Below are 115343 nucleotides of genomic sequence, written 5' to 3'. Positions count from 1 at the left end.
ACGCGGGCGAGGCCAAGCCCCTGCTCACGGACCTGAAGGCGCGGCTGCGCGAGCGCGGGTTCGGGATCTGGACCAACCCCACGGGGCTCAACTTCCACGTCGTCGACCCGGCGACCCGGCGGCACGTCGACGTCTTCCCGTACCTCGTCGAGGGCGCGACCGCGACGCTGCACATGACCTCCATGCGTCTGGAGACGATGGACCTCGACGTGCTCGAGCCCCACGGCCGCCGCGAGCTGCTGGGCCGCAGCGTCCCGGTCCCGCACCTGCCCGAGCGGTTCCTCGAGGAGCGGTACGGGCCGGGCTGGGGAGTCGAGGACCCGTTCCACGACTGGACGTGGCCGCTGTCCTCCTGACGCGTTCACTGCTCCTCCGGGACGCGCAGCGCGGCGAGCTCGTCGGAGTACTCGCGCAGGAACAGGTCCTCGAGCGTCGGCGGGTGCGCGACGAGCGAGCGCACGTGCGCGCCCGCGAGCGCTCGCAGCGCGCCGTCCAGCCCGTCGGGCTCGACCTCGAACGCGAGGTGGTCGTCCTGGGGGCGGAGGTGGTGCACGCCGTCGACCGGCGCGAGCGCGGCGGTCGCAGCCGCGGGGTCGTCGACCGCGACCGTGACCGCCGTGCGCGTGAGCGATCGCAGCTCGTCGAGCGAGCCGGACTGCACCGCTCGCCCCTGCCGGATGATCGTGACCCTGCCCGCGAGCGCCTCGACCTGCGCGAGGATGTGGCTCGAGAGCAGCACGGTGCGCCCGCCCGCGGCGTGCTCGCGCACGACCTCCTGGAACAGTGCCTCCATCAGGGGGTCGAGGCCGCTGGTCGGCTCGTCCATGAGGAGCAGCTCGGTGTCCGCCGAGAGGGCCGCGACGAGCGCGACCTTCTGCCGGTTGCCCTTCGAGTACGCGTGCCCCTTGATGCGGGTGTCCAGCTCGAACCTCTCGACGAGGTCGCGCACGCGCGCCGGGTCGAGCCCGCCGCGCAGGCGCCCGAGCAGGTCGATCGCCTCGCCGCCGGTGAGGCTGGGCCACAGGTTCACGTCCCCGGGCACGTACGCGAGCCGGCGGTGCAGCTCGACCGCCTCGCGCCACGGGTCGCCGCCGAGCAGCGTCGCGCGGCCCTCGTCGGCCCGGATCATGCCGAGCAGCACGCGGATGGTCGTCGACTTGCCCGCGCCGTTGGGGCCCAGGAAGCCGTGCACCTCTCCCGTGGCGACGTGCAGGTCGAGCCCGTCGAGCGCGCGCTTGGCGCCGAACGTCTTGACCAGGCCCTCGACGGCGATCGCGTCCGTCATGCGTCCTCCTCGTGCCCGTGCTCGTGATCGTCCTGCTGCTCGCGCGCCAGGTACGCGTCGAGGTACTCGGACCCGGTGAACAGGCCGTACGTGTAGAGCTCGATGCCCGGCAGGGCTGCGGCGTGCGACATCTCCACGATCGCGCGCGCGGGGTCCTTGGTGGGGGCGGTCCCGCGGCCGGCGACGGCGTCGAGCTCGGTGAGCAGGAGGGAGCCGACGGTGGTCGCGACGAGCACGCGGGCGCGACCGCGCGGGTCGAGCGACGGGCGCACCGTACCGGCCTCGACGCCGGCCGCGAGGTACTGCTCGGTGTCAGCGAGCAGCCCGTCGACGAAGCGCACAGCCCCTTCGCCGCCCTCGAGCAGGCTGCGGACCATGTACGCGAACACGTCGGCGTACTGCTCGACGGTCGCGAGCTGGGCGATGACCGCGGCGGGCGACGCGTTGCGCATCGCGTCCGTCTTGGCGTCGCGGACCAGCGCGTGGACGTGCTCGTCGCACGCGGCCCGCAGGGCGTCCTTCGAGCCGTAGTGGTGGATGACGAGCGCGGCGCTGACCTGCGCGTCCGCGGCGATCACGCGGACCGACGCCCCGAAGCCGTCGCGCGCGAACCGCGTGATCGCGGCGTCGCGGATGCGGTCGGCCGCCCCCGTCCTGTCCTCCACACCACCGACTAAACACGTGTTCAGCGGCGTGGGCAAGAGGGGCGTGTCGGTGGTGCGGCCTACGGTGCCTGCGTGAGCACGACGACGACGCGCGGAGCCGCCGCCCGCACCGCCCGGACCCCCGCGCGCCCCGGGTTCCGCTGCACCGAGTGCGGCTGGACCGCGAGCAAGTGGGTGGGCCGGTGCGGCGAGTGCCAGGCGTGGGGCTCGGTGGTCGAGGACACCGGTCCCGGTGGTGGCGCACCCCGGACGGTCGCGGCGGCGCCGACGAGGTCTCCCGCGCGGGCCATCGACCAGATCGACGTCGAGTCGGCGCGCGCCCGGCCCACGGGGGTCGACGAGCTGGACCGCGTGCTCGGCGGGGGCATCGTGCCCGGTGCGGTGGTGCTGCTCGCGGGCGAGCCGGGCGTGGGCAAGTCGACGCTGCTGCTGGACGTCGCCGCGCGTGCGGCGCGCACGGGGCGGCGGGTCCTGTACGTGACCGGGGAGGAGTCCTCCGCGCAGGTGCGCCTGCGCGCGGGGCGGATCGGGGCGCTGGACCCGGGGCTGATGCTGGCGGACGAGACCGACCTGGCGACCGTGCTCGGGCATGTCGAGGTCGTCGACCCGGACCTGCTGGTGCTCGACTCGGTGCAGACCGTCGCGTCGGCGGCCGTCGAGGGCACCGCGGGTGGTGTCGCACAGGTGCGCGAGGTCAGCGCGGCGCTCATCGCGGCGGCGAAGTCGCGAGACATGCCGGTGGTGCTCGTCGGCCACGTGACCAAGGACGGCGCGGTGGCCGGTCCCCGCACGCTCGAGCACCTCGTCGACGTCGTGTGCCAGTTCGAGGGCGACCGCCACTCGCGCCTGCGCATGCTCCGCGCCACCAAGAACCGCTACGGGCCCACCGACGAGGTCGGCTGCTTCGACCTGTCCGAGCGCGGCATCGTCGGGCTCGCCGACCCGAGCGGGCTGTTCGTTTCGCAGGCGCAGCAGCCCGTCCCGGGCACGTGCCTCACGGTGACGCTCGAGGGCCGCCGCCCGCTCGCCGTCGAGGTGCAGTCGCTCGTCGCGCCGTCGGTGGTCCCCAACCCGCGCCGGACCACGAGCGGCGTCGACTCGTCGCGCCTCGCGATGGTGCTCGCGGTGCTGCAGCGCCGGCTCGGTGCGCGGCTCGCGGACCAGGACGTGTACGTGTCGACCGTCGGCGGCGCGCGCGTCGTCGAGCCCGCGGCGGACCTCGCGCTCGCGCTGGCCGCCGTGGGGTCGCGCGAGAACACGGCGCTGCCGCGCGGGCTCGTCGCGATCGGCGAGGTCGGCCTGGCGGGGGAGATCCGAACGGTGTCAGGCGTGGGCCGGCGGCTCGCAGAGGCGGCGCGGCTCGGCTTCACGCGCGCGATCGTCCCCGCCGGCTCGCTCGACGGCACGACCCCGCCCGCGGGCCTCACGGTCTCCGAGGCGGCCGACCTGGCCCAGGCGACGATCGCCGCGGGGCTGGGCCCGAGCGACCGCTGACCTGACCGTTCGCCGCCCGCGGCCACGACGGCACCGGCGGCCGACCAAGCAGTTCCGCACGTCTCGGCGGCGCGTACGGACCCGCGCACCCGAACGTCACCCATCGGACCACATCCGGTGCCGACCAAGCAGTTCCGCACGTCTCGGCGGCGTTTCGTGCAACCAAGTGCTTGGTCGAAGGGCGGTCGTCCGGAGGGCGGCCCGGTCAGATCGGGAGGGTGGTGATCTCGTACGGGTCGCCGTACCCGTGTTCCCGCAGACCGAGGGACGCGGCCGGGAGGACCCCCACCGCGAGCGCGCTGCCCGCCGCGCGGTCGATCGGCACGACGCCCGCCGCGGGCAGTGCGTAGGCCAGCCCGAGGCCCGCGTGCCGCCACGACCACACGACGGGCGCTGAAGGCGGCGGCATGATCGCTTCCTACTACCACCGGACGCGCAGCGGACCACCGGGACGCGCGATGTCGCCGACCAAGCAGTTCCGCACGTCTCAGGGGCTCTTCGCGCAACCAAGTGCTTGGTCGCGAGAGTTGGCGGCTCCGGCGGCCGGCCGGCCGGACCGGCCGGGTGGGCCCGTCAGTCCTGGAGGGTGGCGATCTCGTACGGGTCGCCGTACACGTGCCAGCGCAGGGGCGGCGTGAGGGACAGGTTGCCGGCGCGCAGGAAGACCCGCTGCGCGTCGTCGACCCGGCTCGTGTCGCTGTGCGCCTCCTCCTTGTCCATCTCCACGACGCGCTCGTCGAGGAACGCGTCGAGGTAGACCGTCTCGTCGCCGCCGGCGGCCGGGGTCGCGGCACGCGCGAGCGCTCGGGCGCGCACGCCCTGCATGCCGTCGAAACCGTGCATGACCGCGGCGTCGTAGTAGGCGAACTGGCCGAGCGCGCCCAGCCCGTCCGCGACTGCGAGCGCGACGGACGGGTCGAAGTAGACCGTGTCCCGCTCGTGGTCCTGCGCGGCCTGGAACACGGGGTCGTCGGCCGCGGTGCGCCACGCGTCGACGAAAGCCGGGTCGAGCCCCTCGTGCGAGTCGGTGCCGTTCACTGCGCGCAGTGCGGGCAGGTAGGGGGCGAGCGGGTTGTCGGGGGACGTGGCGGTGTACGCCTCGACCAGCTCGAGCATGTCCCCGGTCCCCGAGCAGAAGCCGATGATCCCGGCGGTGTAGCCCCGGCCGTCGCCGATGTCCTCGACGTACCGGTACTGCGCGCGCCAGTCGAGCGAGGAGTTCTCGGCGCTCGACACGAGCTCCATCGCGATCTCCTTGCGCGCGGGCTCGGCGAGCGCGGCGCCCGCGAGATCGCCGCCAGCGGTGGCGGTCGAGACGGGACGTCCGGCTTCGGCCGACGACGAGGACGGCGACGAGCCTGACGAGACCGTCGCGGGCGGCGCGCTCGCCTCCGATGCGGACGGGTCCGACCCGCCCGACGAGCACGCCGCCGCGACCAGCCCGAGGGCGACGGCGGCACCGACCGCCGCTGCTCCTCGGCGGGCGAGCCCGGTCCGCGCGCTCACAGCGCGGGCTCCGGCTCGACCCTGCCCTCGACCGGGACGACCGCAGCCCCGAGACCGAGGGACGACGCCTCCGCCGCGACCCGCGCGAGCGCAGCCGACGACGCACCCGCCGACTCCAGCACCAGCCACGCCGCCCCCAGCACGGGCGGCGCAGCGACCACCTCGAGGTGAGCCAGCGGCGCGTCGACGCCCAGCCGCGCGGCGATCCCGTCCTGCAGCAGCGGGTGCCGCGCGGCGAGCACTCCCCCGCCGAGCACCACCGGCACGGGCCGGTCCAGCAGCTCGAGCCGCCGCAGCGCGACGAGGGCCAGCGTCGCGACCTCGTCGGCCTGCCGCTCGACGACCGAGCGCGCCACCGCGTCGCCGCCAGCAGCCGCCGCGAGCAGCACGGGCGCGAGCGTCGTCAGCACGCCCCCCGGCAGCCGCCCGAAGTGCAGGTCCTCGATCACCTCGGGCAGCGACCCGCGCGCCAGCGCGGCCGGCACCAGCGAGACGAGCGACGTCGCCGGACCGCGGCCGTCGAGCGCCCGCGCGGCGTGCCAGAGCGCGAGCTGTCCCAGCTCCGAGCCCCCGCCCCAGTCGCCCGAGATGTGACCGAGCGCGGGGAACCGCGCGGTCGCCCCGTCCGCTCGTCGGCCCACGCAGTTGATCCCCGTCCCGCACACCACGGCGACGGCCTCGTGCGCGGGCGTGCCGGCGCGCAGCAGCGCGAACGTGTCGTTGTCGACCACCGCGGAGGCGGCCGACGAGAACCATGGCAGCGTGCCGAGCGCCGTGACGAACGTGTCGATCTCGACGGGCAGGTCGAGCCCCGACAGGTAGATCCCCGCGTGCGCGACGTCCGACGAGCCCAGCACCGACCGCACGAGCCCGTCGACCACCGCGAGCGCGGGCCCCACCCCGATGACCTGCGGGCACGACCCCGGCCCGCGCGCGTGCCCCAGCACGCGCCCGTCGCGGTCGAGCGCCAGGACGTCGGTCTTGCTCCCGCCGCCGTCGACGGCGAGCAGCACGCTCACCGCGCCCACGCCAGGTGCTCGGCGTTCGCGGCGAGCAGCTCGTCGGTCAGGCGCACCGCGCGGTCGTACTGGCCCACGAGCGGGTGCGCGAGCAGCGCCCGCTCGACGCGGGCCCTCCCGCCGTGCACGGCCGCGTCGAGCGCGAGCCGCTCGTACGCGGCGACGTGCGCGACGAGGCCGGCCGCCTCGGGTGCCAACGGCGCGACGGCCAGCGGCGTGACGCCCGAGCCGCCGACCACCGCGGGCACCTCGACCACGTGGTCGTCGGGCAGGAACGGCAGCGTGCCGTCGTTGCGCACGTTGACCACCTGCACGTCGCCGCGGTCGGCGGTGAGCGAGGCGAGCAGGTCGACCGCCGCCTCGGAGTAGAACGCTCCCCCGCGGCGGGTCAGCGCCTCGGGCTTGGTGACGACGCGGGGGTCGGCGTACTCCTTGAGCAGCTCGGCCTCGACGTCCATGACCGACTCCGCGCGCGTGAGCGCCCCGGGGGCCGTCTGCTCGGCGAGCACCTCGTCGTGCGCGTAGTAGTAGCGCAGGTAGTACGACGGGACGACGCCCAGCAGCTCGACCAGCGCGGGCGGCAGCTCGACCTCGTCGGCGATCTCCGCACCGTGCGCGGACAGCAGCGCGGGCAGCCGGTCGACCCCGTCCACCGTGGCCCCGCGCACCCACGTCAGGTGGTTGAGCCCCACGTGGTCCAGCTGCACGGCCGACGGCGCGACCCCGAGCATCCCGGCGAACCGCCGCTGGAATCCGATCGCCACGTTGCACAGCCCCACGGCCCGGTGCCCGTGGGAGAGCAGCGCGCGCGTCACGATCCCCACGGGGTTGGTGAAGTCGACGATCCACGCGTCCGGCCGCGCGTGCCGCCGCACGAGCTCCGCGAGCGAGAGCACCACCGGCACGGTCCGCAAGGCCTTCGCGAACCCGCCCGGCCCGGTGGTCTCCTGCCCGATGCACCCGCACGCGTGCGGGAAGGTCTCGTCGCGGTGCCGCGCCGCCTGCCCGCCCACGCGCAGCTGGAACAGCACCGCGGAGGCGTCGGACACGCCCGCGACCACGTCGGACGTCGTCGTGACCCGCACGTCGTAGCCGGCGTGCGCGAACATGCGCTGGGACACGGCGCCGACGAGCGAGAGCCGCGACGGGTCGGGGTCGACGAGGCACAGCTCCTCGAGCGGCAGCAGCTCGCGCAGCCGGGCGAACCCGTCCACGAGCTCCGGCGTGTACGTGGACCCGCCGCCGATGACGGTGAGCTTCATCCCTTCACTCCTGTCAGGGTCACGCCGCGCACGAACGAGCGCTGCGCGGCGAGGAAGACGACGACCACCGGCACCATCGCGATCAGCGTGGCGGCCATCGTGAGGTTCCAGTCCACCGAGCGCGCACCGCGGAACTGCGCGAGCGCGTACGAGACGGGCCACGCCGACTCGTTCTCGGAGGTGTAGAGCAGCGGCCCGTAGTAGTCGTTCCACGACGCGAAGAACAGGAAGATCGACGTCGCCGCGATGCCCGGACGTGCCATCGGCAGGACCACGCGCAGCAGCGTGCGCACCTCGCCGCAGCCGTCGATCCGCGCCGCCTCGGTGTACTCGCGCGGGATCGTGAGGAAGAACTGCCGCAGCAGGAAGATCGAGAACGCGTCGCCCAGCAGGTTCGGCAGGATCAGCGGCCAGAGGCTGCCGGTCAGCCCCGCCTTCGACCACATGACGTACAGCGGGACGGACGTCACCTGCGGCGGCAGCAGCATCGCCCCGATGATCGCCAGCAGGATGAGCCGCGACCCGCGGAACTGGATGCGCGCGAGCGCGTACGCCGCGGGCACCGACGACACCAGCATGAACGCCGTCGCGAGCCCGGCGTAGAGGAACGAGTTGCCGAAGTACTTGAGCATCGGCAGCTTGTGGAACACCTCGGCGAAGTTCTCCCAGTGCCACGACGTGGGCCACGCGAACGCCGTCCCAGCCTGCTGCGGCGACATGACCGCGGTGAGCAGCACGAAGACGAAGGGCGCGAGGAACATCACGGCGAGCGCGACGAGCAGCGCGTGGTCGGCGACGAAGACGACGGGCGATCGGCGCCGACGGCCCTGCTCGGAGCTCGTCGGACGGACCCGGGGCGGCCGGGCAGGACGCGTGGCGGTGGCGGTCAACTCGCCACCTCCGGCGTGAGCGAGCGGAACCGGCGCAGCAGCACCGCGGTGGCCAGCCCGGCGACGACGAACAGCACGACCGCCATCGCGGAGGCGTACCCGAACAGGTTCGCGCCGAAGGCCTTCGAGTACAGGAGCTGGCCGTAGGTCAGGGTCGACTCGTCGGGCCAGCCCAGCAGCGTGCTGGTGCCCGCACCCACGGACGACTTGCCCATGGCCGTGGCCGACGCGACCGCCGGTTCCGTGAAGTACTGCAGCGCCGCGATGATGCCCGTGATCAGCGCGAACACGAGCACGGGCGCCATGTTCGGCAGCGTGATGTACCAGAACCGCTGCACACCGTTGGCGCCGTCGAGCTCGGCGGCCTCGTACTGCTCGGTCGGCACGTCGAGGAGCGCGGCGAGGAAGATCACCATGATGTCGCCGAGCACCCAGAGGCCGAGCAGGACGAGCGCCGGCTTGGCCCACGCGGGGTCGGTGAACCAGCCCGGCCCGTGGATCCCGAACGCCGCGAGCAGCCGGTTCACCGGCCCGGTCGCGGGGTTGAGCAGGAACACGAACGCGATCGTCGAGGCCACCGGGGGCACGAGCGCGGGCAGGTAGTAGACGGTGCGCAGCGCACCGGACGCGCGCCGGGCGCGGGTGAGCGCCCACGCGACGAGCATGGCCCCGGCGATCCGCACCGGCACGAGGATCGCGACGAACCACAGCGTGTTCAGCGCGGCCTTGCCGATGAGGGGGTCCTGGCCGAACAGGAACTTCCAGTTCGCGAAGTCGTTCCAGCGCGGCGCGTTCGACAGGTCGAACGAGGTGAACGAGTAGTACACCGTCATGACCAGGGGGAACACGAAGAACACCAGCATGCCGAGCAGGGCGGGCGTGCAGAACAGGTACGCCGTGACCGTGCGCCGGCGGCGGATCGCCGAGGCCATGCGTCAGCTCCCGCCCTGCAGCTTCACGGCTGCGTCGATCTCGTCGTCGACCTGCTTGAGCATCGCCGAGAGGTCGTCGACCTTGCCCTGCTGCCACTTGGCGGTGTGGGTGCCGAAGATCGTCTGGTACTCCGCGCCGATGGCCGACGGCGGGGTGGTCGACGAGTGCTCGTTCTCGAAGATGTCGAGGAACGTCTTGAACTGCTCCGAGACCTCGAGCTGCGGGGAGACGATCGCGTCGTGCATCGTCGGCACGTTCTTGAGCCCGTTCGACAGCTTGACCTGGGCGTCGGTGTTCGTCGTGAGGTACTTGATGAACGCCCACGCGGCCTCGGGGTTCTTGGACCCCTTGCCGATCCCGACGATGTTCCCCGTGATGTACCCGCCGCCGTAGGTGCTCTCGTACCCCTGCGCGGACGGGAAGGGCGCGGTGCCGTAGTCGAGGTCCTTCGCCTGGTCGGCGATGAACGCGGTGCGGTACTCGCCGTCGAGGTTCATCGCGACGCGGCCCGTCTGGAAGTCGTTCTGCGCGGAGAACTCCTCGCCCAGCCCGGCCTGGAACTTCGCGAGCTTGGCGTACCCGCCCAGCCTGTCGACGATGTCCTTCTGCCACTGCAGCAGCACCGGCCAGCCCGGCGACGACCCGATCGCCGACGTGCCGTCCTCGTTGAGCCACTTCGCGTCGGCCGACGGCGCCCAGTGCGCCTCCGCGTTCTCGTAGTAGCCGAGCAGCGGCATGAAGCCCAGCTGCTTGATCGAGCCGTCCTTGTTGTACGTCGTGAGCTTGACGGCCATGTCGGACAGCTCGGCGAGCGTCTTGGGCGGCTGCGTGTAGCCCGCCGCCTGGAGCAGCTTCTTGTTGTAGTAGAGCCCGTAGACGTCGGCGAGCGCGGGCATCGTGCAGCGCTTGCCGTCGAACTGCGTGTAGTCGCGCACGGTCTGCGGGATCTGGTCGAGGTCGACCTTGTCGCGCGTGATGAACGACGTGAGGTCGACGAAGTCGCCCGACGAGCAGAGCGGACCCACCTGGTCGGTCGAGTAGCTCAGGCCCACGTCGATGGGCTGGCCCGCGGAGATGGCCTGGCGCATCTTCTGGTCGTCCTGCCCGGACTTGACCTCGACCTTGACGCCGGGGTTGGCCTTCTCGAAGTCGTCGACGACGCCCTGGATGACGTCCGCCTCGCGGTCGGTGAAGAAGTGCCAGAACTGGATGGTGCCCGTGACCGTGGGCGGCGCGGACGCCGCCGCGGTGGGGCCGCCGCCGCTCGACCCGCCGCTGCACGCGGCGACGAGGGCGAGCGACACGAGAGCGGGGACGGCGAGGACTGAGCGGTATCGCACGACGTGACTCCGTTTCGGGTGCTGGGGATGTGCTGAGGGTGTGCTGCAGGGACGTCCGGCGGGCGCCGGTCGCCTGGTGCGGGTCGGTGTGGGTGCTAGCTGACGAGGTCCAGCAGCCTGCTGCGCAGGTCGGCGCCGACGACGGCGCGTGCTCCCCGCAGCACCGGCTGATCGGGCACGGTGCTGGCGGAGACGGTCGGGGACCACCTGGTGGTCCTGCGGATGTGCGCCCGCACCTGGTCGGCGAGGGCCTGACCGCCGGCCATGCCGGTCGGTCCACCGAGCACGACCCGGTGCGGGGCGAGCACGGCGAGGACGGGGAGCACGCCCGCGGCGACGCGCGGTGCGAGCTCGGACAGGACGGCGTCGCGCTCGTCGGACGTCGCGAGCGCGTCGAGCACCTGGTCGAGGCGTCGGCCGCGCACCCCGTGGGCGCGCGCCACGCGGGTCACGGCGACGCCGCCGACGAGGTCTTGCAGGTCGGCCGACGACGAGCCGTCACCCGTCACGACGGGGAGGTAGCCGATCTCGCCCGCGCCGCCGGCAGCGCCGCGGTGCAGCTCGCCGCGCAGGTGCAGCGCGACGCCGAGCCCGTCGCCGAGCCACAGCAGCGCGAAGTCCTCGTCGGCCTCGACCGACCCGTGCTCGCGCTCCGCGACCGCGGCGAGGTTGACGTCGTTGTCGATGCGGACGTCGATCTCGAGCCCCTTCTCGAGCTCGGCGCGCACCTGGCGGCGCGGCCAGCCGGGCATGAGGCCGGTGAACGCGAGGTCGTCGGTGCGCGGGTCGACGGCCCCCTGCAGCCCGACCATGGCGGTCACGACGCGCTCGCGGTCCACGCCGGCGGCGCTGCACGCGGCGTCGATCGCCGCCCTGATGTCTCCCACCGCGGAGCGCTCGGACGCGTTGTGCGCGAGCTCGACCTCCGCCACGGGGTGCTCGGTGCCCGCGGCGTCGACGACCGTCGAGACGACGCGGTACGGCCGTACGTCGACCGCCACCGCGAGCATGCGGTCCCCCCGTGCCGCGTACGTCGCCGCGTTGGGGCCGCGCGCGCCGGTGACCTCGCCGACCTCCGCGATGAGCCCCGCGGCCTCGAGCCGCGCGACGACCTGCGACGCGGTGGGCTTGGACAGCCCGGTGAGCTCGCCGATCCGGGCGCGCGTGAGCGGCCCGTGCTCGAGGAGCAGCGCGAGCGCGGCGCGGTCGTTCAGCTCGCGCAGCAGCCCGGGCTTGCCCGGCTGGTTCACCGCAGACATCGCGCTCCGATCGTCGTCGACCGCCGCCCTCGTCGTCGAGGACCTGCGGCTCAAACTATTAGGTAGGTTTCCTAACAGTCAACGCCCTGAACACTTCCCCGGCGTCTCGTTCGTGTAACGACTCGGTGAACCGCACCGCCCCTCGATTCCCCCATCCGGCTCCCACCACTCCCCGCGAGCGGGGCCGCCGCCTGAGTGCGCGGACAGTCCGCGAGCGCGCGGCTTGCTGGTGCGACTCTCACGGACGACCCGCGCGCTCACCGGCTGCGCCCCCGCGGTTCGGAGCCCGGAAGCGAGGGGGTCGCTCGTTAGGATGTGCCCGTGGTCGCGCACCCCCACACGCCCGAGGACCTGCTGAGGTCCACCCTCGCCGCCGTCGCCCCCGGCAGCGCGCTGCGTGACGGGCTCGAGCGCATCCTGCGCGGGCGTACCGGAGCGCTCATCGTGCTCGGGTTCGACCGGACGGTCGAGAGCATCTGCTCGGGCGGCTTCGTGCTCGACGTCGAGTTCTCCGCGACCCGCCTGCGCGAGCTGTGCAAGATGGACGGCGCGGTCGTCGTCGACCAGAACGTCGGCCGGATCGTGCGCGCCGCGGTGCAGCTGCTGCCGGACGTGACGATCGAGACGAGCGAGTCCGGCACGCGCCACCGCACGGCGGAGCGCGTCGCGAAGCAGACCGGCCTCCCCGTGATCTCGGTGTCCGCGTCGATGCGGATCATCGCGCTGTACGTGGGCAGCCAGCGCTACGTCCTCGAGGGCTCGACGACGATCCTGTCGCGCGCCAACCAGGCGCTCGACACGCTCGAGCGCTACAAGGCCCGGCTCGACGAGGTCAGCGGCACGCTGTCCGCGCTGGAGATCGAGGACCTCGTCACGGTGCGGGACGTGTCCGCCGTGGTGCAGCGCCTCGAGATGGTGCGCCGCATCTCCGAGGAGATCGAGGGCTACGTCGTCGAGCTCGGCACCGACGGTCGCCTGCTCACGCTGCAGCTCGACGAGCTGGTCGGCGGCATCGGTTCCGACCGCGAGCTCGTCATCCGCGACTACGTCGACACGAGCCGCCGCGACGTCGAGTCCGTGCTCGCGGCGCTCGCCGAGCTCAGCTCGACCGACCTGCTCGACATCGCGCACATCGCACGCGTGCTCGGCCTCCCGGGCGGTGGCGACGCGCTCGACGCCGCGGCGGGCCCGCGTGGCTACCGCCTGCTGTCGCGCGTCCCGCGCCTGCCGGGGGCGATCGTCGAGCGGCTCGTCGCGCACTTCGGCGGCCTGCAGAAGCTCCTCGCGGCCGGCATCGACGACCTCATGGCCGTCGACGGCGTGGGCGAGCAGCGCGCGCGGGCCGTGCGCGAGGGGCTGTCGCGGCTCGCGGAGTCGAGCATCCTCGAGCGGTACGTCTGAGATCAGCCGCGCGACGCGGCGTCAGCGCAGCGCGAGCACCGCGGGCGCGGCGTTGACCCCGTCGAGCGTGTACGTCACGGCGTAGGTCCCGGGCTTCGCGGCGACGGTCTTGTCCGGGCACCCGGCCGCCGACCGCACGCGCTTCCATGTGGTCGTCGCATCCACCGATTGGCCCTTGGTGAGCAGCAGCGGCTTGCTCGCGGTCGCGTCCGTCGCGCAGTCCTTCGACGTCCACACGACGTCCTTGCCCGACGTGATCACGAGCTGGCGGTGGTCGTCACCGGCGTCGACCAGGCACGTGGCGTCGCCCGTGTTGGTGATCGTCGTGGTGAGCCTCGGGTTCCTGCCCGCGGCGTAGGAGTCGTGGTCGGCGGTGACGGCGACGGTGTACGACGAGCACGGCGGGACGCTCGTCGTCGTGGTGGGCTTGGTGGTGGGCTTGGTGGTCGGCTTGTCCGTCGGCTTGTTCGTCGCCCCGGTCGACGTCGCCTTCGACGTGCTCGCAGGCGTCGTCGGCCCCGTCGCGTCGTCGGCCGACCCGCGTCCCGCGACCATCCACACCAGCACCACCACGAGCACCAGCGGGATCCCGAGCACGACGAGGCGCCGCCGCCAGTACACGCTGCTCGGCAACCGTTCGCTCATCGCACGTCTCCCCCGGGGACCCGGATCACGCCGGACCGTGCCCGTCCAGTGCCCGTCCAGGTCACGGCCATGTCCGACCAGGTCCGACCGTGTCCACGGTACGAGGGCACGACGGCCGCGGACGGCAACGGGCCCGGCGCGCCGCGTGATGCGGCGAACCGGGCCCGTGCGCGACCGTCAGGCGCGCGACCGCCGGCGCGAGGACCACACGAGGGCGAGCACGCCACCGAGCAGCACGAGGAGCGCGAGCCCGGCCACGCCGGCGACCTGCGCACCGGTCGTCGCGAGCGCACCGCCGTCGGGCTTCGGCGTGGGCTTCGTGCCGTCCGGGTCGGTCGAGCCGCCGGTCGTGACCTCGGCGGCCTTCGCGTGGAACGGGTCGTCGTCCGCGACGCGCACGGGCGTGCCGTCGTCGTGGCGTGCCGTGACGAGCGCACCGTCGGCGTCACGCGAGGGCTCGCCGGTCGGCTTGCCGTGCGCGTCGACCGCCGGGACGACGACCGTGGCCTCGACGTCGACCGTGTCGGCGTGCGTCCCCTGCTCCAGCGTGAGGTCGCCCGTGCAGAAGAACGACGCGTTCGGCGGGAGCTCGCCGTGCCACGTGCCGTCGGCGACGAAGTCGTACGCCTTCGGGCCGCCGAACGGCGACAGGTCGCACGTCCACGACGCGATCTCGGGGCCGTGGGCCGTGGTGTCGGCGAGGTCGACGTCCGTGAGGGTCGTCGTGCCGGTGTTCGTCACGACCCACCGCACCTCGTGCGGGGTCCCGCTCGCGACGGCGACGGCGTGCGCGGCGTCCTGCGCGTCCTGGGCCGCGTCGACGAGCGGCTTGGTGGGCACCACCCAGTCGTCGCCGTCACGGACCTGCGGGTCGTGCGACGCGCCGTCGTACTTGATGACCTGGATCGCGCCCGTGAACGCGTCGTAGGCGTCCTCGTCGCGCACCTTCGTGCCCGACGCGATGCCCACGCCCGTCACCGAGGCGACGTCGACGTGCGGCTGCGCGGAGGCCGTCACGGTGAGCGACGCGACGCCGGTGATCGTCTCGCCGGGGGCGAACGACGCCGTCCCGGAGCCGAACGTCGCGGGCCACGTCGCGACCCACGCGTCGCCGTCACGCACGGCCGTGGCGGTGGAACCGTCGGGGAACGTCCAGGTGATGGCGGTGACGGCGTCGCCCGAGACGAGGTCGTCGCGCAGCGTGACCTCGCGCAGGCGCTCGGTCCCGGTGTTGGTCACGACGAGGTCGATCTCGCGCTTCTCGCCGGGTGCGTAGTGCTCGCCGTCGGCCATCGTGTCGGCGTCGTGCAGGATCGTGCCGCCCGCGCCGTCGCCCTTCTCGACGTCGATCGCCGGCGTGACGGTCGTCGGGTTCTCGAGGACCACCTCGACGGTCTCGTCGGCCTTCACGGTGACGTGCGTGACCTCGTGCCCGTCGACGAGGAAGCGGGGCGTGCCCCAGCTCGCACCCGCCGGCAGGCCGCCGGTCGGCGTCGCCTCGGACAGGTCGACGACCGTGCCCGCGGGGAGGTCGGCGACGGTGAAGCTGCCGCCGTCGGTGATCGTCCTGGTGGTCGGCGACTCGCCCGGGACGGTGTACGTCACGTCGAACGCGGGGTGGCCCTGCAGGACGTGGGTGCCCTCGCCGACGACGTGCTTGGTCACCCGGAACCCGCCGAACAGGCGCGTCGTGGGGTTCTCGAGCCCGACCGCGACCGGCGACGAGCCGATCGTGAAGGTCGCCGAGCCGTCCGGGTTCGTCGTGACGCCCGTGCCGGACCAGACGGGCGTGCGCCACGAGACGTCCGCGGGCGCGCCGGTCGGCGTGACCTCGCGCAGCGTCACGACCGTGCCGCGGGGCAGGCCGGAGAACGACTGCGTGGGCACCGCCTTCGTCAGCGTGATCGCGGTCTGGGCGACACCGTCGCGGTCCCAGTCGACCGTGAAGCCGAACGTCGCCGGGACCGAGGCCGCCGCGTCACCCGTCACGTCCTTGGTCACGGAGAACCCGTCGACCAGCTGGTCCGTCGGGTTCTCGAGCCTGATCGCGATCGTCGACCCGGCCACCACGGTGACCGTCGCCGTGCCGTCACCGTTGTCGTGCACGCCCGCACCCGTCCACACGGGGGTCTCCCACGCGAGGTCCGGGCCGCCCGCGGGGCGCGTGCCCTCGCTCAGCGTCACGACCGTGCCCGCGGGGACGTCCTCGAGCACCGTGCTGCTCGTCGTGGTCAGCGCCTTGGTCACGGTGGACCCGCCGACCGAGAACACCACCTGGTACCCCGACGTCGGCGCAGAGGCCGCGGCCGGGCCGGTCACGGTCTTGAGCACGCTGAGGTCGCCCGTGAGCTGGGTCGTCGGGTTGGTCAGGCCCACGGCGACGAGCCCCGAGCCGATCGTCACCGTCGCGGAGCCGTCCGCGTGCGACGTGACGCCCGTGCCGGACCACACCGGGTCGCCCCAGCTGACGTCGGCCGGTGCGCCGGTGCGCGCACGCTCGGTGAGCGTCACCACGGTGCCGTACGGCAGGCCCCAGATGCTGTCCGCCGGGGACGCCTTGGTGACGTCGAGCACGTCGGTGCCCAGGCCGCCCGTGACGGGGTTGGTCCAGGTCGCGTCGACGAGGAAGTGGAACCCGTTCGGCACCGACGCCGCCGCGCCGCCCGAGACGGTCTTGGTGAGCGAGATGCCGCCCTGGTCGCGGGTCGTCGGGTTGTCGAGCGCGATCGAGACGTCGGTGCCGTCGCCGATCGTGATCGCCACGACGTCCTGGGTCGCGGCGACGCCGCCGTCCACGGTCCACGACGGGGTCTGCCACTGCACACCCGCGACGACCGGCCGCGTCCCCTCGCGCACGAGCACGGACGAGCCGTAGGGCAGGGCCGGCGACGTCACCGAGCCGCCGCGCTCGACCGTCAGGTCGTGCCACGACGTGCCGGCGTCCGTCGAGTACTGGACCGTGAAGTCCTGGTCGGCGGCGACGAGCGAGCTGCCGTCGCCGGAGACCGTCTTCGCGACCGAGAACGTCCCGGGCGCGAACAGTGTGTTCGTCATCGTGAAGGCGAACGCCGTGCCGGCGCCCGTGAGCGCGTAGTAGCCGTCCGCGTCGGGCGTCCGGGCCGGAGCCACGGACAGCGTCGTCGCCTTGTAGGTCCCGGACTCGGTGACCTTCACGCGCGAGCCCACCGGGAGCGTCACCGACGGCGAGGAGCCGCCCACCGCGAGGTCACCCGACCACGCCGGACCCGAGCCGATCGCCTGGCCACGGAAGTCGCGAGCCGCCGCGGACAGGGCGAACGTCTGCCCGCTGCCCGGTGCCGCACTGCCGGACGCGAGCTGCTTGGCGACCGTGAAGGACACGTTCGCGACGAGGCCCGCGTCGAAGCCGTGGTCGTTCTCGCCGGGGCCGCCGACGGTCACGGGGATCACGCCGGCCGACGACGCGTCGGAGTCGACGCCGTCGTCGCTGCCCGCGTGCGCGGTGGTGAAGGCCGCGGCGCTCCACGGCACGGTGCCGAACGTCGGGTCACCCGTGAACAGGTTCCCGGTGCTCGGGAGCACGACCTTGACGGTGTACGAGCCGTCCGGGTCGAAGCCCGGGACGTCCGCGGTGCTGAAGTAGTAGGTGCCGTCGGCGCCCGTGACCTTCGTGGCCAGCTTGGTCGCGCCGTCCCACAGCTCGACCGTGACGCCCGCGACGGACGGCTCGTCGGCGTCCTGCACGCCGTCCTGGTCCGCGTCGAACCACACGCGGTCCCCGATCTCGACGGGAGCCTGCGCGGCGAGCGCCTCGATGTCGCCCAGGCCGCCGCCCTTCTGGAACGTGCCCGACGACCCGGCCGAGCCGCCGGCGTCCGCGAGGTGCTCGTACCCGGCGATCGCCGCGCCGTTCGTCGTGCTGAACCACATGAGCCCGGCCACGCGGATCGCGTTCAGCGGGTCGAACGCCGTCGAGACGACGCCGTCCACACCGGGCAGCGTCGTCACCGAGCCGAGGGTGACCTCGTTGTGGCTGCCGCCCGCGCCCTTGTTCTGGGCGTCGTTGAAGAACTCGCGACCGCCGGGCCCCTGCGGGCTCGCGGTCGACGCGCCGGTCCGCGTGCCGGCGACGCCGTTCGCCTCCAGCGTGTAGACGCCACCGGCGGGCGCGGCCGTGAGGATGTCGCCGCTCGAGACGGTCTCGTAGCTCTTGGTGTCGCCCGCGAGGGTCGAGTGGTTCCGGTTGCCGCCCTGGATGCCGGTGCGGTCGGCCAGCCCGAGCACCATGTAGCCGTCGGTGTCGAACGTGATGGTCGTCAGCACGGCCTGCGGGTACACCTGCGCGTCGCCCCACGCGGTCGTCCCCACGCTCCAGGCCGTCGCGCCCGAGCCGCCGTTCCACGTGTCGACCCACGAGTTCCACCGTGTGACGTGCGGGTCGGTGTTCGGGATGACCTCACCCTTGGTGTAGCCGAGCGCTCCGCCCAGCACCTCGGTCCACGCGGTGGGCGCGGACTCGGCGGCCCGCAGCACGTGCAGCTTCGCGCCCTGGTCCGAGGCGCTCGTGCCGGGGGCGGCCTCACCGCTGTCGACGACACCGAGGTAGATCGACCCGTCGTGCACCGTGAGCGCCCACGGGCGCTGGCCGGCGGGCAGGACGGGACCCCACGGGCCGCTGACCGTCTCCGTCGCGAGGTCGACGCTGTACAGGCGGCGGTCCTTGAGGTTGACGAGGTAGAGCGTGCGGCCGTCCGAGGAGAACGTGAGGCCGCCGATGCCGACCTTGGCGGCCTGGGCGAAGCCGTCGACGTCCGCGGCGGGCGCCGCAGGCCCGGCGATCCCGCGCGCTGCGGTCGTCGCCGCCGTGCCGACGTCCACACCGTGCGCCGACAGGTCGAGCCACTGCTGGACGCTCGCTCCCGGCCGGATCGAGCCGTCGGCCGCGAGCGCGTCGCGCACGATGTACAGCCCGCCGAGGCCCAGTGGCCCCAGGTCGGCGTGCCGCTTGTAGGTGGCGGCCGCGACGAGGACGTCCGCCTGGCGCGAGTACGCGGTGCCCCACAGCGACCCGGTCTGCGACAGCGTGCCGAGCGTGGTCCGGCCGGGGTAGGTGCCCTGCTGCTGCGCGGTGGCGGAGCCCGTGGCGCCCGACGACTGGAAGTTGGTGCCCCACGGCGCCGCGACCAGCGAGGGCGAGTCCTTCGTCGTCGCGCTGGTGCGCAGGCCCGCGTACTGGATCGCGGTGACGACCGGTGCGTTGTTCGGCGCGTACTCGTCGTCGGACGCGAGCGCGTAGTCGACCCCGGTGTCCCCGACCGTCACGAACTGCACGGAGGTGCCGTTGTCGGCCCCGTGCTTCGACGGCGACGAGCCGGAGGGGGTCGCGAACGCGACGCGGACGTGGGAGTCGAACGCGTCCGCGACGGCGAGCGTGTACGTGCCGTCGGCGGCGGTCGTCGCCGACCCGACGCTCGCGCCGAGCGCGTCGACCGCGCTCACCGCGACGCCCGCGACACCGCGGTCCCGCGACAGCCCCCCGGTCGCGGACCCGGCGTCGTACGCGCCGTTGCCGTTGAAGTCCTGGAAGACGCGTCCCTTGACCGAGCCGGACGTCGCGGCGTCGGCCGCGGTCGCGCCCACGCCTGCGACGGTCCCGACGGCGAGCAGGGCCGCCGCGGTGAGCGCGGCGACGAGGCGGGACGTGGGACGCGACGAGGGTCGGCGCAGCAGCACGAAGGAGGTCCTTCCGAACGGGTGGGGGTCCGCGCGCGGCTCGTTGACCAGGGACTCCGCGGCGCGCGTGCAGTCTGTCGGACGCTCCGGCACGGTTCGTCCGACGATGTCCGTTACCTCCGGCAACCGGCGTGTGCGGCGTGGGCAAGATCACCCTCGCGTTCACACGTTCGGCCCAGCGACGGCCGACCCGCAGGGGCGGCGACCTACACTCGGCGCGTGCTCTCCCGCCCCCTCACCGCCCTCCTGGCGGCCTGCGCGCTCGTCGCCGTCCTGGCGACGACGGCGTGCGGGGGCTCGGGCGGTGACCGCTCGCTCGTGCACGTGCCGGGCGACGTCGCGACGATCACGAAGGCGGTCGACCGGGTCGCGCCGGGCGGCACGGTGCTCATCGCTCCGGGTGTGTACGACGAGCAGGTGGTGGTCGGCAAGCGAGACGTGACCATCCGCGGCGAGGACCGCGACGCGGTCGTCGTCGACGGCGGTGGTCGGCGGCCCTACGGCGTCGTCGCGACCGCCGACGGCGTCCGGATCGAGAACCTGACGGTGCGCCGCACCACCTTCTACGGTGTGCTCGTCACGGGTCTGCACGACGAGAACGGGCCGTCGGCGCACGACGGCCAGGGCTACACGCACCTCGACCCGGACAAGTTCCCGCCGGTGCAGCGCTTCTCGATCGACCACGTCACGGCGACCGACAACGGCCTGTACGGGATCTACGCGTTCGACGCCAACCATGGCGTCATCCGCGACTCCTACGCGTCGGGATCCGCGGACTCGGGGTTCTACGTCGGGCAGTGCCGCAGCTGCGACATCCTCGTGCAGGGCAACGTCGCCGAGCGCAACGCGGTGGGGTTCGAGAACGCGAACGCGTCGGACTCGGTGGTGATCGTCGGCAACCGGTTCAGCGGCAACCGCGTGGGCATGACGCTGATCTCCAACTACCAGGAGGCGTTCACGCCGCAGCGCGCCAACACGGTCGTCGGGAACCTGGTGTCGGACAACCAGCAGGCCGACACCCCCGAGCAGGCGACCGGCGGCTGGGGCATCGGCCTCGGCATCAGCGGCGGGCAGGACAACGTGCTCCTGCGCAACCGGATCACGGGCAACGTGCGTGCCGGGGTTCTGCTCGCCAACACCGAGGACCTCGCCGCGACGGGCAACACGTTCACCGACGACGTGCTGACCGGCAACGGCGTCGCGGTCGCGAACGTCTCCGCGGCCCGCGCACCCGCCTCGGGCAACTGCGTGACCCCGGCCGCGGCGCCCACGCTGCCGGCCGACCTGCTCGCCGACTGCCACGGCACGCAGCCCACCGGCACCCTGCCCGCGGTCGACGTCCCGGCGGGCACCAGCTTCCTCGAGGTCGCGGCACCGCCCGCGCAGCCGTCGATGCCGGACCCGGGCGAGCGCGGACCCCTGCCCGCGACGGTGACCATGCCGGACCTCGACACGATCCCCGTCCCTGCCGCCGACCTGCTCGCGGACCTCGCCGGCACCGCGCAGGGCTCGTCATGAGGCGCCGCCGGACCGCGGGGCTGCTCGTCGTCGCGGCCGGTGCCGCCGCGGTGCTCGTCGGCTGCTCGTCGGCACCGCAGGAGCGCCCGGTGACGCAGGACGAGGCGCAGACGCTCGCGACGATCCGCTTCCACGACTACGACGCGGGCACGCGCGCGTTCAGCACCTCGGTCACGGACGCCTCGGGCACGCTCGACCTCGCAGGCTGGGTCGACTTCCGCGACCACACGGGCTACGCGCTCGCGACGCAGGACGACGCGGCGCCGAGCCTGCTGCTGTGGGACGGCTCGTCGGCGCGCCTCCAGCCCGCACCGGCGGGGACGACGACCGCTCCGCTCCCCGTGCCCGTGGCGCTGCGGTCCACAGCCGCGACGCCGCTGGACGCACGCTCGTCGGGCGTGCACGCGACGCTGCTGGTGCTGCTCGACCTGGGTTCCGACCGCCCCGAGAACCCGCTGCTGCTGCAGCAGGGCGGCGCGCGCTGGCTGCGCTCGGACGACGTGGACGGCACGGACGTCGACGTCTTCGCCGCGACGAAGGCCGGCACGTCGCGCTACTGGGTCGCGCAGGACGGGACGCTGGTACGGGCGGAGGTCCAGGTGGGCGGCCGGTGGACGACGATCGACCTCGGCGCGGCGAGCAGCACGTCGCTGGCCAAGCCGTGAGCGACACCCCCGGCATCAGCCGGCGCGCGCTGCTGCTCGGCACCGGAGGCGTGGTCGCGGCAGCGGCCGTCGCGGCCGTGGGCACGGCGGTCACGCAGGGCGGGCCGACGACGAGCACGACGACCGACCGCGCGCCCGGCGTCCGCGCCACGGGCCGCACCCAGGCCGGCGTCGCCCGCCCCGCGACCCCGCAGCGGCAGGCGCTGCACGCGGTGCTGCGGCTCGGCGGGGGCGCCGACCCAGGCCCCGACCTGCGCTCCGGCCTGGCTGCCGCAGGCGCGACGATCCTGCGCCTGGTGTCCGGACCGTCCGACGAGCTCCCCGACGGCCCGGGCGACCTCACGATCCACGTCGGCCTCGGCCCGGGCCCGCTCGCGGCGATCGACCCGACGCTCCCGGCCGCCACCGCGATGCCGCGGTTCGCGGGCGACGACGGCATCCCGGCCGGCCGCGACGACGGCGACGTGCTCGTCGCGCTCGCCTCGAGCGACGGCACCGCGCTGCGCCCGGCGCTCGACGCGGTCGTCGCGAGCCTGCCCGGTGCGACCACGCTGTGGGCCGAGCACGGCTTCCGCGGCCCGGGCCAGGGCACGATCGCGCGCAACCCGCTGGGCTACCACGACGGGATCATCGTGCCGGAGGGCGACGACGAGCTCGACGAGAACGTGTGGCTCGCCCACGGCCCGCTCGCGGGCGCGACGGTGTGCGTGCTGCGGCGGCTGCGCCTGGACCGCACGCGGTTCGCGGCGCTGGCCGAGGGCGAGCGCGACCGGGTGATCGGGCGGCACGCGGACGGCCGTCCGCTGTCGGGCGGTGGCCCGACGGCCGAGGTCGACCTGCAGGCCAAGACGCCGGAGGGCGCCTACCTGACGCCGGCGCGTTCGCACGCACGCGCCGCGCACCCGTCGTTCACGGGCAGCGCGCTCATGCTGCGCCGCGGCTACGCGTTCGACCGCGGCCCGCTCGCGGACGGCACGGCCGACGCGGGGCTGCTGTTCGTCTGCTTCGCGCACGACCTCGAGACGTTCGTCCGCACGCAGCTGCGCCTCGACGAGACCGACGACCTCATGCCGTTCACCACCCCCACCGCGAGCGGCTCGTTCCTGGTGCTGCCCGGCTTCGACGCGGCCCACCCGCTCGGCCACCAGCTGTGGGCGTGACACCGCTCGTCGCCGACGTCGTCGCCTGGTTCGACGAGAACGCGCGCGACCTGCCGTGGCGCGCACCCGACCGCACGCCGTGGGGCGTGCTGGTCAGCGAGATGATGCTGCAGCAGACGCCCGTGGTGCGCGTCGAGCCGGCGTGGCGCGCGTGGATGGGCGCGTGGCCGACGCCCGCGGACCTGGCCGACGCCCCGACCGCCGACGTCCTGCGCGCGTGGGGCCGGCTGGGCTACCCGCGCCGCGCGCTGCGGCTGCAGGAGTGCGCGCGGGCCGTCGTCGAGCGGCACGGCGGCGAGGTCCCGGACGACGAGGCCGCGCTGCTGGCCCTTCCGGGCGTCGGCCCCTACACGGCGGCGGCCGTGCGCGCGTTCGCGTTCGGCCGACGCGCCGTGGTGCTCGACACCAACGTCCGTCGCGTGCTGGCCCGCGCGGCGCGGGGGGTCGCCCTGCCCGCGCCGCACCTGACGGCGGCCGAGACCCGGGACGCCGCGGCCCTGGTCCCGGCCGACGAGGCGACCGCCGCCCGCTGGGCCGCCGCCTCGATGGAGCTCGGCGCGCTCGTGTGCACGGCCCGGTCCCCCGCGTGCGAGCTGTGCCCGCTGCGCACGTCGTGCGCGTGGCTCGCTGCGGGGCGCCCGGCCGACGAGCACGCGCACGCCCGCCGCACGCAGGCATGGGCGGGCACCGACCGCCAGGTGCGCGGGCGCGTCATGGCGCTGCTCCGCGGGGCGCTCGAGCCCGTCCCCCCGCACGCGCTCGACGACGCCTGGCCTCCCGGTGCGCAGCGCGACCGGTGCCTCGCGTCGCTCGTCGCCGACGGGCTCGTCGCGGAGGTCCCCGGCTCCGACGGCCCGTCGTTCACGCTGCCGCGCTGACCTGCGGGCCAGGATGGGTGCCATGCACGTGACGCGCACGGTCGGCTACGACGTCGAGAGCTTCCGCTCCACGGGGGTGCGGATGGAGGCGCTGCCGCCGACGGACGACCGCGGCGTGCAGGTCCACGTCGCGCACGTCGCCGCGGGCGGGACGATCGGCCGGCACCCCGCCGTCCGCTCGCAGGCGTTCGTGGTGGTCAGCGGCACCGCGACGGTCGCCGGGCACGACGGCGGACGACGCGAGCTCGGCGCGGGCGAGATGGTGGTCTGGGCTCCCGGTGAGCAGCACCAGACGTGGGCGGTGACCGACCTCGTCGCGGTCGTCGTCGAGTGCGACCGCCCGTTCGACCTCGTGGCCCACCTGCCGCACTGAGGGCGCTCCGGCGCGCAGCCGCGCTACAGCTCGATGAGCATGCGCGTGTTGCCGAGCGTGTTGGGCTTCACGCGTGCGAGGTCGAGGAACTCCGCGACGCCGTCGTCGTGCGAGCGCAGCAGCTCCGCGTAGACCTCGGGCGTCACGGGCGTGCCCTCGATCGCGTGGAACCCGTGCGCCGTGAAGAAGTCCACCTCGAACGTCAGGCAGAACAGCCGCCGCAGCCCCAGCTCCCGCGCGCGCTGCACGAGCGCCTCGAGCAGCGCGTGCCCCACGCGCAGCCCGCGCACCGCCGGGTCGACCGCGAGCGTGCGGATCTCCGCGAGGTCCTGCCACATGACGTGCAGCGCACCGCACCCGACGACGCGCCCGGCGGGATTCGCCGCGACCAGGAACTCCTGCACCGCCTCGTAGTACCCGACCCACTCCTTGGCGAGCAGGATCCGCTCGTCGGCATACGGCTGCACCAGCTCGCGGATGGCGCGCACGTCCGCGGGGAGGGCTGGACGTACGTGCACCTGCGGGACGACGGAGGGGCTGGTCACGGTGCCACGCTAGCGGGCGCACCCGCCCGGGTCGGCGCACGTCATCAGTACACGTCCCGCGCGTACCGGCCCTGGGTCTGGAGCGCGCGCACGTAGGCGGCCGCGTCGTCGGGCGCGAGCCGGCCGTGCGTCGCGGCGACCTCGCGCAGCGCGGCGTCGACGTCCTTCGCCATCCGCGACGCGTCGCCGCACACGTAGAAGTGAGCGCCGTCCTGCAGCCACGCCCACAGCTGCGCGCCGTGCTCGAGCATGCGGTGCTGCACGTACACCTTGTCCCGCCGGTCCCGGGAGAACGCGGTGTCCAGACGCGTGAGGGTGCCGTGACGGTGCAGCTCGGTGAGCTCGGTGCGGTAGTAGTGGTCCGTCGCCTCGCGCTGCTCCCCGAACAGGAGCCAGTTGCGACCTCCGTGGCCGAGCGCGCGGCGGTGGTCGAGGAAGCCGACGAACGGCGCGACGCCCGTGCCGGGTCCCACCATGACGGCGGCGGCATCGGGGTTCGCGGGAGGGCGGAAGTGCCGCGCCCGCTGCACGAACGCGGGGACGTGCAGGCCGAGGTCCGCGTCCGCGAGGTGCGCCGACGCGACCCCCGTGCGCCGGCGGCCGGTCGGCCCTTCGTACCGGACGACGGACACCGTGACGGACAGCCGGCCGGGGTCGACGAGCGGGCTCGACGAGATCGAGTACTGGCGCGGCTGCAGCGGGCGCAGGACGTCGACCCACTCCTGCGCCGAGAGCTCGAGCCCGAGGCCGGCCAGCACGTCGGGCGTCTGGCGCCCCCAGAGCCAGCGCTCGAGCGCGTCCCGGTTGCCCGGCCGCAGCAGCCGGGCCAGCTCGCGGTCGCCCGTGCGGTCGAGCGCGAGGCGCAGCAGGTCGTGGCCGGGCCGGGTGATGTCGAGACGGGCGGCCAACGCGTCGGCGAACGTCGTCGTCGTACCCGCGAGGACCTCCTCCGCACCGGTCGCGCCGGTCAGGTCGAGCCACTCGTCGACGAGGGTGGGCGCGTTGGTGGGCCACACGCCGAACGCGTCGCCCGGCTCGTACGCGTGCCTGTCCGGGTCGACCTCGAACGTGAGGAGCCGGACCTCCTTCGCCGAACCGTCGAGGCTGAGGAGCCGGTTGCCGACGAGCGTCGCGCCCGCGGGCTCGGCGCGCGTGGCCCGTGCCGCGGCCGGGCCCGTGGTCCCGGGCAGCCCTCCGCGGGCCGGCACGGGCTCGACGCCACGCTGCTCGGAGTGCTGCTCGGAGTGCTGCTCGGCGACCTCGCCGGCCGCAGGACCGGGCAGGCGAGCCGCCTCCGGCGCCGCGAGCGCTGCGACCAGCGCGTCGACCCACGCCGCGGCGGCGTCCTCGAAGTCGGGCTCGCAGTCGCGGCGCTCGAGCACACGCGTCGCGCCGAGCTCGCCGAGGCGCTCGTCGAGGCGACGGCCGAACCCGCAGAAGTCGGCGTAGCTCGAGTCGCCGAGCGCGATGACCGCGTACCTCAGACCGGCGGGGACCCGCACGTCGTCGGCGCGGAGCTGGTCCCAGAACGCCGTGCCGTTGTCGGGCGCGTCGCCGTCGCCGAACGTGCTCGTGACGACGACGACGTCCGCGCCGGTGCCGAGCGCGGCGGCGCCCGCCGCGTCGAGCTGGTTCACCGACACGGTCCGCCCCGCGTCGCGCAGCCTCTGGGCCGCCTGCGCCGCGACCTGCTCGGCGTTGCCCGTCTGCGACGCCCACAGCACCGCGACGGGGCGCCCGTCCGGGCCGGGCACCGGTTCGGCCTGCGACCCGCTGCCGACCTCGGGGAGGCTGCGCGACCAGGCGCCCGCGAGGACGCCGTCGACCCACGCGGCCTCGAGCGCATCGAACGGCGCGCCCGGTGGCAGGGCGGGCGCGGGTCCGTCCGGCCGGCACGCGACCCCGGCGAGCAGCCCGGCGAGGTACGTGCGCTGCAGGTCCGAGAGCCGTGGCGGCGTGATCCCCGCGACCCCGAGCGCGTCGGCGACGTCGGCGACCCCGACGACCCCGGGCGCGTCGACGACCTCGTCCGGCCGGACCGTGACCTGCACCTTCGTCAGCTGCACGGCGCACACCTTCAGCTCGGGCTGGAACGAGACCGGGTCCACGGCGTCGTTCGTCACGGCGTTCACCGCGACGCCGGGGGCGAACAGGTCGCCCCAGTGGAATGGCGCGAAGCAGCAGCCCGGCAGCACGCGGTCGGTGACGACGACGGGCACCTCCGCGCGGCCGCGACGCGAGACGACCGCGAGCACGTCACCGTCGCGCACGCCCAGCTCGGCGGCGTCCTGCGGGTGGACCTCGACGAACGGCCCCGGGCTGAGCCGCTCGAGCTTCGCCACCTTCCCGGTCTTGGTGCGCGTGTGCCACTGGTGCTGCACCCTGCCGGTGCTCAGCGTGAACGGGAAGTCGTCGTCGGGCAGCTCGGCGGCGGGCAGGTGCGGGCGCGGCCAGAACCTCGCCCGCCCGCTCGGGGTCGGGAAGACGAGTGCCGGCCGGTGCCCCTCGTCGTCCACCAGCAGCGCCTGGCTCACGCCGTCGTTCAGGTACCGCACGGGGTTGCGCGCCGCGCCGTCCGGGGGGCACGGCCACTGCACGGGCCCCTCGCGCAGCCGCTCGTGCGTGACGCCGCGCAGGTCCCAGCCGCTCACCGGGTTCCACGCGCTGCGCAGCTCGTCGAACACGTCGGAGGCCGACGCGTACGTGAAAGCGTCCGAGAACCCCAGCGCACAGGCGACCTGGGCGATCAGTCGCCAGTCGGGAGTGGCCTCGCCGGGCGGGTCCAGCACCCCCGGCACGAGCGTGAGCGTGCGCTCCGAGCTCACCATGACCCCGTCGGACTCCGCCCACAGCGTCGCGGGCAGCACCACGTCCGCGAAGGCGTTGGTCTCGGTCTCGGCGTAGACGTCCTGCGTCACGACGAGCTCGGCACACGCGAGCGCCTCCTGCACGCTCGTGCGGTTGCCCATCGACGCCACGGGGTTGGTGCAGACGACCCACGCCGCCTTGATCTCTCCCGCGCGCATGCGCGCGAACATGTCGACCGTGCCCGTGCCGTGCTCGGTCCGCAGCGCGCCGGCCTCGATCCCCCACAGCTCCTCGACGAACGAGCGGTCCGCGTCGACGAGCACCGAGCGCTGGCCCGGCAGCCCGGGACCCATGTAGCCCATCTCGCGTCCGCCCATGGCGTTCGGCTGGCCGGTGAGCGAGAGGGGCCCGGCGCCGCGGCGGCAGATCGCACCGGTCGCGAGGTGGAGGTTGACCAGCGCGTTCGTGTTCCACGTGCCGTGCACCGACTGGTTGAGCCCCATGGTCCAGCAGCTCGTCCACGCACCCGCCTCGCCGATCCACCGAGCGACCGTCCGCAGGTCGTCGGCCGGCACGCCCGTGAGCTGCTCGACGACGTCGGGCGGGTAGTCCGCGAGCAGCGCGGGCATCTGGTCCCAGCCCTCGGTGTGCGCCGCCACGAACTCGTCGTCGACGTGCCCGCCCTCGAGCAGCAGGTGCAGGATCCCGTTCAGCAGCGCGATGTCGGTGCCGGGCCGCACCGCGAGGTGCAGGTCCGCCTTCTCCGCGGTCGCGGTGCGGCGTGGGTCGACCACGACGAGGCGCGCGCCCGCCTTGACGCGGTCCATCATCCGCAGGAACAGGATGGGGTGGCAGTCGGCCATGTTCGCGCCGACGACGAGGAAGACGTCGGCGTGGTCGAGGTCGTCGTACGAGCCGGGCGGCCCGTCCGCGCCGAGCGAGAGCTTGTACCCGCTGCCGGCCGACGCCATGCACAGCCGCGAGTTCGACTCGATGTGCTGCGTGCGCAGGAACCCCTTGGCGAGCTTGTTCGCGAGGTACTGCGCCTCGATCGACATCTGCCCCGAGACGTAGAGCGCGACGGCGTCGGGCCCGTGCTGGTCGAGGATCGCGCGGAGCCGCGCGGCGACGTGCTCGACGGCGTCCGCCACCGGGACCGCGACGGGGGCCGCACCGCGCTCGGGCCGGACCAGCGCGGTCCCGAGCCGCCCGGGCGCGGCCAGCAGGTCGGCATGGGTCGCGCCCTTGGTGCACAGACGACCGGTGTTGGCCGGGTGCGCCTTGTCGCCCGAGACCTTGAGCGCCGTCCGCCGACCGTCGGGACCCGCACCGACGTCGATCACGACCCCGCAGCCCACGCCGCAGTACGAGCACACCGTGCGCACGCTCGTCGGCTCCATGCGCCGACGCTAGGCAGCGCGTGTTGCGCCACCGTTCCCGCGTGCGGGCGCGGGCGTAACGAAGAACGCACACGCGCGGAGGCCGTGCCGTGAGCCGGCCGCGATCCGGGCCGTCGACCCCGCCCGGGTCAGCGGTTCGCGGACTCCAGCAGGCGCGCGGCGGTGATCTCGTCGACGACGAGGTCCGTCACGACCCCCGCCCGCAGCGCGGCCAGCAGCGGCGCCGCCTTGTTGTCGCCCGCCACCACGCACAGCCGGCGCGGCACGTGCTGGAGCTGGTCCGGGTCGGGGCCGGTGGCGCGCGCGTTGAGCGCGATGTCCTGCCACGAGCCGTCGGCGCGCAGGAACACGGTGCACACGTCGCCGACGACGCCCTCGGCGTGCAGCAGCTGCACGTCCTCGTCGTCGAGGTAGCCCGCGGAGTACACGTGCGACGGGACCGCGCCGGCGACCGCGCCGACCGAGAAGACCGCGATGTCCGCACGCGCCTGCATGTCGAGCACGCGCCGCACCGAGCGCTCGCGCCACATCGCGTCCTTGGTGTCGGGGTAGTCGAAGAACGCCGGCACCGAGAAATGGTGCACCGCGGCGTCGAACGCCGACCCGAACGAGGAGATGAGGTCGCTCGCGTACTCGACGCCGCTCGTGCGCATGTTCGCCGCGCCGTTGAGCTGCACCACGGACGCGCCGCGCGTCGGCTTCGGCGCCAGGAACCGGGACACCGACGCGAGCGTCGTCCCCCAGGCCACGCCCATGACCATGTCCGAGTCGAACCACGAGGACAGCAGGCGCGCGGCCGTCATCGACACCTGGGTGAGCCGCTCGACGTGGCTCGCGGAGTCCGGCACCGGGACCACGTAGGACTCGATGCCGAAGGCCGCGGACACGGACCGCCCCAGGCCCGGGGCGCGCGAGGACGAGGGGCGCAGCGTGATCTCGACGAGCCCCGACGCGCGTGCCTGCTTGAGCAGGCGGGACACCGTGGAGCGCGACGTCCCGAGGTGCCGTGCGATGACCTCCATCTTGAGGTCCTGCAGGTAGTACATCGAGGCCGCCCTCAACATGTCCTGCTCGCGGTCGTCGCCCACGGCCACCCCCTTCGTTGCACGTTTGTGCGCTGCGGTTGCGCGTTCGTTCGCCGAGTCCGACGATAACAAGCGTCCGAATCGCCCACATCCCAGGAGTCGCCCCGTGAGGACCGCACCGCTCACCGCCCAGGCCCGCACCGATGCGCTGGCGGCGTTGAAGCGCAGCGCGGAGCGCGAGGACGAGCTCGACGTCCTGGTGATCGGCGGGGGTGTGACCGGAGCCGGGGTGGCGCTCGACGCCGTGACGCGCGGGCTGTCGACCGCGGTGGTCGAGGCGCAGGACTGGGCGTCGGGCACGTCGTCGCGCTCGTCGAAGCTGGTGCACGGCGGCCTCCGCTACCTCCAGATGCTCGACTTCCACCTGGTGCGCGAGGCGCTCACCGAGCGCGACCTGCTCATCAACAAGCTCGCACCGCACCTGGTCAAGCCCGTGAGCTTCCTCTACCCGCTCGAGAACCGCGTCTGGGAGCGGGCGTACGTGGGCGCGGGCGTCGCGCTGTACGACACGCTCGCGAGCGTGTCCGGCTCCAAGCGGGCCATGCCGATCCACCGGCACCTCACCCGCAAGGGCATGGAGCGCCTGTTCCCCGACCTGAGGCACGACGCCGCGATCGGCGCGGTGCGGTACTGGGACGCGAGCGTCGACGACGCGCGCCTCGTCGAGACCCTCGTGCGCACCGCGGTCAGCTACGGCGCGCACGCGGCGTCGCGCACGCAGCTCGTCGGGCTGCACACCACGACGGGCGGCGCGGTCACCGGTGCGGAGCTCGTCGACCTCGAGACCGGTGAGCACTTCGACGTGCGCGCCCGCCACGTCATCAACGCGACCGGAGTGTGGACCGAGACGACCGAGGCGCTCGCCGGCTCCGAGGGCGGCCTGCGCGTGCTCGCGAGCAAGGGCATCCACATCGTCGTGCCGCGCAGCCGCATCTCCGGCGACGTGGGGCTGATCCTGCAGACCGAGAAGTCGGTGCTGTTCATCATCCCGTGGTCGCGGTACTGGGTGATCGGCACCACCGACACCCCGTGGGAGCAGGAGCTGACCCACCCGGTCGCGACGTCGGCGGACATCGACTACGTCATCGACCACGCCAACACCGTGCTCAGCCGCCCCATCTCGCGCGACGACGTCATCGGCACCTGGGCCGGCCTGCGACCCCTGCTGCAGCCCGGCACCAAGGAGGGCACGTCGTCGGCGAAGGTCTCGCGCGAGCACACGGTCGCCTCCCCCACGCCGGGTCTCACCGTGATCGCGGGCGGCAAGCTCACGACGTACCGCGTCATGGCCAAGGACGCGGTCGACTTCGCGATCGGCTCGCGCGCGACGACCCTTCCGTCCATCACGCAGGACGTGCCGCTCGTCGGCGCCGAGGGCCTGCGCGTGCTGCAGCGCCAGTCGCGCGCGATCGGCTCCCGCTGGGGCTGGGACCGCCCCCGCATGGACCACCTGCTGCACCGGTACGGGTCGCTGCTCGGAGAGCTGGTCGACCTGTGCGAGGCCGACGAGGAGCTCGCCGAGCCGCTCGAGCACGCGCCCGCGTACATCGGCGCCGAGGTCGTCTACGCCGCGAGCCACGAAGGCGCGCTGCACCTCGACGACATCCTCATGCACCGCACCCGGCTCAACTACGAGCAGGCGGACAAGGGCGTCGGCGCGCTCGAGCAGATCGCCGACCTCGTCGCGCCCGTGCTCGGCTGGGACGCGGCGACGCGTGCGAGCGAGATCCAGGCGTACCGGGACCGTGCGGCCGCCGAGGACGCGGCAGCGCTCGAGGCGGACGACGTCAGCGCCGAGCGCGCGCGACTCGCGGCGACCGACCTGGCACCCATGAAGGACCTGGGCAGCACCACCGACGCCGGCACCAAGCCCGGCTCACCGGGAGGTCGGGGCTCCTCCCAGCCAGCGGGCACCTGACCCGCCGCCGGCAGGGCAGGCCGGCCCCAGACCCCCCGCGCGCGGTGCGGGGTGAACGTGACAACGACGTCCGTCCTTGAAAGCGAGGAACCATGAACGTCCCTCTCATGCAGGTGTTTCTCTCCGAGACGGTCGGGACCGCGATCCTGATCCTGCTCGGTGCCGGTGTGGTCGCCAACGTGATCCTCCCGAAGACGAAGGGCTTCGGCGGTGGCTGGCTCCTCATCAACTTCGGATGGGGCCTCGCGGTGTTCGCCGGCGTGTACGCGGCCTACCGCTCGGGTGCCCACCTGAACTTCGCCGTGACGATGGGCCTGTGGGCCAACGGCGCGGACACCTACGCCACTGGCGTGCCCGTGACGTTCGGCTCGACCATGACGTACCTCGGCGGCGAGATGCTCGGCGCCTTCATCGGCGCGATCCTCGCGTTCCTGGCCTACAAGAAGCACTTCGACGAGGACGCGGAGCCGGCGGTCAAGCTCGGCGTCTTCTCGACCGGCCCGGAGCTGCGCAGCTACGGCTGGAACTTCGTCACCGAGGTCATCGGCACGTTCGTCCTGGTGTTCGTCATCATCATGTTCGGCAAGGACCCGGCCAAGCTCGGCGCACTGCCCGTCGCGCTCCTCGTGGTCGGCATCGGCGCCTCCCTCGGTGGGCCCACCGGGTACGCGATCAACCCGAACCGTGACCTCGGCCCCCGCATCGCGCACGCCCTGCTGCCCATCAAGGGCAAGGGCTCGAGCGACTGGTCGTACGCGTGGGTCCCGGTGTTCGGCCCGATCGTCGGCGGCATCCTCGCCGGCCTCGCCGCGCACGGCATGAACAGCTACTTCGGCTGACCCCCGGAACCACCACCCCCATCAGAGAACCAGCAGACGCGAAGGAGTGTCATGGCTGACCCGAAGTACGTCCTCGCCATCGACCAGGGGACCACGAGCACACGCGCGATCGTCTTCGACCACGGCGGCCAGATCGTCGCCGTGGGCCAGAAGGAGCACGAGCAGATCTTCCCCCGGGCCGGATGGGTCGAGCACGACGCCGAGGAGATCTGGACCAACACGCGTGAGGTCGTCGGTCTCGCACTCGGCAAGGCGAGCGCCAACGCGCGCGACATCGCGGCGGTCGGCATCACCAACCAGCGCGAGACCGCGGTGGTCTGGGACCGCACGACCGGCAAGCCGGTCTACAACGCGATCGTGTGGCAGGACACCCGCACGCAGAAGATCGCCGACGAGCTGGGGGCGCTCGGCGGGGGTGCGGACCGGTACAAGGACAAGGTGGGCCTGCCGCTGGCGACCTACTTCTCCGGCCCGAAGGTGCGCTGGATCCTCGACAACGTGGACGGCGCGAAGGAAGCCGCCGAGCGCGGTGACCTCGCGTTCGGCAACACCGACTCGTGGGTGCTGTGGAACATGACGGGCGGCGTCGACGGGGGCGTGCACGTCACCGACGTCACCAACGCGTCGCGCACCATGCTCATGAACCTCGACTCGCTCACGTGGAACGAGGAGATCGCCGGGGAGATGGGCATCCCGGTGTCGATGCTGCCGGAGATCCGCTCGTCGTCCGAGGTGTACGGCACGGGCCGCGAGGGCGGCCTGCTCGCCGGCGTCCCGATCTCGGGCATCCTCGGCGACCAGCAGGCCGCGACGTTCGGGCAGGCCTGCTTCGAGGTGGGCCACGCCAAGAACACGTACGGCACGGGCAACTTCATGCTGCTCAACACCGGCACGGAGATCGTCCCGTCGAAGAACGGCCTGCTCACGACCCTCTGCTACAAGATCGGCGACAAGCCGGCCGTGTACGCGCTCGAGGGCTCGATCGCCGTGACCGGCTCGCTCGTGCAGTGGCTCCGCGACAACCTCGGCATCATCTCGTCCGCCCCGGAGATCGAGGAGCTGGCGAAGTCGGTCGACGACAACGGCGGTGCGTACTTCGTGCCGGCGTTCTCGGGCCTGTTCGCGCCCTACTGGCGCTCGGACGCGCGCGGCGCGCTCGTCGGGCTCACGCGGTACGTCAACAAGGGCCACATCGCGCGGGCAGCCCTGGAGGCCACGGCCTTCCAGACGCGCGAGGTGCTCGACGCCATGAACGCCGACTCGGGCGTGGACCTCACCGAGCTCAAGGTCGACGGCGGCATGGTGGCCGACGAGACGCTCATGCAGTTCCAGGCCGACATCCTCGGCGTCGACGTGGTGCGCCCCAAGGTCGCGGAGACGACGGCGCTCGGCGCCGCCTACGCCGCGGGCATCGCGGTCGGCTTCTGGGAGGGCGAGCAGGACGTCATCGACAACTGGGCCGAGGACAAGCGCTGGAGCCCGTCGATGGAGGACGCCGAGCGCGACCGGCAGTACCGCCTGTGGAAGAAGGCCGTCACGAAGACGTTCGACTGGGTCGACGACGACGTGAGCTGACGCCCTCGCGGTGCCGCAAGGAGATCGGCGGTCGTGGGGGTCGACGACACCTGCGACCGCCGATCTCTTTCGTCGCGGGCGGTCGCAGCACGCCGCTCAGCTCCGCGCAGCGTCCCAGATGCCGGTCGCCACGTAGAAGCGGCCGTACGTCCCGAACGGTCCGGCGAGTACGCCGATCTCGACGAGCCGCTTGACCTGCGCGTAGACACCGGCCGACGACCGGCCGGTGCGCACCACGAGCTCGGGCGCGCTGATGATCGGCTGCTCCAGAAGGACGTCGACGATCGCGCGGGCAACGGCGCCCATGCCGGCCTGGTTCATGCGATCGACCGCGTCGCGGTGGGCGGTGAGCATCCCGTTGATCCGTTGCACGGTGTCAGCCGCCGACGCGGCGAGGCCGGAGGCGAAGAACTGGATCCAGGCGTCCCACTCCCCGGTGGCCGATACCTTGGCCAGCTGGTCCTGGTATTCCGATCGCCTGGCCTCGAACCACGGCGAGACCGTGAGAAGGGGGATGTCGAGGATGCCCAACGACATGAGCTGCGCGACGATCACCAGACGACCGAGGCGTCCGTTGCCGTCGTTGAACGGATGGACGGTCTCGAACTGGTAGTGGGCGAGTGCGCACGCGACGATGGGATCGACGTCTCTGCGGGTCGTGCCCTTGATCCAGTCGAAGAGGTCTCGGGCTGCAGCTTCGAGGCCGGCCCCCGCTGGCATCGGAACGAACCGCGCGTCCTCGACCGTGCCGGTCGGACTGCCGATCACCACGGGTCCGCGCCGGACGCGCCCGGCGTCCTGCCCGTCGGCCTCGGTTCCCGAGACCAGCATGCTGTGGGCCGCGGCGATCACCGCGAAGCTCAGGTCCGCTCCCTCGGCGAGCGTGTGGAAGACGAACTCTGCGGCGCGCACGTAGTTCAAGACCTCGTTCAGCTCGTTCGAGGGGCTGTCGGAGCCCTTCGACCTCCCTGCGACGACGTCTTCGAGCGGAGCGAATGTTCCCTCCAGGGCCGACGTGCTCTGTGCCTCGCGGCGGAGCGTGGGAGATCGCAGCAGGTCGGCGTTCGGGACGAACGCCGTGAGCGCGGCAAGTCTTGCGAGCGCGGCACGTGCTTCGCCGACTGCATGCCAGGTCCGTGAGTCGAGACGGGGCTCGTCGGCCAGGGGGTCCGCGACGAACGCGACGTGCGCGAACGGGCGACCCGTTCGACCATCAGTTCCGACGAACGGCACGAGCTGACCTATCGGGCTGTTCTGGAAGCGAGACGTGTCCACAGTTCCACGATATCGGCCAATACTGGAACTTGGACCGCAACACTTCCATGAATGTGGAAGTTCGCAGCCTGAAGTTCCACGATCCCGGGCTGGGCCGGAACTAGCCCAAGCACTCTTCCACGTACGCGGAAGTCGGCGCGCGAGGGAACGCCCGTGCGTGGCCTACCCTGTGCCGCACGACCTGCCCGGACGTCGGCGTCCGGACTCGCTGCCCCGCGCCACGAGCGCGCCGGCGCACGTCGCTCACCCGGAAGGTCCCCCCGCATGGCCCGCAGGCGCAAGCTCGTCATCGCAGCGACGACGGTCGGTGCCGTCCTCGTCGTCGGCGCCGTCGCCGGGTACTGGTACGAGCGACCGCTGCTGCTGACCGGGACGGGGTACGCGGCGCACAACGCGTGCGCGCTGCACACGATCGCCGGGCGCGACGACGCGGCCGACGACCTGCCGCCCAACCCGCTGGTCCCGGTGCTGCGCACCAGGCTGACGCACGACGGCACGGCGGCGCAGTCGTCGGTGCTGGGCGTGCTGGCCAAGCAGCGCGCGTGGGAGACGCCGGGTTTCGGCTGCACCATCGCGTCCGACCGTCCGACGACGCTCCCGGCCGCCACCGCCGTGTCGTCGGACGCGAACCCCTACACCGACCTGCCGCTCACGCCCGGGACGTCGTCGGCCGTCACCGCGGCCCTCGCGCACGCGTTCGGCGACGACCTGCCGGCCGACGCCCGCAAGGACCTCGGCACGCGCGGCGTCGTCGTGCTCAAGGACGGAAAGCTCGTCGCCGAGCGCTACGCGGACGGGTTCGACCAGACCACCCCGCAGCTCGGCTGGTCGATGACCAAGAGCGTCACCAACCTCATGGTCGGGCGGATGGTGCAGCAGGGGCAGGTCAGCCTCGACGACGACCACCTGCGCCCCGAGTGGACCGACGAGCGGGCGAGCATCACCATCCGGCAGCTCATGCAGATGACGAGCGGCCTGAGCTGGGACGAGACCTACTCCCTGGGCACGCCGATCACACGCATGCTCTACCTCGAGCCGGACATGGGGCGGTACGTCGCGTCGCGCACGCTCGCGCACACGCCCGGCAGCTACCTGCAGTACTCGTCGGGCAGCACCACGCTGCTGTGCTCGATCGTGACGAAGGACCGTGGGCTCGCCGACGCGCCTCGGCGCGAGGTGTTCGCGCCGCTCGGGCTGTCCAGCACGGTGCTCGAGGCGGACGCCGCCGGGACGCCCGTGTGCAGCTCCTACATGTGGGCGACGCCGCGCGACTGGGCGACGATCGGGCAGCTCGCGCTGCAGGACGGCGTGTGGGACGGCACGCGGCTGCTGCCCGCCGGGTGGATGACGCAGTCGACCACGGCCGTCGACACGACGGTCGAGCCGGGGTCGGACGGGTACGCGTCGGGCTGGTGGTCGAACGCGCGGCCGGACGGGTCGGTGGTCGAGCAGGGGCTGCCCGCGGACGCGTACTTCGCCGAGGGGCACGACGGGCAGTGGGTCGTGGTGGTGCCGTCGGAGAAGCTCGTCGTCGCGCGCCTGGGGTTCACCCCGGTGGCCGACGACGACCGCGTGGTCTCGTCGACCGCGGCCCTGGTCACCGCCCTGCGCTGACCCACCCTGCGCTGACCCACCCTGCGCTCAGCCCCGCACCGCTGGGTGTCGGGGGTGACGGGTAGCGTTCGGGGCATGCTGCTGGCGACCTGGAACATCAACTCGATCCGTGCGCGCGTCGACCGCGCGACCGCCTTCCTCGAGCGCAGCGGGGTCGACGTGCTCGCGCTGCAGGAGACCAAGTGCAAGGACGAGCAGTTCCCGCACGAGGCGTTCGAGGCCCTCGGGTACGAGGTGGCGCACGTCGGGTACAGCCAGTGGAACGGCGTCGCGATCGTGTCGCGCATCGGGATCGAGGACGCCGAGATCGGCTTCCCCGGGATGCCCACGTGGGGCGACCCCGCTGCGGCCGAGGCCCGTGCGATCGGCGCGACGTGCGGCGGCGTGCGCGTCTGGAGCCTGTACGTGCCGAACGGGCGCGAGATCGACGACCCGCACTACGCGTACAAGCTCGACTGGCTCGCGCGCCTGCGTGACGCCGCGGCCGGTTGGCTCGAGGCCGACGCGCAGGCGCAGGTCGCGATGGTGGGCGACTGGAACATCGCGCCGCTCGACACCGACGTGTGGGACGTCGGCTTCTTCGCCGGCCGCACGCACGTGACCCCCGCCGAGCGGGACGCGTTCACGGCGATCGCCGACGCCGGGTACACCGAGGTCTCGCGCGTGCACCTGCCCGCCGAGCACACCTACACGTACTGGGACTACCAGCAGCTGCGGTTCCCGAAGAACATGGGCATGCGCATCGACCTCACGTACGCGTCGCCGGCACTGGCCGAGCGCGTGACGGGCGTGAAGATCGAGCGCGACGAGCGCAAGGGCAAGCAGCCGTCCGACCACGTTCCCGTCGTGCTCAAGGTCTCGGCGTGAGTGCGGTGGCCTCGGACCACAGGCGCTCGTGCCCGATCGCCTGTGAGCCCGCTAGGTTGCTCGCATGAGCGAGCACGGGACCCCGGAGCACAACCCGTTCGCACCGCGGGGCGCCGACCAGGGCCCCGACGGCGACCGCCCCGCCGCGCCCGGCGGCTGGCCGCAGGCTCCCGCGCCCAGCGGGTACGAGGCGGTGCCGCCCGCCGCGCCCTACGGGCAGCCGGTCCCCGGACAGAGCCCGTACGGCCAGCCGTCGTACGGGCAGGCGACCTACGGGCAGACCGCCTACGGGCAGGCCTCTCAGGGGCAGAGCCCCTACGGCCAGGCCGCGGCGCAGCCGTCGGCCTCGCCGTACGCCCCGCCGGGCGCGCAGCCCCCCTCGCCGTACGGTTCGGGGGCTCAGCCCCCGGCCTCGCCGTACGCCGTACCCGGTCAGCAGCCCGGCACGGCTGGGCACCCGGGCCTGTCCGGCTACCCGCCGCCGCCGTCGTACTCCACCGCGTACGGCACGCCGTACGCGAACGGCTACGCGACCCCGCCCACGGACGGCCTCGCGATCGCGTCCCTCGTCACGAGCGCGGCCGGCCTCGTGGCGCTGGCCGGGCTCGCGTGCCCGGTGGGGCTCGTGCTGGGCATCGTGTCCCTGCGGCGCATCCGCCGCACGGGTGCGCAGGGGCGCGGCATGGCGATCGCGGGCGTGGTGATCGGGGCACTCGGAACGCTGTTCCTGCTCGGGATGGTCGCGCTGTTCATCGGCATCGCCGCGAGCGGCTCGTGGGACACCACGTACAGCGACTACTCGACCGACGCGCTCGCCATGGCACCGGGGCTCGCCGGTGTCCTCACCTGAGGCCGAGCCGTACCCGGAGGCGTACTACGCGCCCGGCTGGGAACCGCCGCGGCCGGGGACCGACGGGTTCGCGATCGCTTCCCTGGTCACCGGCCTGCTCGCGCTCGGGCCCGTCGCGATCGCGCTCGGCATCGTCGCGTCGGTGCGCATCCGGCGGCGCGGCACCCGTGGCGGCCGCCTGGCCGCTGCCGGCATCGTCCTGGGCGTGCTCGGCACGCTGATGTGGGTCGCGCTGCTCGCGCTCGTCGTGCTGGTGATCGTCTGGTCGCGCCCGCTGCCGGCCGACGTCGAGAGCGCGCGGACCGCGCGGGCGCAGCAGCTGGTCGTCGGCAACTGCCTTGCGACGCTCCCGGCGGACGGGGACGTGAGCCGCGTGCGCGTCGTGCCGTGCGCCGACGACCACGCGGCGACGGTCGTCTCCGAGTTCGAGTTCGCGGGGGACGACGAGTGGCCCGGGCAGGCACAGGCCGACGCGCGGGTCGCCCGTTCGTGCGTGCTGACCGCGAAGGAGGAGGCCGCCGGCGCGCGGCTCGTCGTCTGGTCCCCCACCGAGGAGGGCTGGTCGCGCGGCGACCGCACGGGACTGTGCCTCGTCGCCGAGTGAGAACTCTTACCACTCGGTAGGGATCGCGCTACGCTGAGGACCGCCGGCACCCGACCGGGCCCGGCGGCTGCGCACATGGAGGTGCCACGTGGCGTTCGACGTCGAGCGGGTCCTGGCCGGGCTGACCCTGGAGGAGAAGGCGTCCCTGACGTCGGGGGCGGACTTCTGGCACACCAAGGCGGTCGGGGACGTCCCGGCGATCATGGTGTCCGACGGCCCGCACGGACTGCGCAAGCAGCCTGACGACGTCGACCACCTCGGCCTCGGCGGCTCGGTCCCGGCCACGTGCTTCCCCACCGCGGCCGCGCTCGGCTCGTCGTGGGACCCCGCGCTGCTGCGCCGCGTGGGCGAGGCGCTGGGTCGCGAGACGCGCGCCAACGACGTCGCGGTGCTGCTCGGCCCCGGCGTGAACATCAAGCGCACCCCGCTGTGCGGGCGCAACTTCGAGTACGTCTCGGAGGACCCGTTCGTCGCCGGGCGGCTCGCCGCAGCTGTCGTCGAGGGCATCCAGAGCCAGGGCGTCGGGACGTCGCTCAAGCACTTCGCCGCGAACAACCAGGAGACGGACCGCATGCGCGTGTCCGCCGACGTCGACGAGCGCACGCTGCGCGAGATCTACCTCCCCGCGTTCGAGCACGTCGTCACCACCGTGCAGCCGTGGACCGTGATGTGCGCGTACAACAAGCTCAACGGCACGTACGCGTCGCAGCACGAGTGGCTGCTGACGACCGTGCTCCGCGACGAGTGGGGCTTCGAGGGCCTCGTCGTGTCCGACTGGGGCGCGGTCCATGACAGGGTCGCAGCGCTCGCCGCCGGCCTGGACCTGCAGATGCCCTCCGCGGGCACGCGGCCCGACGAGCAGGTGGTGGCCGCCGTGCGCGCGGGCGAGCTCCCGGAAGAGGTGCTCGACCAGGCCGTGCGGCGCGTGCTGGCGCTCGTCGCCCGCTCGCCGCAGGAACCGGTCGACGGGTTCGACGTCGACGCGCACCACGCACTGGCGCGTGAGGCCGCGGCCGCGGGGGCGGTGCTGCTCAAGAACGACGAGGTCGACGGCGCACCGCTGCTGCCGCTCGGCGGCACCGACGGCGTGCTCGTGGTCGGCGAGTTCGCCCGCACGCCGCGCTACCAGGGGGCGGGCTCGTCGCAGGTGAACCCGACGCGCCTCGACACGGCGCTCGACTCGCTCGGCGACGTCGCGTTCGAGCCCGGCTTCACGATCGCGGGCGGTCCGGACGGGGACGACGAGGCGCTGCGTCACACGGCGGTCGAGGCCGCGCGCGGTGCCGGCACGGTCGTCGCGTTCCTCGGCTTGCCCGGGCCCGACGAGTCCGAGGGCTACGACCGCCCGCGGCTGGGCCTGCCCGACAACCAGGTGGCAGCTCTCGCGGCCGTCGCGGCGGTCAACCCCCGCGTCGTCGTCGTGCTCGCGAACGGTTCCGCGGTCTCGCTCTCCGACTGGCGCGACCACGCGCCCGCGATCCTCGAGACGTGGCTGGGCGGACAGGCGGGAGGCTCGGCAGTCGTCGACCTGCTGCTGGGCCGGGTCGCCCCGGCGGGGAAGCTGACCGAGACGATCCCGCACCGCATCGAGGACACCCCCGCCTTCGGCAACTTCCCCGGCGAGCAGGGCCACGTGCGCTACGGCGAGGGCGTGCTCGTCGGCTACCGCTGGTACGACGCACGGCACGACGACGTGGCGTACCCGTTCGGCCACGGCCTGTCCTACACGTCGTTCGCGTACTCGGACGTCACCGCGGCCGTCTCCGGCGCCGGGGCCGACGCACGCGTCGACGTGGCCGTGACCGTCACCAACACGGGGACGCGCGCCGGCGCCGAGGTCGTGCAGGTGTACGTGGGCGACCCGGTCGCGCAGGTGCAGCGGCCCGTGCGCGAGCTCAAGGGCTTCGCGAAGGTGGCGCTCGAGCCAGGTTCGTCGACCGAGGTCCGGATCTCGCTCGACGCGCGTGCGCTCGCGTACTGGCACCCCAAGCTGTCGCGCTGGGTGGTCGAGGGCGGCGACTTCGTGATCGACGTGGCGGCGTCGTCGCGGGACGTGCGCGGGTCGGTGACCGTCGCGGTCGACGGCGAGCCGACGTACGGCGAGATCGACGAGATGTCGACCATCGGCGAGTGGCTCGCGCACCCCGTGGGCCGCGAGGTGCTGCAGCCGCTGCTCGTGCTCCCCGAGGGCATGCCGCCGCTCGACGACACGATGGAGGCGATGATGCTGGACATGCCGGCGCGCACGCTCATCGACTTCGGCATCGCGCCGGTCACGTACGAGGAGCTCGACGCGCTCGTCGCGCGCGTCGCCGCCGGCTGACCGGCCGTCGTCTGCCCCGCACCGCGGGCCACGGACCATACGGGCGCGCACCCCACTGCGGAGGGTGCGCGCCCGTATGCTGCCCGCATGGACCTGGAGCTCACCGGCGAGGTGTGGTTCTGGAAGGGCCCGGCGCCGTGGCACTTCGTCACCGTGCCCGAGCCGCAGGCCACCGAGATCGCCGACGCCGCGCGGTTCGTCACCTACGGCTGGGGCATGATCCCCGTGACAGCGAAGATCGGGCGCACGCGCTACGTGACGTCGCTGTGGCCCAAGGACGGGTCGTACATCGTGCCGATCCGCACGTCGGTGCGGAAGGCGGAGTCGATCGACGTGGGCGACACCGTGACGATCGAGCTGACGCTGGGCAGCCCGGAGTAGGCGCTACGCCACCAGGAACGAGCGGTACAGCGCGGTGATCGCGGCCGCCATGTCGACGCGGCCGTCCTCGTACAGGAACTGGACCTGGAGGCCGTCCATCGCGGCGACGATGAGCCGGGCAGCCGTGCGGGGGTCGACGTCGGCACGCAGGCGTCCGTCGGCGCGGACCTGCTCGAGATCCGTGGTCACACGGTCGAGCAGACCCGCGTACCGCGTCGCGAACCAGTCGTGGGCGGGGTGCTCGGGAGTCGTCGCCTCCGCCGAGAGCGACGCGAACAGCTCGACGATCGTCGGCTTCGTCGCGTTGCGCTCCGCGAGGCGGGCGAGCGCCGTGACGTAGTCGGCGCCGTCGGCGGACTCGGCCTCGAGCGCGGCACCGTCGACCTCGTCGCGGCGCTGCAGCACGGCGGCGAGCAGGTCGGCCTTCGTCGGGAAGTGGTGCATGAGGCCCGGGTGGGAGATGCCCACGCGGGAGGCCACCTCGCGCAGCGACGCCGTGTGGTAGCCCACCTCGCCGAACAGCCTCGTCGCGGCGTCGAGGATCTCCTCGCGCGTGGCCCGGCCCTTCGCGTAGCCCGGTCCGCGCGGTGGCGCCTCGCTCGTCATGCGGCAAGCATCCCACCCGAGGGCAATCCCGACCAGGCGGTAGACATCGACCGGCGCTCCGACCTACCGTGTGCCGACCGCCGCGACGACGCGGCCGCGTGACCGAGGAGCGCCCCCGATGACCCCGCCCGTCTACCGCGACCCGTCCCGCAGCGTCGACGAGCGTGCCGACGACCTGCTCTCCCGTATGACGCTCGAGGAGAAGGCCGGCCAGCTCTTCCAGCACATGGTGACCTCGGGCTCGCTGGACGAGGGCGCGTTCGGGCTGCCGTCGGCGCGCGAGTACGTCGTCGACAAGCACATGACGCACGTCAACGTCCTGCAGGCGCCGCCCACCGCGCGCGAGTTCGCCCAGTGGCACAACGACCTGCAGGAGCTCGCCGCGAGCACCCGGCTCGGCATCCCCGTCACGGTCGCCTCCGACCCGCGGCACGCGTTCACCGACAACCCCGGTGCGGCGCTGCTCGCGGGTCCGTTCTCGCAGTGGCCCGAGACGCTGGGGCTCGCGGCGACGCGCGACGAGCGGCTCGTCGAGGAGCACGGGGACGCGGTCCGGCGCGAGTACCTCGCGGTCGGGCTCCGCACCGCGCTGCACCCGCAGGTCGACATCGCGACCGAGCCGCGGTGGGCACGGGCCGGCGGGACGTTCGGGGAGGACGCGGAGCTCGTCGGGCGGCTCGGCGCCGCGTACGTGCACGGGCTGCAGGGTACGGGCGAGGTGGCGCGCGCCGCGGGGTCGACGGCGTTCGGGCTGCAGTCCGTGTCGACCATGACCAAGCACTTCCCCGGCGCCGGCCCGCAGAAGGACGGCGAGGACGCGCACTTCGCGTACGGCCGCGAGCAGGTCTACCCGGGCGGCCGGTTCGACGAGCACCTCGCGCCGTTCGGCGCGCTGATCGACGCCGGGACGCGGCAGATGATGCCGTACTACGGGATGCCGATCGGCACGCAGTACCCGGAGGTCGGCTTCGGCTTCAACAAGCCGGTGCTCGACCTGCTGCGGTCGATGGGCTTCGACGGCATCGTGTGCACCGACTGGGGGCTGGTCACCGACGCCGAGATGTTCGGGCAGCCGTTCCCGGCCCGCGCGTGGGGCGTCGAGCACCTCACCCCGCGCGAGCGCGTGCGGATGATCCTCGACGCGGGCGCCGACCAGCTGGGCGGCGAGGCGTGCCCCGAGCTCGTCGTCGACCTGGTGCGGTCCGGCGAGGTCGACGAGGCGCGGATCGACGCCTCCGTGCGGCGTCTGCTGCGCGAGAAGCTCGTGCTAGGGCTGTTCGACGAGGGGCGCTTCGTCGACGTGGACGCCGCGGAGCTCGTCGTCGGCGCCCCCGAGCTGCGCGCCGCCGGGCTCGCGGCGCAGTCCGCCGCGGTGACGGTGCTGGTGGCGGGCTCGGTGCTGCCGCTGCGCGCCGGGCTCCGCGTGTACGCGGAGGGTGTCGACGCGTCGGTGCTGGCGGAGTACGCGACGGTCGTCGGCAGCCCCGCCGAGGCCGACGTCGCGCTGCTGCGTCTCGAGGCGCCGTTCGAGCCGCGCGGGCCGGGCTTCGAGTCGTTCTTCCACGCGGGCTCGCTCGACTTCCCGGCGGACGTCGTCGCGCAGGTCGCCTCCGTCGCGGCGCAGGTCCCGACGGTCGTCGACGTGCACCTGGACCGCGCCGCGGTGCTCACGCCGCTCGTCGAGCACGCCGCGGGCCTCGTCGTGACGTTCGGTGCGAGCGACCGCGCGCTGCTCGACGCGCTCACGGGCGCGGTCCCGCCGCGCGGCCGCCTGCCGTTCGACCTCCCCCGCTCGACGGCGGCGATCGAGGCGTCGCGCGAGGACGTCCCCTTCGACACCGCCGACCCCCTGTTCCGCTTCGGCCACGGCCTGCCCCTCTAGCCGAGGAGCCGGCCACTCCCGCCGGCCCGCCGGCCCGCCGGACGAGTGCGCCAGTTTCGGACGAGAGTCGAAGTCCAGACACGCTCACTCGTCCGAAAGTGGCGCGCTCACCGGCTGGCCCGGGGTGCGTCGTGGACGAGAGCGAGCCTTCGGGCAGAGTGCGCGCTCTCGCGCGGAGAAGGGCGGGGATCAGGGGAGGTCGGGGGCGACGACGAGCTCGCCCACCAGGTCGCGGGCGCGCTCGACGACCTCCGGCGCGTCGTCGATCGCCCGCTGGTCCGTGACCAGGACGTCGACGCGCGTGAGCTCCGCGATGCGGCTCAGCCCGACCGTGCCCCACTTGCCGTGGTCCGCGAGCACGACGACGCGCGACGCCGACTCGATGAGCGCCCGGTCGGTCTCCGCCTCGAGCAGGTTGGGCGTGGTCAGGCCCGCGCGCAGGTCGAGCCCGTGCACGCCGAGGAACAGCGTGTCGACGCGCAGCGACGCGAGCGAGGCGGTCGCCACGGGGCCGACGAGCGCGCCCGACGGCGTGCGCGTGCCGCCCGAGAGGACCACGGACAGCCGCGGGTCGGCCGCGGAGTCGAGCGTGTCCGCAGCCGGCGCCGAGTTCGTGACGACGGTCAGCGGGCGCAGCGTCGTCGAGGCGACGAGCAGCTCCGCGAGCGCGTGCGTCGTCGTGCCGGCGGACAGCGCGATCGCGGCACCGGGCGCGACGAGGTCCAGCGCCGCCCGGGCGATCGCCCGCTTCTCGTCGTCGGCGACGAGCCGCTTGGCCGCGAACCCGGGCTCGACCGCGTGCCGCGCGTCCACCGCACCCCCGTGCACGCGGTGCACGAGCCCCCGGCGCGCGAGCTCGGTGATGTCCCGGCGGACCGTCATCTCGGAGACGTCGAGGGTCACGACGAGGTCCGCGACGCGCGCCGCCCCCGTCCGTCGCACCTCGTCGAGGATCTGGTCCCGTCGCTGGTCGGCTAGCACGGGGACATCATTCACCAGCGCAGATGCCCGCGGACAGGCCACCGCGCAGGGATCACCCGACAGCGCTCGTCACGAGGCGCTCGTCGGCGCCCGTGACCGGGTGGACCGGACCGACGAGCTCGGACGCGACGGCCGTCTCCCGCACGGAGCACGACGGACCGACCCAGAACGTCACCGCGCCCGGCTCGACGACGCGCCGCATCGCGAGGTCGGTCAGCGCGAGCCGCGTCGTCGGCACCCGGAACGTCACGCGCACCGACTCCCCCGGCTCGAGCGACACCCGGCGGTACCCGACGAGCTGCGCGACGGGCCGGGTGACGGACGCGAACTCGTCGCGCGCGTAGAGCTGCACGACGTCGTCGCCCGCCCGTGACCCGGTGTTGGTCACGACGACCGACGCCTCGAAGACGCCCGCGGTCGGGATCGACGCCGGCACGGTCAGCCGCTCGTGCACGAACGTCGTGTACGACAGCCCGTGCCCCAGCTCGGCCACCGGCGTCGGGTCGAGGTTGCTCACCTGCGTGGGGCCGCCGAGCGTCGGGTGCAGGTAGGAGAACGGCTGCGCGCCGACCGAGCGGGGCAGCGTCACGGGCAGCCGGCCCGACGGGTTGACCCGCCCGGACAGCACCCCCGCGACGGCGCCCGCACCCTCCTCGCCGGGGAAGAACGCCTGCACGATCGCCGCGCAGCGCCCGTCGGCCCACCCGATCGCGTACGGCCGGCCGGTGACCAGCACGAGCACCACGGGCGTGCCGGTGGCGAGCAGCGCCTCGACGAGCTCGCGCTGCACGCCCGGCAGGTCGAGGTCGTCACGGTCGCAACCCTCGCCGACGGTCCCGCGGCCGAACAGCCCGGCCTGGTCGCCGACGACCGCGACGACGACGTCGGCGTCCCGGGCGGCCTCGACCGCGGCGGGGATGCCGGAGCGGTCGTCGTCGTCCACCGCGCAGCCCGCGGCGTACGCGACGACGTCCGCCTCGTCGCGCAGCGCCTCCAGCACCGTGCGCACCTCGATGCCGAGCGGCACGTCGGGGTGGTGCGAGAGCACGTGGTTGGCGAACGAGTAGCAGCCGAACAGCGCCTGGGCACGGTCGGCGTTGGGGCCGACGACCGCCACGCGGGCGCCCGCGGCGAGCGGCAGCACGCCGGAGTTGCGCACGAGCACCACCGACTCGGCCGCGAGCCGCGCCGCGATGGCCCGGTGCGCGGGCGGGTCGAGGTCGATCACGTCCGGGATCGCGGGCTCGTCGGCCGGGTCCAGCAGGCCCAGCCCCGCCTTCTGCGTGAGCACGCGCAGCAGCGCACGGTCGACGAGCGCCTCGTCGACCCGTCCGGCCCGGACCTCCGCCGCGAGCGGGGCGAGGAACGCGTCCCCGCTGGGCAGCTCGACGTCGACGCCGGCCGCGAGCGCACGGCCCGCCGCCTCGCCGAGGTCGGCCGCGACCTGGTGCAGCGTGTGCAGGAACGCGACGCCGAAGTAGTCGGCGACGAGCACGCCGTCGAACCCCCACTCGTCGCGCAGCACGCCGGTGAGCAGCTCCGCGGACGCGGCCACGGGGACCCCGTCGACCTCCGCGTACGAGTGCATGACCGAGCGCACGCCGCCGTCGCGCACGGCCATCTCGAACGGGACCAGCAGCACGTCCCGCAGCTCGCGCGGGCCCACGCGGGCGGGCGCCAGGTTGCGCCCCGCGGTGGACGCCGAGTAGCCGACGAAGTGCTTGAGCGTCGCGATCACCCCCGACCCCTCGAGCCCGCGCACGTACGCGGTGCCGACCGAGCCGACGAGGTACGGGTCCTCCGCGATGCACTCCTCGACGCGTCCCCACCGGGCGTCGCGCACCACGTCGAGCACGGGCGCGAGGCCCTGGTGCACGCCGAGCGCACGCATCGACGACGCGATCGCGGCGCCCATCTGCTCCACCAGGTCGGGGTCGAAGGAGGCGCCCCACGCGAGCGGGGTCGGGAACGTCGTCGCCTGCCATGCCGCGAGACCCGTGAGGCACTCCTCGTGCACCAGCGCCCCGATGCCGAACCGCGAGCGCGACCGGATCTCCGCCTGCGTCCGCGCCAGCCAGCGCGCCCGCTCGGCCGGCTCGACGGGCCGCGTGCCGTACACGCGCGTGAGCTGCCCGAGCCCGTCCTGCGACACCTCGGCGACGCCGCCGCCCGGGTCCATCTCGCCCTGCATGGGGGCCACGACCTCGCCGCCCGCGTCGACCCAGAACCCGACGAGCTGCGCGAGCTTCTCGTCGAGGGTCATCTCGGCGAGCAGCGCGCGGGCGCGCTCGGTCGTCGTCGTCGTCGTCATCGTCATCTCTTCGTCGAGGTGGTGGGCGCTCACTTGCCGAAGCCCGCGGTCAGCCCCGACAGGAGCTGGCGCCGGCCCAGCAGGTAGAGCGCGAGCAGGGGGAGCAGCGAGAGCGTCACCGCGGCGCAGATGGCCGGGACGTTCACGCCGTACTGCGTCTGGTAGCGCCACAGCCCGAGCGTCAGCACGCGCACGTTCTCGGACTGCGTGAACACCAGGGGGAACAGGAAGCCGTTCCACGCGCCCATAGCGGTGTAGATCGCGATGGTGGTGATGCCGCCGCGGGACAGCGGGATCGCGAGCGTCACGAACGCGCGCACGGGTGAGCCGCCGTCGACCGCCATCGCCTCGTACAGCTCGTTCGGCACGTCGCGCATCGCCGACGTCAGCACCAGAACCGCGAGCGGGATGGAGAACGCCGCGGACGGGAGCACGATCGCGGTGAGCGAGTCGTACAGGTGCAGCTTCGTCACGATCAGGTAGAGCGGGATGATCGTCGCCTGCGCGGGGATCGCGAGGCCCAGGAGCACGAGCGAGAACATGCGTCGCACGAACCGGGACCGCGAGCGCACGATCGCGTACGCGGCGGGCAGCGCGAGCGCCAGCACGAGCACCACGGTGGCGACCGTGACCACGGCCGTGTTGCGCAGGTACCCCCAGAAGCCGGAGTGCAGCACCAGCGAGTAGCTGTCGAGCGTGAGGTCGGTGGGCGCGGAGACCGGCCCGGACAGCAGGTACTCGCTCTGCGCGCGCAGGGACGTGGTGATCAGGAAGTACAGCGGGACGGCGACGACGACGAGCCACACGCCCGCCGCGAGCCAGCCGACCGTCGAGGGCCGCTCCCGCTTGGTCCCGCGCCTGCGGGTCTCCGCGGCCGCGCTCGCCGCGGGCCGGGTGGCGGGTGCGGTGGTGGTCACGGTGCTCACATCCCCTCCGTCTGGGAGTCCATGCGCGCGTAGCCGGTCACGCGTGTCACGAAGATCGACAGGCCCGTGCCGAGAACGAGCAGCAGCACCGCGATCACCGAGGCGTAGCCCATGTCGAACGACGAGAAGCCCTCGAGGTACATGTGCAGCGGCAGCACGCGCGTCGCGGTGCCGGGGCCGCCGCCCGTGAGGATGAGGATGATCTCGAAGTAGGTCAGGGAGCCGACGAGCATGAGCACGCTCGACGTCACGATGGTGTTGCGCAGCTGCGGGACCGTCACGGCCCGGAAGCGCTGCAGCTTCGAGGCGCCGTCGAGGCGCGCGGCCTCGTACAGCGTCTCGGGTATCCGCCGCGTCGCGCCTTGGTAGAGCAGCACGTGGAAGGGCACGAACTGCCACGCGATCACCGCGATGCACACCCACAGCGCGAGGTCGGGGTTGCCGATGAAGTTCCCGTCGTCGACGCCGACGAGCGGTCCGAGGACGCTCGCGAGCCCGAAGTTCGGGTCCAGCAGCAGTCCCCACAGGATCGCGATGGCGGCCGACGACATGAGCAGCGGGACGAACCAGATGGCGGCGAGCACCGCCCGCGGGCGCCCGGGCGCTGCCGCCCAGACGCCCAGCGGGAGGGCCACGGCCGTCTGCAGGACCCACGACGCGAGCGTCAGCACGACCGTCAGCCGGAACGACGGCAGCAGCTGCGCGTCGTCGGCCAGGTGGGCCCAGTTGTCGAACCCGGTGAACTGCGGCTGGTCGATGCCGCTCCACCGCGTGAACGACAGCCCGACCACGATCAGCATCGGCAGCAGCGCGAACAGTGCGAAGAAGGCCAGCGCCGGGACGGCCCAGAGGGGGCCGGGCCGTCCCGTGCGCGAGGAGGGCAACGCCATCACTTGCTCATCGCGTCGACGAACTGCTGGGGCGTCATCTGCTTGAGGAACACCTTCTGCAGGCTCGTGAGCAGCGTCTGCGAGGTCGCCGCGTCGAGCGCCTGGTCCCACGACTGCGTGAACGACGGCGCGTTCTTGACGAGGTCGTACGTGAACGCGTTGAAGTCCGCGAAGTCACCGGTCTTCACCTTGTCCTCGAGGCCCGTGATCGCGGGCACCTGGCCGACGTCGAGCAGGCCCTGGACGTAGGTGTCGCTCGCGAGCTGCGTCGTGAGGTACTCCTCCGCGGCCTCCTTGACCTTCGAGGCGTTGGTGACGGAGTAGAAGTTCGACGGGTTGCCGACGATCGCCGCCGGGTCGCCCTTGCCGTTCGGCACCGTCGGGAACTTGCCCCACGTGAGCGAGTCGCTCTTGGCGAACTTGGGGAAGTTGCCGTTGAGGGCCGACACCTCCCACGAGCCCATGAGCTCGAAGCCCGCCTTTCCGCCCGCGAGCAGCGCGAGCGTGCCCTGGTTGTCGTAGCCGACCGACGAGTAGTTGGTGCCGAACGCGCCCTCGGTGACGAGGTCCTGGATCATCGTCAGCGACTGCGTGACGGCCGGGTCTCCCCACGCGGACTTGTCGCCGCCCACGATCTTCTGGAACACGTCGGCGCCGCCGTTGCGGTCGAGCAGGTACTCGAGCCACATCAGCTCGGTCCAGCCCTGTGAGCCGGCGAGCGCGATCGGCGTCTTCTTGGCGGCCTTCAGCTTGGTGATCGCGGTCTGCAGGTCGTCCCACGTCGTCGGCATCGCGTCGACGCCCGCGGCCTTGAGCACGTCGGCGTTGGCGAACAGCATGACCGGCTGCACGCCCTGCATCGGGACGCCGTAGATCTTGCCGTCGATCGTGCCGACGTCCAGCACGGACGGGATCAGCTTGGACTTGAAGTCCGCCGCGGCGTTCACGGCGTCGGTGATGTCGGCGACCTGGCCGGCGTCGACGTACTGCTTGAGGTTGCCCCCGCCCCAGTTGTAGAAGATGTCGGGCTGGTTGGCCGAGCCGATCGCGGTCTGCAGCTTCTGCTTGTACGGGTCGTTCGCGAAGTCGCTGACCGAGAACGTGACGCCGCTCTTGGTGGACTTGTTGAACTCCGCGACGCTCGCCTTCTGCAGCGGGTTGAGGCTCGCGTCCGTGATGACCCAGAGCTGGCCCTTTCCGCCGGCGGCCGAGCCGCCGGTGCTGCCGTCGGTGCCGCCGGTGCTGCCGCCGCTGGCGGAGTCGGACGGCCCGGAGCTCCCGCAGGCCGCGAGCGCCAGGCTCAGGACCGCGATGCCGGCGGCGGTGACCACGCGGCCGTTGTTGCGACGCATGCGCATGTCGTCTCCTCGTCGAGATGTCTGTGCTCGCTCGTCGGCCTCGGTGCCGCGAGCGAAAGTTGCATTGATGTTGCGTGCGCGTCGACGTTAGGATCGCGGCGTCGAAGGGGTCAATGAGTCCGACGACACCCGGGAAAACTGCTCCGAAACTATCGAGATCGTTCCGTGACCTTCTCGACCCTCACACCCGCCGCCGACTGCGGCCCGACGAGCGAGGACGCCGCCGTGACGACGACGCAGCGCGTGACGATCTCCCAGATCGCCGACCTGGCCGGGGTCTCCGTGCCGACCGTCTCGAAGGTGCTCAACGGCCGCGAGGGGGTCTCGGGCGAGACGCGCGACCGCGTGCGCGAGCTGCTCGAGGAGCACGGCTACCGGCGACGCGGCGGCGAGCGGCGCAAGCCCGTGGGCCTCGTCGACCTCGTGATCCGCGACCTCGACTCGATGTGGGCCAACGAGCTGGTGCGCGGCGCCGAGGCGGAGGCCGCCCGCGCGGGCGTCGGGCTCGTCGTGACCGCGACGCACGGGCGGCGGGTCGGCAACAAGCACTGGATCTCGCACCTCGCCGCGCGGCGCACGGACGGCGTGGTGCTCGTGGTGTCCGAGCTGCAGCCCGGCGCGGCCGAGGAGCTGCGCCGGCTCGGCGCGCCGTACGTGCTCGTCGACCCCGTGGGCGCGTCCGACCGCAACGTTCCGACCGTCGCCGCGACCAACTGGGCGGGCGGCCTGTCCGCGACCGAGCACCTGCTGGCGCTCGGCCACCGCCGCATCGGCATCATCACCGGCCCGGCCGACCTGGCGTGCGCGCGCGACCGTCTCGACGGCTACCGCTCGGCCCTGCAGCGCGCCGGGATCCCGCTCGACGAGGAGCTGGTCCGCTACGGCGACTTCCTGCAGGGCGGCGGCGAGGCCGGCGCGGCGCACCTGCTCGCGCTGCCCGAGCCGCCCACGGCGATCTTCGCGGGCTCCGACCAGCAGGCCGCGGGCGTGTACGACGTCGCACGGGCGCGCGGGCTGCGCGTCCCGGAGGACCTCTCGGTGGTCGGGTTCGACGACACCGAGGTGTGCGAGTGGGTGTGGCCGCGGCTCACCACCGTGCGCCAGCCGCTGTTCGAGATGGCGGCCACCGCGACGCGCATGCTGCTGCAGCGCCGGCCCGACGAGGACGCGGGCCGGGTCGAGCTGTCGACGTCGCTGATCGAACGCTCGTCGACGGCCCCACCGAGCTCCTGACCCGGACACCGACGCCGCCCCCCGACGCCGAGCAAGCAGTTCGTCACGCCATAGACGCCCACGGCGTGACGAACTGCTTGGTCGGCGACGGCCCACCACAGACTTGAGGCGTCGCTTCAGCTTCTCGCACGTCGTTCCGATGTCAGTGGTGGCGACGATGATCATGCGCAGCGGGCGGCGGACGTCTGCACGCAGCAGTGAGGAACGAGGGGACGTATGCCGGGCCTGGTGCCGCCGCTGGGGGCAGAGCTCCTGGCGCAGCGGTTCGAGCGCGCGGGCACTCGCCTCTACACGGTTGCGGTGCCCCTCGCGCGCCTGGCCGACGTCCTACCGATCCCGGACCCCGACGAGCCGTTCACCGGCAACCGCCGCGTGTCGCTCCGGCACGCCACGGAGTTCGCGGACTACTGGCTCGCCAACCGCCGCTGGGTCGCACCGCCACTGCTCACCGACACACCCGAGGTCCTCGACCCCTGGTTCGAGCCGATCAGCCAGAGCGGCGGCCTGATTGCCGGCATCCTGCGCCTCCCGGGCCCGAGCGCGTCCGGGCTGCAGATCCTCGACGGCCAGCACCGCACGCTGGGGTGGCATCTGCTCAGCGGGCATGTGGGAGAGCACCACGAGCGACTCTCCGCGGAGTCCGTGACGGTGGAGATCCTCGAGGGCGTCGGCATCGAGGAGCACAAGCAGTACTTCTTCGACATCGCCGCCAACGCCAAGGGGATCTCGAAGTCGCTCTCGGCCGGGTTCGACAAGCGAGCGCCGATCCATCGGGCCGCGCGGCGGTTGGCCGAGGAGCATCCGCTGCTGGCCGGGAGGGTGGACTTCGAGAACGACCGTGTGGCGGCCAAGCGGTTCACCCTGCTGTCGTTGCAGAACGTCGTCGACGTCGTGACCGCCGCCGTCCTCGGCATCAACGGCTGGGTCACCACGGAGCGCGCTCGGTCGCTCGACGACGCGGCGGCGCACGCCCTGGGGGAGCTGTTCCTCGACGCCCTCGTCGTCGGGTTCGACGACCTTGCCGACGTCGCCGAGGACCAGCTCACTCCGAGCGAACTGCGTCAGTCGAGCCTGCTCGGCTCCGTGACGATGTTGCGGGTGCTCGCCGGCTCGTTCCACGTGCTGGCTGTGCAAGGCGAGGCGTCACGAGCGGGCGGCGACGCGGAGGTGCGCCGAGTATTCGCGCTGCTCGCCCCGCACATGCAGCTACCGCTGAGCGAGTTCTGGTGGGCCTCGAACGCGTTCTCCTCGCGCGATGCCCGTGCACCGCTCGCGCGCCGTCAGGACCTGACAGCACTCGTCGCCTTCGTTGGGCGCGTCGCGAGGCAGGTTCCGCACGAGGCGTCGCGGCCCGCGATCCCTTCGCCACCACCACCGACGGCGCCCCAGACGCCTGCGCCGCAAGCGACCGTCCCCCGGCCGCCCCCGTCCGAACCGTCGCCGACGGACGCCGACGACGAGCCGCTGCCCGTGCTCACGACGCCCGGGCCGACGACCGACCCGGTCAAGGACTACCTCCGCGCGATCGGCAAGGTCCCGCTCCTCACGGCGGCGCAGGAGGTCGCGCTCGCGAAGCGCATCGAGGCGGGTCTGTTCGCGCGCGAGCGCCTGGAGAGCGGTGCGACGACCGAGCGCAGGCTGCGCCGCGAGCTCGAGTGGCTCGTCCACGACGGACGACGAGCCACGGACCACCTTCTCGAGGCAAACCTTCGACTCGTCGTGTCGATCGCGAAGCGGTACAGCGGGTACGGGATGGAGCTCCTCGACATCGTGCAGGAGGGAAACCTCGGACTGATCCGGTCCGTCGAGCGGTTCGACCACCGTCTGGGGTACAAGTTCTCCACCTTTGCGACGTGGTGGATCAGGCAGAGCATCACGCGCGGGATCGCCGACCGTGGCCGCACGATCCGGCTGCCGGTCCACGTGTTCGAGAACGTGCGCAAGGTCCGGGCGGCGCAGAGGGCATACACCGCGACCCGTGCGTCGCTGCCCAGCACCGCCGTGCTCGCCGCCGCGACCGACCTCGACCGGACAACCGTCATCGACCTTCTGACCTGGTCCGCGCCCCTGAGGTCGCTCGACGAACCCGTCGCCGCGACGGTGGACGAGATCCCCGATGCGACCTGGGACGGGACTCGTTGGACGATCCCCCTAGGTCACGCGATCATCGACGACCTCCCCGACGAAGGCCCCGACGAGGTCTTGTTCGGCAACCTCCTCCGTGCGGACGTCCGCAAGGTCCTCGACGCGCTCGGCCCGCGAGAGCGGGGCGTGATCATGCTTCGCTTCGGGCTCGCCGACGGCGAGACGAGGACGCTCGACGAGATCGGCAAGGTCTACGGCGTCACGCGCGAGCGGATCCGCCAGATCGAGAAGAAGACCATGGAGGAGCTGCGCGGCTCCGTTCTCGGGGACGCGCTCAGAAGCGCTCTGGACATCGCGCCCGCCCCAGAAGTCGGCGACGAGACCTCGTAGGCGCCGGACCAAATCTGGACACTCCGGTCCGGTTCGACATCGATCGCTTCCAAGCGCCGCGACTACTGGCAGGATCGTCAAGCGCAGCACACAGAGCAGGGAGCGAGGAAGCCACCGCATGGACACGTCGTCGAGCCAGTGGCGCTCGCTCGGCGAACCCGCCGGCCCCGGTGAGGAGCAGGCGCTCGCAGCGATCCGCGCACTGTTGCCGAACGACGCCGTGACGCACGCGTGGGCCAACGTGTCGTTCGTCGACCTGCAGGGCCGCACGGCCGAGGTCGACCTGTTGCTGCTGAGCCGGGTGGGGTTCTTCCTCGTCGAGCTCAAAGGCTGGCACGGCCGGATCGTCGGCGACCAGCAGTCGTGGCGCCTGACCAGCCCCACGGGCTCCGTCCGCACCGAACGCAATCCCCTGTACGCCACGGACCTCAAGGCCAAGCGACTGCGCAGCCTGCTGAGCCAGCGGGCACCCCGGGGCAGCACGGTTCCGTGGATCGAGCCGTTGGTGGTGCTGCACGGACGCGGCTCGAGGCTGGAGCTCGCGCCGGAGCTGCAGGCCCAGGTCGTCGCGCTGGACGGTTTCGAGGTGGCAGGCCTGTCGAGCACGCTGCGCGGCGTGCTCGAGCGGCCGCCCTCGTCCGGCACGCACCGCACGCTGGTGGACGGCCCGGGCGCGACGAGGATCCGACAGCTCCTGCAGCACGCGGGTTTCGTCGCGACGCCGCGCACGCGCATGGTGGGCATCTACTCGGTGGAGTCGGCGGACGCACTCGCCGAGGGACCGGGCTGGCACGACGTGCTGGCGCAGCATCCGACGTTGAAGGACGTGCGCCGTCGCGTGCGGATCTTCACGGTCCCGCCCGGCGCGCCGCAGCAGCAGCGCGACGACGTCGCGCGCGCCGCACGCCGAGAGTTCGTCTTCACGCAGGGCATCACGCACCCGGGCATCGCGGCGCCGCTCGAGCTGGTGCCCGAGTCGGACCTGGGCCCGGCGCTGCTGTTCGAGTACGACGAGCGGGACGTCCCTCTCGACGCGTTCATGGCCGAGCACGGTCGCACGCTCGGTCTGGACGGCCGTCTGTCGCTGGTCCGCCAGCTCGCGGAGGCCCTGCGCTATGCACACCAACGCCGGCTGGTGCACCGGGCCCTGACGCCACGGCAGGTCTACGTGCGCCCGGGCCGCTCGCCCCAGGTCGTCGTCCGCGACTGGCAGACCGGGCGCCGCACGCCGACGACCACCACGGCAGCGCCGACTGCGACGTCCTTCGGCACGTCGGACGTGCGGACCGCGGTGGACACGTCGTCGTGGGTGTACCTGGCCCCCGAGCTGCACGCGGGCAGCGTCGACGCGCCCGCGATCCCGCTCGACGTCTACGGCCTGGGCGCGCTGGCCTACCTCGTCCTCACCGGCAAGGCGCCGGCGTCCTCGCTCGCCGAGCTCGAGCAGAGCCTCTCGGCGGACAAGGCCCTCGACCCGCGCCGCGCCGACCCCGACATCGCGGACTGCTTGGCTGACCTGGTGTGCGAGGCGACCGCACGCGTCGAGGCGGACCGCCTCACGGGTGTCGACGACTTCCTCGCAGGCCTCGACGCGGCGGAGGACGAGCTCACCGCACCGGCGCACGACGCTCCGGCCGACGAACGGCCCGCGGCCCCCGACCCGCTCGACGCGGCGATCGGTGACGCGATCGACGACCGGTTCATCGTGCGCGGCACCCGGGGTACCGGCTCGACGGGCACGGCGCTGCTCGTCGACGAGGTGACCGCGGACGTGACCCGCGAGGGCGTGGTCCTCAAGGTGGCCCGCGACGACTCGGCCGCCGCGCGGCTGGACGACGAAGCCGCGGTGCTGACCAAGATCGGGCGGCATCCGAACGTCGTGACGCTGCTCGACGGGCCGCTCCACGTCGGCGACCGGCGCGCGTTGCTGCTGTCCGACGCGGGCAAGCAGACCCTCGCGGGGTGGCTCGAGGCCAAGGGACGCTCGCCGCTGGACGAGCTGGAGCGGTTCGGCGGCCAGTTGCTCGACGCGGTGGCCCACCTGGACGGCCAGGGTGTGTTCCACCGGGACGTGAAGCCCGCCAACATCGGCGTGGGCCAGGACCCGAGCACGCGCCGCCCCCGCCTCGTCCTGTTCGACCTGTCGCTCGCGCGCGAGCCGCTGGAGCACGTCGGATCCGGCACGCGCGGGTACCTGGACCCGTACCTGGGCCGCACGGACGTCCCGCCTGCGGCCCGCCGACCGCGGTTCGACCGCGCCGCCGAGCTGTACGCGGTGGCCGTGACCCTCTACGAGATGGCCACGACGAACGCGCCGTGGTGGGCGGACGGGGACCTGGCGCCGGCGAGCGCGACCGACCGCGTGGTGGTCGACGAGCCGATGTTCGAGGCCGCTGTGGCCCCGGCGATGGCGGCGTTCTTCCGCCGTGCACTGGCACCGGCGGCGGGCGACCGGTTCGCCGACGCGGTGGCGATGGCGGCGGCGTGGCGGGCGGTGTTCGCCGCGCTCGACGAGCAGGCGGGCGACGACGACGACGCGACTCGCGACCAAGCGGCCGCCGCGGCGACGCTCGACACGCCGCTCGCGGCTGCGGGCCTCTCCGCGCGCGCCCTGTCGGCGCTGTCGCGCCTCGACGCGACGACCGTCGGGGAGCTGCTGCGTACCTCGCCCCTGCAGATCAACGGCCTGCCCGGGCTCGGTGAGCAGCTGCGCAAGGAGGTGCAGCGGCGCAAGCGCGAGTGGCGGGCGCGCCTGCTAGCGCAGCCCACGACGACGCAGGAGACCACCCCGCTCGCCGCGGACCGGGGTGTGGAGTCGACGCTGGCCGCGCTGGCCAAGGCCCGCGACGGCGAGCACACTCGGCTGCTGCAGGTGGTCCTGGGCCTGGACGGCGATGCGGTGTGGCCCGACGCCGCCCATGTCGCGCGCGCGACCGGTGCCACGCGCGCCGCGGTGGGCGACGCCCTGGATGCCGCGCTGGCGCGCTGGCAGAAGTCGCCGCTCGTTGCGGAGCTCCACGACGAGGTCGCCGCGGTGCTGATGGACGAGCAGCGCATCGGGACCCTGCGCGAGGTCGCCGCGGCTCTTCTGCTGCGGCACGGCTCGACCGCCGAGGGGCCCGCGCGCAACGCGCACGCGGCGGGCCTGGTGCGGGCGGTGATCGAGGCCGACGAGGCGGCGCCCGAGCCCGCCTTCGCGGTACGCCGCTCGGGAGACCTGGTGCTGCTCGCGCTGCGCCCTCACACGGCGCTGCTGGACGAGGCCGCGACCCTCCCCGAGGCCGTCGGAGCCGTGCTCGGCACGCAGGCGGTGGTCCCCGCGGCGACGGCTCGCGCGGAGCTGCGCGCCCGGCTCGGACGCCTGATGAGCGACCCGCGGGTGATCGGCGACGACCGCCTCCTACGCCTCGCGGCGGCCACCAGCGACGCGCATCTGTCGAGCCTGCACGAGCTCTACGCCGATCGGCTGACCGCGCGGCAGGCGGTCGAGATCGCCCTGCGCACCGTCACCACGCCGACGCTCAGCGAGGCGGGGATCCGCCGCCGGGTCGCGACCCGCTTCCCGGCTGCGTCGTCGCTGCCGGCACGCCCCGAGCTCGATGCGCTCGTGCAGGCCGCGCTGCCCGCGGTCCGCTGGGACGGGGCGCACTATGCGCGCCCGACGCATCGGTCGACCGCGTCGTCGACCTCGGTGCAGGCCGTGACGACGCAGTCCGCGGACGCCGTGGACCAGCACCTGCGCCGTTCCATCGCGTCGTCGTCCGCTCTCACGCTGTGCGCGCCGCCGCGGGTGCACGACGAGACGGCCGCGGCCCTGGCCGACGCCTACGGCGTGACGGTGGTGGACGTCGCCGCGGAGCTGCTGTCCGCGATGCACGCGCTCGCCGACCGCGACCACGTCGACTGGTCGGTGGTGCTCGGCACGGACGCTCGCACCGACCACCCCGACTGGCCCATGCTGTGCGGGCTGGTCGCGGAGGCGATGGGCGGACCGTGGGCACGGATCGGCGCCGACGAGCGTCCGCTCCTGCTCGTTCGGGCCGCCCCCCTGGCCCGGTACGGCCTGGCGCACCTGGTCTCGGGACTTCTGGACCAGGCGAGCCCGAGACCCGCGGCCCGCTGGCTGCTGGTGCCGCGCCGCCCGTCGCAGCGTGTGCCGGCCCTGGACGGCCGGCCGGTTCCGCTGGGCGCCGACGGCTGGATCGACGTGCCCGACGACCTGACCACCCGCACCATCACCGGAGCACTCGCGTGAGCACCACGACCGACACCCGCGCCGACCATCGCACGCTGCTCGCCGCGCTGCGCCGCCGCGTCACGCTGCTCGAGACCGACCTGCGCGAGCGGTCCGACGACCCCGAGGTCGACTGGTCCGCGAACCTGCGCCGGGAGTACGACGGCGCGGTCGAGCGCGAGCGCACCGCCCTGACGTGGGCGTCGTGGCGTGACGGCGAGGTGGCGCAGGCCGCCGTCGCCTGGGTGCTGGCCTGCACGTTCGTCCGCTTCTGCGAGGACAACCACCTGCTGGCCGGCCACCCGACGGCGGGACAGGATCCCCTCTGGATCGCCGGCCCGGGAGCCCGCACGCGTGAGGCGGTGGAGAACGAGCAGGGGCACTACGAGCGCGTCCCGACGGCCCTGTCCACCGACTGGCTGCGCCTCGCGTTCGACGCACTCGGCTCCCTGCCTGCGGGCAAGGCGCTGCTCGACCGAGACCACAACCTCGTCTACCGGATGACCGTGTCGGAGCCCGCGGCCAAGTCGCTGCTCGAGTTCTGGCGCGCGTCCGACGAGTCCGGCGCCCTGGTGCACGACTTCACCGACCCGACGCTCGACACCCGCTTCCTGGGTGACCTCTACCAGGACCTGTCCGACTACGCGAAGAAGACCTACGCGCTGCTGCAGACCCCCGAGTTCGTCGAGGAGTTCATCCTCGACCGCACGCTCACACCGGCGATCGCCGAGTTCGGTGTCGCCGACCTACGCCTCATCGACCCCACGTGCGGCTCAGGCCACTTCCTGCTCGGCGCGTTCCGCCGCATCGTCGACGAGATCGGGGCACGCGAGCCCAACACCCCGGTCCGCGTGCGCGTCGAGCGCGCTCTCAAGGCAGTGCACGGCGTCGACCTCAACCCCTTCGCAGTCGCGATCGCCCGGTTCCGACTCACGATCGCCGCCTTGCGCACCGCGGGCGACACCACCCTCACGGCCGCCCCGGAGTACCACCTGAACCTGGCGATCGGCGACTCGCTGCTGGGCGCGAGCGGGACGCAGAACACGCTCGACCTCTCCGGCGACGGCGGAGACGCGTACGAGTACGCCTCTGAAGACCTCAGGCAGTACCACGGCATCCTCACTCACGGCCGCTACCACGTGGTCGTCGGCAACCCGCCCTACATCGTGCCGAAAGACCCAGCGGCCTCCAAGGCGTACCGCGCGGCGTACCCGACGTGCCACCGTCAGTACGCACTGTCCGTGCCCTTCATGGAACTGTTCTTCCGCCTCGCCAAGCGCCAGGGCACCGACGGCGGCGCGGGCTACGTCGGTCAGATCACCGCCAACTCGTTCATGAAGCGCGAGTTCGGTAGGAAGGTCATCGAGGACTTCCTCTCGGGCCGCGACGCCGACTACCCCGTGGACCTGACGACGGTCATCGACACCTCCGGGGCTTACATCCCCGGCCATGGCACGCCAACGGTGATCCTCATCGGCCGACTTCGTTTTGCGGCGAATCACAGCACGGTTCGTGCGGCGCTGGGCGTCCGAGGTGAACCTCGACAGCCTGTTGATCCTGCTCGAGGGCTCGTGTGGGAAGAGATCGTCCAGCACGTCGATGACGCCGCTTTCTCCGGGTCGTTCATCTCGGTGAGCGAAATGGCGCGCAGCACTTTCGCCAACCACCCATGGTCACTTACGGGCGGGGAAGCCCCCGGATTGCTTGCCGCACTCGAGACCGTAGGAAGTTCGCGTCTTCACGAGCGAATTGAAAGCATTGGCCTCCTTGCCGTCACACGAGAGAACGAAGCATATCTTGTTGGAAAGGCGACGCTCAGGCGGCGCCGCGTCGATTCACGTCTCCAGTATCCCCTGGTGACAGGCATTGAGGTTCGAGACTGGCAACTCGCCGTCGAGGATTCAGCGCTCGCCACCTATAACAGCGTCGGTGTTGCAACGTCCGATATCGAAGCGAAACGCCTGCTCTGGCCGCTTCGAGAACTGCTCTGGATACGGCGAGCCCTCTCAGGGACACAAAGGGAGATCGGCCGCGAGTGGTGGGAATACTCCCAGTTGAGCAAGGTGCGATGGACCGCCTCGAGCCTGATTGTTTTCCCACTTGTCGCCACGCACAATCACTTCAGCATTTCCCGGCACACTGTGGTCGCCGTGCACTCGGCGCCGGTGATCAAGCTGCCGGAGGGGGCCAGTGAGGACGACCACCTCGCGCTGCTCGCGGTCCTCAACTCCAGCACCGCCTGCTTCTGGCTCAAGCAGGTCAGCCACAACAAGGGCTCAACTGTCGACACCAAGGGCGCCCGCCAGACGACCGTTCCGTGGGAAGATTTCTACGAGTTCACCGGCACCAAGCTTCAGCAGTTTCCCCTTCCAAAGGCCTCACTGGTCGCCGGCGGGCGAGCGCTCGACACGCTCGCTCAAGAACTGAGCGCCACCGCGCCGGGCCGCGTGCTCGAGAGCGAATCACTCTCCCTCGGAGAGACCATTTCTCGAGCTCGCACGAGCTGGAACGCGCTACGAGATCGACTGGTCTTCGAGCAGGAAGAACTCGATTGGGAGACCTACTTCCAGTACGGCCTGACAGATTCGTCGCTCACATCCGGGCAGCCGTCGGCGGCCGTCGACAGCGCTCCTCGATCGATCAAGCTCGGCGAGCGGGCGTTCGAAATCAAGCTTGCGCGTCGCGTGGCAGATGGAGCCGATGGCAGTGCCTGGTTCGAGCGGCATGGGTCGACGCCGCGCACGGACCTGCCCGAGCACTGGTCGTCGGAGTATCGCGCGCTGGTCGAGCGGCGGCTGGCCGAGATCGAGACCAACCCGCACATCCGGCTGCTGGAACGCCCGGAGTACAAGCGGCGCTGGGCCACCACTCCGTGGGAGCAGCAGGTCACCGAGGCGCTGCGGTCGCTCGCGCTCGACCGGCTGGAGTCGGCTGACCTGTGGCGCGACGGCCGGGGCGCCGCCACGCTGTCGGTTGCGCAGCTCGCGGACCGGGTGCGCGACGACGAGGTGCTGGCACAGGCGCTCGCGCTGCTCGCGGGCTCGGCGCAGCATGACGCGGTCGCCACGCTCACCGCGCTCCTCAAGGACGAGGCCGTGCCGTTCGCGGCGGCGCTGCGCCTCAAGGACTCGGCCATGAGCAAGTTCCGCGACTGGCAGCACGTGTGGGCGCTGCAGCGTCGCGAGGACGCGGGTGAGTCCGTGACGATCCCGGTGCCGCCCAAGTACGCGCCCGCGGATTTCCGCTCCACGGCAGCCTGGCGTGCGCGCGGCAAGCTCGACGTGCCCAAGGAGCGGTTCATCGCCTATCCGGGTCTCACGCGCGCGGGCGACCCGTCGCCCGTGGTCGGCTGGGCGGGCTGGGACCACGCCGACCAGGCGCTCGCGCTCGCGCGGGCGCTCGGGGACGCGCAGGCGCAGGGTGCGTCGTCGGACTTCGTCGTACCACTGCTCGCCGGGCTTGCGGAGCTCGAACCGTGGCTGCACCAGTGGCACGCCGACTTCGACCCCGCCCGCGGCGGCAGCCCCGCGCAGTCCATCACCGCGCTTCTGGACCACACCCTGGCGACCCTCGGGCTGACTCGCCTCGACCTCGAGGCGTGGCGCCCGCAGGCCGCCGCGCGCAGTCGTCGTCCCCGCACCACCCCGGAGGCCTGAGAGATGCCCACCCTGCTGCGCGACGTCTTCGACATCCCGGAGAAGGTCGACGCCTCCGACTTCGTGCTCCAGCTGGTCAAGGGCGTGGAGGCGAGCGACCGCACGCTGCGCGAGTACGTCGTCACGCCGGCGCTGGCGAAGGCGTTCGACGACGCGCTCGGTCTGGTCGAGCGCACCCTCGCGGGCGGGACGTCCAAGGGTGCGTTCGTGCACGGCTCCTTCGGATCCGGCAAGAGCCACTTCATGGCGGTGCTGCACCTGCTCCTCTCTGGCAACACCGCGGCCCGCGCGCTGGCGGGCCTGCAGGCCGTCGTCTCCGAGCGCAGCCGCGCGCTGAACGCGAAGCTGCTCACGCTCGACTACCACCTGCTCGGCAAGGAGAGCTTCGAGTCGGCCCTGTTCGACGGGTACCTCAGCACCGTTGCGCGGCTCCACCCCGAGGCGACGCCGCCCGTGCTCCACCAGACCGACAAGCTGCTCGCCGACGCCGCGAACCTGCGCACCGTCATGGGCGACGAGGCCTTCCTCGCCGGGCTCGGCGTCGGCACGGCAGCGTCGAGCGGATGGGGCACGCGCGCCTCGTCGTGGAACCCCGAGACGTACGAGGCGGCCGCCGCCGCGCCCGTCGGCGACGCGCACCGCAACGCGCTCGTCACCGCGCTCACCGCGACCTACTTCACGGGGTACACGTCGGCGGGGCAGTGGCTCGAGACGGCCGACGGCCTGCAGGCCATGACCGCACACGCCAAGTCGCTCGGTTACGACGGGATCGTGCTGTTCCTCGACGAGCTGGTGCTCTGGCTCGCGCAGCACCTGGGCGACTCGACGTTCATCCAGCGCGAGGCCTCCAAGGTCGCCCGCCTCGTCGAGGCCGGCAACCTGCCGCTGCCGATCGTCTCCTTCGTCGCCCGTCAGCGAGACCTCAAGGACTTCCTGGGCGGCACCATGCCCGGCGCCGAGCAGGAGGCCGTCGGCGACTCGTTCCGCTGGTGGGAGGAGCGGTTCGAGCGCATCGAGCTCGCCGCCGCGGACCTGCCGCAGATCGTGCACCGTCGTCTGCTGATGCCCACCTCCGCATCGGGCGCCGACGAGGTGCGTCGTGCGGTCGCGCGCGTCCAGGGCGACGCCGCGGCGTGGACCTACCTGCTCACGGACATGAACGGGTCGGACGGCGACGACTTCGCGCTGACCTATCCGTTCTCGCCGGCGCTCGTCGATGCCATGGTCGCCCTCTCCGCGCTCATGCAGCGCGAGCGCACCGCCCTGCGTCTCATGGGCGAGCTGCTGTCCGCGGGGCGTGACGAGCTGACCGTCGATGACGTCATCCCCGTAGGCGACCTGTTCGACGTCGCCGTGCTCGGCGGCGTCGAACCGCTCACGGCGGACATGAAGAAGCTCTTCGCCAATGCCGCACAGTTCTACGAGGCGAAGATGCGGCCGTTCCTCCTCGCGTCCCACGGCCTCACGCCCGAGCAGGTCGAGACGCTTCCGCGGTCGCATCCGTTCGTCACCGAGGACCGACTCGTCAAGACGCTCCTGCTCGCGGCCCTCGCGGGAGGAGCACCGTCCCTGCGCAACCTCACGTTCGCCAAGCTCGCGGCCCTCAACTACGGCACCGTGATGTCCTTCGTGCCCGGCCAGGAGGCCATGGCCGTCAAGGGCCTGGTGACCAGGTGGGCCGCCGAGTTCGGCGAGGTGCACGTGGGCGACGGAGAGAACCCGGTCGTCTCGCTGACCCTCACCGGCGTCGACTACGACACCCTCATCGAGGCCGTGCAGCACGAGGACCGCACCGAGGCCCGCCGCGACATGCTGCGTCGCACGCTCATGGCCGAGCTCGAGGTGCGCCAGGAACCCGGCCTCGAGACCGCCTGGAGCACCACGGTGCTGTGGCGCGGCAGCCGCCGGCCCGTCGACGTCGTGTTCGGCAACGTGCGCGACTCCGCCGAGCTGTCCGACCAGGCCCTGCGGGCCGCGGCGGGCCGCTGGAAGGTGGTGATCGACTTCCCGTTCGACTCCGGCGACCACTCCGCGATCGAGGACGTCAACCGCGTGCAAGGGCTGCTGGCCGACGGCGAGCAGAGCGCGACCCTCGTCTGGCTGCCGCACTTCCTGTCCGCCCCGCGCATGGACGACGTCGGGCGCCTGGTGCTGCTCGAGTACCTGCTCATGGGCGACCGGTTCGACCTCAACGCCGCGCGCCTGTCCCCCGGCGACCGCGAGCCCGCGCGCCAGCAGCTGGACAACCAGCGCCGCAACCTGCGCGCCCGTCTGGCCGACGTGCTCAAGCAGGCCTACGGCGTGGCGCCCGCGACCACCGAGAACGTCGACGTGCACATCGCGCAGAGCCAGGTCTACTCGACGCTGCTCCCCGGCGTCGCCATCGCCCCGCCCGTCGCCGCGACCCTGCGCCAGGCGCTCGACGGCGCACTCCGGCAGGGGCTCGACGCGCAGTACCCGCAGCACCCGCAGCTCGAGTCCCCGGACGCCGAGATCAAGACTGCCGACCTCCGCACGGTTCTCGAGCTCGCTCGCGCGGCCGTCGATGCCGGCGGCAGGCTGGACGGCATCGAGCGCACGCGTGCGGCCGTGCTCCGGCGCGTGGCGAACCCGTTGGGTTGCGGCGTGGCACGGGAGACCGTCTACGCGCTCGGCCCGGACACGTTCCGGTGGCTCGCCGACTTCACGCGATGGAACGCCGATGCCGACGCCGGCGGCGTGCTGGTGCGCGACCTGCGCGTACGGCTCCAGCCGTACGGGCTGGTCGACGAGGTGGCGGACCTGCTCATCGCGGTCTGGGCTGCGCTCGAAGACCGCGAGTGGATGCGCGGCGGCGTGCCCGTGCCTGCACCCGGTATCGGACAGCTCTCCGGGGACATCACCCTGCGACCGGCGCGGCTGCCCGACGCCGACGAGTGGCAGCGCGCCCGGACGGCCGCGCAGGCGCTGTTCGGCGTCCCCGGGGCACCCCGCCGGTCCGCCGCGGGCGTCACCACGATGGCACGCGGGGTGCGCGACGCCGTTGGCCGACTGCGGACCCCTGCGAGCGATCTCGTCTCCGCGTTGCGCGCGCAATCGCCCCTGCTCGGGCTCGACGAGACGAGCCCGCGGCTCGCGACGGCACTGGACGGCAACGGCCTGCTGGCCCGGCTCGCGGCGGAGCGCGAGGACACCGTGCTGCTCCAGGTCCTCGCGTCGTTCGACCTCCCCGCCGAGCCGCAGGCCCTCGCGAAGTCCCTGTCGAGCGCGGCGGCGGTGAGCGACGCGCTGCGCGCGGCCGACTGGGAGATGCTGACCCGCGCGCTGGGCGTGCCGGGCGGGGAGTCGATCGCGGCAACGCTCGCCTCGGCCGCCGCGAACGAGGAGCTGCATGCGCCGTTGGCACCCGCGCTCAGCGCGGCCGGGCGAGCGGCACGCGACCTGCTGCTGCCGCCGGCGGTCCCGGCGCCGACGCCAGGGCCTGCGGACGACGAGACGACACCGACACCTCCGACCGACGTCGACTCGATCGTGCTCGACTTCGAGCACGGCGGGACCATCGAGCAGGCGATCGACAAGATCCGGTCCGCGGGGCAGACGGCCCGCGCCAGCGGGCGCAAGCTCGTCGTCACCTGGACGTACCAGTGAGGGCCGCCGTATGAGCGACCGGGTCCCCCAGGCGTCGCCGGCCCTGGTGCGCGAGCGCGCCGGCCGCCTCGTCGCGCACGACAGCGCGCGAGTGCTGGTGCTGCGCGCGCGCCCGTCGTGGTCCGGCGACGCCCGCCTGACGGTCGGCTCCGCCACGGTGCGCGTCCGCCCGGCCCCGTCACAGCTCGCCGCGCTCGACGAGCTCGCGGCGTTCGAGGCCGGTGACGACGGCTACCTGGTGCTGCTCACCGACCGCAGCGAGCACGACCTCGGCGACGCCGTGCTCGTGCGCGCCGACCGGCAGCGCATCGAGCCGATCGACGAGTGGGGTGCCGTCGCCGGCCTGTTCCAGGCGCAGCGGCTGGACCCGGCGCTCTCGTCGTACGGAGTGTGGGCCGCCGCCGCGCTGCTCGACCGCCTTCCCCCCGGCGGGTGGCCCGCTGCGCCCGCGGGCGTCGTGACCGCGGACCACGCACTCGGCAACCTGCTCGCCGAGGTGCTGGACGTGCCGCTCCCGGCCTCGCTGGACGACGTGACCCTGCTGGCCGCGCTCGACGTGCCCGCCGCGCGCGCGTCTTGGCGTGCGCTCGCCCTGCAGGCACGCACGGGGCTGACCCGATGGGCTGGTGACGCGCTCGGGCCGACGGCCACGCTGGCGCTCACCGCGGCGGCGCAGCACACGGTGTCCGTCGTCGCGATCGGCCTGGCGCTCGACGTGCTGTGGCCGCTGGGCGGCGCCGCCACGGCGGAGGCCCAGCTCGAGGCGCGCGGGCGGGTGGCGACCGCACACTTCGGCGGCGGCTCGCTCTCGCCCACCCAGGCGCGCGCGTTCGCGGGAGCGGCTCGGACCCTCGCACTGCGGTCCGCCGCGGGCGACGATCCTTCGCTCCCGTCGGTGTACGCCCAGGCCACCGCGCTGCTGGAGCGCGACCTGGCCTGGCCGGACGGCGTCACACGCTCCGACGTGCTGCCCGGCGGCCTGACCGCGCGCCTGCACGCCCTGGCTGCGCTGCTCGACGACACCGACGCGGTCGCGCTGGCCGAGCGGCTGCCACGCATCGAGGGCGCACTGCGCGACGTGCTCGCCCACGAGGGTGCCGACGCGCGGTACTCCGAGGTCGCCGCCGCTCGGATGGCCGTCCGCGTCACGCGTCGCCTGGCAGCACAGCCCGGCCTCGACCTGCCCACCCACCTCGGCGCCGCTCTGCACGAGTACGTCGAGGACGGCGCATGGCTCGACCGGGCCGCTGCCGTTCTGTGGGACGGCTCGGGCGACGAGCTGGTCGCCGCGGCCTACCGGTCGCTGCTCACGGCGGTCCGCCGCGACCGAGCGGCCTACGACCAGCACGCGGCCGGGTTGCTCGCCCAGGAGACCGCCGCCGGGCGTGCCCCCGACGGAGCCGTGCTGATCGAGCACGTGCTGCGTGACGTCGTCGCCCCCCTGGCATCCGCGCGTCCGCTCGTCGTCCTGCTGGACGGCATGTCGGTCCCCGTCGCACTCGAGATCGTCGAGGCGGCCGTCACCGACGGCTGGGTCGAGCTGGTGCGAGGCGGAGGGCGCACCCCCGTGCTCGCCGCGCTCCCGACTCTCACCCGCTGGTCGCGCACCGCATTCTTCACCGGCACTCCTGCAGCCGGCAGCCAGGCAACCGAGTCGGCCGCCGTCCGCGAGCGAGGTGGCCTGCTGTTCCACAAGGACGACCTCCGCTCCGAGGGCGGTGCGACGCTCGCGGCGGCCCTCCGCGCGGCGATCGACGACCCCGACCGCGGGCTCGTCGCCGTGGTGCTCAACACCATCGACGACGCGCTCGACAAGCAGGACCCCGGCGGCACGCGCTGGTCTGTCGACGACGTGCAGCACCTGCGCGCGCTGCTGAACGCCGCCGCACTGGCCGGCCGCGCCGTCGTCCTGGTGTCAGACCACGGCCATGTCGTCGACCGCGGGAGCGAGGCCCGGTCCTACCCGGGCGCGTCGACCCGCTGGCGTCCGGCGCAAGGGGCGGCGCCCACCGAGGACGAGGTGCTGGTCACCGGCCCGCGCGTGCTCGACGGCGCAGCGATCCTGCCGTGGCGCGAGGACGTGCGGTACGGCACCCGGCACTCCGGGTACCACGGCGGTGCGAGCCTCGCGGAGCTCACCGTGCCGCTCGTGGTCCTGACCCGGCCGTCGGCCACCGTGCCCGCCGGCTGGCAGTTCGCCTCGCCGCAGGCACCGGTGTGGTGGAACGAGGCGCGGCTCGCGGAACCTGCACCGACGACGCGCCGCGCGAAGAGGCTGCTCGCGGGCGTCGTCGCCGACGTGGTGCCCGAGCCCGAGCCCGCTCCGCCGGCCGCGCCCGCGCGTCGTCGCCCCGAGGCGCCCGGCCAGGGCACGCTCGGCTTCGACGTCGTCCCGCCCTCCGCTCCGACCCCGGCAGATCCGGTCGGTGCCCTGGTCTCGGCGTTCGAGGCGAGCGAGGTCGCTGCCGGGCAGCGACGCCGGGCAGGACGCCGCGCGCTCGACCCGGCCCTGACATCAGCCGCACTGCGCGTGCTCCTGGCCGGCGACGGGCGTGCGCACCGGGACACCGTCGCGAGCGCGCTCGGCGTCTCGGAGCAGTCCTTCGCCTCGACGTTCTCAGCGCTCACGCGACTGCTCAACGTCGAGGGCTACCCCGTGGTGTCGATGGACACCGACGACGTCACCGTGCGTCTGGACGAGACGTTGCTGCGCGAGCAGTTCGACCTGGGACGGGGCTGACGGATGACCGAGGTGAGTGCTCGCCGGCGCCGTGACGTGATCGACGCGTTGCGGCGCGGCACCGTGCCGCAGCACGGGCTCGACGTCATGGCCGTCGGCCTGACGCGGTTCGAGTCCGCGATCGACGGCGAGCTCGACGCCGTGGCGTCCGGGAGCGCCGGGTTCAAGGCCGTGCGCGGTGAGTACGGGTCCGGCAAGACGTTCATGGCCCGCTGGCTCGTCGAACGGGCCAAACGCCTCGGCTTCGCTGCCAGCGAGGTGCAGATCTCCGAGACCGAGACACCGCTGCACCGGCTGGAGACCGTCTACCGCCGGATCGTCGAGAACCTCTCGACCGCGGAGGCGCCCCCGAGCGCGTTCCGCGACGTGGTGGACGGCTGGTTCCACGTGCTCGAGGGCGATGCGGTGGACGCGGGTGCCGATCGCACCGACGACGCTGCCGTGCAGCGCGCCGCAGCCGCCCTGCTGGACCGGCGGCTGGAGACCGTCAGTCGCTCCGCGCCCGCGTTCGCGACCGCGCTGCGGGGCTACCGCCGAGCCACGTTGCTGGGCGAGACCGACCAGGCCGAGGGACTGCTTGCGTGGCTCGGGGGTCAGCCGCACGTCGCCGCCGGCGTTCGTCGCAGCGCGGGTGTGCGCGGCGACCTCGACCACTTCGGGGCCTTCGGCTTCCTGCAGGGGCTGCTGACGGTCCTGCGAGACTCCGACTACCGGGGCCTCGTCGTGGTGCTCGACGAGGTGGAGACGCTGCAGCGCGTGCGCGGGGACGTGCGCGAGAAGTCGCTCAACGCGTTGCGCCAGCTCCTGGACGAGATCGACTCCGGCCGCTTCCCCGGGCTCTACCTCGTCATCACCGGCACGCCCGCGTTCTACGACGGCCAGCAGGGCATGCAGCGCCTACCGCCCCTCGCGCAACGGCTGGCGGTCGACTTCACCACCGACGCCCGGTTCGACAACCCGCGCGCACCGCAGATCCGGCTGCCCGGGTTCTCGCTGGCGTCGCTCGAGGAGCTCGGAGGGCGCGTGCGCGACATCTACGCGGCGGGCGCGGCTGACCCAGAGCACGTGCATACGGTCGTGTCCGACGACTACGTGGCGGACCTCGCCCGAGCCGTGAGCGGCAAGCTCGGCGACAAGGTGGGCGTGGCACCCCGACTGTTCCTCAAGAAGCTCGTGGCGGATGTGCTGGACCGGGTCGACCAGTTCCCCGACTTCGATCCTCGCCGGGACTACGCGCTCACGTTGGGAGCAGCCGAGCTCACGGAGTCGGAGCGAGAAGCGGCGCATCTTGGCGACCTGCGGGCCAGCGCGGCGTCTGTGGACGACATCGAGCTGGAGTTCTAGGGCAAGTTTTCCGCTCCAAACCGGTTGTTTGCCAGTATGGTGAACAACGTGGATTCGGCAAACAACCGCGCGATCGCCGTGGTCGAGGCAGCCCTGGAGCGCGCTACCTCGGGTGCCGTCCGTGCTGAGCAGGTCGACAGCAGACCTCCGCTAGATCTGGTCCATGTGACCTATGGCGACACGGTCGCGGCGCTCGCGCTCCGTTGGGTCGGCGACGGGTACCCGAGCGAGGTGCGCCGAGCCCTCGACGAGCTCGGCCTTCTGGGCCTCCCGCCCGACGTCACGCCCGTCGTGGTTGCCCGTCGGATCTCGTCAGGCAGCCGCGCCCTGCTCGCCGAGCACGACGTGTCCTGGGCCGACGCGCGCGGCGGCATCGACGTCCGTGCAAGGCCCGGCCTCTTCGTCGTGCATGCAGCGGAGCCGGCCGCGTCGCGCCCCGGTCCGGACCGCTTCACGCCGACCACTTCTGCCCTCGCCGAGTTCATCCTCCAACGCGCTACCCACGACGATGTTGCAACGCCTCCGGTCGAAGGACTGGCCGAGACGCTCGGGATCTCGGCCGCGGCGGCGTCCACGGGCCTTCAGCTCTTCGACAGACGCGGATGGACCACGAAGACGGGACCTGCCCGCGGACCGGGGTCGGGTCGGGTGCTTCGCGAGCCCGGTGCGCTGCTCGACGCGTGGGCGGAGGCCCATGCCGGGGCCGAGGTCGACGCCATCGGCGCACAGGCCTTCATCCGGGACGGCCTCGCCTGGCTCAGCGACACGTTCACCGCGACGTGGGAGTCGCACGCCTGGGCGCTGACCGGCTTGCTCGCGCTCGAGCTACGCGCCCCGTTCTCCACGACGACCAACCCCATCGACATCTACGTCGACGACTCGTCGCTGCGCCGCGGTCCGGCTCTCACCTCCCGGCTGTCCGCAGCGGGCCTGGTACCGGCGGACACGGGCGTCCGCGTTCGCCTCCTGCCGGCCGGACGGTTCACGCTCCGACTCGCCGAGCTGTCCGAGCCTGACCGCACCGACGTGCCGCTCGTCAGCGACATCCGGCTGTACGGCGACCTGCTCAGGAGCGGTGGTGTGCGCGCAGCCGAGTCCGCGCGCCACCTGCGAGAGACGAGGATCCCGTTCTGATGCGCTCACGCGACACACGCACCCTCGCCGAACGCGCGCTCGTGCGTCTCGCGGTCGCGCTCGGACCCCACGCCGGCTCGATCATCGTGATCGGCGGGCTCAACCCTGAGCTGCTGGCACCGATGCCGAACGCCCGTCACCACGGCACGGCGGACATCGACCTCGTCATCGAGGTCGGCCTGCCCTACGAGCGCGACGAGATGGATTTCTCGTGGCTCGAGGCCGGTCTGCTCCGGGCGGGGTTCGAGCCCGGTCCAGCCGACCGAGCCTGGCGGTGGCGGACCACGGTCGACGGCGTTCCCGTCTTCGTCGACATCCTCACCGACACCCCGGACAGTCGCGGGCAGCAGATCGCACTCCCCGGATCGCAGCTCCTCACCGCCATCAACCTGTCCGGCCCTGCACCGGCATGGCACGAACCGGTCGCGCGCGTGCTAGCCATCGACGCGCTGGACGCGGGACCCGACTGGCCCAGCACGGTCACAGTGCGGTTCGCGTCCCTGGGCGGCTACCTGCTGGCCAAGTCCGCCGCGATGCTCGGCCGCACCGAACCACGCGACTCGTACGATCTTGCCTTCGTCGTCATGCACAACGCCGAGGGCGGACCCGTCACGGCCGCCGAGGCCGCATTCCGTGCGCTCCCGCAGCGACGCGAGAGCGAGTTCGTAGGCGACTTCCGAGCCGCCCTGGGGCGGCTCGTCGATCCGGACGGCCCCGACGTCCGCGCGTACGCGGCGCAGCGGCTGCAGGACGGCGAGTCGCTCCCCGCCGACGTCCTCGCGGCTGAAGTGGCCATCGCCGCGCGCTCGTGCCTCGACTCGTTCGATGCCCTCGTTCGCCCGGACCGCTCGTGACCGGCCTCAGCCCCGCGGTCGAGTACCACGTGGTCAACACCCTCGGCTGGACCGATCTGCGGCCGCTCCAGCGAGCTGCCGTCGGCCCGGTCGCGTCGGGCGCGGACTGCCTGCTCGTCGCACCGACCGCAGGAGGCAAGACCGAAGCCGCATTCTTCCCTTTGTTGTCACGGATGGCCGACGAGGACTGGCGCGGCTTGTCCGTGCTGTACGTGACCCCGCTGCGGGCGCTGCTGAACAACCTGCATCCTCGACTCGAGTCCTACGCCGCGTGGCTCGGGCGACGAGTCGGCCTCTGGCACGGCGACGTCGGCGACGGTGAGCGACGCCGGATCCTCGCGGATCCACCGGATGTCCTCCTCACGACACCGGAGTCGCTGGAAGCCATGCTCGTTTCCCGGCGTGTCGACCACCGCGCACTCTTTGCCCAGCTCAGAACCGTCGTGATCGACGAGCTGCACGCCTTTGCCGGAGACGATCGCGGCTGGCACCTGCTCGCCGTCCTCGAGAGGGTTCAGCGGTTGTCTGGCCGCCCGCTGCAACGGGTCGGCCTGTCGGCGACGGTCGGAAACCCGGACGAGATGCTCTCCTGGCTGCAAGGGTCACAACGCGGACGTGATCGCCTCGTCGTGCGCGAACCCGCAGTCGACACCGAAATCGACGTGACGCTCGACTACGTCGGCTCGGTCGAGAACGCCGCCCAAGTGATCGCGCGGCTGCACGGCGGCGAGAAACGGCTGGTGTTCTGCGAGTCGCGCCGTCAGGCCGAGGAGCTCGCGTACGCCTTGCGCGAGCGCAGTGTCACCACCTACGTCTCGCACTCCTCGCTCTCCGCCGACGAGCGCCGCGTCAGCGAGCGCGCATTCGCGGAAGCGCGCGACTGCGTCATCGTCGCGACCTCGACCCTCGAGCTCGGCGTCGACATCGGCGACCTGGACCGGGTCGTCCAGCTCGACGCACCACGGTCGGTCGCCTCGTTCCTGCAACGACTCGGGCGCACGGGCCGGCGTCCCGGGTCCGTGCGCAACATGCTGTTCCTTGCCACGGAGTCGCCGGCCTTCCTGCGCGCCGCCGCCGTGCTGCTGCTGTGGCGTCGCGGCTTCGTCGAACCGGTCACTCCTCCCCCGGCACCTCGCCACATCGCGACCCAGCAGCTGCTCGCGCTCGCGTTGCAGGAGGGCCAGTTCGGCGCGTCGACGTGGGCCGGGTGGTGGGGTGAACTCGAGGTCATGGCTGAGGGCGAAGCACTGCTCACCTACCTGCGCGACGAGGGATTCCTGACCTCGGACGGCGGCCTGCTTTTCGTAGGACCGTCTGCCGAGCGGGAGTTCGGACGGCGCTACTTCATGGAGCTGCTCTCGTCGTTCACGAGCGCTTACGAGCTGCGGGTGGTCGCAGGCCAGCGACTGGTCGGCACGATCTCGCCGCTGTCCCTGGCCGCCTCGCGCCACCAGGACGTGCAGCGCATCTTGCTGGCCGGGCACGCGTGGCGCGTCGAGAGCGTGGACTGGGAACGACACGAGGTCCTCGTGAGCGAGCAGCCGGAGCGAGCCAAGGTCCGCTGGCCGTCCGAGCCCGTGGTCGAGTCCTTCGCACTCGCACGTGCCCAGCGCGACGTGCTTCTCGGCGCCACGCCGGACGTCGCGCTGTCCCGCCGAGCCGTGGATCGTCTCGCCACCGTCCGCGAGCAGCTCGCCGCGACAGTCGACGACAGCGGCATCGTCCTGCAACGCACCAACGCGGAGACGCGGCTGTGGACATGGGCAGGATGGAAGGCAAACGTCACCCTCATCGCAGCACTCGACGTCGACGCGACGGCGGACAACGCCGTGATCCATCTGCCCGCCGACTTCCCCGCAGCATCGATCCGGGACACCGTCGTCGAGGGCGCGCAACCGTTCGTGGCACCGGAGGCCGTCAACGGGCTCAAGTTCTCAGCCGCGCTTCCCTTGGCTCTCGCGACGGCGACGCTCGCCGAGCGCAGCACGGACGTGCCGGGCGCATCGGACATCACGACTCGGCCACTCGTCGTCCGATCGGTTGACGACACCGACTGAGTCGTCGTCGTGTCACCACGCGCCGCTAAGCTCGCGCCGAACGCGCTGCAGGGCGGAGCGAAGGGGCAAACATGGGCGTCGAGCAGTTCTCGTTGAGCGGGTACGACGATCGCAAGGAGCTGCTGGCACAGCGCTACAACCGTGCCGGCAAGAGCCTTTTCGTCATCGCGCTCCCGCTGCACCTCATCCCGACGCACATGCCCATCCCCGATCCAGCGAAAGCCTTCGAGGGCAACCGCACGGTGAACGTCAAGCACGCATCCGACTTCGCGCTCTACTGGCGTCAGAACGACAAGTGGGCGACGCCGCCTCTGCTGCTCGACACGACCTACCCGCTGGCCCAGGATTTCGAGCCGAGGGCCGCCGTGGGCGGGGTCGAGTTCGGCGTGGTTCGTCTGCCGCACAACTCGGCGGTCGAGCTGCAGATCCTCGACGGCCAGCACCGCATCCTGGGATGGAAGCTCGCGGCCGACCAAATCTCGGAGGAGCTGCGGAGGGCCCGAGAGGCACACCTGCGAGCGACGGAGAGCGGTGACCCGATCGCTGCGCAGATCGCTTCGGCCAAGCTCACGCAGCTCGGCGCCCTGCAGGAACGTCTACGCCGCGAGTACGTCACCGTCGAGATTCTCGAGGGCGTCACGCTCGACGACCACAAGCAGTACTTCAACGACATCGCGGTCAACGCCAAGGGGATCAGCAAGTCGCTCACGACCTCGTTCGACAAGCGGTCGGTCGTCAACCGCGTGGCCGTCGAGCTCGCCGAGCAGCACCGACTGCTCATTGACATGGTCGACTTCGAGGTGGACCGCGTCGCCGGCCGTAACGAGCACCTCGTCTCCGGACGAAACGTGGCGGACGTGATCCGCGCCGTCACGGTGGGGATCGGCAGCTCCTGGACCCGCAGGAAGGAGGAGTCCGTGAAGGAAGCAGCCGTGCAGCAGGTGACCGAGCGATTCCTCGACGCGCTCGTCGAGTGCTTTTCCGACCTGCGAGAAGTGGCCGAGGGAGATCTGCACCCCACCGACTTGCGCGAGCGCAGCCTGCTCGGTTCGCCGACGATCTTGCGAGCTCTCGCCGGCGCCTACCACGAGCTCGCTGTCGATGAGAGCGACGAGTCGAGCCCGGTCGCGGCGACCGCGGGCGACGCGAAGGCACGTGCATTGTTCGATGAGCTCGCTCCCACGATGGGACTTCCCATCGACCCCGCATGGTTCGCTACGGGCTTCTTCCCCGAGCGAAGCTCCAAGGCGCCCAGCTCGCGTTCGCAGGACCTCAAGGGCCTGGCTGCCCTGCTGACGAGCTGGGGACGCGTAGGTGGTGTCTTCACGACTGGATCCCTCGCTGCTCGGTCGGGCGCGGACGCCTGGAGCTGACGCCGAGCAAGCAGTTCGTCACGCCATGGACGCCCACGGCGTGACGAACTGCTTGCTCGGCGGGGACGGCTTCCCGGGCCGGGGTCAGGCGAGCGCGGCGCGCACCAGCGCGGAGAGCTTCTTGCCGTCCGCGGACGCCCCCGCCCGCGCGGTGGCCTCCTTCATCACGGCGCCCATGTCCTTCATCGACGAGGCGCCCGTGTCCGCGATCACCGCGCCCACCAGGGCGGACAGCTCCTCGTCGGACAGCCGCGCGGGCAGGTACCCCTCGATGAGGTCCGCCTCGGCGGTCTCGTTCGCCGCGCGCTCGTCGGCCCCCGCGTCCGCGTAGATCTGCGCCGAGTCGCGGCGCTTCTTGACCTCGCGGGACAGCACCTTGAGCACGTCGTCCTCGCTGAGCTCGCGCGCGACCGGCCCGGACTTCTCCTCGGCGCGGATCGCCCCGATCGCCTGGCGGATGGTCCCGGTGCGCACGGAGTCACGGGCCTTCATGGCGGTCGTGAGGTCGGCGGTCAGCTTCTCGAGGGTCTCGGACATGCCCCCATGATCCCCCGCGTCCGCTCGTCGGCCCACCGGATACCCCCGCCGGTCAGGTCGTCCTGACCGTCAGGGTCTCCCCCGAGCGGTCGACGACGACCTTCTGGCCGTCATGGATGTCCCCCGCGAGCAGACCGCGGGCCAGGCGGTCGCCGATCTCGCGCTGCACCAGCCGGCGCAGCGGCCGGGCACCGTACGCCGGGTCGTACCCCTCGAGGGCGAGCCAGTCGCGCGCGGCCGGCGACACCTCGAGCGTGAGCCGCCGGTCGCGCAGGCGGTTCGCCAGGGCCGCGATCTGCAGCTCCACGATGTGCCCGATCTCGTCGAGCGACAGCGGGTCGAACAGCACGACGTCGTCGAGCCGGTTGAGGAACTCGGGCTTGAACGACGCGCGCACGGCACCCATCACGGCCTCGCGCTTCTCGGTGTCCGAGAGCACCGGGTCGACGAGGAACTGCGAGCCCAGGTTGGACGTCAGCACCAGGATCACGTTGCGGAAGTCGACCGTGCGGCCCTGCCCGTCGGTGAGCCGGCCGTCGTCGAGCACCTGGAGCAGCACGTCGAACACCTCGGGGTGCGCCTTCTCGACCTCGTCGAGCAGCACCACCGAGTACGGCCTGCGCCGCACGGCCTCGGTGAGCTGGCCGCCCTCCTCGTAGCCCACGTAGCCAGGAGGGGCGCCGACGAGCCGGGCCACCGAGTGCTTCTCGGCGTACTCGCTCATATCGATGCGGACCATGGCGCGCTCGTCGTCGAACAGGAAGTCCGCGAGCGCCTTGGCCAGCTCGGTCTTGCCGACGCCGGTGGGGCCGAGGAACAGGAACGAGCCCGTGGGGCGGTCGGGGTCCGAGATGCCGGCGCGTGCGCGGCGCACCGCGTCGGACACGACGGCGACGGCCGTGCGCTGCCCGATGAGCCGCTCGCCCAGCACGTCCTCCATGCGCAGCAGCTTCGCGGTCTCGCCCTCGAGCATCCGGCCCGCGGGGATCCCGGTCCACATCGCGACGACCTCGGCGATCTCGTCGGGCCCGACCTTCTCCGCGATCATGGGCGTCCCCTCGGGGACGACCTCCTCGTCGACCGCCAGCTCGGACTCCTCGGCCGCCGCGATCTCGCGCTCGACGTCGGGGATCTCCCCGTACAGCAGCCGCCCGGCGCCCGCGAGGTCGCCCTCGCGCTGCAGCCGCTCGGCCTCGGAGCGCAGCGTGTCGAGCCGCGCCTTGAGGTCGCCGACGAGGTTGTGACCGGCCTTCTCCTTCTCCCAGCGCGCGGTGAGCGACGCGAGCGCCTCCCGTCGGTCGGCGAGGTCGGCGCGCAGTCGCTCGAGGCGTTCGGTCGAGGCGGGGTCGTCGGACTCGGAGAGCACGACCTCCTCCATCTCGAGCCGGGTCACGGCGCGCTGCAGCTCGTCGATCTCGATCGGCGAGGAGTCGAGCTCCATGCGCAGCCGGGACGCGGCCTCGTCGACCAGGTCGATGGCCTTGTCGGGGAGCTGGCGGCCCGTGATGTAGCGGTCCGACAGCGCAGCGGCGGCGACGAGCGCGGCGTCGGAGATCGTCACCTTGTGGTGCGCCTCGTACCGCTCCTTGAGGCCGCGCAGGATCGCGACGGTGTCCTCGACGGACGGCTCGCCGACGAACACCTGCTGGAACCGGCGCTCGAGCGCGGGGTCCTTCTCGATGCGCTCGCGGTACTCGTCGAGCGTCGTCGCGCCGACCAGCCGCAGCTCGCCGCGGGCCAGCATCGGCTTGAGCATGTTGCCGGCGTCCATCGCGCCCTCACCGCCGGCGCCCGCGCCGACGACCGTGTGCAGCTCGTCGATGAACGTGACGACCTCGCCGTCGGACGAGGTGATCTCCTCGAGCACGGCCTTGAGCCGCTCCTCGAACTCGCCGCGGTACTTGGCCCCGGCGACCATCGCCGCGAGGTCGAGCGAGACGAGGCGCTTGCCGCGCAGCGACTCGGGCACGTCGCCCGCGACGATGCGCTGCGCGAGCCCCTCGACGACGGCGGTCTTGCCGACGCCGGGCTCGCCGATGAGCACGGGGTTGTTCTTGGTACGGCGCGAGAGCACCTGCACGACGCGCCGGATCTCGGAGTCGCGGCCGATGACAGGGTCGAGCTTGCCGTCGCGCGCGCGCTGCGTGAGGTCGACGCCGTACTGCTCGAGCGCCTTGAACGTGCCCTCGGGGTTGGGCGAGGTGACGCGCTGGTTGCCGCGCACATTCGGCAGCGCCGCGAGCAGCGCGTCGCGCGAGGCGCCCGCAGCGCGCAGGGCGTCGGCCACGCCCGACTGGCCCGCGGCGAGGCCGAGGAGCAGGTGCTCGGTGGAGACGTAGTCGTCGCCGAGGGCCCGCGCCTCGTCGTTCGCGGCGCTCAGGGCCGCGGCCGTCGCGCGCGACGCGCTGGGCTGGGAGACGCTCTGGCCGGTCGACGACGGCAGGCCGACGAGCGTCGAGCGCACGGTGCGCCCGAGCGCGGCGCGGTCGGCACCGACCGCGTCGAGCAGTGCGCCCGCGACGCCGCCCTCCTGCTGGAGGAGCGCGTTGAGCAGGTGCGCGGGCTCGAGCTGGGGGTTGCCCGCGGCGGACGCCTGCTGGATGGCGTCGCCGATGGCTTCCTGCGACCGGGTGGTGAACTTCGCGTCCAAGAGAACTCCTTGCTGACGGGGACGAGACTGCTGTCCGCTGCAACCACGACCGAAGTTGAGTCTATTCCGCTCAAGTCTGCTCCGGGTACCGCCCGACGGATGACGCGCGACGAGATCGCGTCGAGTCACCGGCGCCGCAGGCCGCCGGGTGGCACGATCCGAGCATGGACGACGTCTTGGGTCCCGGCTGGACGGCGCGCACGCTCGCGCTCCCACCGGACGGCCGTGCGCCCGACCCGGTCGCGACCCTGGTCCACCGACCGCCGAGGCACCGCCGCGCCGTGCTCTACGTGCACGGCTTCGTCGACTACTTCTTCCAGGCGCACGTCGCCGACGCCCTCGACGAGGCCGGGTACGACCTCGTCGGCGTCGACCTGCGCGACTACGGCCGCTCCATCCGCCCCGGGCGCACCCCGAACACGACGAACGACCTCGCGGTGCACGCCCAGGACCTCGACGCCGCCGTGCGCGCGGTCCGCGAGGACCACGACGAGGTCGTCCTGCTCGGCCACTCCACGGGCGGCCTCGTCGCCGCGCTGTGGGCCGACGCGCGCGCGGGCGACGGTCTCGTCGACGCCGTGGTGCTCAACAGCCCGTGGCTCGACCTGCGCGGGAACGTCGTCGAGCGACGCGTGCTGACCCCGGTGGTCGACGTCGTCGGCCGGTTCGCGCCCGACCTGGTCGTCGCGCACCTCGGCGAGCACTACGGCCGCGCGCTGCACTCGTCGACCGGCGGCGAGTGGGAGTACGACCTCGCATGGAAGCCGTTCGAGGGGTTCCCCGTCACCGCCGGCTTCCTGCGCACCGTCCGGCGCGGTCATGCGCGCGTGGCGCGCGGTCTGCACATCGACGTCCCGGTGCTGGTGCTCGCGTCCGACGCCAACGGGCCCGACGACCGCTGGCACGACGCGCTCGTCACCACCGACTCGGTGCTCGACGTCCGGCAGATCGCGGCGCGCGCGCCGCTGCTCGGACCGGACGTGACGTTCGTCGAGGTCCCCGGCGGCGCGCACGACCTCGCCCTGTCCCCTGCACCCGCGCGCGAGCGCTACCTCGACGAGGTCCGCCGCTTCCTCGACGCGCGCCTCGGACCAGGATGATCGACGCGCGCGCACGTGTCAGCGCCGCCCAGGACTGGGGCATGCGGCGCTGGAACGGCATCCGGGACACCTCGACGGGCACGTTGCTGCAGAACCTCGTGCGCGACCTCGCGGGGATCGAGATCTTCGACCGCGCGATGACGCTCGCCGCCCAGGCGTTCACGTCGATCATCCCGGTGATGATCGCGATGGCGACACTGCGACCGGGGCGCGACGGGCAGCTCGGGCCGGCGGTCGCGGACGCGCTCGGGATCTCCGAGCACACCCGAGCGTCGCTGCGCGAGAGCATGCCGTCGACCGTGACGATGGCGACGAGCATCGGGCTGTTCGGGCTGCTCGTCGCGATCGTCTCCGCCACCTCGTTCGCGCGCGCGCTCGAACGCGTCTACCTGCGCATCTGGGAGGTCCCGCGCGCGGGCATCCGGTCAGCGTGGCGGTGGCTGGCCGTCGTCGGCGCCGTCGTCGTCTCGACCATGATGATCACGTTCACCGAGCGCGTGACCAGCGGGATCCCGCTCGGCGGCGGGTTCGACGTCGTCGTCCGGCTGGCCGTCTGGACGGTCGCGTGGACGTTCGTGCCGTGGATCCTCATGCAGCGCCAGGTACCGCTCGCGCACCTCGCGTGGACGGGAGCCGCGACAGCCGTCGTGATGTCCCTGCTGGCTGTCGCCGGCCACGTCTACCTACCGATCGTGATGGCCGGCGGGGTCCGCCAGTTCGGCATCCTGGGTGCCGTCTTCACGTACATCGGCTGGCTGTTCACGCTGTCCTTCGCGATCATCGGCGTCGCCGTCGTCGGGCACACGTGTGCCGTCGACCCCGGCCCCGTCGGCCGGTTCGTGCGGTCCACCGACCTCCACCGGCTTCGCGAGCAGCTCCGGGCGGTTCGTCACCAGCAGCCAGGCGACCAGCGTGGCGAACAGCACGGGGACCAGGATGTCGAGGTCGGGCACGACGACCACGACGAGGAAGATGCTCATCCAGCCGGACCGCGTGACGGCGACGACGATGCCCGCGGTGGCGCCGGCGACCGCGAGCGCCACGGGCAGGTCCGGGAAGAAGCCGTGCGCCGCGAACCCGAGCGCCGCGCCGACGAACACCACGGGGAAGATCCGCCCGCCGCGGAAGCCTGACGCGCTCGCGACCAGCATCGCGACGAGCTTCACGAGCGCGAGCCCGAGGAACCCGGCCGCGCTCGTCGTCGCGACCATGCCCGGCAGCTCGCGCATCTGGTCGAGGCCCTTGAAGAGCGTCACCGTCCCGCCGACGACACCCAGCACGCCCAGCACGGCACCCGCCAGGGTGAGCAGCACCACGGGGTTGCCGATCCGGTGCAGGAGGCGGTGCAGCGGGTCGAAGACGTAGGCGCCCGCGATGCCCAGCGCGGCGGCGACGAGGGCGACGAGCGACACCCACGCCAGGTCGCCGATGCCGTGCCACGTGTAGTCGGGCAGGTCGATCGCCATGTCCAGGTCGGCGACCTTCGTCATGAACAGCGCACCCGTCGTCGCCGAGACGAGGGCCGGGAACAGCCGGTCCCACAGCGGGATGCGACGGTCGCCCGGGTCGAGCTCGGAGAACATCAGCGCGGCCGCGAGCGGCGTGCCGAACATCGCCCCGATCGTCCCCGCGGTCGAGATCAGCAGCCACTGAGGTGCGTTCACGCCGCGCACGAACCGCATCCCGAGCGCGACCACCAGCCCGGCGTTGATCGCCATGATCGGGTTCTCGGGGCCGAGGCTGACGCCGCCCGCGAGCGTGATGACGAGCGCGACGGCCAGCCCCGGGAGCGCTCCGAGCGGGAGCGGAGCGGACACGAGCTCCGTCGTCGCCGGGTCGGGCCCGGCGTGGCCGGGTGCGTACCGGATGACGAGCCCCGTCGAGAGGCCCGCGAGCGCGAGGAGGCCGATCACGAGCAGCGGCGTGTCCCTCGCGACGCCGAGCCCGTCCGGCAGCGACTGCCACAGCAGGCGCTCGACCACCCCGGCGAGCGCGGACAGCCCCCACAGCAGCAGCGCGCACAGCACACCGACGAACGCGGCCGGGACCCCGAGCACGGCGAGACGCCGCACGGGGACGTGGAACTCGCTCGCGGGCTCGGTCATCGGCGTCTCCTGTCGCAGCACTCGCCCGGGCACCCGGTCCGGGCTCACTCTAGGGCCGCCGCGCGGCGCGCGAAGGCGCACGTCAGTCGCCGATCGAGCGCTCCTCGGGCTCGGACAGGCTGAGGATCGCGCGCACGATCGCGGGGTGCTCCATGACCCGACGCTCGAGGGCGGCGAGCGTGTGCGCGGCCGTGGTCTCGTCGGGGTCGCCGACGAGGTCGACGTCGGCGAGCAGGGACAGCTGCTGCGCGCCGACGAACTGCAGCGACAGCGCCGTCACGCGCGCGACCTCGGGCTGCGCGAGCAGCTGGTGCACGGCCGCGGCGGTGACCGCCGGATCGGCCTGCTCCCCCACCAGGAAGCGCCGGTTGCGCTCGATGAGCACCACCGCCACGACGCCGAGCAGCACGCCGACGAGGATCGAGCCGATCGCGTCCGGCGTCGCGGACCCGGTCGCCTGGTGCAGCGCGATGCCTGTGCCTGCGATCACGATGCCCACGAGGGCCGCCGCGTCCTCGAAGAACACCGCGCGCACCGTGGGGTCCGAGGTCGCGAGGATGTGGTCGAGCAGGTCCCTCTTGCGGGTCGCCGCCTCGCGCCGGGCCTGCCGGTTGGCCTGCAGGAACGACGTGCCCTCGAGCAGCGCGGAGACCGCGAGGACCGCGTAGGCGATGCCGAAGTCGGTGGCCGGCTCGGGGTGGATCAGCTCCTGGACGCCGTGCGTGATCGAGACGCCCGCACCGACCGCGAACAGCCCGATCGCCGCGAACATCGACCAGACGTAGATCTCCCGCCCGTACCCGAGCGGGTGGGTCGCGTCCTTGGGGCGCGCCGCCTTGCGCTGCGCGACGAGCAGGAACACCTCGTTGCCCGTGTCCGCCCACGAGTGCGCGGCCTCGGCGAGCATCGACGCGGCACCCGTGACGACCGCCGCCGCGGTCTTCGCGACCGCGATCAGCAGGTTCGCGCCGAGCGCGACGACCACCGTGAGCCCGCTCTCGCCGCCGCCCTCGCGGCCCGAGGGCAGGTCGAACGTCGTCGCCCCCGCGTCGTCGGATGCCATGTGACGTGAGTAGCACAGTCGCGCGCGGCTGTCGCGCCCCGTGGCTGCGGCCGTGGCGAGAACGGTGTGGGATGGGGGCCATGACGACGCACCGCGACCCCTGGCCCGCGGGCACGCCCGCGTGGGCGGACCTCACGATCCCGTCGCTCGACGACGCCGCGGCGTTCTACGGCCCGCTGCTCGGCTGGGAGCTCGTCGACGGCGGGGCCGAGCTCGGCGGGTACACGTTCGCCACGGTGAGCGGCCGGCGCGTGGCCGGACTGGGCGAGGGCTCGTCGGCCGGCACGCCCGCCTGGTGCGTGTACCTCGCGTCCGACGACGCCGTGGCGGGCGCTCGGAGCGCGGTGGCGGCCGGCGCTCGCGAGCTCGTCGCGCCGACGAACGTGCCCGCGCTCGGCACGATGGCGGTGCTCGCCGACCCGACGGGTGCCGTCGTCGGCCTCTGGCAGGCGGGCGCCCTCACGGGCTGGCAGGTGGCGCAGGAGGCGGGCGCCGTCGTCTGGGTCGAGTCCATGAGCCACGACCAGCCGACCGCGCTCGCGTTCTACCGGTCGGTGACGGGCCTGGGGGCGCAGGACATGAGCGGCCGCGGCTTCGTGTACGCCGCGCTGGCCGGGGCAGCGGGCCCCGTGGCCGGCGTAGGTGCGTACGGAACGGGTGCGGCGGCCGACGACGAGCCCGGGCGGTGGACCGTGTACGTCGGTGTGCGCGACACCGACGAGGTCGTCGCGCGGGTCACGGACCTCGGCGGCACGGTCGACTCCGGGCCGCAGGACTCCCCGTTCGGTCGCGTGGCCCACCTCCGCGGGCCGTTCGGCGAGCGGTTCGCAGTGATCTCCGTGCCCGACGAGCTACGCGACGAGCCGCCCGGGGCCCGACCTTCGTCGCGCCCGTAGGCTGGCCGCGTGACCACCTCCGGCGATGCGTTCCGCCACGTCGCCGCGCGGCCGCACGAGCCGCTGCGCACGTTCCACCCCCGTCGTGCGGCGCTCGGGCGCGACCGGCAGGAGGCCCTGACCCGCTGGTGGCCGCGCTACGGGTTCTCGGTGCACGACCCGGCCTCGCCGTTCCCGACGGCGGACGGCGTCCTCGACACGCGCGCACTGTTCGGCCGCGAGGCGCCCGTGGTGCTCGAGATCGGCTCTGGCATGGGTGAGACGACCGCCGAGATGGCGGCCGCCGACCCCGACCGCGACTACCTCGCGCTCGAGGCCCACCTGCCGGGCATCGCGGCGCTCCTGGGCCTCGTCGGCGCCCGCGGCCTGACCAACGTGCGCGTGGGCCACGGCGACGCGCTCGAGCTGCTCCGGACCGCGGTCGCGCCCGGCTCGCTCGCAGCGGTCCACGTCTTCTTCCCCGACCCCTGGCCGAAGGCGCGCCACCACAAGCGCCGGCTCGTGCAGCCCGAGCACGTGGAGCTGCTGCGCTCGCGGCTCGTCGTCGGCGGCACGCTGCACTGCGCGACCGACTGGCCGGACTACGCCGAGCAGATGCGCGACGTGCTCGCGGCCGACCCCGGCCTGTTGTCGTCCGGCCTCGTGGACCGCCCGGCGCACCGGCCCGTCACCAAGTTCGAGCAGCGCGGCCTCGACCTGGGCCACCCGGTGCACGACGTCATCGCGCGGAGGGTCGCATGAGCGCGTTCCGGGTGCTGCTGGTCCCCGGCGTCAACCCCGACCGGTGGCTGCGCGTGTGGCGCGAACGGCTCGCGGACGTGCCGCTCGAGGTGGTGGTCGTGGCGGCCGACGAGGCCGTCGCGCGGCTGCGGGCCGGCGAGGGCGACGTGGCGCTCGTGCGGCTGCCCGTGGACCGGGACGGGCTGTCCGTGATCCCGCTGTACGAGGAGCGGACCGTGGTGCTCGTCGCGAAGGACCACGTGTTCACGGCGGTCGACGAGGTCTCGGCGTCCGACCTGGCCGACGAGGTCGTCGTGGTGCCGGGCGACGACGTGCTCGTCTGGGACTGCCCGGGCGAGCGGTTCGCCGGGGACGTGGCGACCACGCCCGAGGCGGTGGACCTCGTCGCCGCAGGTCACGCCGTCCTGGTGCTGCCCCACTCGCTGGGCCGGATCCATCAGCGGCGCGGTGTGGCGTCGCGCCCGGTGGTGGACGCGCCCGGCTCGGGTGTCGGGCTCGCGTGGGTCACCGACCGGCACGACGAGCTGACCGAGGAGTTCATCGGGATCGTCCGCGGGCGCACCGCGGCGTCGTCGCGCGGCCGAGGCGGCGCGGAGCCGTCGGGCGGCTCGTCGAGTGCCTCGTCGCGGACCCGCGGCGGCGACAAGCCGCGCGCGACCGGGGAGAAGCCGCGCGCAGCCGGCGGCTCGCAGCGCCGATCGACCGGCAAGGGATCGTCGACCCCCAAGCCCCGTCGCACACCCCCGAAGGGCCGCGGCCGCCGCTGACACCCGCTGCGTGAAGCGTTTGGTGCCCCACAGCCACCAAACGCTTCACGTTCCCACCGGGCGAGGCGCGACGAGGGTGGGTCAGGCCTCCGGGCGGGCGGCCGCCGCGCGGCGGTCGGCGTCGCGCGACTCGAGTCGGCGCTCCTCGCGGCGCACCTCCTCGAACGTCTGGCGCTCGCGCACCAGCCACTCGGGCGGGTCGGCGACGAGGTCCGCGATCTCCTGCGTCGTCAGCGGGTCGGTGATGCCGGCGCGCGCGAGCCCGCTCGTCGAGACCCGCAGCCGCGCCGCGATGACCCCGCGCGGGTGGGGCCCCTCGCGGCGCAGGTCCGTGAGCCACTGCGGGGGGTTGCGCTGCAGCTCGGCGAGCTCGTCACGCGTGACCGTCCCGGTGCGGAACTCCTCCGGCGTCGCCGGCAGGTACACGTCCAGCTTCGCGGCGGCGGTGGACGGCTTCATCTCCTGCGGCTTCTTCGGGCTCACCGCCCCAGGTTAGCCGCCTCTGCACGCCCCACCGCCGCGGAAGAGGTCAGGCCGGCGGGACCGGCGGGGTGTGCCAGATGCGGTCGATGTAGTCGCGCATCGACCGGTCGGACGAGAAGAACCCGCCGCGCGCCACGTTCAGCACCGCCGAGCGCGTCCACGCCTCCTGGTCCGCGTACGCGGCGTCGACCCGCGCCTGCGCGTCGACGTACGCCTGGAAGTCCGCGAGCGCGAGGAACCGGTCCTCGTTGAGCAGGTTGGACACCACGGGCTCGAAGACGTGCCGGTCCCCGCCGGAGAACGCGCCCGACGCGATGAGGTCGAGCGCGCGGCGCAGGTCGGCGTTGGTCTCGTAGTAGGCGGACGGGTGGTACCCGCGGTTCACGAGGTCCTCGACCTGCGGCTCGGTGAGCCCGAACAGGAAGAAGTGCTCGTCGCCCACCAGCTCGCGGATCTCGACGTTCGCGCCGTCGTCGGTGCCGATCGTCAGCGCGCCGTTGAGCATGAACTTCATGTTCCCGGTGCCGGACGCCTCCTTGCCGGCGAGCGAGATCTGCTCCGAGAGGTCCGCCGCGGGGATCAGCGTCTCGGCGAGCGTGACGTTGTAGTTGGCGGGGAACGCGACCTTGAGCCGGCCCTCGAGCGCGGGGTCGTCGTTGATCGTCGCGCCGACCGCGTTGATCAGCGCGATGATCTGCTTGGCCAGCAGGTAGCCGGGCGCAGCCTTCGCCCCGAACGCGAACGTGCGCGGCGTGATCGTCGAGACGTCCACCTGCCCCGACGTGACCTTCTCGTACAGCGAGACGATGTGCAGCAGCTTGAGCGTCTGGCGCTTGTACTCGTGCAGGCGCTTGACCATGACGTCGAACATCGTGCCCGGGTCGACGACGATGCCGTCGCGGTGCGTGAGCACGTCGGCGATGCGCAGCTTGTTGGCGTGCTTGATCTCGCGGAACCGGCGCCGGAACTCGGCGTCCTCGGCGAGCGGCTCGAGCTCGGAGAGCCGGTCGAGGTCGGTCACCCAGCCGTCGCCGATCGACTCGGTGATCAGCCCCGACAGGCCCGGGTTGGCGAGGCGCACGAACCGGCGCGGGGTGACGCCGTTGGTGACGTTGGTGAACTTCTCGGGCCAGTAGGCCGCGAAGTCGTTGAGCACCTTGTCCGCGAGCAGCTGGCTGTGCAGCGCCGCGACGCCGTTGACCTTGGTGCCCGCGACGGTCGCCAGGTACGCCATGCGCACCGCGCGGACCGGGTACTCGGCGATGATCGACATGCGCCGCACGCGCAGCTCGTCGTCCGGGTACGTCTCGCGCAGCTCGTCGAGGAACTCCTCGTTGATGCGGTAGATGATCTCGAGGTGGCGCGGCAGCAGCCGGCCCAGCAGCTCGACGGGCCACACCTCGAGCGCCTCCGGGAGCAGCGTGTGGCACGTGTACGCGAAGCACTGCTTCGTCACGCCCCACGCGTCGTCCCAGTCCCAGCCCTTCTCGTCGACCAGGATCCGCATGAGCTCCGGGACGGCGATCACGGGGTGCGTGTCGTTGAGCTGGAAGTTGATGCGGTCAGGCAGGCGGTGCAGGTCGAAGCCCTCGGGCAGCACGTCGTCGATGAAGTTCTTGAGCGAGCACGCGACGAAGAAGTACTGCTGCTGCAGCCGCAGCTCCTTGCCCTGCGGCGTCGAGTCCTCCGGGTACAGGACCTTGGAGATGTTCTCCGCGAACGTCTGTGCGCGCACCGCCTCGGCGTAGTCGCCCGAGTTGAAGATCTGCAGGTCGAACGCGTGCGTCGCCTTGGCGCTCCAGAGCCGCAGCGTGTTGACGCGGCCGTTCTCGTAGCCCGGGACCATGTAGTTGTAGGGCACGCCGAGCACGGACCAGCCCGGCACCCAGCGGCGCTTCACCACGCCGTCGTCGTCCTGGTACTGCTCCACCTGGCCGCCGAAGCTCACGCGCACCGCGGCCTCGGGGTGCGGGAACTCCCACGGCGACCCGAGGGCCAGCCAGTCGTCGGGCTTCTCCACCTGCCAGCCGTCGACGAACGTCTGCCGGAAGATGCCGTACTCGTACCGGATGCCGTACCCGATGCACGGCACGTTCATGGTCGCGAGCGAGTCGATGAAGCACGCCGCGAGCCGCCCGAGCCCGCCGTTGCCGAGACCCGGCTCGACCTCCGCCTCGCGCAGCTCCGCGAGGTCGATGCCGAGGGACGACAGCCCCTCCTCGACGATGTCTTCGAGCCCCGACGCGAGCAGCGCGTTGTCGAGCTGGCGGCCCAGCAGGAACTCCGCCGACAGGTAGGCGACGGACTTCGCCTGCAGCTCGTTCTGCCGCCGCAGCGTCTCGAGCCACCGCACCATGAGGTAGTGGCGGACGGTGCGCGCCATCGCGAGGTACTTGTCGTTCACGGAGGCCCGCGACAGGTCGACGCCCTGCCCGAAGTTGAGCTCGCGCAGGAACTCCCGCACGAAGCCGTCGACGGTGCGCTCACGAGTGGCGATGGGGTTCGTGTTCTCGGTCACCCACGTCACGCTAGCGCCGCCAGGTGTCCGGGTCATCACGGGCAGGTATCTCGCCGGTGGCGGGAGGATCCTGGTGTCACGTCAGGTGACGAGCCCAGGAGGCGGCCGTGGCGACGACGAACAACGGGTTCACGACGATCGCGCGGCGCGCGTCGTCGGACCTGGTCACGCTCACCGTCCACGGCAACGCGACGCGCGTGCGGGCGGGTTCACCCGCAGTGGTGCTCGGGTGGGTGGCACGGCAGATCGACGCGACCGTCGAGCCCGCGTCGACCGTGTTCGGCTGGCGCAGCCCGGCGGTGAACGCGGCCGCGGGCGGCATCGCGTCGTCGAACCACCTGTCCGGCACGGCGATCGACTTCAACGGCGGTCGGCACCCGTACGAGCACACGCGCCCGCACGGGTGGAGCTCGGGCTGGTCGGCCGACGAGGAGGCCGACGTGCGCCGCATCCTCGCCGCCGCTCGCGTGCTGCGCTGGGGGCTCGACTACCCCGCGGGCTGGCGCGACGCGATGCACGTCGAGATCAAGGGTGCCTCCGCGGCCGACGTGGACCGTGCCGCCAAGCACCTCACCGAGGGGTGGGCCGTGGTCACGACGAAGCTGCTCAACGGCCGTGCGAAGCCGTCCACCCGCGCGAAGATCAAGCACCAGCGCGAGACCGGGTTCCGCATCCACTACGTCGAGACCGCCTACCGCGAGGGGCGTGTGTGGCTGCGCACCCGGTTCCGCACCTGGTACGCGGCGGACCTCACGTCGTGGTGAGCGACCCGTGCGTCAGGCGTAGTCGTGCCGGCGGAGCCACGCGAGCGCGGCCCACCCCCACAGCGGCGGCAGGTAGAAGCTGATGAGCCGGTAGGCGATCGACGCCGAGACCGCGACGACGCTCGGCACGCCGACCGCCTGCAGGCACGCGATGTAGGCGGCCTCGGTGACGCCCACCCCGCCGGGCACCGGCATGATCCCCGCGAAGAGGCTCACCAGGACGTTCACGACGAGGAGCTGCGAGAGGTGCACGTGGACGCCGAACGCCTGCAGGCTCAGCGACAGCATGAGCGCGCCGATGAGCTGTGCGACCAGGTTCCCGCCCAGCAGCTGCGCCACCTTCGAGGGGCGCCGCAGCACCGTGAGCGCCTCCTGCGCCGAGGCGAGCTGCGACCGGATCGTCGCGCGCGCCCGGGGCACGAACGACAGCACCCGTCGCCGCGCGGACGGCACGGCGAACGTGGTGCCGACGGCGACCACCAGGACGACCACCAGCCAGATGATCAGCGTCACGAGCGAGCCGCCGTCCGAGGCGGAGGCCGACGGATCGGGCGTGCCGCCGATCGGTGCGGTCAGCCCGGGCAGCGCGGTGAACCCGACGAGCGCGAGGAAGAACAGCTGCACGACGAACCCGGCCACGCTGTCGATCAGCCCGATCGAGAGCGCCCCGGCCGCCGCGACGCCGACCTTCTGGAAGAACCGCACCTCGAGCGCGAGCCGACCGGCCGACGAGGGAACGGCGAGCGCGATGAACTGGACCGCGTACTGGAACATGACCACGGGTCCATAGCGCACGCGCTTGCGCGTGGCGCCGAGGGTCGCGAACGCCGTCGCGAGCGGCATCGTCGGTGCGACCAGGAGAGCGGCGAGCAGCCACCACCAGTTCGCGGTCGAGAGCTCGGCCGCGAGGCTCGCGTAGTCGACGTCGAGCAGCTTGCTCACCAGGACGACGCCGAGGGCGGCACCCGCGAGCGCGATCACCGCCGACCGGACGGTGACGCGCTGCAGCTTCTGGAGCGCGGGTGCCTCGCTCCCGACGGCCTGCGCGGCCCCCGTCCGCAGCGCGGCCAGGTCCCAGTCGCCGGCCTTGACCGCCTTGCGCGTCGCCGTGTCGAGCACGGCCGGCTGCAGGTAGGGCAGCACGTCGGTCAGCCCGTCACGCCCCAGCACCTCGAGCGCGGCGGCGACGGACCGCTCCGGCCCGACAGCCAGCGCGGTCGCGACGAGCAGCCGCGCGCGGTCCGTCGTGCGGTCGTCCTCGTCGGCCGCGAGCTCGGAGCCTGCGAGGTCGGTCAGGCCGACCCTGCCGTCGTCGAGGACGACGACACGTGTGGGGTCGACGCGCCCGTGCGCGATGCCCACGGCGTGCAGGTCCGCGAGCGAGCGCCAGGCGCCTTCCAGGTCCAGGCCTTCGGTCACCTGCGCGGCCACGTCCACGAGCGGCGTGCCCGCCACCTCGGTGACGAGCACGGCGTCGCCGTCGACGGTCTCCGCGACCGTGACGACCCGAGGCACCGGCACACCCGCCTGCTGCGCGAGCAGCGTCGCGAGCGCGGCGTGCTCCACCTGGGCCACACGCGTGCGCCCCAGGTGCGGTCGCTCGCCGCGGCGGACCATCGCGGTCCACAGCGAGATGAGGAACTGGCTGTCCCACGCGTCGCGGCCGTAGACCTCGACCAGCAGCCGACGACCGTCGGGGTCGGTCGCGCCGTAGCGGGCGGTGCCGGGGACCTGGACCACGTCCGGGGCGACGTCCGTGACGGCGACGCCCAGCCCGGCGAGGTCGTCCTCGATCTGCCGTGCGGTCGGCCGGCTGTCCGGCGAGCCCAGGAGCAGGTGCGTCACCGCGGCGGCGACGACACCGACGAGGAAACCCGCCGCCGCACCGATCGGGTAGGCGATGCCGAGCGCGACCGCCGCGAGCGCGCCGAGCACGATGACGACCCGCCCGACGACGCGCATGGGCCGCGTCACCGCGGGCGACGCGGCGACGACGACTGCCGTCACCACCGCGAGCCGTGCCGCGACGAACACCTGGTCGGGATCAGTGGACAGCAGCGCGCCGAACGACTCCGACGACGACGTGCCACCGAGCCGTCCGACGAGCACCGCGGCAACGACCGCGAGCAGCGCCGCGACGGCCAGGTCCAGCAGGAGCCGCCGTCGTCCCCGGGTGCACAGCACCACGACGACGAGGACCAGCGCCCACACCCCGAGGACCGCGTAGCCGACCGACCAGAGCAGCGCCCACGCTCCGGTGAACCCGCGCAGGAGCTCGGAGAGGTCCACGTCGAACCTCGTCGGCCCCGGCGCGGCCAGCAGGAGCGGGACCAGGGCGAGCAGCGCGACGACGACGAGCAGCACGTCCGCCGGCCTGCGCACGCGCCGTGCACCGACCCCGGACGCGAACACCCGGACGGTGCGCATCCGCAGACGCGACGGGACCACCCGCTGCTCCTGGGACACCACTGCTCACCACCGACCGGTCGGGACCCACGATCGTCGGGTCGGCACGACGGTAACGAACGTTGCCGTGCTGGTCATGCCCACTTCCACACCACGCGCACCCGCCGGTCGCCGTTGCACTCGCGCACGCGCGCGAGCGCGCTCGGCAGCCACCGGAACCGCTCGGCCTCCTCGTCGTCGCCCTCGACGACCATCACGGTCCACGGGATGACCCCGGCGAACCGCGCGACGACGACCAGCAGGCCGAGGACGACGACGAACCACAGCTCGAGCGGGAGCAGCACGATCGCCAGGACCACGACGATCACCGGCGCAGCCACGAGCATCAGGACGCTCATGACGACGCTGATCACGAGCCCCGACAGGTCGTCGACCACCGGGACGTCGAACGCGGCGTCGCGCAGGGTGTCGGGCTTCATGACGCGGGCGCGGGGGCGCCACGGGAGGAGGCGGACCTCGAGGAAGGCATGCAGCACGAGGTGAGCATCGGCACGTGGGAGCGACGGCTGGACCCCGGCCGTCGTGGCGCCGGGTACGACGAAGGCCCGGTCTCTTGACGAGACCGGGCCTTCACGACGTGCGCCCGAAGGGACTCGAACCCCCAACCTTCTGATCCGAAGGTGGGGGGTGGCGACGAGCTCGCCGCCGTCATCCCCGGCCCCTGGGGTGCACCCGCACCCGAGCAGATCCCGGCGGTGGCGGCGTGACCCGCCGGGTCGCGCTGCCCGCGCAGATCGTCACCGGTGTGCACCGCGGGGTCGTCGACGTGCTCACGGGGGACGAGCCGCTCGTCGCGCCGCTACCGACCGGACCGCTGTCCGTCGTTGACGCGCAGGCGCTGACGAACCGCATCCGCCAGGCCGCGCGCGACGTCGGCGACCGCGTCGCACGCCTGCTCGAGCTCGTCGACCAGGCGATCGCCGGCGACGCGTGGACAGCGCTCGGGTACGACTCCGTCGCCGCGTACCTCGTCGACACGCTCGAGCCGATGCGGCTGCCGATCGAGCAGCGCCGGCAGGTCACGGGCTGGCTGAGTGGGAGGGGTCTGAGCACGCGGGCGATCGCGCCGATCCTGTCCGTCGACCAGAAGACGGTGAGCAACGACCGGCGCATCCTCGCCTCGGTACCCGCGAGCGCAGGTGAGGAATCCTCCTCACCTGCCTCGGCCGTGATCGGGCTCGACGGCAAGACGTACAGCGCAGCCCCGCGCCTGCAAGTCGTGCCCGCTCTCGCCGACGACGTCGCACCCGAGGTCGAGGTCGCAGACGCGATGCCGGCCCGTGGCCGCGAGCGTGCGTTCATCGCCGAGCTGGCTGAGGTCCTCGCCGCGCACGGGTCCATCACCCCGGCGGACTGGCGGGACGCTCTGCGGTCGTCGGCGCCGCCCCGAGCCCGTACCCGATGAGCGCCCCCGTCCTCCACGTCATCCCAGGCGAACGCCCGACGTCGGGCACCGATGTCCATCCAAGGCGCCCCCCAGCAATCACGACGACGCTCGGCGTTGCCGACGACCTCTCCCCACGACGACGTGAAGGAGAGAGCACCATGACGACCGCGCCCACCACCTCCCGACTGCTGCGACTCTGGCAGGCCGCGATGCGAGCCGAGGGGCTCGCCGACCGAACCATCAGCGAGAGGCCCGCTGTCGTCGAGCGAGCGGCGCGCGCGATGCGATGCGAGCCCGAGACGATGACCCACGACAGCATCGTCGAGTGGCTGGGCTCCGCGGCGAGCGCCGGGACGCGTGCCACGTACTTCGGTGCGCTGCGGGCATGGCACCTGTGGCTGCTGCGCACCGGGCACCGCCACGACGACCCCACCGCACTGCTCCGCACACCGCGCGTGCCGCGTCGCATGCCGCGCCCGGTGAAGAACGCCCACCTCGAGCAAGTACTCGCGACGCCGATGTGGGCAACGACGCGCGTCATGGTCCACCTCGCGAGCTACCAGGGCCTTCGGGTGCACGAGGTCGCGAAGGTCCGCGGCGACGACATCGACCTCGTCGGCGGGACGCTGCGCGTCACCGGCAAGGGCGGCGTCACGGTCGAGCTGCCGCTGCACCCAGCGGTGCGCGCCGACGCGGCGTCGATGCCGCGGGGATACTGGTTCCCCTCCCCCACCCGCCCGGGCGAACCCATCCGGCGCGACAGCGTCTCCACACGCATCGGCGAGGTCATGCGGCGTGCCGGCGTCGCCGGGACCGCGCACCAGCTGCGGCACTGGTACGGCACCGAGCTCGTGCGCTCCGGGACCGACGTCCGGGTCGTGCAGGAGCTGATGCGCCATGCCTCGCTCGCGACGACCGCCGTCTACACGGCCGTCGACGACGACCAGCGGCGCGACGCGGTGCTGCGACTGCCCGTCATCCGCGAGCGCACGGCGGCGTAAGCGCCGCCGTGAACCTCACCCGCTCGGCGGGTCACCGAAGTCGGCGCGAGCGCTACGGTCGGCGACATGGGATGGATCAAGGACTCGAAGGCGAACTCGATGGCGTCCGACGCGAAGAACGCGTGGGACGAGGGTGCGATGTTCTTCACTCCGCTGCTCAACATGCCGGCGTTCAAGCTCGGCACCTCGGGGCGGATCAAGGACTGGGAGCCGATGCTCGAGGCGATCGTCGCGCAGGGGTGGGTGCTGCAGCACTGGGCTGTCGCGGGCGACGACAAGGGGCGGCCGCAGGCGATGCCGCTGTTCGTCCGCGGCCGATAGCTCTCACGCGCGACGGCGCACGTCCTGGGCGATGAGCCACACCCCGTGGGTCCGCCACCGTCGGTCGGACAGCGTCACGAGGACGTCGCGGCCGGCGTAGTAGGTGGCGTCGGTGTCGACGAGCTCAAGGCCGTCGCGCTCCCACACGATCCACGCCTGCACGGGCTCGGGCGTGGAGAGGCGCTGCTGCTGCGCGGCTGGTGGGATCGGGCGGGCGTTGCGGATCGTCTGCCACTGGTCGCTGTGCGCGTTCCAGGACTGCGACGCGACGCGCTCACGCAGCCGGTCGAGGTCGTCCATCGAACGAGTGTACGAGGGCTGTTTGAGTGGTCGGGGCTACCGTAGGAACGCGGGCAACGGGGCCCGCGACTACGGGAGGCGTGCGACATGGGGACACGGATCGTCGAGCTCACCCAGGAGCAACTCAAGGAGCTGACCGACACGGGGTCGGTGACAGTTCCGATCAAGGACCAGGCTCACCCGCTGCCCGAGCGAGAGGGCTTCGATCTCCACGTCACATTGGTGGCCGATCGCTGAGACGACGAAGCGCCCCCGCCCTCCTGCTCAGGCAGGAGGGCGGGGGCGTCGCTACGTGTGACTGCGAACAGTGGTCGGTCGACCTACTCGGCAACACCCTCGGGATCCAGGTCGACGCCGGCGGCACCGGCGACGGTCATGCTTCCCGCGGCCCACGCGTAGATCCACGCCCACTCGACATCAACACTCTCGGCCCTAACCGCGGCGGGGGAATCGTCCACGGCCGCGATGGCGGCTTGAGCGATCTGCTGCGCGATGGTGGTGATGTTCTCGGGCGCGTTGTAGAACTTCCGATCGTCGAGGGTGATGTCGAGCTTCACCTGGATGACGCGTGGCGTGACGCTAGCCATAGAAGAGTCCCCTTCGGCTTCGGTGAGCCCGCGGCGTTGCAGGCGCTGTGATCATCGGCATCACCGGCTCCGTGCTTGAGGAGTACCCGACGGCGGGGACGAGGAAAGCGCCCGGCCCGGGCTACTGCGAGAGTGGATCGCCGACCGGGACGCGATGCGCAAGGCGGCATGACGGTCGCACGACGAAGCGCCCCCGCCCTCCTGCCTGAGGGTAGGGGCGCTTCGTCGTGGTCAGTGCGTCGCCGATTCGAACTGTGGGGAGGAGGCGAGCGTGGAGGCCTCGGCCTCGCTTCGAACGCTGAAAGCCGAAACGCTCGGCTGGATCTGGCGCACGAGTTCGACGACCGTGCTGTGGATGTGCAACTCGGTCGTGAGACGACCGAAGGGGATCTTGGCCCCGCGGCTGAGCACTTCGATGCCGACCGCGACACCCATGGTGTCCAGGTCGACGAGCACGTCGTCCGTGAGGGTCTTGGTCGAGGCCACACTGTTGCTCGAGAGGCGGATGTACGCGGCGTCCGCCTCGTGATCGATCTCGATCGTGATCTGGGGGGTGTGCGTGTGCTCGCTCACCGGTCTCCGTCCTCTCGCCATGCTGCTGACTTCACCAGCATCTCATCGGTAGATCCCGACTTCCTGATGAGCCAGACCAGAAGGGTACGTCCTTCCGGACTAGTCCAAACGTGCGCGGTGGACCCATCGTTCCCCGGGTAGTGCGTGTGGGCCTCTCGAACTGCCACCTCGATCTGTCCCCACGAGATGCCACGTTCGTTCATGCGCCTGTGCACGTGCGCCGAGGCTGCCAGTCGCATGTCACGCCTCGGTCAGCGTGGCCTCGAACGCCAATCGGCGGACGTGCGTGCCGTCGAGGGCGATGTTCACCACATACAGGCCAGCCTCAACGAGAGGCAGCATCGTCGTCACGGCGAACAGTCTGCCGACCTTCCCTCGGTAGGGACGCACATCGACTGCGTCGCCGAGCTGCATCGTCGTGTTGATCTCGTACACCTCGTTCGGACCAACGATCGAGACACCGAGTTCCATCTTCGGCGCATCTTGCGGAGCTGTCAGTCGACCAGCGATCGAGACCGGCCACGCGATAGGAAACGCTGGGGCGATCACGTGCGTGAAGCTCGCTCCGACAGCTGTCAGCTTGCCATCTTGGACGGTCGCGTAGTCCGCCAGGTACGCGTAGTCGAGTTTGGCCATGGCCCGGAGCATAGCGCCCAGATCGAGCGGGTCCCGGGGCCGGACCGCGCTCCACCTCCGGGCGGCGGCTGCGTGACCGAAAGCGCCCCCGCTCGCCTGCTTGAGCAGGGGGCGGGGGCGCTTCGGTCTGGGTCGGATCAGGCGGGCGGTGCTCCGGTCGTCTCGTCGCGGCCCTCGATCTTGCGCAGGCCGCGGACCATCGACACCTCGTCGTCCGTGAGCGTCGTGATGACGTGCGCGCCGTCGGCGTAGAACTCGGCGGAGATCTCCGGCAGCGGGTACCCGGGGGTCCGGGCGGAACCGAGGACGAGGCGGGTGAGCCAGTCCGGGGTGTGCGGCTCGAGGCGCCGCCACAGCGCGTACCAGGCCGCGATGACGACCGCGACGACGAGCGCCCGGGTCACGTCCGAGCTCAGGGCGTCCGCGAGCGCGTCGTACACGGTCGCGGGCAGGTGCGGTGCGAGCGCGGCGAGGACTGCGGCGACGAGTGAGCCCCACAGAGCAGGCACCGCGGTGCGCAGGATCGAGACGGCGCGGTCCGACAGGGCGGTCGCGTCGTCGGTGGTGGTGGTCATGGTGGCTCCGTTCAGGGTCGGGCGATCAGGGGGACGAGGGTGACGAGCAGGGCCGCGGCCGACACGACGAGCGCGCCGACGGCCCACCACGGGGCGCGTCGGGCGTCGGCCTTGTTGTCCGCGGCGGTGACGCGGGCGTCGAGCGCGGTGGTCTTCGTCTCGAGCGAGGTGCGCAGGGTGCTGATCTCGCGTCCCTGCTCCTGGAAGCGGGCGTCGACGGCGCGGTTGCGCTGCTCCCACTCGCCGCGTGAGACGAGCTCGGCGCGGTGGGCGGACAGGTCGGTGCGCATGCCGCGGATGTCCTCGCGGACGTCGTCCATGCGGGCGGCGAGCACGGCGAGGGTGACCTCGTCGGGCTGGCCGGGCTGAGCGCTCACCAGCTCGTGTGCTCGGCGGCGTAGTACGTGCCGTAGCGGGTCTTGAGCCACAGGCGGCCCTCGCGGTAGAGCACCTGGGTGTAGGTGATCTTGAAGCCGCGCTTGCGGCGGTACAGCACCTTGACGGGCTTCGCCGTCGACGGCTTCGCGCGGCCGTTCAGGACGTCGGCGGTGACGTGCACGGTGCCGCCGCGCAGCTTGTCGGTCGCGCGCTTGAGCGCCGCGGCGGACGCGCGGACCTCGAAGTGCATCGCGTCGCGCCACCCCACCGCGTACCGGGACGAGACGTCGTTGCCCCACACGACGACACCGGACGCGGCCGCGAGGATCGCGTGGATGTCCTTGACCGCGTCGGCCGACCAGCCCGGGCGCCACGACCCGGCCGGGTGCGTCTTGTTCCAGGTCCGCTCGTAGGGGTGCTTGCCGCCGTTGTAGTCGATCGCGGTCCCCGACAGGTGGTTGGAGTCACCGACCCCGCCGGCGGCCGTGTTCGTCGCGGGGCTGCGCCACCCGTACAGGGTCTGGCACGGCTCGACGTCGGCGTCGATCTGCCGGGCGACCCACCCCAGGATCGTCCCGGCGTCACCCGTGCGGACACGGGTGGTCTGCTTGCGGACCTTGATCGTCTTGAGGCTCACCAGCCCGGACAGGCGGGGGAAACCGTTGTTCGTCTTGACGGCCATGCTGAGGCCTCCTCGGGGGCATGAGAAAGCCCGCCACGGTGGGCGGGCTCGGAAAGATTGGCGGTGGGCTGGGTCGATCAGGCCTGCACCCACGCCGCGGTGATGTAGACGCCGGTGCTGCCAGCGGTGGGTTTGCGGACGCTGATCGAGCTGCCGGATGCCCAGCCCCAGCCCGGCTCCCCGCTCGACGGTGTGACAGCCAGCGCGCACACCCCGGTCGGCAGGAAGGCGCTGGGGATGATCGCGACGGTCGTCGTGGTGTTCGCGGCGAAGGTCCCGCTCACGAGCCCCTGCAAGAACACCTGCTTGCCGATCCGTCGAACGCTCAGGCTGCCCGTGAAGCCGCCCGCGATCGTGCATGCCACCGCCCCGGTGTCGAAGACGGTGGCGCCGCTCGGGGTGAGCCCGTTGAGCCAGTCGCGGACCCGCTTGGAGAAGCGGACCACGTTGGTCTCGCCGCCCGAGACTGCGGCATCCGAGGTTGACACCGGGGCCGGGTACAGCGATGTGGTGGGGTCGCTCATGCCAACACCCTTCCGATGAGATCCGTCCCGAGCTGGTCCTCGGTCGCGCCAGCGCCGAGGTTGGTGGTGATGTAGGAAGCGAGGTTCGCCTCGGTGGCGACCGCCGCGCGCAGCAGCAGTGCCGCGATGTCGCCCTCGACGACGTCGAGCACGGCGAGCGTGAGCGTCTGCTTCAGCGACCCGGGAGTCGCGGCGAGGTCGACGCCGACGACGAGCACCTTCGCAACGAGGTTCGTGAACTTCGGGTCTCGCAGGATGCGCACGTCTCCGAGACGGCAGGTGAGGTCGGGCACCATCTCGACACCCTCGAGCACCGGCAACGGGTTGGAGGTTGCGGTCTTGAGCCACGACAGTGCCGCGGCGGCCGCGGCGTCGTCCTGTACCCACATGCCGAGGTCGACGGCGAGTGGGTTGATGGCGGTCTCGGCGGACTTGCCCGTCGCGATCGTCACCGGCTCACCGGTGGAGACGAGCGTCGTCGCGCGGATCGTGATCTGGCTCGTGCCGTCCGAGCCCGCCGTGTAGAGGACTCCCCCGGTGTTGTTCGTGATCCGCAGCCGGATGCGCGACGGGGTGACGAGATCCGAGGTGACGGTCAGCGCGTTCGATGCCGGCTGGGTGCCGCCACCGTCGCGCTGGGTCGAGGCCGCCCACCTGGACATGCGGGACGCCGCATACCCGGCGTCCCAGACCGGGTACCAGGGTGCGAGGTCGTCAACGGCGGTCTCGAGGTCGATGTACGTCTGGTAGGTCTTGCCCGGGCTGACGGCGACGATGTCGCTCGAGGTCCACACCGTCGTCGTGTACTGCCCGGCTGCAGCCATGACCACGTCGGGCGGGGTGTACGTGAGCTCGACCCGGTCCGCCACATCGTCGATGCCGACCGACCACGGCAGGTCGACCAGCGTCGTCTCGGCAACGATCGCCCCGCCACCGGCGCCAGGTAGCGGGGCGCCCGTGAAGACCTCCGACGTCTGGCCGCGCACGTAGTCACGGCCGCGGTAGGTCAGCACCCCGGTCTCGTCCAGCCACAGCGCCCCCAAGGTCGAGGCGGCGACCTGCTGCATGAGGCTCCACGCGTCGCTCTTGGTCGGCGCGACGAGCGCCGTCAGCGGCGACCCCGACGAGCCGATCACGGCGGTGGGTCGGCGCCACAGGGCGGCGTCCGCGACGGTCGTCAGCTGCATGCCGATGCACCCACGCGTGCGCACGTACGTGAACGTCCCCATCGACGCGTGCGTGAGGGTCAGCGGCGTGCCCCACGACTCGGCCGGCCCGCCGCGAGCGCTGATCCTGGTCTGGGTGGTCGACAGCCGCTCGATCTTGACCTGCACCCTTGTGGGGTCGTCGGTGAACGCTGCGAACGTCGCGTAGGAGCCGGTGGCGCTCGAGCCGTCGCTCGCGCTGATCCCGACGAAGCCCGAGCTGTTCGCGTACGCGTAGACGTACACCGTGCCCGAGATGCGCAGCTCGATGCCGCTGTCGGTGATGCCCACGTAGTTCCACGTCGCGTAGAGCACGTCGCCGACGTTGACCGGCCGGGTCGGGGTGTACTCGTAGGAGCCGGACGGGGTGTAGACGCGACCGAGCGGGTCCGTGCCCCAACCCGGCGTCGGGTTCGAGCCGGGGTTCACCGTCCCGACCTCGGGGCGGATCGACCCGCACAGCGGCGCGGACAGGATCGCCGACGAGACCGGCGCAGGGGTCGCGAAGTAGCCGCCCGCCCGGGCGGCCTGGTCGATGACCCACGCGGCGTCGATCTGCACCAGGCCGTTGCCGGTGTCGTACATGAACGGTGGCACCGAGACAGGCCCGCGCAACGACGTCAGGTCGTCCGCCATCTCGATGTCGCGCTTCGCGGTCAGAGCGCCGTCGGCACCCACCGAGCGGGCGACCATCCGCGCCACCGGGTAGCTCGTCGCCTGCGGGACCAGCGCTGGCGCGTCGAGGGCCGCGTCGATCGTGATCTTCCCGCCCGGGGCGATCTTGCTCGACGTCCACGGGGTGCGGGTGCTCGGGTCGCGCACCTCGATCGTCCCCGAGCCCGTCGCGACCCCCGAGGCGGCGCGGACCTGCCCGGGCAGCGCGCCGCCAGTCAGCTCTCGCTTCGTCGACCACGACAGCGGCTCGAGCGCCTCGGCGCCCGCGCCGACGTCGACCGTCGCGACCGTGCGCGGCGTGACCATCAGGCGACCTCCCGCAGTGTCCACTGGTAGTCCGAGAGGACGGTGCTGCCCCGGACGAGGTTGAGGGTCTGCGCCGGGTCGTCGACGACGACCTTGGCCGCACCCGCGCCGGCGGCCCACTCGGTGCCCGACGGGGTGCCTTCGGTGAGTCGCAGCGCGGTGATCGTGCGCCCTGCTGTCGCAGCGGTGGCCAGCTGGACCCCACCCGCCGTCGCGCCGGTGGTGAACGATGCTGTGGCCCGCACCAGCGTCCCCGTCGTGGCCGCGACGATGTTGCCTGTCGCGAGCACCGCCCCGCCGCCGGTGACGACCTGGTACTGGGCGATGACCGAGCCTGCCGGCATCGAGGTGCCCGACAGCACCCAGCACGACAGGAAGTGCGCCGCGGAGGAGCGCAGCGGCACGGTGGGCGACCAGGGGCCGGCAGAGGCTGCGGTGGCTACCCCGATCATCGGCCCGGTGCCGGGCACCGGGACACCCGACGTCGGGGACGTCGAGACCGGGCCGAGCGTCGTGTCCTTGCCCGCGCCCGGAGCGGCCAGGTGCGGCGGCAGCAGGTTGGCGGCAGCCGCGTCCGACGTCAGCAGGTACAGGTCACCCGGGACCGCGCCCTGAGCGCACGCGTGCAGGAACGCGACCTGCGCCGGCGAGAGGAAGGTCATCGGCACGCTCCACGTTCGTGGGGCGCGGGGAGCGGTCTGCACGTAGCGCAGCCCCCCGAGCGTGACCAGCTCGCTGGTAGCGCGGTCCGAGGCGACCTGCACGGGTGCGACGTCGGGAAGGTCCTGCAGGTAGCCGATCGGCCCGAGCTGCGCCCACAGCATCAGACAGCCCTGGGCGCGATCGTGCCGGAGGACCCGGAGCGCTTGAGCTCGGCGTTGCCGGTCTGCACAATCTTCGCGGACGTGCGGCGGTCCACCCCGATGGTCGCAGCCACGTGCACCTCGTTCTTGATCTGCACCTTGGCGAGCGCCTTCGCGATCGCCTTGGCGTCCTCGTCGGTGATCTTGCGGGCCTTCTTGACCTTCGCCTTGGCCGACTTTGCCTTGGTCTTCGCGCTGCCGATCTTCGCGTTGTACGCCTGACCGCCGACCGTGACGCCGGCATCGCCGCTGTACTTCTGCAGCGTCGCCCACGACTTGCGCAGGCCCTTGACCTCGGCGGCCGTCCCGTTCGCCAGTGCGTCGGCGACCTGGGTGCCCTCCTCGATCCCCATGCCCGCGACCTCCTGCACGAGCCCGGCGGGGATGCCGACCTTGGCCATCTTCGAGAGCAGGCCCGCGAACTTCTTCGCCTTCTTCGCGAGCGAGCTGACCGTGCCGGCGACCGACGCGAAGGTCGCCTTGGCCGGCTTCGCCTTGGTCGTGGTGGTGTGCTCGTACCCGTACTGGTCGGTCGTCGTGGTGGACGTCGCCTCGGTCGCCGCGGTGATGCCCTTGCTCAGGTCGAGCTGCCCGGTGATGCCGCCCTTGACGCTCGAGACCATCGCCGCCTTGTCCGAGCGCAGCCCGGCGAGACGGTCCTTCGCCTTCTCGTACTTCGCCACCGTGGCGTCGTACTGCTTCCACGCGTCGTCGAGCTTCTTGGCCTCGGCCCTCACGTACTTCAGCAGCGCCGACTCGCCCTGCAGACCCTTGGTCGACTTGATCCTGTCGACGACGCGCTCGATCGCCGACCGGGCCTTGTCACGGCTCGCGTCGAGACCGTTGATTAGGCCGGCGATGAGGTTCTTGCCCCACCCGTGGGTGACGCGCGACGGGGAGTGCATGTCGAACAGCCCGGTGAACTTGTCCTTGATCGCGGTCGCGACCGAGGCGACCTTGTCCACGACGGCCTGCACCTTCGAGGAGATGCCGTTGTACAGGCCGCGCATGACGTCGCCGCCCGCGTTGAGCAGCAGGTCCTTCAGGTCACCCAGCCCGCGGCGGATCTTGCCCGGGATGCCCTTGACGAAGGTCACGATCTTGCCGAAGTTCGTGACGACCAGGCCGACCGGCGTGTAGGAGAACACCTTCTTGATCACACCGCCGAAGGCCGCGAGCGCGGAGCGGGCCTTGCCGGGGATGCCCTTGAAGAAGTCGACGATCGCGCCGAAGTGGGTCGTGATGAGCCCGATCGGGGTGTAGGAGAACACCTTCTTGACGACGTCGCCGACCTTGCCGAGCGCGCCCTTGACGGCCTTGTAGCCGGTCTCGAACGCACCCTTGATCGCGCCCCACACCTTGTCCCACTGCGCGGACAGCCAGGGGCCGATCTTGCCCCAGTTCTTCACGACGAGGATCACGCCGCCGATGGCCAGGGCGATGCCGGCTCCGATCGCGAGCCACGGGGACGCGGCGAGCGTCATCGCGGCCCACGCGACCGCCATCACGCCGAGGCCGATCGCGACGCCCTGCATCGCGCCGGGGGTGTTGGTCAGCCAGTCGAGGACCTTGATGCCGGCCTCGGTGACCTTCGTCAGCGCGGGCTGCAGCTTGGAGCCGACCGTCTCCTGCAGGTCGCCGAAGTTGGCCGCCAGGATCTTCGACTTCTTCGCGGCCTGGTCGACGCCGTTCTCGGCGAACCCGCCGACCTTGTCGTTGAGCTCGATCATCACCTGGGAGAAGTTGCCCGCGAGCGACTTCGTGTCGGTGAAGTTCACGCCGACGTCCTTGAGGGCCTTGCCCTGGCCGAGCATCGCCTTGCCGACGACCTTCGCCGCGGCCGGCAGATCCCGCCCCGTCTTGGCGGCGTAGTCCTGCAGCAGGGGCGTCAGCCGGGCGATCTGGTCGCCCGACAGCTTGTACTGCGCGAGAGCGGCCTGAGCGGCCGCGGTGTCGTCGTCGTCGTAGCCGGTCTTCTGCTGCAGCGCCGAGTTCAGTTCACGCAGCTTGGAGATCTGCGTGTCCGCGAGCGCGGGGTACTTGCGGTAGGCGTCCTCGAGGCGCGTCTGGGACGCCTGCGCGTCGGCGAACGCGTCGACGGAGTCCTTGCCGAACTTGATCGCGCCAGCCGCCAGACCGGCCAGGCCGATCGCCCCGGCGGCCTTCAGCTTCGACATCTTCGAGGAGGTCTTCTCCGATGCCTCCCCGACCTTCCTGAACGTCTCGGACGCGCGGTCGGTCGCGGTCAGCAGGAACTCGAGCGTGGTCGTCGTGCTACTCACCGCCGGCCCTCTCTTCCATCTCGTCGAGGTACTCGCACAGCGCCATGAACTCGGCCAGCTCGAGGCGGTCGATCTCCCACGGGCGGATGTTCAGGACGGCGGCGAACGACGCCAGGTGGGTCAGTCGGAGGTGGGCGAGTCGGCCGCCTGGTCGGCGGCCGGCGTAGGGACCTGCGCCTCGGCCTCCGCGGCCTGCTCGGCGGCGGACGCGGCGGCCTCGAGGCCCACGTCGAGGGCGTCGATCAGGAGACCGAGGTCCCACCCGTCGAGGTCGGCGAACTTCGTCTCGGGCCGCTTGCGCTTCACGGCCGTCAGGGCGAACGCCTGGTACGCGGCGGTGTACCCCTCGGCGAGCATCTTGGTGAACTGGATGTAGGGCTCGCCGATGTGCTTCTCGATCACGGTCGCCTCGGCCAGCAGCGGGTGATCGGGGTCGAAGCTGAACGTGTCGCCGTCGAAGGTGAACTCGATGTTCGTCATGGGGGTGGGGTCTCCTTGGGGGGTCAGAGGTTGGCCGCGTCCTGGGCGGCCTTGCGGATCGCCGCGAGGATGCGGCGTTGGATGTCGGGCGCCTCGGCGGTGAGGACGTCGGTGAAGAAGCCCTCGGTGATGTCCTGCTCGAGCCAGGTCGTGCGCTGCCCGAACAGGGGGTGGCGGACCTTGCCCCGGTTCAGTGCCGCGATGTCGTGCCCCCGCTTGCGCATCGCGATCTTCACGGCGGTGCTGCGCCCGTGCAGGGTCGTGGTGGCGCCCGGTGTGCTGGCGGCCCACCGGTTCAGTCCGCCCCGGCTCGGCAGGCGAGCCAGGGCGGACTTCTTGATGTTCGTGCGGGTCGACTTGGTGATCTCGCGCACCTCACGCCGCAGCGCGTTCTGGATGCCCTTGGCCGCGTCCTGGTCGGCCACCGCGCGCAGGCGGGTCCCCAGACGCGCGAGCTCCTCGCGGCCCTGGACCGCGAAGTCCTCGCCGCCGGCCACGGTCAGGCCAGGATGGAGTCGGCCGAGACGATCTCGATCTTCGGTGTGTTCGCGCCGTCGAACAGGCAGGTGAACGGGAAGTCGCCGCTGACCTGGTCGGGGCCGTCCAGGACCGGGGTGTCACCGTCGAGGTAGCAGCCCGGCAGGGTGATGCGGAACAGGTCGTAGGTGTCGGGTGCTGCGAGCAGGGCACCCCGCGCCTCGATCACCAGGGAGAACCCGGCGTCGGAGACGAACCGGTCCGCGAACACCGTCTTGTCGACGAAGTCCGCGCTGACCGTCCCGGAGATCCCGACAGGCGCGTTCGCGATCGGCTCGGCCTTCTTGCCGCCACCGCCGAGGTAGTAGCGGTCGGTGTTGAGGTTCCGGTCGATCTTCACCGTCGCCTTCGTGACGCCCGCGACCGCCGCCTCCGCCCCGAACACACCGACCTTGACCGACGCCTGGGTCCCCACGAACGGGCTGACCGCAGCCGGGTACGACGGCGCGGCGAGCGCCTGCGCCTCGGACACGTCCTGGGCGTCGAACTCGAACGTGGCCGCGAGGATCTTGGCCAGGTCGATCTCGAACGTCGCCGAGGTGACCTTGCAGCCCGTGTACGAGTACGGGCGCACGACACCGGACGCGTCGGGCAGGCCGACCTGGATCGACAGCGACTTGCCGAACGTGTCGGCCAGGACGTGCGTCTGCTGGTACGCCGGGGCTGTCAGGACCGTCGGGGTGACCGAGGTGCCCATGAGCGCCTGGACGAGCAGGCCCATCTTCCGGTTCGCGACGTCGAGCTCGAGGGAGCCGCTGCCACCGACGGTCGTGGGCTGGCGCCCGGCGGCCGCGGCCTGCAGGCGACCCGACGCGATCGCCGCAGACTGCTCGGTGTTCTTCGTCTTCTTCAGGCTCGCCTTGTTCGGCTGCACGAAGGACGTCGGCGCCACGTAGGCGCCGTACGTGACCTCCGGTGCGATGCCGACGTGGGCACCCAGCCCGGATGCGATCGCCATGTCAGGACTCCTCGGTGGTCTCGGCGGTGGTCGGGTCGGCGGCAGCGGCCGGGTCGGCGGCAGCGGCCGGCGGGTCGATCTGTCGGCGACGCGGCGACGCGGCCGGGGTCGACGCGGCCGGGGTCGCGTCCTCCCACCACGGCTGGGCGATGTACGCCTCGAGGCGGTTGTCGGGGACCTCGACGATCTCGTCGGCGCCGACGAGCGCCCCGCTGAACCCGACGCCCGGGACGAACAGCGCCTCCCCGGACACGTTGCGAATCTTGGCCATCAGGAGCTCTCCTTCACGCCAGGACGGCCTGGCACTCGAGGTCGAACGGGATGTTCACGATCACGCCCTGGTCGTCGTACGACTGCTGCAGCGCGAGGCCGGAGACGGACGCGACCTGCAGCACGGAGCCTCTGAGCGTGGGGTCGGAGGTGACGGTGTCGATCGCGATGTCGAGCACCCCCGCTGCGGCGGTGCGACACGCCGCCAGGTCGCTGCCGCCATCCCACGCGACCGCGACGCAGTGAAGCGTGAACGCCTCCTTGCGCTGACGGTGCCCCAGCGAACCCCAGGGCTGGGTCGCGGTGGCGGCGTCGATGAGCTCGTTGTCGGACGGGTCGGAGACGCCCACCATCAGGTACCTCTTCGGTGCCGCGTCGGTGGGCCACAGCCCGTCCCACACGGTGACGTCGGGCGGTGCGACGTCCCTGAGCATGGCGATCAGGGCGTCGATGGCTGCCGGCATCGCGGTGGCGGTCACGCGAAGCCCCCCTCGCTGAACGAGTCCATGATCTCGAGCACCCGGTACGACCAGGTGTAGGCCGCGCCCGCCGGAGGCTCGGTGCTCCCGCCGCCCGTGCGTCGCCCGGTGCCGCGCTGCGTCTCCCACAGATGGCGGACCTGCAGATTGCCTGCGAGCGAGAGGTCTTCCGGGACGGGGTCGTAGCCGGCCGTGTAGGTCACGACCAGCGGCCCGGGACCGAACTGGCCGCGAGCCGACGTCAGGATCCCCGCCGACTCGTCCAGGACGTAGTCGGTCTCGGCGAGCGCGACGCCGGCGGCGGTCACCGAGGTCACGGAGACGACCGGGCAGTGCGACAGGACGAGGTGCTCGCGGCCGCCCTGTTGCACGTCCGAGAAGAGCTGAGGGACGCCGACGCCGAACTTTCGCGCGAGCATCTTGGAGGCTGCCGTGATGAACTTCGCCAGCTCGTCGTCGTCACTGGTCGACTCCAACGGGATGTTGAGGAAGTTCTTCGCCTCCTCGAGCGTCACGAGGTCGACGTCGGCGGCCACCTCAGTCGCCGTCCGGGTCGCCCGGCTCCCGCGGGTCGGCCGGCTCCTGCGGGTCGGCCGGCTCCTGCGGGTCGGCCGGCTCCTGCTGCGCGGGCGTGACCGGCGGTGCAGCGTTGCGGGCCCGACCACGAGGCGTCGGGGGCGGGGAGGTGGGAGGCTGCCCGTTCGTCGCCGCTCCCTGCGCCGCAGGCCGGCGCGAGCCCTTCAGGGCCGCGATCTGGTCGTCGACCGCCTTGACGCGGTCGTCGAGTCCGCGCGCGACGTACCCGCGACGCTCCTCGCCGAGCGCTGCGATCAGCTCGCTGCGCTCCTGCTCCTTCGCCGCTGCACGCCGCACTGCGGCCGCGCCGTGCTGGGCGGTGTCCTTCTTGCTCATCGTCCCCTCCTCGGGGTCGTCGGGGTGTTGTCGTGGACGGGACGTCGCCCCGGCCGGCCCTGTCGTGCGGGACCGGCCGGGGCGCGTCGAACCAGGCGCGCGCGCGTCAGAAGACGGGCGCGACCAGGCCGGTGCCGGTGATCTTCTGGTGCACGGCCTTGGGCGTTCCCTGCGCGTCGACCACGCGGTTGAAGCAGGCGGCGAAGTAGCCGTAGAGCACCAGGTCGATGCCGAGCTTCTTGGCCTGCGGCTGCTCGGCGCGGATGAACATCGGCGCCGAGGGGTCCTCCCACAGGTGGGCCTCGTGCTGGACGACCTCGACGACGACGTCCTCGTTGGTGCCCGCGCCGAGGTTGCTCGGCAAGTTGTTGTCGGTCACCACGCGGCCGCCGTTCGGCAGGAACCCGCGCACCCCGGCCGGGTACTTCGCCCCGTCGGTCGTGGCGAAGGCGCCGAGCGGAACGCTGGAGTTCTGCACGAACGGCTTCTTGTCCGTGACCTCCCCGTTGAGCCACGCCCACCGACGACCCCGCATGAGGGTGAACACGTCGTCCTCGTCGAGGTCGAGCAGGACGTCCTCGATCGTCGCGACGCCGCCGAGGATCTTGCGGTACAGCTCGGCGGCCGTCGGGTCCGCGTCGGTGTACGTCAGCGGGTTCGCCACCGCCAGCAGACCCCAGACCGGGGCGTTGATCAGCCGGGCGTCCAGACCGGAGTCGTACGACTTGAGCAGGTCCTCGAAGACGATGTCCTCGGTGCCCAGGCCACGCTCGGACGCCTGACGGGAGATCGTCTGCGAACCGGCGTTGGTCCGGACGCTGACGGCGATCATCTCGTCGTCGTAGTCCTGCTCGGCCACCGTGTCGAGCTCGTTGGCCTGCTCGCCCGTCGCCGTCGTGGCGACCTGACGCGGGATGTACACCGTCATCCCGGTCTCGGGCAGGTCGTGGTGACGGCACTGGTCGGCGAACTTGCGTCCCGGGCGGCCCTTGGGCGCGTACAGGTCGATCAGGTACTGCGGCACGATCGTGCCCGGGGCGCCCGACGTGGTGACCGCACGGGTCTCGACGACCTCCCCGCGCTCGTGACGCTCCTGCTCGACGTGGCGCGCCAGACGCTCGCGCGCCGCCGGGTTCCCACGGAACTCGGCCACCACGTCGGACAGGAACCGAAGACCCTTCGGGTCGTTCTCCTGGGTGTAGGTCCGCTGCTCGTTGACCTCGACCGCGCGCTCGGGCTGAGCCGCGCGCTGACCGGTCGGGTGGGTCTGCGCCTGCAGACGCTGCACGGCCTGGTCGGACTCGAGCTCCCTCTCGTAGCCCTCGAGCTGCTCGCGCAGCGCCGTGAGCTCGGCGTCGATGTCGGCCTTCTTCGAACGCAGCGCGTCGACCTGCTCGGCGTCCGGGGCGTCCTGGCCGCGGAGCTCGTCGAGCTCGGTGGCGTACTGGTTGCGCAGCGAGATCCGGGCGTTCATCTGCTCCCGGGCCCGCGCGATGAGCTGCTCGAGCGTCATCGTGGTGCTCACTTCCTGCCCCGTGGCGGGGCGATCTTGGGTGGGTGGGGTCCCAGCAGCGACAGGCGGTACCCGGCCAGGCACAAGGCGCAGCAGGCCCTTACGCGACGCGTCTCGGGTGGGCGGCCGAAACTCAGACGAGCTCGACCAGGCGTGTGTCGTCGGCGTTCACGAGCTCCACGCCGCGGCGCGGAAGCGACCCGGCAGGCTCGAGCCGCGAGCGCAGCAGCGTGAACGCCTCACGCGCGGTCGACTCGTCGAGCGCGCGGACGATGTCCAGCGCCTCTGCGGCACGCAGGCCGGCGCCGGTGGTGAAGGGGTTCGCGCCGTAGGCGACGATCGCGACGTCGCCGCGATGGATGTCGAACTCCTCGATGCGGTACTCGGTGTAGTCGGGGGACCACTGTCCGCGCACGATGCGGAACATGAAGCTCATCTCGTCGACGAGGCCGGCGCGAAGCTTCGGCGCGATGTAGGCGACGTCGGGGTCCTCGCGGTCCAGCGCGGGGGCGTCCACGAGCAGCCCCGTCTCGTCCTCGCGCAGCGTCAGGGTGCCGTTCGTCGTGCGGGCGATGCGCCGCAGTGCGGCGTGCTGCAGCACGAGCGGCACGTCGAGGTCGGCACGGGCCAAGGAGTTGGCGCCGGCGCCCGCGGAGACGATCTCGGTGTAGGGCCCCCAGAAGTCCCACATCTCGTAGCCGCGCTCGTAGACCGTCGCGTAGCCCTCGAAGTGCAGGGGGCCGCTGGCGTCGTCCGTCGATCGCAGCTGCATGCGGGCGTGCGGTGCGGCGGCCCACGCACCCGAGCCCTGCTCGGGTGCGCAGCGTCGCTGGGAGGGACGGTCGGCGCGGGCCGCGACCGCCGCGGCCCGCTCGCGGCCCGCGGCCGCGATCTGCTCGACGAGCTCGGGGTCCATCAGCTGCCTCCTGAGGTCTGCTGCTGCGGCGGGCGCGACGTCGGCCACAGGCGCTCGAACTGCGCGTAGTCCGCTTCGGTGAGGGGCTGCTCGTCGACCAGTGCGCGCGCCTCGTCCGGCGTGCGGGTGCGCGAGTCGATCTGCAGCTTGAACAGCTCGGCGCGCGACTTGGGATCCATCGCGAGGATGGCGTCGCGGTTGAGCTTCACGTACCGCGGCCGCGGCGTGAGCCGGCTGAGCGCCTTCTCGCGTCGGGTGATGGGCGAGCCGAGGTGCATCACGAGCAGCTGCAGGTTGCGCTGGGTGATGTTCGCGTAGTTCAGCGTGGAGGACTGCACGGCGACGTCGACGAGGTCGGCGGGCACGCCGTAGAAGCGGCACAGTGCGACGTCGCTGTACTGCATCTGCTCGATGAACTCGGCCTCGGCAGCCTTCGCCGAGATCGGGTCGTAGGTCCAGTCCTTGCCGGTGACGAACACCTCGCCGGCGGCCACGGTCGCTCGGAAGCGTCGCGCCGTGCGGTCGGCCTGCTCAGGGTTGAGGACCTTCTCGGTGTTCTTCAGGATCGCCGACGGGACGGTGCCGTTGGCGAACCAGTCGAGCGCGAACTGCGCCGCGGCGTCTGCGCCGGCCAGGTACATCGCCGCGTAGGCGACGGGCGACAGGCCGACCGGCATGCCGGCGACCCGGTGCTGGCGCTCATGCCAGATGTCGCGCGGCTCGTGCTTCTCCCCGTTGATCCAGTACCGGGTGATACGCCGGTCCTTGATCCGCATCCGGACCTCGTCCATTCCGGCGAGGTCGATCGCCGCCGGAAGCCCCAGCGAGTCGCGCCGGGTGATGACGCCGACGTTGTTGCCGACGGAGTCCAGGCTCATCTGACCCGAGTAGAGCCAGTCGCCGATCGTCATGGGCTGGCCGTCGGCGTCCTCGGACGGTTCGACCAGGACACCCGGGGCGGGCACCGATGCGTTGATGGCGCCGACCTTGCGGTAGACGTCCACGGGAAGCACGGAGATCAGGTCGGCGCGAAGCCTCTGGGCGCCCCACGCGACGGACTGCCGCAGCGCCGAGGTCGGCGTGACCTCAGGCCCGCGGCCGCGTCTCAGCGCCCGGCCCGTCGCGTCGGCCACACCGGCGAGGGTCGAGCGACGCAGGAGGCTCATCGGCGCACCGCCGCCCTGCGTCGGCGCCGCGGGCGGCGCACCGCGTCGAGCAGCCAGGACACGGCGAGAAGTCCACCGCCGGCCACCGCCAGAGCTGCGACCAGGCCGCACCACGCGCCCGCAGCCACCGACGCCGCGGCGACGAGCACCAGCAGGCCGAGCAGGTCGAGCACGTCCGTGACGTCGTCCATCTAGGACCTCCTCACAGGTCGTCGTCGGGGTCGGGGTCGAGACCGTAGGTCGAGTCGTCGACGTCGTAGTCGTCGCCGATCATCTGGGCCAGGACGTGGCGTGCGAGCGTCACGGCGTACAGCGGCGTGATGTCGGCCAGAGACTTGCCCCGCCAGAACGTCCACGTGTCGGCGGTGCGGCGCTTGATCGCGGAGAACAGTGCGCCGTTCAGGACCGGGTCGCCGGGATGGGCGATGCGGCCCGAGAGGGCGTCGTCGTACAGCTCCCCGCACGCGTCTGCCTTGTCGCGGCCATTGAGCCGCTGGACGAGGAAGCCCTCAGCTTCCAGGTCGGTGACGAGGGCGCCGGCCGGACCGGTGCCGTCGATCGCGACGACGTCGCCGCCGAACAGCGATCGCAGCTGGACCATGCGCGCCACGACCCAGTGAGTGCCCGGCTCGTGGTCGACGACCTCGAGGTAGGCACGCTTGGACGGGTGCCGCGCAGCCAGGCCGATCGCCGACCAGTCGCGATCGGGAGCCACGTCGACCGACCACACCGGCTGGCCCGTCCAGTCGACCGCGTCCTCGCCGAGCGCGAGCTCGTTCCACGCCAGCTTCGGGATCACCGGGTCAGGGGCCTTCGCCGAGGGCCACCACCCCAGGTAGGCACGGTCGAACTCTTCAGGGTCAGAGGCGAACGCCTCGAGCGCGGCTTCGAACGTCGCCTGGTCGGTCAGGTATCCGAGCGCCGGGTGGCAACCCCACCACGTGTCAGGGTCCTCCCGGTCGGCGCCCTCAGGAGCGGCGTACTCGATCAGCGCCGTCCGCGAGCGCCGCTGGTGCAGGGGCTTGGTCTGCTCGAGCTCGAGGCGGGCGCGTGCGACCTCGAGCTTGTTGCGCAGGTAGACCGACGAGGAGTCACCGGCCGCCGAAGCGACCAGCAGCTGAGCATGCGGGACGTTGTTCATGGCGGGGCGCATCGCCTGCTCGATCCGGGCGTCGCCGTGCGCGAACGCCTCGTCGATGCCGCCGAGGTCCAGGGTCGGGCCGTGGCCCGACGTGGCCTTCACCGAGTCGATCCACCAGGCCGAGTCGTTCACGAACTGGATGTGCTCCTGGCCGCCCTTGCCCGACAGGCCAGGCTTCTTCGTGCGACGCCCGACGTTGCGGTCGAGGAACGCCGCGAGCGGCGAGGCGGCGATCGGGTGCCACATGTCGGTCTCGAGGCGCTGCAGGGCCATCGTGCGGTTCTGGGCGGTGTAGCGGGCGGTCGCGCGCGGCGTGAACAAGCACGTGTCGGTGAACTTGGCCCGGATGAACGACGTCTTGCCGATCTGGCGAAGCCCGACGAGCAGGATCTCCTTGTACCAGGGGTAGCCCGTCGCGGGGTCGATCTCCCCGGCGATGTCCGCCACCAGGCGCTGCCACGGGATGAAGGGCTCGCCCATCTTCGCCGAGACGTTCGCGACACGCCCGCCCGTGGTGTCACGGTTCGGGTTGCGCTCGGTCGCGTGCAGGGGAGCGGCCTCAGGCCGGCTGCGCGTCCGTACCGCTACCACCGCTGCCCTCCGCCATCTCCTGCAGCATGCGGGCCGCCTGGTCCGCCAGCGACGGCTGCTCGCTCCCGTCACCCGCGTCGTCGGACAGCCCTGCGAAGCCGAGCATCGCCAGACGCTGCAGCACCTCGAACTGGCGCAGCTGGACAGGGGAGATCAGGTCGAGCCGGTCGATCTCGGCGATCTGATCGAGCACGCGCGCGTTCAGACGCGCCAGACGCACCAGGTGCCGGCGGAACGGCACCTTCGCGTCGGGCTTGCTCAGGTCCTTGAGCAGCGCACGCTCGAGGGGGCCGGCCTTCGCCTTGAGGTCCAGCGAGCTCGTCGCGACGACAGGCTCGGGGACGGGGCGCTCCACGACCAGCGGTTCGCTGTCCGCGAGCGCGGCAGCCAACTTGACCTCGCGCTGCTTCGCCCGCCACGACGCCATGTACGTGCGCTTGGCCTCACGGCAGATCTCGCAGTGGCAGCCGCGGCGGTAGCCCGACATCCCGTGCTTGGTCACCTCGGCGGCCATCGCACCTCCCGTCGGTCACACGCTGTAGGGCATCACCTGGGGGCGACGGTGGGGGGAGAAAAAAAGGTTCAGTGGGCGGTCCCCCACGATCGCGACGCTCTAAAAATCGGTGCCTGACCTGCGTCGATGCTTGGTCACGACAGGTCGAGGGGTGGCCAGTCGCGCGAGCGCGGGCGCTCTGTCGGGGGTGCGTCCCGGCGCCAGCCGGCGTTGCATCCGAAGTGCGCAGGGCGCAGGTTCCAGCGCGCCGTCGGGTGCCCGCCGTCGGCGAGCCGGACGATGTGGTCGAGGCTCGGGCCGTGCGGGTGGTTGCGACGCAGGCCGAACACGATGACCCGGTCGAGCTCGGGGTACAGGCACACCGGCCGCTCGCACAGCGAGCCCGGCGGGCACAGCTGCTTGACGAGCGCCCGCCACGCTCGGCCCTGGCGGCCGCGCGTCGGGTCCCACTCGCTGCGCGTCATGCCTGCCCCCCGAGACGGTTGGCGCGTCGGGCCGCTCGACGCCGATGCCCGGCCACCCCCGCAGCCGACGCCAACCGTGCACCCGGCTCACGCCGGGGCGGCCTGCCAACCCGGGGGCGTGCCGTCCCCGGGAAGCACGAAGGCCCGGACCGGTGACGGTCCAGGCCTTCGGAGCCAGTTCGGCTCACTGTGACGGACAGTAGCGTGACAGCGTCAAGCACCCGGGGACCTGGGCCGGATCGCGGCGTGTCGCAGTGCGGCAGGTACGGCGGCGCGGCGCACGAGCTGCTCGACGTCGCCGAGCCGGTACAGCGGCTTGTTCCCCGGTGCGGGCGTGTGAGCGCGTGGGTGGAGCAGGTCGCGCTGCACCCACTTGCGGATCGTCGCGGGCTCGACCGCGACGCCGAGCCCCTGCAGTGCGCGGGCCGCCTCGGTCGCGGTGACGAGCGAGGCACGAGCCGCGCGCAGCAGCGCGAGGCGACGCTCGTCGGCGGGGTACTCGGTGCCGCACAGCGGGCACGTCACCGTTGCCGCCGGCGGCACGACGTACAGCGCACCTCCGCACGCCTCGCCCGACTCCGTCACGGCGTCGCAGCGGCCACGGAACACGCGCCGGTCGAGGCGGTGCTCGAGCACGGCGCGCGCCGAGCGAAGGGCCGTCGACATCTGCTGCACGAGCGCTGGCCCGTCGTCGCGGTATTGCAGCCCCGCCAGGTGCTGCAGCCACCACGCGGCAAGCGGCACGAGACGCCGCTCCGGGCGGTCGAGACCCCGAGCGGACGCGACGGCAGCAGCCGCGGACGCGAGCGTGCGCACGAGCTCGTCACGCTGGTAGACGGCGGTCGCGACGAGCGGGAGCCGCGCGTCGACGACCGAGCCCGACCGCACCGAGGTCCCGTGCCGCAGCTCGCCACGGATCGCCGCCTCGAGCGCCATCGCCAGACCGGGCACCAGGCGACCTCCGTCGATCGCCCGGCGCTGCACGAGCGAGCCGTCCGCGGTCCGCACGGTCACAAGCGGCGCCGGCACACGCTCGGACGCGACACCCTCGAGCAGACGCCGCAGGTCCGACACGCACACCGAGCAGACCGTCTCCCCGAGCAGGACATCCAGTGCCCGGTCGCAGTTCGGGCATGGCACGGTCGTCGTCATCGCTCACCCCCCGGCCCGCCACGGCCCCGACGACCTCGACGCTTGCGGCGGGCCGGGGGGTGAGCGATGACGACGACCGTGCCATGCCCGAACTG

94 protein-coding genes and 1 pseudogene (1 of these 95 running past the window's edge) are annotated in these 115343 nt (G+C 72.5%); 39 read left to right on the top strand and 56 right to left on the bottom strand.

Annotated elements, in window-relative coordinates:
• A protein-coding gene (locus tag AW16_RS0106830; protein ID WP_029289216.1) for a hypothetical protein crosses the window boundary here: on the top strand, positions 1-356 show its final stretch. 1087 nt of this gene lie to the left of the window's left edge; 356 of the gene's 1443 nt are visible here — the last part of the coding sequence; the start codon falls outside the window, past its left edge; its stop codon occupies positions 354-356.
• A gap of 5 nt (positions 357-361) precedes the next feature.
• Here the strand turns inward: AW16_RS0106830 and AW16_RS0106825 are convergent, their stop codons facing one another.
• Together AW16_RS0106825 and AW16_RS0106820 are read right to left on the bottom strand one after the other, a co-directional pair.
• The gene (locus AW16_RS0106825) at positions 362-1285 is read right to left on the bottom strand and encodes an ABC transporter ATP-binding protein (protein WP_029289215.1); all 924 of its coding nucleotides are present in this window, start codon (positions 1283-1285) and stop codon (positions 362-364) included.
• Positions 1282-1950, bottom strand: coding sequence for a TetR/AcrR family transcriptional regulator (locus AW16_RS0106820; protein ID WP_197021578.1), 669 nt, complete (start codon positions 1948-1950; stop codon positions 1282-1284). Before AW16_RS0106820 ends, AW16_RS0106825 begins: the two co-directional genes overlap by 4 nt.
• A gap of 72 nt (positions 1951-2022) precedes the next feature.
• Between AW16_RS0106820 and radA the strand changes: the two genes are divergently transcribed.
• Entirely contained in the window at positions 2023-3444 is a 1422-nt protein-coding gene (gene radA / locus AW16_RS0106815; RefSeq protein WP_029289213.1) for a DNA repair protein RadA, read from the top strand.
• A 205-nt stretch (positions 3445-3649) separates the two neighbouring features.
• Here the strand turns inward: radA and AW16_RS0106810 are convergent, their stop codons facing one another.
• The 8 genes from AW16_RS0106810 to AW16_RS0106775 form a co-directional block, all read right to left on the bottom strand.
• Positions 3650-3853 (bottom strand): hypothetical protein, encoded by a 204-nt coding sequence (locus AW16_RS0106810; RefSeq protein ID WP_156044084.1) that lies wholly within the window; start codon positions 3851-3853, stop codon positions 3650-3652.
• A gap of 164 nt (positions 3854-4017) precedes the next feature.
• Positions 4018-4950, bottom strand: a complete 933-nt coding sequence (locus tag AW16_RS0106805) for a chitosanase (RefSeq protein WP_029289211.1) — start codon at positions 4948-4950, stop codon at positions 4018-4020.
• Positions 4947-5978 (bottom strand): N-acetylglucosamine kinase, encoded by a 1032-nt coding sequence (locus AW16_RS0106800; RefSeq protein ID WP_051681734.1) that lies wholly within the window; start codon positions 5976-5978, stop codon positions 4947-4949. Before AW16_RS0106800 ends, AW16_RS0106805 begins: the two co-directional genes overlap by 4 nt.
• On the bottom strand, positions 5966-7231 hold the full coding sequence (locus tag AW16_RS0106795) for a 6-phospho-beta-glucosidase (RefSeq protein WP_029289209.1): 1266 nt from the start codon (positions 7229-7231) through the stop codon (positions 5966-5968). Before AW16_RS0106795 ends, AW16_RS0106800 begins: the two co-directional genes overlap by 13 nt.
• The gene (locus tag AW16_RS0106790) at positions 7228-8121 is read right to left on the bottom strand and encodes a carbohydrate ABC transporter permease (protein ID WP_029289208.1); all 894 of its coding nucleotides are present in this window, start codon (positions 8119-8121) and stop codon (positions 7228-7230) included. The genes AW16_RS0106795 and AW16_RS0106790 overlap by 4 nt, the downstream gene beginning before the upstream one ends.
• The gene (locus tag AW16_RS0106785) at positions 8118-9053 is read right to left on the bottom strand and encodes a carbohydrate ABC transporter permease (protein WP_029289207.1); all 936 of its coding nucleotides are present in this window, start codon (positions 9051-9053) and stop codon (positions 8118-8120) included. The genes AW16_RS0106790 and AW16_RS0106785 overlap by 4 nt, the downstream gene beginning before the upstream one ends.
• A gap of 3 nt (positions 9054-9056) precedes the next feature.
• Entirely contained in the window at positions 9057-10394 is a 1338-nt protein-coding gene (locus tag AW16_RS0106780; RefSeq protein WP_029289206.1) for an ABC transporter substrate-binding protein, read from the bottom strand.
• A gap of 95 nt (positions 10395-10489) precedes the next feature.
• Positions 10490-11653, bottom strand: coding sequence for an ROK family transcriptional regulator (locus tag AW16_RS0106775; RefSeq protein ID WP_029289205.1), 1164 nt, complete (start codon positions 11651-11653; stop codon positions 10490-10492).
• A 321-nt stretch (positions 11654-11974) separates the two neighbouring features.
• Between AW16_RS0106775 and disA the strand changes: the two genes are divergently transcribed.
• Positions 11975-13054, top strand: coding sequence for a DNA integrity scanning diadenylate cyclase DisA (disA, locus tag AW16_RS0106770; protein WP_029289204.1), 1080 nt, complete (start codon positions 11975-11977; stop codon positions 13052-13054).
• Between the two features lie 21 nt (positions 13055-13075).
• On the opposite strand, the gene AW16_RS0106765 is transcribed toward disA, so the two are convergent.
• Both AW16_RS0106765 and AW16_RS16965 read right to left on the bottom strand, forming a co-directional pair.
• Complete coding sequence (locus AW16_RS0106765; RefSeq protein WP_034648258.1) at positions 13076-13699, bottom strand: hypothetical protein; 624 nt, start codon at positions 13697-13699, stop codon at positions 13076-13078.
• A 177-nt stretch (positions 13700-13876) separates the two neighbouring features.
• Positions 13877-19411: a DUF5979 domain-containing protein gene (locus AW16_RS16965; protein ID WP_197021577.1), complete on the bottom strand. Its 5535-nt coding sequence runs from the start codon at positions 19409-19411 to the stop codon at positions 13877-13879.
• A 219-nt stretch (positions 19412-19630) separates the two neighbouring features.
• Here AW16_RS16965 and AW16_RS0106750 point away from each other — a divergent pair, with 219 nt between their 5' ends.
• The 5 genes from AW16_RS0106750 to AW16_RS0106730 are packed head-to-tail and all read left to right on the top strand — an operon-like array spanning position 19631 to position 24005.
• The gene (locus AW16_RS0106750; RefSeq protein ID WP_034648254.1) at positions 19631-20929 is read left to right on the top strand and encodes a nitrous oxide reductase family maturation protein NosD; all 1299 of its coding nucleotides are present in this window, start codon (positions 19631-19633) and stop codon (positions 20927-20929) included.
• Positions 20926-21594 carry a hypothetical protein gene (locus AW16_RS18605; RefSeq protein WP_029289201.1) on the top strand — a complete coding sequence of 223 codons (669 nt, stop codon included), beginning with the start codon at positions 20926-20928 and terminating at the stop codon, positions 21592-21594. Before AW16_RS0106750 ends, AW16_RS18605 begins: the two co-directional genes overlap by 4 nt.
• A complete protein-coding gene (locus tag AW16_RS18600) occupies positions 21591-22754 on the top strand; it encodes a Dyp-type peroxidase (protein WP_029289200.1) in 1164 nt (387 codons plus the stop codon). The genes AW16_RS18605 and AW16_RS18600 overlap by 4 nt, the downstream gene beginning before the upstream one ends.
• The gene (locus AW16_RS0106735; RefSeq protein WP_304412821.1) at positions 22751-23632 is read left to right on the top strand and encodes an A/G-specific adenine glycosylase; all 882 of its coding nucleotides are present in this window, start codon (positions 22751-22753) and stop codon (positions 23630-23632) included. The genes AW16_RS18600 and AW16_RS0106735 overlap by 4 nt, the downstream gene beginning before the upstream one ends.
• Positions 23633-23654: 22 nt before the next feature.
• A complete protein-coding gene (locus AW16_RS0106730) occupies positions 23655-24005 on the top strand; it encodes a cupin domain-containing protein (RefSeq protein ID WP_051681731.1) in 351 nt (116 codons plus the stop codon).
• A 23-nt stretch (positions 24006-24028) separates the two neighbouring features.
• Here the strand turns inward: AW16_RS0106730 and AW16_RS0106725 are convergent, their stop codons facing one another.
• The 3 genes from AW16_RS0106725 to AW16_RS0106715 all read right to left on the bottom strand — a co-directional run bounded on the left by AW16_RS0106725 (position 24029) and on the right by AW16_RS0106715 (position 29822).
• A complete protein-coding gene (locus AW16_RS0106725; RefSeq protein ID WP_029289197.1) occupies positions 24029-24550 on the bottom strand; it encodes an amino-acid N-acetyltransferase in 522 nt (173 codons plus the stop codon).
• A 44-nt stretch (positions 24551-24594) separates the two neighbouring features.
• On the bottom strand, positions 24595-28758 hold the full coding sequence (locus AW16_RS0106720) for a bifunctional nitrate reductase/sulfite reductase flavoprotein subunit alpha (RefSeq protein ID WP_029289196.1): 4164 nt from the start codon (positions 28756-28758) through the stop codon (positions 24595-24597).
• 128 nt (positions 28759-28886) lie between these two features.
• Positions 28887-29822 carry a sugar-binding domain-containing protein gene (locus AW16_RS0106715; protein ID WP_029289195.1) on the bottom strand — a complete coding sequence of 312 codons (936 nt, stop codon included), beginning with the start codon at positions 29820-29822 and terminating at the stop codon, positions 28887-28889.
• A gap of 127 nt (positions 29823-29949) precedes the next feature.
• Here AW16_RS0106715 and AW16_RS0106710 point away from each other — a divergent pair, with 127 nt between their 5' ends.
• The 3 genes from AW16_RS0106710 (at position 29950) to glpK (ending at position 34175) form a co-directional block, all read left to right on the top strand.
• Positions 29950-31761, top strand: coding sequence for a glycerol-3-phosphate dehydrogenase/oxidase (locus AW16_RS0106710; RefSeq protein ID WP_029289194.1), 1812 nt, complete (start codon positions 29950-29952; stop codon positions 31759-31761).
• A gap of 92 nt (positions 31762-31853) precedes the next feature.
• Entirely contained in the window at positions 31854-32600 is a 747-nt protein-coding gene (locus AW16_RS0106705) for an MIP/aquaporin family protein (RefSeq protein WP_029289193.1), read from the top strand.
• Positions 32601-32651: 51 nt separating this feature from the next.
• The gene (gene glpK, locus AW16_RS0106700) at positions 32652-34175 is read left to right on the top strand and encodes a glycerol kinase GlpK (RefSeq protein ID WP_029289192.1); all 1524 of its coding nucleotides are present in this window, start codon (positions 32652-32654) and stop codon (positions 34173-34175) included.
• Positions 34176-34271: 96 nt separating this feature from the next.
• On the opposite strand, the gene AW16_RS0106695 is transcribed toward glpK, so the two are convergent.
• Complete coding sequence (locus tag AW16_RS0106695) at positions 34272-35450, bottom strand: Fic family protein (protein WP_029289191.1); 1179 nt, start codon at positions 35448-35450, stop codon at positions 34272-34274.
• Between the two features lie 264 nt (positions 35451-35714).
• On the opposite strand from AW16_RS0106695, the gene AW16_RS0106690 reads away from it, so the two are divergent.
• The 6 genes from AW16_RS0106690 to AW16_RS0106665 all read left to right on the top strand — a co-directional run bounded on the left by AW16_RS0106690 (position 35715) and on the right by AW16_RS0106665 (position 42089).
• Positions 35715-37064, top strand: a complete 1350-nt coding sequence (locus AW16_RS0106690; RefSeq protein ID WP_034648252.1) for a serine hydrolase — start codon at positions 35715-35717, stop codon at positions 37062-37064.
• 75 nt (positions 37065-37139) lie between these two features.
• On the top strand, positions 37140-37931 hold the full coding sequence (locus tag AW16_RS0106685; RefSeq protein ID WP_029289189.1) for an exodeoxyribonuclease III: 792 nt from the start codon (positions 37140-37142) through the stop codon (positions 37929-37931).
• Positions 37932-37995: 64 nt separating this feature from the next.
• The gene (locus AW16_RS17605) at positions 37996-38781 is read left to right on the top strand and encodes a DUF4190 domain-containing protein (RefSeq protein ID WP_051681730.1); all 786 of its coding nucleotides are present in this window, start codon (positions 37996-37998) and stop codon (positions 38779-38781) included.
• Positions 38768-39385 carry a DUF4190 domain-containing protein gene (locus tag AW16_RS0106675; protein WP_231495968.1) on the top strand — a complete coding sequence of 206 codons (618 nt, stop codon included), beginning with the start codon at positions 38768-38770 and terminating at the stop codon, positions 39383-39385. Before AW16_RS17605 ends, AW16_RS0106675 begins: the two co-directional genes overlap by 14 nt.
• Before the next feature lie 88 nt (positions 39386-39473).
• A complete protein-coding gene (locus AW16_RS0106670) occupies positions 39474-41708 on the top strand; it encodes a glycoside hydrolase family 3 C-terminal domain-containing protein (RefSeq protein ID WP_034648249.1) in 2235 nt (744 codons plus the stop codon).
• 87 nt (positions 41709-41795) lie between these two features.
• Positions 41796-42089 (top strand): DUF1905 domain-containing protein, encoded by a 294-nt coding sequence (locus AW16_RS0106665; RefSeq protein WP_029289185.1) that lies wholly within the window; start codon positions 41796-41798, stop codon positions 42087-42089.
• Between the two features lie 3 nt (positions 42090-42092).
• Here the strand turns inward: AW16_RS0106665 and AW16_RS0106660 are convergent, their stop codons facing one another.
• Positions 42093-42695, bottom strand: a complete 603-nt coding sequence (locus AW16_RS0106660; RefSeq protein ID WP_029289184.1) for a TetR/AcrR family transcriptional regulator — start codon at positions 42693-42695, stop codon at positions 42093-42095.
• 118 nt (positions 42696-42813) lie between these two features.
• On the opposite strand from AW16_RS0106660, the gene AW16_RS0106655 reads away from it, so the two are divergent.
• Positions 42814-44577, top strand: a complete 1764-nt coding sequence (locus AW16_RS0106655) for a glycoside hydrolase family 3 N-terminal domain-containing protein (RefSeq protein WP_029289183.1) — start codon at positions 42814-42816, stop codon at positions 44575-44577.
• Between the two features lie 189 nt (positions 44578-44766).
• Here the strand turns inward: AW16_RS0106655 and AW16_RS0106650 are convergent, their stop codons facing one another.
• Genes AW16_RS0106650 through AW16_RS0106630 form a run of 5 tightly spaced genes read right to left on the bottom strand, consistent with a single transcriptional unit; the run spans position 44767 to position 51043 of the window.
• A complete protein-coding gene (locus AW16_RS0106650) occupies positions 44767-45558 on the bottom strand; it encodes a DeoR/GlpR family DNA-binding transcription regulator (RefSeq protein ID WP_029289182.1) in 792 nt (263 codons plus the stop codon).
• A gap of 52 nt (positions 45559-45610) precedes the next feature.
• Entirely contained in the window at positions 45611-47875 is a 2265-nt protein-coding gene (locus AW16_RS0106645; protein ID WP_029289181.1) for a beta-glucosidase, read from the bottom strand.
• A gap of 23 nt (positions 47876-47898) precedes the next feature.
• Entirely contained in the window at positions 47899-48786 is an 888-nt protein-coding gene (locus AW16_RS0106640; RefSeq protein ID WP_156044079.1) for a carbohydrate ABC transporter permease, read from the bottom strand.
• Between the two features lie 5 nt (positions 48787-48791).
• Positions 48792-49685, bottom strand: coding sequence for a carbohydrate ABC transporter permease (locus AW16_RS0106635; RefSeq protein WP_029289179.1), 894 nt, complete (start codon positions 49683-49685; stop codon positions 48792-48794).
• Positions 49685-51043, bottom strand: coding sequence for an extracellular solute-binding protein (locus AW16_RS0106630; protein ID WP_197021576.1), 1359 nt, complete (start codon positions 51041-51043; stop codon positions 49685-49687). The genes AW16_RS0106635 and AW16_RS0106630 overlap by 1 nt, the downstream gene beginning before the upstream one ends.
• 165 nt (positions 51044-51208) lie before the next feature.
• Here AW16_RS0106630 and AW16_RS0106625 point away from each other — a divergent pair, with 165 nt between their 5' ends.
• The 11 genes from AW16_RS0106625 (at position 51209) to AW16_RS0106575 (ending at position 75770) form a co-directional block, all read left to right on the top strand.
• Entirely contained in the window at positions 51209-52276 is a 1068-nt protein-coding gene (locus tag AW16_RS0106625; protein WP_231495967.1) for a LacI family DNA-binding transcriptional regulator, read from the top strand.
• Positions 52277-52492: 216 nt separating this feature from the next.
• Positions 52493-54751 (top strand): sigma-70 family RNA polymerase sigma factor, encoded by a 2259-nt coding sequence (locus AW16_RS17600; RefSeq protein WP_051681729.1) that lies wholly within the window; start codon positions 52493-52495, stop codon positions 54749-54751.
• Positions 54752-54869: 118 nt separating this feature from the next.
• Positions 54870-59006 (top strand): BREX system serine/threonine kinase PglW, encoded by a 4137-nt coding sequence (gene pglW / locus AW16_RS0106615; RefSeq protein ID WP_029289175.1) that lies wholly within the window; start codon positions 54870-54872, stop codon positions 59004-59006.
• Entirely contained in the window at positions 59003-62641 is a 3639-nt protein-coding gene (gene pglX / locus AW16_RS0106610) for a BREX-2 system adenine-specific DNA-methyltransferase PglX (RefSeq protein WP_051681728.1), read from the top strand. Before pglW ends, pglX begins: the two co-directional genes overlap by 4 nt.
• Positions 62642-62644: 3 nt before the next feature.
• On the top strand, positions 62645-66268 hold the full coding sequence (locus AW16_RS18595; protein ID WP_051681727.1) for a hypothetical protein: 3624 nt from the start codon (positions 62645-62647) through the stop codon (positions 66266-66268).
• Positions 66269-66278: 10 nt separating this feature from the next.
• The gene (gene pglZ / locus AW16_RS0106600) at positions 66279-69008 is read left to right on the top strand and encodes a BREX-2 system phosphatase PglZ (protein ID WP_051681726.1); all 2730 of its coding nucleotides are present in this window, start codon (positions 66279-66281) and stop codon (positions 69006-69008) included.
• A 3-nt stretch (positions 69009-69011) separates the two neighbouring features.
• Positions 69012-70352 (top strand): BREX system ATP-binding protein BrxD, encoded by a 1341-nt coding sequence (brxD, locus tag AW16_RS0106595; protein ID WP_029289171.1) that lies wholly within the window; start codon positions 69012-69014, stop codon positions 70350-70352.
• Between the two features lie 48 nt (positions 70353-70400).
• Entirely contained in the window at positions 70401-71486 is a 1086-nt protein-coding gene (locus AW16_RS0106590) for a hypothetical protein (RefSeq protein WP_156044077.1), read from the top strand.
• A complete protein-coding gene (locus AW16_RS0106585) occupies positions 71486-72340 on the top strand; it encodes a hypothetical protein (RefSeq protein WP_029289169.1) in 855 nt (284 codons plus the stop codon). Before AW16_RS0106590 ends, AW16_RS0106585 begins: the two co-directional genes overlap by 1 nt.
• Positions 72337-74397, top strand: coding sequence for a DEAD/DEAH box helicase (locus AW16_RS0106580; RefSeq protein ID WP_029289168.1), 2061 nt, complete (start codon positions 72337-72339; stop codon positions 74395-74397). The genes AW16_RS0106585 and AW16_RS0106580 overlap by 4 nt, the downstream gene beginning before the upstream one ends.
• 71 nt (positions 74398-74468) lie before the next feature.
• Positions 74469-75770 carry a DNA sulfur modification protein DndB gene (locus AW16_RS0106575; protein WP_029289167.1) on the top strand — a complete coding sequence of 434 codons (1302 nt, stop codon included), beginning with the start codon at positions 74469-74471 and terminating at the stop codon, positions 75768-75770.
• Between the two features lie 84 nt (positions 75771-75854).
• Here AW16_RS0106575 and AW16_RS0106570 read toward each other — a convergent pair whose 3' ends face one another.
• Positions 75855-76307, bottom strand: coding sequence for a GatB/YqeY domain-containing protein (locus tag AW16_RS0106570; protein ID WP_029289166.1), 453 nt, complete (start codon positions 76305-76307; stop codon positions 75855-75857).
• Positions 76308-76359: 52 nt separating this feature from the next.
• Entirely contained in the window at positions 76360-78957 is a 2598-nt protein-coding gene (clpB, locus tag AW16_RS0106565) for an ATP-dependent chaperone ClpB (protein WP_029289165.1), read from the bottom strand.
• Between the two features lie 164 nt (positions 78958-79121).
• Here clpB and AW16_RS0106560 point away from each other — a divergent pair, with 164 nt between their 5' ends.
• On the top strand, positions 79122-80057 hold the full coding sequence (locus AW16_RS0106560; protein WP_029289164.1) for an alpha/beta hydrolase: 936 nt from the start codon (positions 79122-79124) through the stop codon (positions 80055-80057).
• Positions 80054-80791, top strand: a pseudogene (locus tag AW16_RS18940) (YhjD/YihY/BrkB family envelope integrity protein); the annotation flags it as partial. The gene AW16_RS0106560 and the pseudogene AW16_RS18940, both read left to right, overlap by 4 nt.
• On the opposite strand, the gene AW16_RS0106550 reads toward AW16_RS18940, so the two are convergent.
• A complete protein-coding gene (locus AW16_RS0106550; RefSeq protein WP_081861504.1) occupies positions 80741-82162 on the bottom strand; it encodes an ion channel protein in 1422 nt (473 codons plus the stop codon). The pseudogene AW16_RS18940 and the gene AW16_RS0106550 overlap by 51 nt on opposite strands.
• An 82-nt stretch (positions 82163-82244) precedes the next feature.
• The gene (locus tag AW16_RS0106545; RefSeq protein ID WP_051681724.1) at positions 82245-83225 is read right to left on the bottom strand and encodes a cation diffusion facilitator family transporter; all 981 of its coding nucleotides are present in this window, start codon (positions 83223-83225) and stop codon (positions 82245-82247) included.
• An 80-nt stretch (positions 83226-83305) separates the two neighbouring features.
• Here AW16_RS0106545 and AW16_RS0106540 point away from each other — a divergent pair, with 80 nt between their 5' ends.
• Genes AW16_RS0106540 through AW16_RS0106530 form a run of 3 tightly spaced genes read left to right on the top strand, consistent with a single transcriptional unit; the run spans position 83306 to position 85629 of the window.
• The gene (locus AW16_RS0106540) at positions 83306-84121 is read left to right on the top strand and encodes a VOC family protein (RefSeq protein WP_051681723.1); all 816 of its coding nucleotides are present in this window, start codon (positions 83306-83308) and stop codon (positions 84119-84121) included.
• 9 nt (positions 84122-84130) lie between these two features.
• Positions 84131-84862, top strand: coding sequence for a tRNA (guanosine(46)-N7)-methyltransferase TrmB (gene trmB / locus AW16_RS0106535; protein WP_029289159.1), 732 nt, complete (start codon positions 84131-84133; stop codon positions 84860-84862).
• Positions 84859-85629 carry a LysR substrate-binding domain-containing protein gene (locus AW16_RS0106530; protein ID WP_034648245.1) on the top strand — a complete coding sequence of 257 codons (771 nt, stop codon included), beginning with the start codon at positions 84859-84861 and terminating at the stop codon, positions 85627-85629. The genes trmB and AW16_RS0106530 overlap by 4 nt, the downstream gene beginning before the upstream one ends.
• 81 nt (positions 85630-85710) lie before the next feature.
• On the opposite strand, the gene AW16_RS0106525 is transcribed toward AW16_RS0106530, so the two are convergent.
• Positions 85711-86112, bottom strand: coding sequence for a DUF5997 family protein (locus tag AW16_RS0106525; protein WP_231495966.1), 402 nt, complete (start codon positions 86110-86112; stop codon positions 85711-85713).
• Between the two features lie 46 nt (positions 86113-86158).
• Complete coding sequence (locus tag AW16_RS0106520; protein WP_081861503.1) at positions 86159-88666, bottom strand: glycogen/starch/alpha-glucan phosphorylase; 2508 nt, start codon at positions 88664-88666, stop codon at positions 86159-86161.
• A gap of 71 nt (positions 88667-88737) precedes the next feature.
• Between AW16_RS0106520 and AW16_RS17595 the strand changes: the two genes are divergently transcribed.
• Positions 88738-89394 carry a M15 family metallopeptidase gene (locus tag AW16_RS17595; RefSeq protein WP_029289155.1) on the top strand — a complete coding sequence of 219 codons (657 nt, stop codon included), beginning with the start codon at positions 88738-88740 and terminating at the stop codon, positions 89392-89394.
• A gap of 12 nt (positions 89395-89406) precedes the next feature.
• Here the strand turns inward: AW16_RS17595 and AW16_RS0106510 are convergent, their stop codons facing one another.
• Entirely contained in the window at positions 89407-91821 is a 2415-nt protein-coding gene (locus AW16_RS0106510; protein ID WP_156044076.1) for a lysylphosphatidylglycerol synthase transmembrane domain-containing protein, read from the bottom strand.
• Positions 91822-91934: 113 nt separating this feature from the next.
• Positions 91935-92336 (bottom strand): hypothetical protein, encoded by a 402-nt coding sequence (locus tag AW16_RS0106505; protein WP_029289153.1) that lies wholly within the window; start codon positions 92334-92336, stop codon positions 91935-91937.
• A gap of 227 nt (positions 92337-92563) precedes the next feature.
• Between AW16_RS0106505 and AW16_RS0106495 the strand changes: the two genes are divergently transcribed.
• The 3 genes from AW16_RS0106495 (at position 92564) to AW16_RS0106485 (ending at position 94569) form a co-directional block, all read left to right on the top strand.
• Entirely contained in the window at positions 92564-93265 is a 702-nt protein-coding gene (locus AW16_RS0106495; RefSeq protein ID WP_029289152.1) for a hypothetical protein, read from the top strand.
• A 140-nt stretch (positions 93266-93405) separates the two neighbouring features.
• Positions 93406-94248 (top strand): tyrosine-type recombinase/integrase, encoded by an 843-nt coding sequence (locus AW16_RS0106490; protein ID WP_197021575.1) that lies wholly within the window; start codon positions 93406-93408, stop codon positions 94246-94248.
• A 66-nt stretch (positions 94249-94314) separates the two neighbouring features.
• A complete protein-coding gene (locus tag AW16_RS0106485) occupies positions 94315-94569 on the top strand; it encodes a hypothetical protein (RefSeq protein ID WP_029289150.1) in 255 nt (84 codons plus the stop codon).
• Positions 94570-94572: 3 nt separating this feature from the next.
• On the opposite strand, the gene AW16_RS0106480 is transcribed toward AW16_RS0106485, so the two are convergent.
• Positions 94573-94869 carry a hypothetical protein gene (locus AW16_RS0106480; RefSeq protein ID WP_029289149.1) on the bottom strand — a complete coding sequence of 99 codons (297 nt, stop codon included), beginning with the start codon at positions 94867-94869 and terminating at the stop codon, positions 94573-94575.
• Between the two features lie 87 nt (positions 94870-94956).
• Between AW16_RS0106480 and AW16_RS18360 the strand changes: the two genes are divergently transcribed.
• The gene (locus AW16_RS18360) at positions 94957-95106 is read left to right on the top strand and encodes a hypothetical protein (RefSeq protein ID WP_156044075.1); all 150 of its coding nucleotides are present in this window, start codon (positions 94957-94959) and stop codon (positions 95104-95106) included.
• 83 nt (positions 95107-95189) lie between these two features.
• Here the strand turns inward: AW16_RS18360 and AW16_RS0106470 are convergent, their stop codons facing one another.
• From AW16_RS0106470 to AW16_RS0106350, 25 genes are all read right to left on the bottom strand, one after another.
• Entirely contained in the window at positions 95190-95456 is a 267-nt protein-coding gene (locus AW16_RS0106470; RefSeq protein ID WP_029289148.1) for a hypothetical protein, read from the bottom strand.
• A gap of 231 nt (positions 95457-95687) precedes the next feature.
• Positions 95688-96029 (bottom strand): DUF2283 domain-containing protein, encoded by a 342-nt coding sequence (locus AW16_RS16950; protein ID WP_051681722.1) that lies wholly within the window; start codon positions 96027-96029, stop codon positions 95688-95690.
• A 240-nt stretch (positions 96030-96269) separates the two neighbouring features.
• Positions 96270-96665, bottom strand: coding sequence for a hypothetical protein (locus AW16_RS17590; protein WP_156044074.1), 396 nt, complete (start codon positions 96663-96665; stop codon positions 96270-96272).
• A gap of 137 nt (positions 96666-96802) precedes the next feature.
• Positions 96803-97240, bottom strand: coding sequence for a hypothetical protein (locus AW16_RS18585; RefSeq protein ID WP_029289146.1), 438 nt, complete (start codon positions 97238-97240; stop codon positions 96803-96805).
• An 11-nt stretch (positions 97241-97251) separates the two neighbouring features.
• Positions 97252-97617: a hypothetical protein gene (locus AW16_RS0106450; RefSeq protein WP_029289145.1), complete on the bottom strand. Its 366-nt coding sequence runs from the start codon at positions 97615-97617 to the stop codon at positions 97252-97254.
• The gene (locus AW16_RS0106445) at positions 97614-98300 is read right to left on the bottom strand and encodes a M15 family metallopeptidase (protein ID WP_029289144.1); all 687 of its coding nucleotides are present in this window, start codon (positions 98298-98300) and stop codon (positions 97614-97616) included. Before AW16_RS0106445 ends, AW16_RS0106450 begins: the two co-directional genes overlap by 4 nt.
• Before the next feature lie 77 nt (positions 98301-98377).
• On the bottom strand, positions 98378-98824 hold the full coding sequence (locus tag AW16_RS18580; RefSeq protein ID WP_034648242.1) for a hypothetical protein: 447 nt from the start codon (positions 98822-98824) through the stop codon (positions 98378-98380).
• Positions 98821-101010: a hypothetical protein gene (locus AW16_RS0106435; RefSeq protein ID WP_029289141.1), complete on the bottom strand. Its 2190-nt coding sequence runs from the start codon at positions 101008-101010 to the stop codon at positions 98821-98823. Before AW16_RS0106435 ends, AW16_RS18580 begins: the two co-directional genes overlap by 4 nt.
• Positions 101010-101834: a hypothetical protein gene (locus AW16_RS0106430; RefSeq protein WP_029289140.1), complete on the bottom strand. Its 825-nt coding sequence runs from the start codon at positions 101832-101834 to the stop codon at positions 101010-101012. The genes AW16_RS0106435 and AW16_RS0106430 overlap by 1 nt, the downstream gene beginning before the upstream one ends.
• Positions 101834-104155 (bottom strand): hypothetical protein, encoded by a 2322-nt coding sequence (locus AW16_RS0106425; protein ID WP_029289139.1) that lies wholly within the window; start codon positions 104153-104155, stop codon positions 101834-101836. Before AW16_RS0106425 ends, AW16_RS0106430 begins: the two co-directional genes overlap by 1 nt.
• A gap of 120 nt (positions 104156-104275) precedes the next feature.
• Positions 104276-104635, bottom strand: coding sequence for a hypothetical protein (locus tag AW16_RS18355; protein WP_029289137.1), 360 nt, complete (start codon positions 104633-104635; stop codon positions 104276-104278).
• Between the two features lie 23 nt (positions 104636-104658).
• Positions 104659-105132, bottom strand: a complete 474-nt coding sequence (locus AW16_RS0106415; RefSeq protein ID WP_029289136.1) for a hypothetical protein — start codon at positions 105130-105132, stop codon at positions 104659-104661.
• Positions 105133-105134: 2 nt separating this feature from the next.
• Positions 105135-106130, bottom strand: coding sequence for a phage tail tube protein (locus AW16_RS0106410; protein WP_029289135.1), 996 nt, complete (start codon positions 106128-106130; stop codon positions 105135-105137).
• A 1-nt stretch (position 106131) separates the two neighbouring features.
• Positions 106132-106401, bottom strand: a complete 270-nt coding sequence (locus tag AW16_RS0106405) for a hypothetical protein (protein ID WP_029289133.1) — start codon at positions 106399-106401, stop codon at positions 106132-106134.
• Between the two features lie 13 nt (positions 106402-106414).
• Positions 106415-106879 carry a hypothetical protein gene (locus AW16_RS0106400; protein WP_029289131.1) on the bottom strand — a complete coding sequence of 155 codons (465 nt, stop codon included), beginning with the start codon at positions 106877-106879 and terminating at the stop codon, positions 106415-106417.
• Positions 106876-107415 carry a hypothetical protein gene (locus tag AW16_RS0106395; RefSeq protein ID WP_029289129.1) on the bottom strand — a complete coding sequence of 180 codons (540 nt, stop codon included), beginning with the start codon at positions 107413-107415 and terminating at the stop codon, positions 106876-106878. The genes AW16_RS0106400 and AW16_RS0106395 overlap by 4 nt, the downstream gene beginning before the upstream one ends.
• A gap of 1 nt (position 107416) precedes the next feature.
• Complete coding sequence (locus AW16_RS0106390; RefSeq protein ID WP_029289127.1) at positions 107417-107791, bottom strand: hypothetical protein; 375 nt, start codon at positions 107789-107791, stop codon at positions 107417-107419.
• A gap of 106 nt (positions 107792-107897) precedes the next feature.
• Positions 107898-109316 (bottom strand): hypothetical protein, encoded by a 1419-nt coding sequence (locus tag AW16_RS0106385; protein ID WP_156044073.1) that lies wholly within the window; start codon positions 109314-109316, stop codon positions 107898-107900.
• A gap of 121 nt (positions 109317-109437) precedes the next feature.
• A complete protein-coding gene (locus AW16_RS16940; protein WP_081861507.1) occupies positions 109438-110220 on the bottom strand; it encodes an HK97 family phage prohead protease in 783 nt (260 codons plus the stop codon).
• Positions 110220-111386 carry a phage portal protein gene (locus AW16_RS0106375; protein ID WP_029289121.1) on the bottom strand — a complete coding sequence of 389 codons (1167 nt, stop codon included), beginning with the start codon at positions 111384-111386 and terminating at the stop codon, positions 110220-110222. Before AW16_RS0106375 ends, AW16_RS16940 begins: the two co-directional genes overlap by 1 nt.
• Positions 111383-111577, bottom strand: coding sequence for a hypothetical protein (locus tag AW16_RS0106370; protein ID WP_029289119.1), 195 nt, complete (start codon positions 111575-111577; stop codon positions 111383-111385). Before AW16_RS0106370 ends, AW16_RS0106375 begins: the two co-directional genes overlap by 4 nt.
• 11 nt (positions 111578-111588) lie before the next feature.
• The gene (locus AW16_RS0106365) at positions 111589-113118 is read right to left on the bottom strand and encodes a hypothetical protein (protein ID WP_029289118.1); all 1530 of its coding nucleotides are present in this window, start codon (positions 113116-113118) and stop codon (positions 111589-111591) included.
• On the bottom strand, positions 113087-113632 hold the full coding sequence (locus tag AW16_RS0106360) for a hypothetical protein (protein WP_029289116.1): 546 nt from the start codon (positions 113630-113632) through the stop codon (positions 113087-113089). The genes AW16_RS0106365 and AW16_RS0106360 overlap by 32 nt, the downstream gene beginning before the upstream one ends.
• 134 nt (positions 113633-113766) lie before the next feature.
• Entirely contained in the window at positions 113767-114096 is a 330-nt protein-coding gene (locus AW16_RS16935) for a hypothetical protein (RefSeq protein ID WP_051681720.1), read from the bottom strand.
• A 213-nt stretch (positions 114097-114309) separates the two neighbouring features.
• A complete protein-coding gene (locus AW16_RS0106350; protein ID WP_029289114.1) occupies positions 114310-115248 on the bottom strand; it encodes a hypothetical protein in 939 nt (312 codons plus the stop codon).
• Positions 115249-115343 lie beyond the last annotated feature (95 nt).

Source organism: Cellulomonas sp. HZM (genome assembly GCF_000708885.1).
Taxonomy (GTDB): domain Bacteria; phylum Actinomycetota; class Actinomycetes; order Actinomycetales; family Cellulomonadaceae; genus Cellulomonas.
Note: the sequence above shows the minus strand (reverse complement) of the source record. Positions and strands in the feature narration are given on the sequence as shown.

Coding starts and splice junctions, on each gene's coding strand:
- AW16_RS0106775 (WP_029289205.1), bottom strand. CDS start 11,653: ATGTCTGCGGTGAACCAGCCGGGCAAGCCCGGGCTGCTGCGCGAGCTG.
- AW16_RS17590 (WP_156044074.1), bottom strand. CDS start 96,665: ATGGCCAAACTCGACTACGCGTACCTGGCGGACTACGCGACCGTCCAA.
- AW16_RS0106470 (WP_029289148.1), bottom strand. CDS start 95,456: ATGGCTAGCGTCACGCCACGCGTCATCCAGGTGAAGCTCGACATCACC.
- glpK (WP_029289192.1), top strand. CDS start 32,652: ATGGCTGACCCGAAGTACGTCCTCGCCATCGACCAGGGGACCACGAGC.
- AW16_RS0106585 (WP_029289169.1), top strand. CDS start 71,486: ATGCGCTCACGCGACACACGCACCCTCGCCGAACGCGCGCTCGTGCGT.
- AW16_RS0106530 (WP_034648245.1), top strand. CDS start 84,859: ATGAGCGCGTTCCGGGTGCTGCTGGTCCCCGGCGTCAACCCCGACCGG.
- AW16_RS0106435 (WP_029289141.1), bottom strand. CDS start 101,010: ATGGTCACGCCGCGCACGGTCGCGACGGTCGACGTCGGCGCGGGCGCC.
- AW16_RS0106410 (WP_029289135.1), bottom strand. CDS start 106,130: ATGGCGATCGCATCCGGGCTGGGTGCCCACGTCGGCATCGCACCGGAG.
- AW16_RS0106660 (WP_029289184.1), bottom strand. CDS start 42,695: ATGACGAGCGAGGCGCCACCGCGCGGACCGGGCTACGCGAAGGGCCGG.
- AW16_RS0106560 (WP_029289164.1), top strand. CDS start 79,122: ATGGACGACGTCTTGGGTCCCGGCTGGACGGCGCGCACGCTCGCGCTC.
- AW16_RS0106485 (WP_029289150.1), top strand. CDS start 94,315: ATGGGATGGATCAAGGACTCGAAGGCGAACTCGATGGCGTCCGACGCG.
- AW16_RS0106810 (WP_156044084.1), bottom strand. CDS start 3,853: ATGCCGCCGCCTTCAGCGCCCGTCGTGTGGTCGTGGCGGCACGCGGGC.
- AW16_RS0106510 (WP_156044076.1), bottom strand. CDS start 91,821: ATGCGCACCGTCCGGGTGTTCGCGTCCGGGGTCGGTGCACGGCGCGTG.
- AW16_RS18360 (WP_156044075.1), top strand. CDS start 94,957: ATGGGGACACGGATCGTCGAGCTCACCCAGGAGCAACTCAAGGAGCTG.
- AW16_RS18585 (WP_029289146.1), bottom strand. CDS start 97,240: ATGACCACCACCACCGACGACGCGACCGCCCTGTCGGACCGCGCCGTC.
- AW16_RS18605 (WP_029289201.1), top strand. CDS start 20,926: ATGAGGCGCCGCCGGACCGCGGGGCTGCTCGTCGTCGCGGCCGGTGCC.
- AW16_RS0106765 (WP_034648258.1), bottom strand. CDS start 13,699: ATGAGCGAACGGTTGCCGAGCAGCGTGTACTGGCGGCGGCGCCTCGTC.
- AW16_RS0106430 (WP_029289140.1), bottom strand. CDS start 101,834: ATGCTGTGGGCGCAGCTCGGGCCGATCGGCTACCTGCAGGACCTTCCC.
- AW16_RS0106825 (WP_029289215.1), bottom strand. CDS start 1,285: ATGACGGACGCGATCGCCGTCGAGGGCCTGGTCAAGACGTTCGGCGCC.
- AW16_RS0106570 (WP_029289166.1), bottom strand. CDS start 76,307: ATGTCCGAGACCCTCGAGAAGCTGACCGCCGACCTCACGACCGCCATG.
- AW16_RS16940 (WP_081861507.1), bottom strand. CDS start 110,220: ATGGACCCCGAGCTCGTCGAGCAGATCGCGGCCGCGGGCCGCGAGCGG.
- AW16_RS0106390 (WP_029289127.1), bottom strand. CDS start 107,791: ATGAGCAAGAAGGACACCGCCCAGCACGGCGCGGCCGCAGTGCGGCGT.
- AW16_RS0106705 (WP_029289193.1), top strand. CDS start 31,854: ATGAACGTCCCTCTCATGCAGGTGTTTCTCTCCGAGACGGTCGGGACC.
- AW16_RS0106550 (WP_081861504.1), bottom strand. CDS start 82,162: ATGACCGAGCCCGCGAGCGAGTTCCACGTCCCCGTGCGGCGTCTCGCC.
- AW16_RS0106630 (WP_197021576.1), bottom strand. CDS start 51,043: ATGCGCATGCGTCGCAACAACGGCCGCGTGGTCACCGCCGCCGGCATC.
- pglZ (WP_051681726.1), top strand. CDS start 66,279: ATGAGCGACCGGGTCCCCCAGGCGTCGCCGGCCCTGGTGCGCGAGCGC.
- AW16_RS0106645 (WP_029289181.1), bottom strand. CDS start 47,875: ATGACGATGACGACGACGACGACGACCGAGCGCGCCCGCGCGCTGCTC.
- AW16_RS0106405 (WP_029289133.1), bottom strand. CDS start 106,401: ATGGCCAAGATTCGCAACGTGTCCGGGGAGGCGCTGTTCGTCCCGGGC.
- AW16_RS0106635 (WP_029289179.1), bottom strand. CDS start 49,685: ATGGCGTTGCCCTCCTCGCGCACGGGACGGCCCGGCCCCCTCTGGGCC.
- AW16_RS0106665 (WP_029289185.1), top strand. CDS start 41,796: ATGGACCTGGAGCTCACCGGCGAGGTGTGGTTCTGGAAGGGCCCGGCG.
- AW16_RS17600 (WP_051681729.1), top strand. CDS start 52,493: ATGCCGGGCCTGGTGCCGCCGCTGGGGGCAGAGCTCCTGGCGCAGCGG.
- AW16_RS0106785 (WP_029289207.1), bottom strand. CDS start 9,053: ATGGCCTCGGCGATCCGCCGCCGGCGCACGGTCACGGCGTACCTGTTC.
- AW16_RS0106545 (WP_051681724.1), bottom strand. CDS start 83,225: ATGGCATCCGACGACGCGGGGGCGACGACGTTCGACCTGCCCTCGGGC.
- AW16_RS16935 (WP_051681720.1), bottom strand. CDS start 114,096: ATGACGCGCAGCGAGTGGGACCCGACGCGCGGCCGCCAGGGCCGAGCG.
- AW16_RS0106370 (WP_029289119.1), bottom strand. CDS start 111,577: ATGGACGACGTCACGGACGTGCTCGACCTGCTCGGCCTGCTGGTGCTC.
- AW16_RS18595 (WP_051681727.1), top strand. CDS start 62,645: ATGCCCACCCTGCTGCGCGACGTCTTCGACATCCCGGAGAAGGTCGAC.
- AW16_RS0106575 (WP_029289167.1), top strand. CDS start 74,469: ATGGGCGTCGAGCAGTTCTCGTTGAGCGGGTACGACGATCGCAAGGAG.
- AW16_RS18355 (WP_029289137.1), bottom strand. CDS start 104,635: ATGACGAACATCGAGTTCACCTTCGACGGCGACACGTTCAGCTTCGAC.
- brxD (WP_029289171.1), top strand. CDS start 69,012: ATGACCGAGGTGAGTGCTCGCCGGCGCCGTGACGTGATCGACGCGTTG.
- AW16_RS0106520 (WP_081861503.1), bottom strand. CDS start 88,666: ATGACCCGGACACCTGGCGGCGCTAGCGTGACGTGGGTGACCGAGAAC.
- AW16_RS0106685 (WP_029289189.1), top strand. CDS start 37,140: ATGCTGCTGGCGACCTGGAACATCAACTCGATCCGTGCGCGCGTCGAC.
- AW16_RS0106375 (WP_029289121.1), bottom strand. CDS start 111,386: ATGAGCCTCCTGCGTCGCTCGACCCTCGCCGGTGTGGCCGACGCGACG.
- AW16_RS18580 (WP_034648242.1), bottom strand. CDS start 98,824: ATGAGCGACCCCACCACATCGCTGTACCCGGCCCCGGTGTCAACCTCG.
- AW16_RS0106480 (WP_029289149.1), bottom strand. CDS start 94,869: ATGGACGACCTCGACCGGCTGCGTGAGCGCGTCGCGTCGCAGTCCTGG.
- AW16_RS0106690 (WP_034648252.1), top strand. CDS start 35,715: ATGGCCCGCAGGCGCAAGCTCGTCATCGCAGCGACGACGGTCGGTGCC.
- AW16_RS0106715 (WP_029289195.1), bottom strand. CDS start 29,822: ATGTTGAGGGCGGCCTCGATGTACTACCTGCAGGACCTCAAGATGGAG.
- AW16_RS0106655 (WP_029289183.1), top strand. CDS start 42,814: ATGACCCCGCCCGTCTACCGCGACCCGTCCCGCAGCGTCGACGAGCGT.
- AW16_RS0106730 (WP_051681731.1), top strand. CDS start 23,655: ATGCACGTGACGCGCACGGTCGGCTACGACGTCGAGAGCTTCCGCTCC.
- AW16_RS0106360 (WP_029289116.1), bottom strand. CDS start 113,632: ATGGCCGCCGAGGTGACCAAGCACGGGATGTCGGGCTACCGCCGCGGC.
- AW16_RS0106540 (WP_051681723.1), top strand. CDS start 83,306: ATGACGACGCACCGCGACCCCTGGCCCGCGGGCACGCCCGCGTGGGCG.
- pglW (WP_029289175.1), top strand. CDS start 54,870: ATGGACACGTCGTCGAGCCAGTGGCGCTCGCTCGGCGAACCCGCCGGC.
- AW16_RS0106350 (WP_029289114.1), bottom strand. CDS start 115,248: ATGACGACGACCGTGCCATGCCCGAACTGCGACCGGGCACTGGATGTC.
- AW16_RS0106795 (WP_029289209.1), bottom strand. CDS start 7,231: ATGAAGCTCACCGTCATCGGCGGCGGGTCCACGTACACGCCGGAGCTC.
- AW16_RS0106445 (WP_029289144.1), bottom strand. CDS start 98,300: ATGGCCGTCAAGACGAACAACGGTTTCCCCCGCCTGTCCGGGCTGGTG.
- AW16_RS17605 (WP_051681730.1), top strand. CDS start 37,996: ATGAGCGAGCACGGGACCCCGGAGCACAACCCGTTCGCACCGCGGGGC.
- AW16_RS0106490 (WP_197021575.1), top strand. CDS start 93,406: ATGACGACCGCGCCCACCACCTCCCGACTGCTGCGACTCTGGCAGGCC.
- AW16_RS0106720 (WP_029289196.1), bottom strand. CDS start 28,758: ATGGAGCCGACGAGCGTGCGCACGGTGTGCTCGTACTGCGGCGTGGGC.